General features: G+C 64.7%; 97 protein-coding genes and 2 pseudogenes (1 of these 99 running past the window's edge). 40 read left to right on the forward strand and 59 right to left on the reverse strand.

Translation table 11 applies throughout. The annotated features are described in order from the left end of the window. On the forward strand, positions 1-90 hold the end of the coding sequence (locus XH81_RS00965) for a phosphotransferase (RefSeq protein WP_095425738.1). The gene continues 801 nt to the left of window position 1, outside the view; the window shows 90 of its 891 coding nt (coding positions 802-891); its start codon lies beyond the left edge, outside the window; the stop codon is at positions 88-90. Here the strand turns inward: XH81_RS00965 and rfbG are convergent, their stop codons facing one another. Together rfbG and rfbF are read right to left on the reverse strand one after the other, a co-directional pair. Further along, the gene (gene rfbG, locus XH81_RS00970) at positions 91-1,155 is read right to left on the reverse strand and encodes a CDP-glucose 4,6-dehydratase (protein WP_097668509.1); all 1,065 of its coding nucleotides are present in this window, start codon (positions 1,153-1,155) and stop codon (positions 91-93) included. It lies immediately after the preceding gene. Further along, on the reverse strand, positions 1,152-1,922 hold the full coding sequence (gene rfbF, locus XH81_RS00975; RefSeq protein WP_095425656.1) for a glucose-1-phosphate cytidylyltransferase: 771 nt from the start codon (positions 1,920-1,922) through the stop codon (positions 1,152-1,154). The genes rfbG and rfbF overlap by 4 nt, the downstream gene beginning before the upstream one ends. Positions 1,923-2,138: 216 nt before the next feature. Here rfbF and XH81_RS00980 point away from each other — a divergent pair, with 216 nt between their 5' ends. The 7 genes from XH81_RS00980 (at position 2,139) to XH81_RS01010 (ending at position 9,288) form a co-directional block, all read left to right on the forward strand. Then, positions 2,139-3,101, forward strand: coding sequence for a UDP-glucuronic acid decarboxylase family protein (locus XH81_RS00980; protein ID WP_095425657.1), 963 nt, complete (start codon positions 2,139-2,141; stop codon positions 3,099-3,101). Between the two features lie 39 nt (positions 3,102-3,140). After that, on the forward strand, positions 3,141-4,445 hold the full coding sequence (locus XH81_RS00985; protein ID WP_095425658.1) for a hypothetical protein: 1,305 nt from the start codon (positions 3,141-3,143) through the stop codon (positions 4,443-4,445). Positions 4,446-4,448: 3 nt separating this feature from the next. Next, positions 4,449-5,627 carry a CgeB family protein gene (locus XH81_RS00990; protein ID WP_095425659.1) on the forward strand — a complete coding sequence of 393 codons (1,179 nt, stop codon included), beginning with the start codon at positions 4,449-4,451 and terminating at the stop codon, positions 5,625-5,627. 127 nt (positions 5,628-5,754) lie between these two features. Further along, positions 5,755-6,201 carry a hypothetical protein gene (locus XH81_RS00995; RefSeq protein ID WP_095425660.1) on the forward strand — a complete coding sequence of 149 codons (447 nt, stop codon included), beginning with the start codon at positions 5,755-5,757 and terminating at the stop codon, positions 6,199-6,201. Continuing rightward, a complete protein-coding gene (locus XH81_RS01000; RefSeq protein ID WP_271595641.1) occupies positions 6,198-7,319 on the forward strand; it encodes a DegT/DnrJ/EryC1/StrS family aminotransferase in 1,122 nt (373 codons plus the stop codon). The genes XH81_RS00995 and XH81_RS01000 overlap by 4 nt, the downstream gene beginning before the upstream one ends. After that, positions 7,316-8,083, forward strand: coding sequence for a class I SAM-dependent DNA methyltransferase (locus XH81_RS01005; RefSeq protein WP_097668476.1), 768 nt, complete (start codon positions 7,316-7,318; stop codon positions 8,081-8,083). The genes XH81_RS01000 and XH81_RS01005 overlap by 4 nt, the downstream gene beginning before the upstream one ends. Then, a complete protein-coding gene (locus tag XH81_RS01010) occupies positions 8,080-9,288 on the forward strand; it encodes a glycosyltransferase family 4 protein (RefSeq protein ID WP_095425663.1) in 1,209 nt (402 codons plus the stop codon). The genes XH81_RS01005 and XH81_RS01010 overlap by 4 nt, the downstream gene beginning before the upstream one ends. Positions 9,289-9,298: 10 nt before the next feature. On the opposite strand, the gene XH81_RS01015 is transcribed toward XH81_RS01010, so the two are convergent. Beyond that, complete coding sequence (locus tag XH81_RS01015; RefSeq protein WP_095425664.1) at positions 9,299-10,879, reverse strand: hypothetical protein; 1,581 nt, start codon at positions 10,877-10,879, stop codon at positions 9,299-9,301. A gap of 45 nt (positions 10,880-10,924) precedes the next feature. Next, complete coding sequence (locus tag XH81_RS01020) at positions 10,925-11,605, reverse strand: hypothetical protein (protein WP_097668475.1); 681 nt, start codon at positions 11,603-11,605, stop codon at positions 10,925-10,927. A 334-nt stretch (positions 11,606-11,939) separates the two neighbouring features. Here XH81_RS01020 and XH81_RS01025 point away from each other — a divergent pair, with 334 nt between their 5' ends. Further along, positions 11,940-15,551 (forward strand): autotransporter domain-containing protein, encoded by a 3,612-nt coding sequence (locus XH81_RS01025; protein ID WP_097668474.1) that lies wholly within the window; start codon positions 11,940-11,942, stop codon positions 15,549-15,551. 35 nt (positions 15,552-15,586) lie between these two features. On the opposite strand, the gene gspM is transcribed toward XH81_RS01025, so the two are convergent. Genes gspM through XH81_RS01070 form a run of 9 tightly spaced genes read right to left on the reverse strand, consistent with a single transcriptional unit; the run spans position 15,587 to position 23,043 of the window. Then, positions 15,587-16,168 carry a type II secretion system protein GspM gene (gspM, locus tag XH81_RS01030; protein WP_095425666.1) on the reverse strand — a complete coding sequence of 194 codons (582 nt, stop codon included), beginning with the start codon at positions 16,166-16,168 and terminating at the stop codon, positions 15,587-15,589. Further along, complete coding sequence (locus XH81_RS01035; protein WP_179879897.1) at positions 16,165-17,202, reverse strand: PilN domain-containing protein; 1,038 nt, start codon at positions 17,200-17,202, stop codon at positions 16,165-16,167. The genes gspM and XH81_RS01035 overlap by 4 nt, the downstream gene beginning before the upstream one ends. A gap of 1 nt (position 17,203) precedes the next feature. Beyond that, positions 17,204-18,118, reverse strand: a complete 915-nt coding sequence (locus XH81_RS01040; RefSeq protein ID WP_097668472.1) for a general secretion pathway protein GspK — start codon at positions 18,116-18,118, stop codon at positions 17,204-17,206. Then, entirely contained in the window at positions 18,115-18,834 is a 720-nt protein-coding gene (locus XH81_RS01045) for a general secretion pathway protein GspJ (protein ID WP_095425669.1), read from the reverse strand. Before XH81_RS01045 ends, XH81_RS01040 begins: the two co-directional genes overlap by 4 nt. Beyond that, positions 18,831-19,226 (reverse strand): type IV pilus modification PilV family protein, encoded by a 396-nt coding sequence (locus XH81_RS01050; RefSeq protein ID WP_095425670.1) that lies wholly within the window; start codon positions 19,224-19,226, stop codon positions 18,831-18,833. Before XH81_RS01050 ends, XH81_RS01045 begins: the two co-directional genes overlap by 4 nt. Further along, positions 19,204-19,698, reverse strand: coding sequence for a prepilin-type N-terminal cleavage/methylation domain-containing protein (locus tag XH81_RS01055; protein WP_095425671.1), 495 nt, complete (start codon positions 19,696-19,698; stop codon positions 19,204-19,206). The genes XH81_RS01050 and XH81_RS01055 overlap by 23 nt, the downstream gene beginning before the upstream one ends. Then, the gene (gene gspG / locus XH81_RS01060; protein WP_095425741.1) at positions 19,661-20,116 is read right to left on the reverse strand and encodes a type II secretion system major pseudopilin GspG; all 456 of its coding nucleotides are present in this window, start codon (positions 20,114-20,116) and stop codon (positions 19,661-19,663) included. Before gspG ends, XH81_RS01055 begins: the two co-directional genes overlap by 38 nt. 23 nt (positions 20,117-20,139) lie before the next feature. Beyond that, positions 20,140-21,351, reverse strand: a complete 1,212-nt coding sequence (locus tag XH81_RS01065; protein WP_095425672.1) for a type II secretion system F family protein — start codon at positions 21,349-21,351, stop codon at positions 20,140-20,142. 3 nt (positions 21,352-21,354) lie between these two features. Then, the gene (locus XH81_RS01070; RefSeq protein WP_370157221.1) at positions 21,355-23,043 is read right to left on the reverse strand and encodes a GspE/PulE family protein; all 1,689 of its coding nucleotides are present in this window, start codon (positions 23,041-23,043) and stop codon (positions 21,355-21,357) included. Between the two features lie 139 nt (positions 23,044-23,182). Between XH81_RS01070 and gspD the strand changes: the two genes are divergently transcribed. Both gspD and XH81_RS01080 read left to right on the forward strand, forming a co-directional pair. Beyond that, positions 23,183-25,567 carry a type II secretion system secretin GspD gene (gene gspD, locus XH81_RS01075; RefSeq protein WP_097668470.1) on the forward strand — a complete coding sequence of 795 codons (2,385 nt, stop codon included), beginning with the start codon at positions 23,183-23,185 and terminating at the stop codon, positions 25,565-25,567. A 3-nt stretch (positions 25,568-25,570) separates the two neighbouring features. After that, complete coding sequence (locus XH81_RS01080; RefSeq protein WP_097668469.1) at positions 25,571-26,161, forward strand: prepilin peptidase; 591 nt, start codon at positions 25,571-25,573, stop codon at positions 26,159-26,161. 129 nt (positions 26,162-26,290) lie between these two features. Here XH81_RS01080 and XH81_RS01085 read toward each other — a convergent pair whose 3' ends face one another. From XH81_RS01085 to XH81_RS01105, 4 genes are all read right to left on the reverse strand, one after another. Then, entirely contained in the window at positions 26,291-26,848 is a 558-nt protein-coding gene (locus XH81_RS01085) for a tetratricopeptide repeat protein (protein ID WP_097668468.1), read from the reverse strand. Positions 26,849-27,061: 213 nt separating this feature from the next. After that, on the reverse strand, positions 27,062-27,910 hold the full coding sequence (locus tag XH81_RS01090; RefSeq protein WP_095425677.1) for a right-handed parallel beta-helix repeat-containing protein: 849 nt from the start codon (positions 27,908-27,910) through the stop codon (positions 27,062-27,064). A 64-nt stretch (positions 27,911-27,974) separates the two neighbouring features. Continuing rightward, positions 27,975-28,823 carry a right-handed parallel beta-helix repeat-containing protein gene (locus XH81_RS01095; protein WP_095425678.1) on the reverse strand — a complete coding sequence of 283 codons (849 nt, stop codon included), beginning with the start codon at positions 28,821-28,823 and terminating at the stop codon, positions 27,975-27,977. A 489-nt stretch (positions 28,824-29,312) separates the two neighbouring features. After that, the gene (locus tag XH81_RS01105) at positions 29,313-32,669 is read right to left on the reverse strand and encodes a M10 family metallopeptidase C-terminal domain-containing protein (protein ID WP_179879896.1); all 3,357 of its coding nucleotides are present in this window, start codon (positions 32,667-32,669) and stop codon (positions 29,313-29,315) included. Between the two features lie 198 nt (positions 32,670-32,867). Here XH81_RS01105 and XH81_RS01110 point away from each other — a divergent pair, with 198 nt between their 5' ends. Then, on the forward strand, positions 32,868-33,170 hold the full coding sequence (locus tag XH81_RS01110) for a hypothetical protein (RefSeq protein WP_097668467.1): 303 nt from the start codon (positions 32,868-32,870) through the stop codon (positions 33,168-33,170). Positions 33,171-33,288: 118 nt separating this feature from the next. Beyond that, the gene (locus tag XH81_RS01115; protein WP_179879895.1) at positions 33,289-34,482 is read left to right on the forward strand and encodes a CaiB/BaiF CoA transferase family protein; all 1,194 of its coding nucleotides are present in this window, start codon (positions 33,289-33,291) and stop codon (positions 34,480-34,482) included. 78 nt (positions 34,483-34,560) lie between these two features. On the opposite strand, the gene XH81_RS01120 is transcribed toward XH81_RS01115, so the two are convergent. The 7 genes from XH81_RS01120 to XH81_RS01150 all read right to left on the reverse strand — a co-directional run bounded on the left by XH81_RS01120 (position 34,561) and on the right by XH81_RS01150 (position 45,587). Further along, positions 34,561-35,439: an outer membrane protein gene (locus tag XH81_RS01120; protein ID WP_095425682.1), complete on the reverse strand. Its 879-nt coding sequence runs from the start codon at positions 35,437-35,439 to the stop codon at positions 34,561-34,563. 154 nt (positions 35,440-35,593) lie between these two features. Next, a complete protein-coding gene (locus tag XH81_RS01125) occupies positions 35,594-37,117 on the reverse strand; it encodes a tripartite tricarboxylate transporter permease (protein ID WP_095425683.1) in 1,524 nt (507 codons plus the stop codon). Between the two features lie 11 nt (positions 37,118-37,128). Then, positions 37,129-37,671: a tripartite tricarboxylate transporter TctB family protein gene (locus XH81_RS01130; protein WP_097668465.1), complete on the reverse strand. Its 543-nt coding sequence runs from the start codon at positions 37,669-37,671 to the stop codon at positions 37,129-37,131. 198 nt (positions 37,672-37,869) lie between these two features. After that, a complete protein-coding gene (locus tag XH81_RS01135; protein WP_271595642.1) occupies positions 37,870-38,844 on the reverse strand; it encodes a Bug family tripartite tricarboxylate transporter substrate binding protein in 975 nt (324 codons plus the stop codon). A gap of 207 nt (positions 38,845-39,051) precedes the next feature. After that, positions 39,052-42,957 (reverse strand): beta strand repeat-containing protein, encoded by a 3,906-nt coding sequence (locus XH81_RS01140; RefSeq protein WP_271595643.1) that lies wholly within the window; start codon positions 42,955-42,957, stop codon positions 39,052-39,054. Positions 42,958-43,542: 585 nt separating this feature from the next. After that, positions 43,543-44,340, reverse strand: a complete 798-nt coding sequence (locus XH81_RS01145) for an enoyl-CoA hydratase/isomerase family protein (RefSeq protein ID WP_028142550.1) — start codon at positions 44,338-44,340, stop codon at positions 43,543-43,545. A gap of 47 nt (positions 44,341-44,387) precedes the next feature. Next, positions 44,388-45,587 carry a pyridoxal-phosphate-dependent aminotransferase family protein gene (locus tag XH81_RS01150; RefSeq protein ID WP_028142551.1) on the reverse strand — a complete coding sequence of 400 codons (1,200 nt, stop codon included), beginning with the start codon at positions 45,585-45,587 and terminating at the stop codon, positions 44,388-44,390. A gap of 206 nt (positions 45,588-45,793) precedes the next feature. Here XH81_RS01150 and XH81_RS01155 point away from each other — a divergent pair, with 206 nt between their 5' ends. Then, a complete protein-coding gene (locus XH81_RS01155; protein ID WP_049824214.1) occupies positions 45,794-48,802 on the forward strand; it encodes an FAD-binding and (Fe-S)-binding domain-containing protein in 3,009 nt (1,002 codons plus the stop codon). Continuing rightward, positions 48,795-49,223: a GlcG/HbpS family heme-binding protein gene (locus tag XH81_RS01160; protein ID WP_018319272.1), complete on the forward strand. Its 429-nt coding sequence runs from the start codon at positions 48,795-48,797 to the stop codon at positions 49,221-49,223. The genes XH81_RS01155 and XH81_RS01160 overlap by 8 nt, the downstream gene beginning before the upstream one ends. 981 nt (positions 49,224-50,204) lie before the next feature. Here XH81_RS01160 and XH81_RS01165 read toward each other — a convergent pair. Beyond that, entirely contained in the window at positions 50,205-50,987 is a 783-nt protein-coding gene (locus XH81_RS01165) for an enoyl-CoA hydratase/isomerase family protein (RefSeq protein WP_028142553.1), read from the reverse strand. 168 nt (positions 50,988-51,155) lie between these two features. Here XH81_RS01165 and XH81_RS01170 point away from each other — a divergent pair, with 168 nt between their 5' ends. Further along, on the forward strand, positions 51,156-52,547 hold the full coding sequence (locus tag XH81_RS01170) for a caspase family protein (protein ID WP_173019829.1): 1,392 nt from the start codon (positions 51,156-51,158) through the stop codon (positions 52,545-52,547). Here the strand turns inward: XH81_RS01170 and XH81_RS01175 are convergent. Next, on the reverse strand, positions 52,544-54,634 hold the full coding sequence (locus tag XH81_RS01175; RefSeq protein ID WP_028142555.1) for a molybdopterin oxidoreductase family protein: 2,091 nt from the start codon (positions 54,632-54,634) through the stop codon (positions 52,544-52,546). The two genes, XH81_RS01170 and XH81_RS01175, sit on opposite strands and share 4 nt — an antisense overlap. A 234-nt stretch (positions 54,635-54,868) precedes the next feature. Between XH81_RS01175 and XH81_RS01180 the strand changes: the two genes are divergently transcribed. Genes XH81_RS01180 through XH81_RS01195 form a run of 4 tightly spaced genes read left to right on the forward strand, consistent with a single transcriptional unit; the run spans position 54,869 to position 59,153 of the window. Next, positions 54,869-55,843 carry a tripartite tricarboxylate transporter substrate binding protein gene (locus tag XH81_RS01180; RefSeq protein WP_028142556.1) on the forward strand — a complete coding sequence of 325 codons (975 nt, stop codon included), beginning with the start codon at positions 54,869-54,871 and terminating at the stop codon, positions 55,841-55,843. 15 nt (positions 55,844-55,858) lie between these two features. Further along, complete coding sequence (locus XH81_RS01185; protein WP_028142557.1) at positions 55,859-56,329, forward strand: (2Fe-2S)-binding protein; 471 nt, start codon at positions 55,859-55,861, stop codon at positions 56,327-56,329. Further along, positions 56,326-58,458 carry a xanthine dehydrogenase family protein molybdopterin-binding subunit gene (locus XH81_RS01190; protein WP_028142558.1) on the forward strand — a complete coding sequence of 711 codons (2,133 nt, stop codon included), beginning with the start codon at positions 56,326-56,328 and terminating at the stop codon, positions 58,456-58,458. The genes XH81_RS01185 and XH81_RS01190 overlap by 4 nt, the downstream gene beginning before the upstream one ends. Beyond that, complete coding sequence (locus XH81_RS01195) at positions 58,455-59,153, forward strand: molybdate ABC transporter substrate-binding protein (protein ID WP_028142559.1); 699 nt, start codon at positions 58,455-58,457, stop codon at positions 59,151-59,153. Before XH81_RS01190 ends, XH81_RS01195 begins: the two co-directional genes overlap by 4 nt. Before the next feature lie 13 nt (positions 59,154-59,166). Here the strand turns inward: XH81_RS01195 and XH81_RS01200 are convergent, their stop codons facing one another. The 4 genes from XH81_RS01200 to XH81_RS01215 all read right to left on the reverse strand — a co-directional run bounded on the left by XH81_RS01200 (position 59,167) and on the right by XH81_RS01215 (position 62,865). Next, the gene (locus XH81_RS01200; protein ID WP_028142560.1) at positions 59,167-59,973 is read right to left on the reverse strand and encodes an SDR family NAD(P)-dependent oxidoreductase; all 807 of its coding nucleotides are present in this window, start codon (positions 59,971-59,973) and stop codon (positions 59,167-59,169) included. Positions 59,974-59,994: 21 nt separating this feature from the next. Beyond that, complete coding sequence (locus tag XH81_RS01205; RefSeq protein WP_028142561.1) at positions 59,995-61,287, reverse strand: TRAP transporter large permease; 1,293 nt, start codon at positions 61,285-61,287, stop codon at positions 59,995-59,997. After that, on the reverse strand, positions 61,278-61,829 hold the full coding sequence (locus tag XH81_RS01210) for a TRAP transporter small permease (RefSeq protein WP_028142562.1): 552 nt from the start codon (positions 61,827-61,829) through the stop codon (positions 61,278-61,280). The genes XH81_RS01205 and XH81_RS01210 overlap by 10 nt, the downstream gene beginning before the upstream one ends. 64 nt (positions 61,830-61,893) lie before the next feature. After that, positions 61,894-62,865 carry a TRAP transporter substrate-binding protein gene (locus XH81_RS01215; RefSeq protein ID WP_028142563.1) on the reverse strand — a complete coding sequence of 324 codons (972 nt, stop codon included), beginning with the start codon at positions 62,863-62,865 and terminating at the stop codon, positions 61,894-61,896. 299 nt (positions 62,866-63,164) lie between these two features. Here XH81_RS01215 and XH81_RS01220 point away from each other — a divergent pair, with 299 nt between their 5' ends. Continuing rightward, a complete protein-coding gene (locus tag XH81_RS01220) occupies positions 63,165-63,941 on the forward strand; it encodes a cyclase family protein (protein WP_028142564.1) in 777 nt (258 codons plus the stop codon). A 10-nt stretch (positions 63,942-63,951) separates the two neighbouring features. Here XH81_RS01220 and XH81_RS01225 read toward each other — a convergent pair whose 3' ends face one another. From XH81_RS01225 to XH81_RS01235, 3 genes are all read right to left on the reverse strand, one after another. Further along, on the reverse strand, positions 63,952-64,680 hold the full coding sequence (locus XH81_RS01225; protein WP_028142565.1) for a Crp/Fnr family transcriptional regulator: 729 nt from the start codon (positions 64,678-64,680) through the stop codon (positions 63,952-63,954). Between the two features lie 274 nt (positions 64,681-64,954). Then, positions 64,955-65,080: a hypothetical protein gene (locus XH81_RS01230; RefSeq protein WP_256379459.1), complete on the reverse strand. Its 126-nt coding sequence runs from the start codon at positions 65,078-65,080 to the stop codon at positions 64,955-64,957. 94 nt (positions 65,081-65,174) lie between these two features. Further along, positions 65,175-65,888 (reverse strand): helix-turn-helix domain-containing protein, encoded by a 714-nt coding sequence (locus XH81_RS01235; protein WP_028142566.1) that lies wholly within the window; start codon positions 65,886-65,888, stop codon positions 65,175-65,177. Between the two features lie 153 nt (positions 65,889-66,041). Between XH81_RS01235 and XH81_RS01240 the strand changes: the two genes are divergently transcribed. Beyond that, positions 66,042-66,359, forward strand: coding sequence for a c-type cytochrome (locus tag XH81_RS01240; protein WP_028142567.1), 318 nt, complete (start codon positions 66,042-66,044; stop codon positions 66,357-66,359). A 6-nt stretch (positions 66,360-66,365) separates the two neighbouring features. Here the strand turns inward: XH81_RS01240 and XH81_RS01245 are convergent, their stop codons facing one another. From XH81_RS01245 to XH81_RS01255, 3 genes are read right to left on the reverse strand one after another with little or no spacing between them, the layout of a single operon-like run. Then, positions 66,366-67,469: an ABC-type transport auxiliary lipoprotein family protein gene (locus tag XH81_RS01245; RefSeq protein WP_028142568.1), complete on the reverse strand. Its 1,104-nt coding sequence runs from the start codon at positions 67,467-67,469 to the stop codon at positions 66,366-66,368. A gap of 3 nt (positions 67,470-67,472) precedes the next feature. Next, a complete protein-coding gene (locus XH81_RS01250) occupies positions 67,473-68,240 on the reverse strand; it encodes an ABC transporter ATP-binding protein (RefSeq protein ID WP_028142569.1) in 768 nt (255 codons plus the stop codon). Between the two features lie 2 nt (positions 68,241-68,242). Then, positions 68,243-69,379 carry an ABC transporter permease gene (locus XH81_RS01255; RefSeq protein WP_028142570.1) on the reverse strand — a complete coding sequence of 379 codons (1,137 nt, stop codon included), beginning with the start codon at positions 69,377-69,379 and terminating at the stop codon, positions 68,243-68,245. 174 nt (positions 69,380-69,553) lie between these two features. Between XH81_RS01255 and XH81_RS01260 the strand changes: the two genes are divergently transcribed. After that, complete coding sequence (locus XH81_RS01260) at positions 69,554-69,829, forward strand: hypothetical protein (protein WP_028142571.1); 276 nt, start codon at positions 69,554-69,556, stop codon at positions 69,827-69,829. Next, on the forward strand, positions 69,830-70,318 hold the full coding sequence (locus XH81_RS01265) for a hypothetical protein (RefSeq protein WP_028142572.1): 489 nt from the start codon (positions 69,830-69,832) through the stop codon (positions 70,316-70,318). A 13-nt stretch (positions 70,319-70,331) separates the two neighbouring features. Here XH81_RS01265 and XH81_RS01270 read toward each other — a convergent pair. Then, a pseudogene (locus XH81_RS01270) lies at positions 70,332-73,025 on the reverse strand (bifunctional acetate--CoA ligase family protein/GNAT family N-acetyltransferase). Positions 73,026-73,092: 67 nt separating this feature from the next. Beyond that, positions 73,093-73,932 (reverse strand): universal stress protein, encoded by an 840-nt coding sequence (locus XH81_RS01275; protein WP_028142574.1) that lies wholly within the window; start codon positions 73,930-73,932, stop codon positions 73,093-73,095. 185 nt (positions 73,933-74,117) lie between these two features. Here XH81_RS01275 and XH81_RS01280 point away from each other — a divergent pair, with 185 nt between their 5' ends. From XH81_RS01280 to XH81_RS01290, 3 genes are read left to right on the forward strand one after another with little or no spacing between them, the layout of a single operon-like run. Further along, a complete protein-coding gene (locus XH81_RS01280; protein ID WP_028142575.1) occupies positions 74,118-75,101 on the forward strand; it encodes a zinc-dependent alcohol dehydrogenase family protein in 984 nt (327 codons plus the stop codon). Between the two features lie 24 nt (positions 75,102-75,125). Next, a complete protein-coding gene (locus XH81_RS01285; RefSeq protein ID WP_028142576.1) occupies positions 75,126-76,649 on the forward strand; it encodes a bifunctional aminoglycoside phosphotransferase/ATP-binding protein in 1,524 nt (507 codons plus the stop codon). Positions 76,650-76,674: 25 nt separating this feature from the next. Then, positions 76,675-77,646, forward strand: coding sequence for a CHAD domain-containing protein (locus XH81_RS01290; RefSeq protein WP_028142577.1), 972 nt, complete (start codon positions 76,675-76,677; stop codon positions 77,644-77,646). Here XH81_RS01290 and XH81_RS01295 read toward each other — a convergent pair. Further along, complete coding sequence (locus tag XH81_RS01295; protein ID WP_028142578.1) at positions 77,643-79,496, reverse strand: PHA/PHB synthase family protein; 1,854 nt, start codon at positions 79,494-79,496, stop codon at positions 77,643-77,645. The genes XH81_RS01290 and XH81_RS01295 overlap by 4 nt on opposite strands. Positions 79,497-79,703: 207 nt before the next feature. Here XH81_RS01295 and XH81_RS01300 point away from each other — a divergent pair, with 207 nt between their 5' ends. Next, positions 79,704-80,432 carry a CBS domain-containing protein gene (locus tag XH81_RS01300; RefSeq protein WP_028142579.1) on the forward strand — a complete coding sequence of 243 codons (729 nt, stop codon included), beginning with the start codon at positions 79,704-79,706 and terminating at the stop codon, positions 80,430-80,432. A gap of 38 nt (positions 80,433-80,470) precedes the next feature. Here XH81_RS01300 and XH81_RS01305 read toward each other — a convergent pair whose 3' ends face one another. From XH81_RS01305 to XH81_RS01315, 3 genes are all read right to left on the reverse strand, one after another. Then, positions 80,471-80,929: a RidA family protein gene (locus XH81_RS01305; RefSeq protein ID WP_028142580.1), complete on the reverse strand. Its 459-nt coding sequence runs from the start codon at positions 80,927-80,929 to the stop codon at positions 80,471-80,473. Positions 80,930-80,950: 21 nt separating this feature from the next. Beyond that, positions 80,951-82,642, reverse strand: a complete 1,692-nt coding sequence (locus XH81_RS01310; RefSeq protein WP_028142581.1) for a benzoate-CoA ligase family protein — start codon at positions 82,640-82,642, stop codon at positions 80,951-80,953. Between the two features lie 137 nt (positions 82,643-82,779). After that, a complete protein-coding gene (locus XH81_RS01315) occupies positions 82,780-83,298 on the reverse strand; it encodes a MarR family winged helix-turn-helix transcriptional regulator (protein ID WP_028142582.1) in 519 nt (172 codons plus the stop codon). Between the two features lie 251 nt (positions 83,299-83,549). Between XH81_RS01315 and XH81_RS01320 the strand changes: the two genes are divergently transcribed. Next, positions 83,550-84,725: an ABC transporter substrate-binding protein gene (locus XH81_RS01320; RefSeq protein ID WP_028142583.1), complete on the forward strand. Its 1,176-nt coding sequence runs from the start codon at positions 83,550-83,552 to the stop codon at positions 84,723-84,725. A 28-nt stretch (positions 84,726-84,753) separates the two neighbouring features. Beyond that, positions 84,754-85,209 carry a cupin domain-containing protein gene (locus tag XH81_RS01325; RefSeq protein ID WP_028142584.1) on the forward strand — a complete coding sequence of 152 codons (456 nt, stop codon included), beginning with the start codon at positions 84,754-84,756 and terminating at the stop codon, positions 85,207-85,209. Positions 85,210-85,319: 110 nt separating this feature from the next. Here XH81_RS01325 and XH81_RS01330 read toward each other — a convergent pair whose 3' ends face one another. The 4 genes from XH81_RS01330 to XH81_RS01345 form a co-directional block, all read right to left on the reverse strand. Then, the gene (locus XH81_RS01330; protein WP_028142585.1) at positions 85,320-86,570 is read right to left on the reverse strand and encodes a flavin-dependent oxidoreductase; all 1,251 of its coding nucleotides are present in this window, start codon (positions 86,568-86,570) and stop codon (positions 85,320-85,322) included. A gap of 55 nt (positions 86,571-86,625) precedes the next feature. Beyond that, entirely contained in the window at positions 86,626-88,977 is a 2,352-nt protein-coding gene (locus XH81_RS01335; protein ID WP_028142586.1) for a bifunctional salicylyl-CoA 5-hydroxylase/oxidoreductase, read from the reverse strand. 97 nt (positions 88,978-89,074) lie between these two features. Continuing rightward, entirely contained in the window at positions 89,075-89,911 is an 837-nt protein-coding gene (locus tag XH81_RS01340; protein ID WP_028142587.1) for an enoyl-CoA hydratase family protein, read from the reverse strand. Positions 89,912-89,942: 31 nt separating this feature from the next. Further along, on the reverse strand, positions 89,943-90,704 hold the full coding sequence (locus XH81_RS01345) for an SDR family NAD(P)-dependent oxidoreductase (protein ID WP_028142588.1): 762 nt from the start codon (positions 90,702-90,704) through the stop codon (positions 89,943-89,945). A gap of 214 nt (positions 90,705-90,918) precedes the next feature. On the opposite strand from XH81_RS01345, the gene XH81_RS01350 reads away from it, so the two are divergent. The 5 genes from XH81_RS01350 to XH81_RS01370 are packed head-to-tail and all read left to right on the forward strand — an operon-like array spanning position 90,919 to position 96,628. After that, a complete protein-coding gene (locus XH81_RS01350) occupies positions 90,919-91,716 on the forward strand; it encodes an alpha/beta fold hydrolase (RefSeq protein ID WP_049801789.1) in 798 nt (265 codons plus the stop codon). A gap of 12 nt (positions 91,717-91,728) precedes the next feature. Further along, the gene (locus tag XH81_RS01355; RefSeq protein WP_028142590.1) at positions 91,729-93,018 is read left to right on the forward strand and encodes an acyl-CoA dehydrogenase family protein; all 1,290 of its coding nucleotides are present in this window, start codon (positions 91,729-91,731) and stop codon (positions 93,016-93,018) included. A 2-nt stretch (positions 93,019-93,020) separates the two neighbouring features. Beyond that, on the forward strand, positions 93,021-94,547 hold the full coding sequence (locus XH81_RS01360; RefSeq protein WP_028142591.1) for a class I adenylate-forming enzyme family protein: 1,527 nt from the start codon (positions 93,021-93,023) through the stop codon (positions 94,545-94,547). Beyond that, a complete protein-coding gene (locus tag XH81_RS01365) occupies positions 94,544-95,632 on the forward strand; it encodes an NAD/NADP-dependent octopine/nopaline dehydrogenase family protein (protein ID WP_028142592.1) in 1,089 nt (362 codons plus the stop codon). Before XH81_RS01360 ends, XH81_RS01365 begins: the two co-directional genes overlap by 4 nt. A gap of 3 nt (positions 95,633-95,635) precedes the next feature. Beyond that, positions 95,636-96,628: a 3-hydroxybutyryl-CoA dehydrogenase gene (locus tag XH81_RS01370; protein WP_028142593.1), complete on the forward strand. Its 993-nt coding sequence runs from the start codon at positions 95,636-95,638 to the stop codon at positions 96,626-96,628. Here the strand turns inward: XH81_RS01370 and XH81_RS01375 are convergent. The 6 genes from XH81_RS01375 to XH81_RS01400 all read right to left on the reverse strand — a co-directional run bounded on the left by XH81_RS01375 (position 96,625) and on the right by XH81_RS01400 (position 102,972). After that, positions 96,625-97,671, reverse strand: a complete 1,047-nt coding sequence (locus XH81_RS01375) for a peptidase M29 (protein ID WP_028142594.1) — start codon at positions 97,669-97,671, stop codon at positions 96,625-96,627. The genes XH81_RS01370 and XH81_RS01375 overlap by 4 nt on opposite strands. Before the next feature lie 35 nt (positions 97,672-97,706). After that, positions 97,707-98,471: an ABC transporter permease gene (locus tag XH81_RS01380; protein ID WP_246553911.1), complete on the reverse strand. Its 765-nt coding sequence runs from the start codon at positions 98,469-98,471 to the stop codon at positions 97,707-97,709. Further along, positions 98,471-99,256, reverse strand: coding sequence for an ABC transporter permease (locus tag XH81_RS01385; protein ID WP_028142596.1), 786 nt, complete (start codon positions 99,254-99,256; stop codon positions 98,471-98,473). Before XH81_RS01385 ends, XH81_RS01380 begins: the two co-directional genes overlap by 1 nt. Further along, positions 99,253-100,098, reverse strand: a complete 846-nt coding sequence (locus XH81_RS01390; RefSeq protein ID WP_049801790.1) for an ABC transporter ATP-binding protein — start codon at positions 100,096-100,098, stop codon at positions 99,253-99,255. Before XH81_RS01390 ends, XH81_RS01385 begins: the two co-directional genes overlap by 4 nt. Positions 100,099-100,222: 124 nt before the next feature. Continuing rightward, complete coding sequence (gene ilvD / locus XH81_RS01395) at positions 100,223-101,917, reverse strand: dihydroxy-acid dehydratase (protein WP_028142598.1); 1,695 nt, start codon at positions 101,915-101,917, stop codon at positions 100,223-100,225. A 74-nt stretch (positions 101,918-101,991) separates the two neighbouring features. Then, entirely contained in the window at positions 101,992-102,972 is a 981-nt protein-coding gene (locus XH81_RS01400) for an ABC transporter substrate-binding protein (RefSeq protein WP_028142599.1), read from the reverse strand. Between the two features lie 168 nt (positions 102,973-103,140). Between XH81_RS01400 and XH81_RS01405 the strand changes: the two genes are divergently transcribed. Continuing rightward, a complete protein-coding gene (locus XH81_RS01405) occupies positions 103,141-104,049 on the forward strand; it encodes an NAD(P)-dependent oxidoreductase (protein WP_028142600.1) in 909 nt (302 codons plus the stop codon). Between the two features lie 25 nt (positions 104,050-104,074). Here the strand turns inward: XH81_RS01405 and XH81_RS01410 are convergent, their stop codons facing one another. The 5 genes and pseudogenes from XH81_RS01410 to XH81_RS38540 all read right to left on the reverse strand — a co-directional run. Beyond that, positions 104,075-104,638, reverse strand: a complete 564-nt coding sequence (locus XH81_RS01410; RefSeq protein ID WP_028142601.1) for a flavin reductase family protein — start codon at positions 104,636-104,638, stop codon at positions 104,075-104,077. 9 nt (positions 104,639-104,647) lie between these two features. Then, positions 104,648-105,853, reverse strand: a complete 1,206-nt coding sequence (locus tag XH81_RS01415; RefSeq protein WP_028142602.1) for an acyl-CoA dehydrogenase family protein — start codon at positions 105,851-105,853, stop codon at positions 104,648-104,650. Positions 105,854-106,004: 151 nt separating this feature from the next. Beyond that, positions 106,005-107,273 carry a CaiB/BaiF CoA transferase family protein gene (locus XH81_RS01420; RefSeq protein WP_028142603.1) on the reverse strand — a complete coding sequence of 423 codons (1,269 nt, stop codon included), beginning with the start codon at positions 107,271-107,273 and terminating at the stop codon, positions 106,005-106,007. Positions 107,274-107,513: 240 nt separating this feature from the next. After that, on the reverse strand, positions 107,514-107,942 hold the full coding sequence (locus tag XH81_RS01425; protein ID WP_028142604.1) for a GNAT family N-acetyltransferase: 429 nt from the start codon (positions 107,940-107,942) through the stop codon (positions 107,514-107,516). Between the two features lie 403 nt (positions 107,943-108,345). Continuing rightward, positions 108,346-108,966 (reverse strand): annotated as a pseudogene (locus tag XH81_RS38540) (PBSX family phage terminase large subunit); the annotation flags it as partial. 1,044 nt (positions 108,967-110,010) lie between these two features. Here XH81_RS38540 and XH81_RS01435 point away from each other — a divergent pair. Beyond that, positions 110,011-110,706: a hypothetical protein gene (locus XH81_RS01435; protein ID WP_028142606.1), complete on the forward strand. Its 696-nt coding sequence runs from the start codon at positions 110,011-110,013 to the stop codon at positions 110,704-110,706. A 146-nt stretch (positions 110,707-110,852) separates the two neighbouring features. Here the strand turns inward: XH81_RS01435 and XH81_RS01440 are convergent, their stop codons facing one another. After that, positions 110,853-111,191, reverse strand: a complete 339-nt coding sequence (locus XH81_RS01440; protein ID WP_028142607.1) for a hypothetical protein — start codon at positions 111,189-111,191, stop codon at positions 110,853-110,855. 561 nt (positions 111,192-111,752) lie between these two features. Between XH81_RS01440 and XH81_RS01445 the strand changes: the two genes are divergently transcribed. From XH81_RS01445 to XH81_RS01455, 3 genes are all read left to right on the forward strand, one after another. Further along, positions 111,753-111,953, forward strand: coding sequence for a hypothetical protein (locus XH81_RS01445; protein ID WP_028142608.1), 201 nt, complete (start codon positions 111,753-111,755; stop codon positions 111,951-111,953). A 149-nt stretch (positions 111,954-112,102) separates the two neighbouring features. After that, positions 112,103-112,447 (forward strand): response regulator, encoded by a 345-nt coding sequence (locus XH81_RS01450; protein ID WP_028142609.1) that lies wholly within the window; start codon positions 112,103-112,105, stop codon positions 112,445-112,447. Between the two features lie 241 nt (positions 112,448-112,688). Next, positions 112,689-114,224, forward strand: coding sequence for an FAD-dependent monooxygenase (locus XH81_RS01455; protein ID WP_271595645.1), 1,536 nt, complete (start codon positions 112,689-112,691; stop codon positions 114,222-114,224). A gap of 118 nt (positions 114,225-114,342) precedes the next feature. Here the strand turns inward: XH81_RS01455 and XH81_RS01460 are convergent, their stop codons facing one another. Continuing rightward, on the reverse strand, positions 114,343-115,095 hold the full coding sequence (locus tag XH81_RS01460; protein ID WP_028142611.1) for a hypothetical protein: 753 nt from the start codon (positions 115,093-115,095) through the stop codon (positions 114,343-114,345). Positions 115,096-115,343 lie beyond the last annotated feature (248 nt).

Here is a 115,343-nt window from a genome sequence, read left to right on the forward strand (position 1 = left end):
TCCTATCTGGCGGTCTTGTCGGGCGAGTATCTGAAGCACGCGGTGTCGGCAGAGGACCGCATTGCCGAGATCCTCGATCTGCCGGTCTGATCAGGCCTGCGCGGCGCCAGCGACCTGGTCGAGCTGATCGAGCGAGAAGCTGCGCAGGTCCCGGCCCTCACGCAGCGCCTTGTACCAATCCACAGTCAGCCGAAGGCCCTGCGCCAGATCGAGCCGCGGCGTCCAGCCGAGTTCGCTCCGCGCCTTCGCGCAGTCGAGCCTGAGATAGGCGGCTTCGTGCGGATGCGGGCCGGAATCGGCCGTCCACCGCGCCCCGTCGCCCCACAGCGCGATCAGATGATCGACCACGGTCCCGACCGGCACCTCGCTTGCGGTATCCGGTCCGAAATTCCAGCCCCCGACGAAACGCTCATCGCCCGCCAATCGCTCGACCAGCGAGAGATAGCCGAGCACCGGGTCGAACGCGTGCTGCCAGGGCCGCACCGAATTGGGATTGCGGATGCGGAGCGCCTCGCCGGCCAGGAACGCCTGCATCGCATCGGGCACCAGACGGTCGCGCGCCCAGTCACCGCCGCCGAAGACGTTGCCGGCCCGCGCGGTGGCGACGCGCGCCGCTCCCTTCGCGTTGAAGAAACTGTGGCGATAGGAATGCGTCACGAGCTCGGCGCAGGCCTTGCTGTTGCTGTAGGGATCGTCGCCGCCGAGCCGGTCGCCCTCGCTGAAGGCGGTGCCCATGCCGTTGTTCTCGTAGCATTTGTCGCTGGTGACGTTCAGGATCACCTTCACCGAGCGCAGAGGCCGTGCCGCCTCCAGCACATGCACCGTGCCCATCACGTTGGTCGCAAAGGTCTCGACCGGCTCTTCGTAAGAGGGACGCACCAGCGCTTGGGCAGCCATGTGGATGACGATGTCGGGCTCGGCCTCCGCCATTGCGGAGCGCAAGGTGTAGAGATCACGGATATCGGCAATGCGGTGCTTGATGTCGTCGGCGATGCGCGCCGTGATGAACAGCGCGGATTGGTGTGTCGGCGGCAGTGCATAGCCGTAGACGTCGGCTCCGAGGCGGCGCAGCAGCAGCGACGCCCAGGCGCCCTTGAAGCCGGTGTGGCCGGTGAGAAAGACCTTCTTGCCGCGCCAGAATGCCGGATCCGTCACCAGACCCTCCATTTGGCACGGTTGCCGGCCCACTCACCCTCGAGGAAGTTACGATCGCGCAGCGAGTCCATCGGGTGCCAGAAGCCGTGATGCACATAGGCGCGCAGATCGTCGCCGCGCACCAGTTGCTCCATCGGCTCGCGCTCCCAAATCGTGTTGTCGCCTGCGATCAGCTCGCCGACCGACGGCGACAACAGAAAGAAACCGCCATTGATCCAGCCGCCGTCGTCATTGGGCTTTTCCTCGAAATTGACGACCCGGTCGCCCTCGACGGCGATCGCGCCGAACCGCTTGGCCGGCCGCACCACCGAAACGGTGGCACGCCGCCCGTGCGCCTTGTGGAAAGCGATCTCGGCGGCAAGGTCGATGTCCGCGACGCCGTCGCCATAGGTCAATGCGAAGAAGGGCTCGTCCGCGACATAGGGCAACACCCGCTTCAACCGGCCGCCGGTCTGGGTGTCCTCGCCGGTGTCGACGAGCGTGACCCGCCACGGCTCGGCCGTCTCGCGATGCACTTCCATCCGGTTCTCGGCGATGTGGAAGGTCACGTCGGACATGTGCAGGAAGTAATTCGCGAAATACTCCTTGATCATGAAGCCCTTGTAGCCAAGGCAGATCACGAAATCATGGAAGCCATAATGGCTGTAGATCTTCATGATGTGCCACAGGATCGGCCGCCCGCCGATCTCCACCATCGGCTTCGGCCGCGTGCTGGTCTCCTCCGCGATTCGGGTGCCCAGGCCTCCCGCAAGAATTACGACTTTCATTCACCTGCTCCGAACGGGAGGCACGCTCCCCGCGTAATCCAGACGGCTTCTATACGAAGTGGCCGAACCTGGAAAATCATCGGTCCCTAAAGCCCTTCTGAGGTCAAGGGGTATTATACTACCTTACGCAAGACTATTGGCGTTTCCGCCCGTAGCCGATACCACTCTGCCGGCCGCACCGGGAGGACCGTCCCGAGATCCAGCTGGAACCCGATCATGCCGTTTGAAAGCTACAAGAACAGCCGCATCCTCGTAACCGGGGGCGCCGGGTTCATCGGATCGCATCTGTGCGAGCGACTGCTCGATACGGGAGCCGAGGTGGTGTCCGTCGACAACTACTTCACCGGCAGCCGGCGCAACATCGCCCATCTGATCGCAAATCCGCTGTTCGAGGCGGTCCGGCACGACGTCACCTTCCCGCTCTACATCGAGGTCGACGCGATCTTCAACCTGGCCTGCCCGGCCTCGCCGATCCACTACCAGCGCGATCCCGTGCAGACCACCAAGACCTCGGTGCACGGCGCCATCAACATGCTGGGGCTCGCCAAGCGACTCAAGGCGCGCATCTTCCAGGCCTCGACCAGCGAGGTCTATGGCGATCCGCTGATCCATCCGCAGACCGAAGATTACTGGGGCAATGTCAACCCGATCGGCGTCCGCTCCTGCTACGACGAGGGCAAACGCTGCGCCGAGACGCTGTTCTTCGACTATTGGCGTCAGCACAGCCTGCCGATCAAGGTCGCGCGCATCTTCAATACCTACGGTCCGCGCATGCAGCCAAATGACGGTCGCGTGGTGTCGTCCTTCATCGTCCAGGCGCTGCAGGGCGAGCCGATCACCGTGTTCGGCGACGGCGGGCAGACCCGCTCGTTCTGCTATGTCGACGACCTCGTCGAGGCCATCATGCGGTTGATGGTGACCGCGGAGGACATCACCGGCCCGATCAACCTCGGCAACAATTCCGAGTTCACGATCCGTGAACTCGCCGAGAAGGTCATCAAGCTCACGGGCTCGCGTTCCAAGCTGGTGTTCAAGCCGCTGCCGCAGGACGACCCGCGCCAGCGCCAGCCCGACCTTGCCAAGGCGAAGGCGGTACTGAACTGGGAGCCGAAGGTCGCGCTCGAGGACGGGCTGAAGGAGACGATCGCCTACTTCAAGCACTCGCTCGACATCGCCTGACCTGCTCGCAACGCCCATCGTCCGCAGCGAGCTTCCGCAATGAGCGCACCGGCCGGGATCATCAGCGATTTGCGCGCCCGGCTGGACTCGAAAGCCGCGCTGACGAGATTGGTGCTGCTGCACAGCGCCGTCACCTGCCTGTCGCTGATCGAGGTCGCGACCTTTCAGCTCTCCATCGACTTCGACCCGAAGCGCCTCTGGATCGCGGTCATCGTTGCGGCCGGCTTTTCCGTCGTCTCGCTGCTGTTTGCCTCAGCCCGCTTCTGCTTCGGCTATTTCGTCGGGTTCTATTTCTACACGATGATCCTGGGCTTCCTGTGGATCGACGTCTTCTCCGACTACAATTACCCGCGATTGCTTGCCGGAGTTTCCGCGGCATTGGCGCTGCTGCTCTGCCTGATGCCCGTGCTGTTCATCCGGGCACCGCTGCGACAGTTCGTGCCAATGTCCAATGCCCGCTTCGAGCATTTGCTGACGCTTATCCTCCTGGTCTCCATCGTCACCATCGCCGTCGCTTCGACCTACAATTTCCGCCTGGTCTCGATCGCGAACATCTATGACTACCGTGACACGCTCGAATTCCCAGGATTGCTGCGATATCTCATAGGATGGGTTTCCAGCGCGCTGCTGCCGTTTGCCTTCGCCAGCTACTGGCTGCTCGGCTATCGGTGGCGCGCAGGACTGGCGCTGGTCCTGCTCCTGCTATTCTATCCCATCACGCTGACGAAGTTCGCGTTCTTCACGCCAGCCTGGTTGATCGCGCTGGTGGTGCTGTCGCGGCTGCTGGAGGCGAGAGCATCGGTCATCGCCTCGATCTTCGTCCCGATGCTGATCGGGCTGCTCGTGATCTGGGTGACGGAGGCGAGCCTGAGGAGCATTCCCGGCAGGTATTTCGATATCGTCAACATCCGGATGATGGCGACGGCATCGGGCGCGCTCGAGCTCTACAACGATTTCTTCGCCAACCACCCGCTGACCTGGTTCTGCCAGATCTCCGTGCTCAAGCCGTTGATGCATTGTCCTTACGATGAGCCGCTCGCGGTGGTCATGCAGAACACTTACGATTTCGGCAATGTGAACGCCTCGCTGTTTGCGACGGAAGGCATTGCGTCCGTCGGCCCGTGGCTGGCACCGCTGACCGCGCTCGCAGCAGGTCTCGTGCTGGCGCTCGGCAACCGCGCCTCCGCGGGCCTGCCGCCCCGCTTCGTGCTGATGTCGTCGGGTGTGCTGCCGCACATCCTGCTCAACGTGCCGCTCTCCGTCGCCATGCTCACCCACGGCACCGCCATCCTGTTCCTGCTCTGGTACGTGATGCCCCGCACCCTGTTCGAAGAAAAGCCGTGAGCCGTGCGCATCCTGATCCTCAACGCCGACTATCCGCGCTTCCTCGCCTGGCTCTACCGGCGCACGCCAGGCCTGGAGAACGCGCCTTATGCGGCGCAGATGGCGGCGCGGAACGCCAGCCTGTTCGGCGTCGCCGATTTCTATTCGCGCAATTTCGGCGGCCTCGGGCACGCCGCCGCCGACATCCATGTCAATAATCCCTGGATGCGGGCGGCCTGGGCGCGAGAGCACGGGCTTGCCGTCACCGAGCCGCCGCCGCCCGGCACACCGGCCGCGCGCGATGCCGTTCCCGGCTGGCTGCAACGCGCGGTCGCCCCCTTCAAACCGGTGCTGCGGCCGCTCGCGCGCAAGGTCGGCCTCAGTCCGCGCCTTGATGCCGAAGCAGAAAAGATCCTGCTGGCGCAGATCGAGGACTTCAAGCCCGATCTCGTCCTCAACCAGGATCTGTTTCACGTCGACACGCGCCTGGCGCGCCGGATCAAAGGGATCGGCCGCCCCATCCTGGTCGGCCAGATTGGCATCTCGCCCTCACGCGGCGAGGACTGGTCGGTCTACGATCTCATGATCTCGCAGATGGCCGCGGTGGTGGACTTCTTCCGTGCCCACGGAGCGCGCGCCGAAGTGGTCCATCTCGCCTTCGAGCCCGGCATCCTCGACGTCCTGCCGCCGCCGCCCTCGCAGGAATTCGACGTCACCTTCGTCGGGGCCGTGTCAGCCGATCACCAGCTTCGCGTCGCGCAGCTCGAAGCGGTGGCGCGGCGCTACGATCTCAAACTGTTCGGCAGCGGTCTGCACTCCCTTCCCGCATCCTCGCCGCTGCACCGCTGCTACCAGGGCGAGGTGTGGGGCTCTGAGATGTACCAGGCACTGCGCGCCTCGCGCGTCACCCTCAATTCGCACATCGACATGGCCGGCCGCGAGGCCGGCAATGCCCGCCTGTTCGAAGCGACCGGCGTCGGCGCGTTCCTGCTCACCGACTTCAAGGACAATCTGCACAAATTGTTCGCTCCCGAGCGCGAGGTCGTTGCGTGGCGCAGCGTCGAGGACTGTCTCGCGTTGATCGATCGGTATCTCGCCGACGACACGGCGCGCCAGTCCATTGCCAAGGCGGGACAGGCCAGGACATTTGCCGCACACACTTTTCGCCGGCGTGTCGAAGAGATCCTAGGTTACATCAGCTGAACTCCGCATCGGCTGGCGGAGCAATCGTCATGATCCGTCCACCCTTGACGGTCCCGGCCAAAATGGCCAAAGTGCACAGCGGGACAGCTATCTCTCTCTAATCACAGCGATTTTTTCGAGGCCCACGATGGAACACGTCGAACAAGTTCGATTCGGCGACCAGCTCTACGCGATCATCGTGCGGGCCTCGTTCCGCGAGCCGGGCATCCACTTCTTTTCGACGCCGGAGCTGTCCCAGCAGCTCGCCTTCATGAGCCATCCGCAAGGCAAGACCATCGAGCCTCATCGCCACAACAAGGTGACGCGGGAGGTGCACTACACCCAGGAAGTCCTGCTGATCCAGAAGGGCAAGCTCCAGGTCGATTTCTACACGGTCGAGGAAAAATATCTCGAAAGCCGCGTGCTCGGTGCCGGCGACATCATCCTGCTCTGCAGCGGCGCTCATGGTTTCCACGTGCTCGAGCCGCTCGAGATGTTCGAGATCAAGCAAGGTCCCTATTCCGGCGAGAACGACAAGACCCGGTTTGCCGAAGCCTCCCCGTCCGAAATCCGGATCAAAGGCCCAAACCCGTGACCGCACCGTTCATTCCCGTCAACACGCCGCTGCTCGACGGCAACGAAGCCGATTATCTCGCCGAATGTATCCGGACCGGATGGATCTCCTCTGAGGGACCGTTCATCAAGCGCTTCGAGCAGGCCATGGCCAAGGCAGCGGGACGACGACACGGCATCGCCGTCACCAACGGCTCGGTCGCGCTCGATATCGCCGTCCACGCGCTTGGCCTCGATGAGGGGGCCGAAGTCATCATCCCGACCTTCACGATCATCAGCTGCGCCGCCGCCCTGGTGCGCGCCGGCCTCGTCCCGGTCGGGGTCGACTGCGATGCCGCGACCTGGAACATGACGGCCGAGGGTGTGGAAGCCGCGATCACGCCGCGCACGCGCGCGATCATGCTGGTCCACATCTACGGTCTACCGGTCGATCTCGATCCGATCCTGGCGCTGGCCCGCAAGCACGATCTGAAGGTGATCGAGGACGCCGCCGAGATGCACGGCCAGACCTATCGCGGCGCGCCCTGCGGCAGCTTCGGCGAAGTCTCGACCTTCAGCTTCTATCCGAACAAGCACGTCACGACCGGTGAAGGCGGCATGATCCTCACCGACGACGACGCGCTCGCCGATCGGCTGCAGGGCTACCGCAATCTCTGCTTCCAGCCGCAGCAACGCTTCGTCCACGAGGAGCTCGGCTGGAACGCGCGCATGACCAACCTCCAGGCTGCGCTTGGTGTCGCCCAGGTCGAGCGTCTGCCGCGCACGGTCGAGATCAAGCGCCGGATCGGCCGGCTCTATGACGAACATCTCGCAGGCCTCAACCGCATCCGCCGCCCCGTCGCCCGCACTGGCTATGCCGACAACATCTACTGGGTCTACGGCGTCGTGTTGAACGACGACGTGCCGTTCGACGCCAAGGAAGCGATGCGGCGCCTCGGCGAAAGGGGCATCGGGACCCGGCCGTTCTTCTGGTGCATGCATGAGCAGCCGGTGCTGCGCCGGATGGGCCTGATGCGCGACGAAAGTCATCCGAATGCGGAATACATCGCCCGGCGCGGTTTTTACCTGCCGAGCGGGCTTGCCCTGACCGACGACGAGATCGCGCGCTCGGCCGCGGCGCTGAAGGAGATCCTGGCGTGACGGTGTTCGCCGACTACGCGCCCTGGTATGATCTTCTCTATCAGGACAAGGATTACGCGGCCGAGACGGCATTCGTCGAAGCGCGCCTGCGCGACCACGGCGTTTCCTCGGGCAAGCTGCTCGATCTCGGCTGCGGCACCGGCCTGCACGCGCTCGCCTTCGCGCGCCAGGGGTGGAACGTTGCCGGCATCGATCTCAGCGACGAGATGATCGCGCGCGCCAAGACGCGCGCCGGGCAAGCCGGGCTGTCGATTCCGTTCCGGCAGGGTAATGCCTGCGAGACGGGTCCCGAACGCGATTTCGATGCAGTGGTGTCGCTGTTCCACGTCGCAAGCTATCAGACCAGCCGCGATGCGCTGACGGCCATGTTCTGCACGGCCCATGCGGCGTTGAAGCCGGACGGCGTCTTCTTCTTCGACTATTGGTACGGCGGCGCGGTGTTGGCGCAGGGCGTCGAGACGCGCGTCAAGGTGATCGAGCAGAAGCCGCTGCGCCTCACCCGCATTGCGCAATCCGATCATGACGAACAGGCCGCGACCGTCACCGTGAACTACACCCTGTTCTGCGAGGACCTGGATCGCGCCACGATCAAGCGTGTCGATGAAGCGCACCACATGCGCTACTGGTTTCCGTTCGAGATCGACGCGGCGCTCGTGGCAAGCGGCTTCCAGGGCGCCGCTCACGCTGCATGGTTGACGCAGGACGCGCCGAACTCGAAGAGCTGGGCGGCCTATGCGATCGCCAGAAAGAGTGTTGCACCGTGAGACCGCTGCGGCTCGCCGTGATGCTGGAACAGGCGCTCGAGGTCGGCGGCGGCTTCCAGCAGCCGCTCAATGACCTGCTCTGGCTGCGCGACTGGGCGGCCAAGTCGGGCAACGAGATCGTGGTGTACTCGCCCTATCCGAAGACCCTGGACATCCTGAAGGAGTTCGGCGTCGCGGCGCGCCTGCTCAAGTTCGGCCCGCTCGACCATGTCTTCCTGTTCCTGAAATATTGCGGGCCGTTCGATCTCGTCCAGATCGCGCTGAAGCTGAAATCGCCGTTCGAGCGTGCGCTGATCCGCGACGGCATCGACGTCGTGCACTTCACGTCGACCTCGAAGCGGCACCTGCTGCTCTACGAGCTGCCGTTCATCATCACGATCTTCGACGGCTGCCACCGCGACGCGCCGGAGTTTCCGGAAGTGAGGACGTTCGGCGAATTCGAGCGCCGTGAGATCCTGTTCGGCCTCGCCAGCACCAAGGCCGCGGTGGTGATCGTCAACGCGCCGGAGCTGGTCGACGATCTCTGCCGCCGCTATGCCATGGAAAAAGAGCGCGCGGTCTGCATCCCGTTCTCGCCCTCCACCTATGTCAGCCAATCCACATCCGACGCCGCAGACGACGAGGCGGTGCTGTCACGATACCGCCTCGAGCCCGGCTATCTGTTCTATCCAGCGCAATTCTGGCCGCACAAGAACCACATGACGCTGCTCGCGGCGCTCGCAAGCTTGCGCGAGCGGGGCATCACCGAACGGCTGGTGCTGTGCGGATCGGATCGCGGCGGCCGCGACAAGATCGATGCGGCGATCCGCACCTTTGGCCTGTCGGACCAGATCTCCATCATCGGCTTCGTCGAGTCCGCCGAGCTCGGCGCGCTGTATCGCGGCGCCGCGGCACTGGTGATGCCGAGCTATTTTGGCCCGACCAATCTTCCACCGCTGGAAGCCTGGGCGGTCGGCACGCCCGTGATCTATCCCGAGGCCTTCAAGGCCCAGGCCGGCGACGCCGCGATCCTGTTCGACTATGACGACCCGCGCTCGCTCGCGGATGCGATCGTCAGCCTGCGTACCGACGGCACGCGCGAGCGGCTGCGCGCGGCCGGTCACCTCCGCCTTGCGCAGTTTGCCGAGGAGACCAACGCCGGCCACCAGCAATTCGCCCGTCATCTCGAACGATTGAAGCACCGTCTGGCATTGACCGCGCGTTGAATAGCAACAGCTAGGCAGGAATCAGCGCCCGCAACCGCTCGCGCAGAGTTGTGCTCAACAGCGGGCTTGCGAGCATGCCGACCACGGTCAGCCAGATCGCGCATTGCACGATGAAGTGCACGAGCCCGCTCCCCGGCACCAGTACGATGATCGCCTGCCCGATCAGCCAGCCTGCTCCCACGACAATAACGGCCATGAGCATCAGGAAGGCGATGTGCTTGAACGGATGATGCAGGGTCTGGCGCATGACGATCAGCGCGAGCAGTCCGAACTGGATGAGGATGTCGCTTGCGACCACGGCGAGCGCGGCGCCAAGCGGCCCCAGATGCGAGATCAGGGCGAAGGACAGCGCCAGGAAGACCACGAGCTGGAGGCCTTTGGTCCGGATCAGGAGATCGCCGCGATTGCTGTGATTGGCAAAGACCAGAGCCAGCAGCGATGGCGCGACGGCCGCCGAGCCGAGCAGCAGCGTCACCGTGAGCGGCGCGTCGTAGGGGATGCTGCCATGGGTCCACAACGCGAAGAAGTCCGGCCAAAACGGCAGCAGGCCCGCGACGATCAGGCACGCCAGGGCCGTCACGAACACCGAGCCGTGGGCGTAGAGCCGGCGCAGCCGATCCTTGTCGCCGACCGCGTGGTCGTGGCCGAGCTCGGCGGCGAGCGGCAGCGTCACCTGGAGGCAGAGACCGCGCACCAGGCTCGCGATCACGCGCGTCAGGCCCCATTGCGCCACCGCGACGCGGTTCGTGACCAGCGCGGAGACGAGCAGCACGGGGACGTTGACGAGCGCAAGCTCGGTGATGTTGGCGACCGCGAAGGGCACCGCGCGGCCGAATTGCCCGAGGCTCCAGCGCAGCGATGGCGACACCAACGGCGGCTTGCCGGCGCGGCGCAGGAACGGAAACAGTCGCGGCGCGTCGAACGCAGCGAGCAGGATCGCGAACAGGAGCTGCATCGACACGAAGGCTATCGCGACCGCAAGCAGGCTGCCGAACAATGCGAGCGCCGCAAGCTGGGCGATCTGTCCAAGCAGCAGCGCGGCGTTTTGCAGCCAGACCGTCCGGCCGTAATGGCCGCGCACCCGATAGAGGCCGGAGACGAGGTTGGCGGGGACGGTCAGAAGCATGCCCAGCGTCATCACCAGCATCGCAGCATCGAATGTCGGCGCGGCCTGAAAGCCGAGCACCGCCGATGGCGGCGCGAGGACCACCGCCGCGCACAGCAGGACACCCAGCACCGCCACGATGGCGAGATAGATCCGCAGCAGGGCCGAATAGAAATTCGCCGTGCGCCCGTCGCAATCGGCGCAAGCCTTGAACGCGAGAAAGCGGTTGATCGCGCGAAGCTGCAGTCCGGCATCCGCCACGACGACGAGGCTTCCCGCCGCATAGATCGCGAGCCAGGCCGCGAGCATGTCGCCGGTCCAGACATGCAGGAAGGCCGGGATGAGCAGGAGCTGCTGAGACAGCCCCAGCGCCATCTGGACCAGGTTGGCGGACCAGCCCTGCAAGAGGCGGCGGCCGCGACTGATGCCGGCAGGTCTGCTCGAACCGTCGGCCGTGCCGGGCCCGTCAATTTGCTTGTCGGTCAAGCCGCGTCCTTCCCGTCAAGCAAACGGCCGCGCGCCCACGAGCGCTCAGAGCCCATCCGACTCGCCGTTCTTCGGCGTCGAGCGCGGCACGAAGGGGGAGAACGATGGATCGGCCGGGCCCGGCATCGTCAGCTTGCCCCCGGCATCTGCCGGCGGGCTCGCGGCAGCGGCAGGGTCCGGCCGCTGGAGCACCAGCACCTCGCTGCGCTCGCCCTGCTTGAACGTCACCTCGCGCGGCTGCACCGAGGTCAGCGACCAGCCTGCGAGCGATTCGCCCTGCCGCAGACGCACGACCTTCTGATCGGTGCGGTTGACGAGAATTGCGATCGCATCGCCCTCGCCCACCACGGCCCCGACCAGCGACAACGGCGGCGGCGCCTCGACTGGCTTGGGCAGCGGCGCGGGACTTTCCTCGACCGGCGATGCGGCGACCGCGCGCGGCGGCGGCCGGCGCATGGCCGAGAAGATCGGGCGTTCCTGGGTCGCGGTCAGCGCCGAGAGCGGCACCGACCACAGCGGATTGCCGCGAGGAATGGGCTTGCCTGGCGCCTGCTGCGCGGGCCGCGCGATCGGCTTCATCGTCCCGACATCGACACTTTCAGCTGGATTGCCCGCCGCGTCGTCCGACAGGACATCAACGCGCGATGAGGTGGCCGCCATGGTCCCGGCCATGCCCAGAACCATGCACAGCGCGGCCAATCCTGTCGGCCTCAGCCACCCGGACATCGACATTCCCCTGCGACCACCGGCCGCGCCACGCGACGGCGAGGCATCCGCGCCAAACTAGTTCCGATCTGCGGCGTCATCAACCCACACCGTCCGGCCCAACCCGACGCGCAGGTCCAAATCTGCCCCGCACCTGTTGCAATGCATGAATATGTTGCCCGATGGCCACGATGGCTGAAAATGCAAAGCGAAACAGGGAGGAAGCCGGCGCAAATGGATATCCGTTCATTGCAGGCCGTTGCGGCGCCATGAGATCATGGCATGGGCGCCGGGCCTCGGCACGCGCCCCGGTTGCATGTTTGCGATGATTTCTTTGCTGATTTGAGACGATCGGATGGCTGGACCGACAATGGCAGGTGGAAGGATTGGATACGGGCTGCGATCCGTCACGCGCCACTCGCTGGCCATACTCCTCGCCACCACGGCGCTCGGCGTCGTCGCCGCGCATGCCGTGGACGGCACGTGGACGGGCGGCTCCTCCGACTGGACGGATCCAACCAACTGGTCCTCCAATCCGAGCGTGCCCGACGAGACCGCAACCTTCACCAACACCGGAAGCACGGCGGTCGACAACAACAACGGTGTCGTCAGCATCGGCACGATCCAGTTCGCGAACACCTCGCAGGCTTATACATTCACGATCGGCAACCCGTTCATCGTCAACGCCACGGGCATCATCAACAACGATACGGTCAATACCCAGACCTTCCAGGTCACCTCCGGCAACAATCTGGTGTTCCAGAACAGCAGCACCGCGAGCGGCGGCGCCGGGGCCGTGACGATCACGAACGATGTCGGCGGCAACGTCAACTTCATCCAGGACAGCACGGCGGGAACGGCAAGCCTCGCCAACAGCGGCTTCGTCACGTTCGAGGATTCGGCCTCTGCCGGCAGCGCCCAGATCACCAACAATGCCACCGGTCAGATCGATTTCTTCACCAACGCCTCGGCCGGCACGGCGACGATCAACAACGGCGCAGGCGGGGTGCTGAACTTCCACAACACCACCACCGCCGCCACCTCGTCCATCATCAACGACGGAACGGTGAACTTCGACGGCTCCGCCACCGCAGGCAGCGCCACGATCACCACCAACAACGGCGCGACGACGAACTTCACCGGCACCTCTAGCGGCGGCAGCGCCAAGTTCATCACCAATGCCGGCGGCACGGTCGACATCTCAGGCCTGACCAGCGGCGGCACGACGGCCGGCTCGATCGAAGGCGCCGGCAATTATGTTCTCGGCGCCAACACGCTCACCACCGGCAGCCTCAACACCTCGACCCAGGTCGACGGCATCATCTCCGGCACCGGCGGCCTGACCAAGGTCGGCACCGGCACGCTGACGCTGGCCGGCACCAACACCTATGCCGGCGCAACGACGATCTCGGCCGGAACGCTGGCGATCTCGGGCTTTGGCAGCATCTCGTCATCCAGCGTCGTCACGGTGGACACGACGTTCGACATCTCGGCGTCCGCGGTTCCGTTCAACGCCATCACGACGCTCGCCGGCAGTTCCTCCGGCGTCGTCAACATGGGCAGCAACGGGCTCGTGATCACCAACGGCTCCACCGAGTTCGCGGGGGTGATCCAAGGCACGGGCGGGCTCGAGGTTTTCGGCGGAACCCAGACGCTCTCGGGCGTGAACAGCTACAGCAACGCCACCCAGATCGACGCGGGCGCGACGCTGGCGCTGAAGGGCAGCGGCTCGATCGCGAATTCGCTCTACGTTGGATTCGCCGGCGCAGGCGCAACGTTCGATATTTCCCAGACCACGTCCGGCGCGTCGGTGACCCGGCTCTTGTCGTTCGGTCCCAACGGCGTCGTTGCGCTGGGATCGAAGACGCTGACCGTCACGGTCGGCAATTCCTTCGGCGGCGTGATTCAGGACGGCGGCATCGGTGGCGGCACCGCCGGCAACCTCGCCATCGCGAGCGCAGCCGTGCAGCAGCTCTACGGCATCAACACCTATACCGGCACCACGACCATCGCGAGCGGCGGCGAACTGGATCTCATCAACGCCGGCGGCAGCGACGGCAGCATCGCGACCTCGAGCAATGTCATCGCCAACGGCGTCTTCGACATCTCGGCCTTGAGCACCGGCACCTCGATCAGGTCGCTGTCGGGCTCGGGCGCGGTCAATCTCGGCGCCAACACGCTGACGATCACCAATGGCAACAGCACCTTCGCCGGCGTCATCGACGATGGCGCCGCGGGTGGCGGCCTCACGCTCGCCGGCGGCACGCAGACGCTGACTGGCATCAACACCTATACCGGCGCCACCGCCGTGAACGGCGGCACGCTGGTGGTGGACGGCTCGATCCTGAATAGCCCGGTCACCGTCAACGCCGGCGGCACCCTCGCCGGCAGCGGCACGATCGCCGGCGTCGGGGTCAATGGCGGCACGCTGGCGCCCGGCAGCGCGGCGAGCCCGTTCGGCCCGATGACGATCAGCGGATCGCTGACCTTTACCGCCGCCTCGACCTATCTGGTGCAGGTCTCCTCGACCAACGCCAGCCTCACCCAGGTCACGGGCGCGACCGACCTCGGCGGCGCGACCGTGCGCGCGAACTTCACCTCAGGCACGGTCAAGAAGCAGTACACGATCCTGACCGCGGCCGGCACCCTGGTCGGCAGCACCTTCAATCCGACCGTTTTGTCGAACATGCCGACGCTCAACGCGACGCTGAGCTACGACGCCAGCACCGTGTTCCTCAACGTCAACGTCAATTTCGCGCAAGGCGGCGGGCTCAACGTCAACCAGCAGAACGTCGCGAACACGCTGACCAGTTTCTTCAACACCACCGGCGGCATTCCCGCGGCCTTCGCTGCGCTGTCGCCGGCGGGGCTGACGACCGCCTCGGGTGAGTTCGGCACCGGCATCATCCAGTCCGCGATCAATGCCGACGGCCAATTCCTGAACCTGATGCTCGACCCGACCGTCGTCGGACGCAGCGGCGGCTTCGCCAAGGCGGGCAGCGTCGCCCAGTTTGCCGAGAGCGATAACGCAGCCTCCTATGCGTCGATGCGGCCGGCCACCGCGCGCGAGCGCGAGGCTTATGCGATGGCGACCAAGGCGCCGCTGCTGTCCTCGCAGCCGAGCAGCCGCTGGAGCGTCTGGACCGCGGGCTATGGCGGCTCGGCCGAGGTCGGCGGCAATGCCACGGTCGGCTCGCAGGATTTGACCGCGCGGGTCTGGGGCGGCGCGGCCGGCGCGGACTATCGGGTCTCGGTCGACACACTGGTCGGCTTCGCGCTCGGCGGCGGCGGGCTGAACTACTCGCTCGCCAATGCGATGGGCTCGGGCTCGGCCGATTTGTTCCAGGCCGGCGTCTATGGCCGGCACAATTTCGGACCGGCCTACATCTCGGCCGCACTCGCCTATGGCTGGCATGACGTCACCACCAACCGCACCGTAGCGCCGGGCGGCTTCGACCAGCTCCAGGGCCGCTTCAAGGCCGACACGTTCTCGGCCCGCTTCGAGGGCGGCTATCGCTTCACGACGCCGCTGATCGGCATCACGCCCTACGCTGCGGCACAGGTGACGAACTTCAACCTGCCGAACTATTCCGAAGTCAGCCTCAATGGCGGCGGGCTGTTCGCGCTGAATTACGCTTCGCAATCGCTGACCGACACCCGCTCCGAGCTCGGCCTGCGCACCGACAAATCGTATGCGATGCAAAACGGCGTGCTGACGCTGCGTGGCCGCGCCGCCTGGGCGCACGACTACAATCCGGACCGCGCCGTCACCGCTCTGTTCCAGACTTTGCCGGGCACCAGCTTCGTCGTGAACGGCGCCAGGGTCGATGCCGACTCCGCGCTCGTCAGCGCCAGCGCCGAGATGAAATGGCTGAGCGGCTTCTCGATCGCCGGCACCTTCGACGGCGAGTTCTCCGGCAACGTCACCAGCTATTCCGGCAAGGGCGTGTTCAAGTACAGTTGGTGACCCGGCGAGCCCGCCGGTGAGCTGACGATCCCGCCCTACTTCCCCGCCTGCCACTGGCCCGAGACGCCCAAAATCACCCTGACGCGACCGGCGCCGGCGTCGCTCAACGCCGTCGTCTGCGGCACCTGGACGTCGAGCTGATCGACGAACAGGAACGGCATGCCGGCCTCTAGATCGTACAGCAGCCTCTGGAGCGCCGGCTGCTCGAGCTCGCAGCTCACGACGAGGCCGACGAAGCCGTCCTTCGCTTGCGCGCCGGACACATCGACCTGCGAGGACTGAACCTGGCCGCCGACATTGCCGACCGCAGCGGCAACGCGCTGCAGCAGATTGGCGCCGGCGACCGTCACGGTCGGTCCCTCCAGGAACGGCGTGCCGGGATGCTCGGCCATTGCCGCCGCGGCGTTCTTGGTGCCGCCCTTGCGGCCGCGAAACTGGTCGAGCAGGTCGGAGGTCTGCGCCAGCGCCTGGCGATGGGCGAGAATTTCGGCGATCGACAGCCCCGCCGTCAGCAACAGCGCGCCGGCAACGGCCACATAGAGCGTGACCGCGATCAGCGGCGAGCTCGCAAGCGCCCGCGCGACCGCATTGCCGCCGGTGACCTTTGCGCTGCTCATGGCACGTTCCTCGGCTCGATCTGCGCCTCGATGTGGAAGCGCTCACCGGGATCGGAGGAGTTGCGCGTGGTCGGGGCGTAAAAGGTCGCGCGGGTGAAATGCTGCGACTGCTCGATCAAGGGGATCAGCGAGGGCGCATCGCGGGTGATGCCGCCGATCTGTACTTTATTGCCCGCCAGATGCAGCTCGGTGACATAGGTGTGGTCCGGCAACACCCGGCTCAGCGTTTCCAGCACGATCACGCTCGCCGGCGTCTCGTATTTGCGGCGTTCGAGCAGCGCGAGCGGCGAGCGCTCGCCGCCGTCGCTGCCGCGGAGCGCGGCGCGGCGCTGGGTGATCTGCCGTTCGAGCTCCCTCTCCTGCGCGCTGAGGCTGTCGGCCAGATAGCTCGCCGCGACCGATCCGGCCACCGCTGCGACGGCAGTGAGAGCCAACACCGCCTGCAGCGCCCGGCTCAGCCGCGCCGGGTCGACCGCGCCGCGCGATCTCTGCTCGAACACCTTGATGCGTCCGCCCGCAGTCGCCTCCGTCGCGATCGCGACCGCCGACGGATGGAAGGACGCCACGGCCTCGACATAGCTCATCGCCACCTTGCGCGGCGCCGCGGCGATCTCGGTCGTGATGCTGTCGCTGCCATGCGGCGCCGGGGCGCGGCAGCCGAACACGGCTTCGCTCGCGCTCCACGGCGTCAGCCGGTCGATCTGCGCCCGCACGATGCCGTCGAGGAAATCGGCCGCGCGCGCCGGCAGCTCCAGCGGACGAAACAGGAAGCGCGACGGCCGCAGCACGATCTCGACGCGGCTGCCACGGACGATCTGCGCGAGATTGGCGCCTGCAAACTTGCCATCCGCGAACGCGATCTCCTTCGGGGCGTTCTCCGCCTTCGTGGCCTCCAGCGCGAACGCGCCGGTCTCGCTTTCGACCAGCCGTACCACCCGCGGCGACACGGTCCGCTCCAGGGCGCGCACGAGCGTGCCGGCCACGGTGCCGGTCCAGGCATCGATAATGGCGCGGAGGGAATCGAGCGAGCTCATCTCACAGAGGCTTTCCGGCGGAGCCGTCGACGGCGTTGTGCCACGACAATACACGATACGGCTCATCGCCGCTTTCGAGAAGCAGGATGACGATCTCGGCCGAGCTCCGCCGATGCGACGGCAGCTCGACCGCGACCGTCAGCCGGTACGCCTTCGAGCCCTCGACCGTCACATTGGTGCCGCCGGCAAGCCCGACCAGGGCTCGGGAATCGACGTTGGGGTCGGCGCGGTCGCGCAGCACCTGTTGCAGCATCCCGGGCGTCATGCCCGGCAGCGCCGCCACCACCTGAGGCGCGGCGTCGAGCACGTTCACCGCCCGCATGTTGCTGAACACGGTGACGAAGGGCAGCACGCGCTCCACGACCGCGGCCGGAATGCCGCGCACCAGCCAGAGCTCCTCGCTGTGCGGAAACGGCGCGTGGCGCGGCAGATAGGGCGCGCCGAGCGTGCGATAGTAGGAATCCTCCGGATTGTCCTGGCCGGGCTCCGTCGACGAGCGCCAGGCGAGGATCCGGTCGGCATAGACCGGCGCATCCGTCGCGGACACACCGAGCGCCGTCATCAGGCCCGACAGCAGCGGCTTCGGCGCCATGTTGAGATCGACGCGCGCCGCCTCCGAGCGGAACGTCACGCTCACCCGTCCAGCACCGACGCGGGCATTGAAGGTGCCGCTGGTCGGACGCGTCGCCTCGTTCTGCGCCGTCAGGCGGTAGGCCGCAAGTTCGATCCCCGCGTTCACCAGCGCATCGGCCTGTACCCTGTCGGCACTGACGGCGACCGTGACCGCCGTGTTGGTGACATAGGTCAGGTAGATCAGCGCCAGCGCCGCCAGCGCCGCCAGCATCCAGAGCACGGCGACCACGATGAAGCCGCGGCTCCCGGCAAGCCTCGCCTGGTCGTGCCTTGAGCCGCTCACAACTGCTGCTCCTGTTTCTCCGCCTGCTGCGGCCGGGTACGCGCCGTGACGCAAGTCGCCGGATTCTTGGCCCGCGCGCATTCGGCCGGCGCCGTGATGTGCGGGACCACCGCGCCCGAGACCGCGAGCACCTGGCCGGTCGCGCTGTCGCGCACGGTGATACGGATACGGTCCGGCAGCTGCGCCTGCCCGCGCCAAATCGGCTGCCACTGACCGTCCGGTCCGGCATAGGCGAAGCTCACGCGGAACGGCGCCCGGATCAGCACGACCTGATCGACGAAGCGGATCTGCCCGTCGGTGGGCATCGGTTGGAACGGCGCGCGCTCGCGCACCAGCGCCAGTCCCTGCGCGTCGGCCTTTTCGATCAGGCGGACGAATTCGAGGCCCGGACGCGTGCTCGGACCGATTGCCGTGCGCAGGAAGGTGACCGACAATTCGGCGCCGTCGAACAGCGGCACCCTGGCATCGCCATTCAATGTAATTTGCTCGGCAACCGTGAGGTCGGCGACGATGCGGTCGAGACCGGTTGCGAGACGCTCGGCCCGCTGCACGCGGGCAATGCCGCGATTCCAGTTCGGCAGCCATTGCGCCGTCACGGTCGCCAGCGCCGCCAGGATGACAGTCATCAGCAGGGTTGCGAGCAACACTTCGAGCAGGGTGAAGCCGGCTTCGTCGGCAAGTGTGCGGCGCAGGCGCTTCATTGCCAGACGCTTCATTGCGAAGCCCTCGGCACCAGCTTCACCGTCGTGACCTGGATGGCGCTGCCGTCGGCGCGCTGGAGGCGCAGATTGACGGCCAATGGCATGAAGCGATCGCTGGCGGGATCGCCGCCCGGCACGTTCATCGGCGCAACGTCGACCCGCCAGCGGCTGCCGGCGAGATCGCCGCTGCGCCGGCCGGGCTTCAGCAGGGAGCGCGCCGGCAGGTCCGCAAGCAGGGTCTCGGCCGTGCCGGCGAGTGCCAGCCGCTGGTCGATCGCGCGCGTGCCCTTCGCCGTCGTGGCGATGACCGAGCCGATCGTCCCGAGCACGACCGCGATGATCGCGAGCGCGACCAGCGCCTCGATCAGGGTGAAGCCGGCGTTATCAGAGCAGCTTCTGCGGGACAATCTCGACGCCTCCGGTCAGCCAGTTGACGCGCACCTCATATCCCATGCCGGGCCGCGCCAGCGCGATCACCCCGCCGCACGACATGCCCGATGGAAAGAAATCGATCGACCGCCCCGCGGCCCGGTCGGCACAGCGCGAGGCCAGCATCGCCTGCACCACCACGTCGCCGGGCAAGCGGATGGTCCGCCCGGTGACGCCGGAACGAATCGCGCGCGCCTCCGCATCCACCTGGGTCGCCACCCTGGTTTGCCGGCGCAGCGCGGCGTTGCGGTCGGCTTTCAGCAGCGCCGCAGTCTCGACCGCATAGCTCTCCAGCCTGGCCCGCGTCGTCGTACGCGGGACAGCCGGCAGGATGATCGCCGCGAGCAGGCCGATGATCGCGAGCACGCACAGGATCTCGATCAGCGCAAAGCCGCGCGTCTCGCCAATGCCCTCAGCGCGCGCCGCTGACAATGTCGGCCGCCGTTCCACTGCCGCCTTCCTGACCGTCCGACCCCAGCGATATGATCTCATAGGGCGCGCTCGCGCCCGGCGCGCGATAGACGTAGATGTGACCCCAGGGATCGCTCGGCACGACACCGCCGCGCAAATAGGGCCCATTCCAACCGGCCTGGTTGGAGTTGCGGGTCAGTGCGGAGAGGCCTTCGTTCGACGTGGGATAGCGGCCGAGATCGAGAAAGTAGAGATCGAGCGCGCTGGAGAAGCTCTCGATCTGGATCTTGGCCGCCTTCGCCTTGGACTCGCTGAGATAATTCAGCACCCGCGGGCCGACCAGCGCCATGATCATCCCGATGATGGTGATGACGACCAGCATCTCGACCAGGGTGAAGCCCGCCTCCCCACGGGCCGCGCGCCGACGACCCCGCTTTGATGATCGATGTTTCGTCACCTCAAATCCCTCCAACTATCAATTCAACCGACAATCTGGCTCACCGACATCAGCGCCGTCATCACCGACGTGATCAGGCCGCCGACGACCAGCGAGATCGCGATGATTGCCGCCGGGCCCGCGATGCCGACGGCGCGGTCCAGCGTGCGCTGCAATTTGGCCTCATAGAATTCAGCGACGCGGCCCGACAGCATCGGCAATTGCCCGGTCTCGTCGCCGAGCCGGAGCATGCGCACCGCCATGGCGGGCAGCGCCTCCGTCTCGGCCAGCGCGTCGGACAGTTTCGAACCATGGCGAACGCGGTCAGCGGCATCGCTCCAGACCGCGGACGGGCCGGTCGTCGCCATCATGTCGACGAGGATGCGCAGCGTAATGGTGAGATTGACGCCGCTGCCGAGCAGCAGGCCGAGATTGCGGCAGAACAGCGCCGTCCGGTACGCGCTCATCACGTTGCGGATTGCCGGCAGCCGCGTGATCGCATTGGCGACGGCGCGGCGGACGCGCTCTTGCCGAAGCAGCAGCCACGCCACCCCGATAGTGACCGCAAGACCAGCCAACACCGCATCGGAATTGCCGCGCAGGAAGGTGGAGATGTTGAGGAAGACGCCGACGACGGGATCGATCTTGGCGCCGAAATCCTGCAACACGGATGCGAACTGCGGCAGCACGAAGGTGAGGAAGAACAACAGCACGCAGCCCGCCGCGCCCAGCACGAACAAGGGATAGCGGATTGCATCCGACAGCCGCCGCCGCAACGCCTCGCTGCGGGTACGCTCGCCGGCCAGCACCTCCAGCACCTGGTCAAGCGAACCCGAGGCCTCGCCGACCCGCACCAGCGCGACATACATCGGCGGAAACAGCCCCTCGTGCCGCGCCAGCGCTTCGGCAAAGCTCTCGCCCGCGACGACCCGCGAACGGATGTCGGCAACGACCGGGCGCAGGCGGCCGAAATCGGGATCGGTCGCGAGCAGCTCCAAGCCGTCGTTGATGCGGGCGCCGGCGCGCAACAGCAGCGCAAGGTCGCGGGTGAGGATGGTGACGTCTTCCGGCTTCGGCCTGTTGAAGAGGCTGGACACGCGGCCCGCCGAGCCGCCCTCCTCCGGCGTGACATTGTCGACCAGCACGAGACCGAGCCGCTCGATCCGCTGCGCGACGTCGCCCGGCGCAGGCGCGGCAATGGCGCCGGAGACCAGTTCGCCGTTGGCGTTGAGCGCGCGGTAGCGATAGTTCGGCATGCGTTAGCGCACCGTCGTGACGCGGAAGACCTCGGGCACGGTGGTGAGCCCCGCCCGGCATTTGGCCACCGCATCCTCCAGCATCGTCGTCATGCCGCCCCGCATCGCGGCGGCGTCGATCGAATGGGAGTCGGTCTGCGGGCCGATCAGCGCGCGCACCTCGTCGGACATTTCGAGGATCTCGAACACGCCGTTGCGGCCGCGATAGCCGGTGCCGCCGCAGCGTTCGCAGCCGCCGGCCGCGTGCACGACCTCGCCGCACTTGAAGCCGATCACCGCAAAGCGCGGGTCCTCGGCGAGATCCGCCTCGGTCAGCGCATGCGGGACCTTGCAGCGGTCGCACAGCACGCGCACCAGGCGCTGCGCCACCACCGCGCGCAGCGTCGACTTCAGCAGGAAGCCCTCGATGCCGAGATCGATCAGGCGCGGTACGGCGGCCGCGGCCGTCTCGGTGTGCAGCGTCGTCAAGACGAGATGGCCGGTGAGTGCCGCGTGAATCGCGATATGCGCGGTCTCGGCATCGCGGACTTCGCCGACCATGATCACGTCGGGGTCCTGGCGGACGAAGGCGCGCATGGCGGAGGCGAAGGTCAGTCCGATCGACGGCTTGACCTGGGACTGGTTGATGCCGGGAATCTCGTATTCGACCGGATCCTCGATGGTGAGGATCTTGCGCGTCGGCTCGTTCAGGATCGACAGCATGGTCGCGAGCGTCGTGGTCTTGCCACTGCCGGTCGGTCCGGTGACCACGATCATCCCGTGCGGCATCGCGAGCAGCCGCGTCATCACGCTCTCGTCGCGCGCGGCGAGACCGAGCTTGCTCATCTCCAGCAGGCCGCGGTCGCGCGGCAAGAGGCGGATGACGGCGCTCTCGCCGTGCTGCGTCGGCATGGTCGCGACGCGGACGTCGATCTCGCTGCGCCCGACCCGCACCCGGGCCGCGCCGTCCTGCGGCAGGCGCCGCTCGGCGATGTTGAGGCTGGCGAGAATCTTGATGCGCGAGATCAGCGCCTGCGGCGGAATGCCGTGCGGCGACGGCAGCGCGCGCAACAGGCCGTCGACGCGCATGCGCACCGTGAGCCCGGCACGGAACGGCTCGACGTGGATGTCGCTGGCACGCAGATCCACCGCGCGTTCCAGGAGATCGTTGAGCGCGCGCACGACCGGAGCGCCGCTGGCGAGATCGCGCAGGCTCTCGATGTCGTCGTCTGACTGCTGCGCAACGTTCCTGCCGCTTCGATCGGCATTTGCATCGTCGGCATCGGCCCGTTGATCGAGCACCGTGGTGATGTCCTCGTATGAGGCGACGACGACATCGACCGGTGCTCCGAACACGATTTCGGCGGCGCGAATGGCCGCCGTGTCGGAGGGGTCGGCGACAGCCAGCCGGAAAACATCGTTGGGCGCACTGAAAGGAAAGATGGTGGATTCACGCAGGAAGCGGCGCGAGAAGCCGTCGAGGCAAGGCGTGGCCGCGAGCAGTTGCGGAAGGCTCAGCCGCGGCAGACCAAAATGGTCGGAGACTTCATCCGCGAATTCGGCCGCGGAAAGATCGGTGGCCTCCCACAATTCACGCAAGGGACGCGTGAGCGCGGGGGTGGCCGATTTGTCGACATGGGCATGCGCCCGCGGCGGCAATGAGTATTTTTCCAGGAGGTGCTGTCGGAAGCTATCTGCGGAGCGGTCGCGCATCGCATTCACAGCATTGACCTTGTTACCTGAATGCAACAACCTCGACGGGACATGGAGCGCCCTTTGCCCTTGACTTATTTATTAGCAAAAACATAATCGTGGCGCAAATTATTGCGCGTCCGAACCAAGGGGGGATCGGATGCAATTTTCAATCACTTCCAGCGTTGGCAGGCGTATTTTGTTTAAGGTGGTCCAACCGCTTTTGCGCCTTCGCTCAGCGTTGTCTGGAACGCTCCTCCTGCTGTCGTCCGCCTTCGTGCTCGGCGCCTGCATCGTGACCGCCGACCAGTCGATCGAAGCCGATCCAAAGGACCCGCGCGCCCAGGACATCGCCGACAAGGTCCGCTCCCTCGATCTCCAGCCACGTCAACCTGCGGATGCGGGCGCCAGCGGCATTGCGCAGGCAAGATCCTCGAAGCCGGCGATCTATCTCAGCGATGGTGCAACGCCGCAAGGCGGCGCGCTGGCCGAGCGCGACGATGCCGGCGGCAGCGGTTACGACCTCAATTTCGAGAACGCGCCTGTTACCACCGTCGCAAAGGTCATTCTTGGTGATGTACTCAATGTCGGCTACACGATCGACCCGCGGGTACAGGGAACCGTGACCCTGGCCTCGGTGCGGCCGGTGCCCAAGGCGGATGCGCTCTACGTGCTGGAGAACGCGCTACGCATGTCCGGTGTCGCGCTGGTCCGTGACCGCGCCGGCTATCGCCTGCTGCCGGCGCCGGAGGCCGGTCCCGGCGGCGTCGACCGCTCGTTGAACGCCGCAGCCGGCCAGGGCGTCACCGTGGTGCCGCTGCGCTACGTCTCGGCGCAGAATATCTTCAAGCTGCTCGATGCCTTCGGCGTGAAGGCCCAGACCATGCGTCCCGACAGCGCCCGCAACACGCTGATCGTCAGCGGCAGCGGCACCGACCGGGCGACCGCGGTCGACACCATTCTCTCCTTCGACGCCGACTGGATGCGCGGGCAATCGGTCGGCATCTTCCCGGTGCGAAATTCCACGCCGGAGCCGCTGATCGCCGAGATCGAGAAGATCATGGATTCAGGCGAAGGCGGCCTGGGCCAGAACGTGGTGAAATTCCAGCCGATCGGCCGGCTCAACTCGATCCTGGTCGTCAGCCAGAAGCCCGAATACCTCAAGCGTGCGCAGACCTGGATCGCGCGGCTCGACCGCTCCGATACGGATGGCGTGAACCTGAAATCCTATCCGCTGCGCTACGGCAACTCCAAGGCCGTGGTGGCGCTGCTCAATGAGATCCTGTTCAGCCAGAGCGCGACCAGCAGCTCCTCGCTCGACAATTCCGCGGGCCAGATCTCGCCCGGCTCGGGCATCGCGACGTCCTCGTCCGGAACCAATCCGATCGCCTCGCTCAGCGCGCTTCCGACTGCCGCCTCAGGCGCCGCAACCCCGGTCACCGGCGCTCCCGGCTCGGCGCTGGCCGCGCGCCCCGCCCCTGCGGCGGCCGGCGTGCCCGGCCAGGACAACGGCTCCGGCTCGCTGCTCGGCACGGGCGCAAAACCCGTCAACAATGCCATCCTTCAGAACGTGCGGATCACGGCCGACGTCACCAACAACGCGGTGCTGGTCTATGCCAACGCGGAATCGCAACGCGTCGTCGAGCAGACGATCCGGCAAATCGACCGGCCGCAGCGCCAGATCGCCATCGAGGCGACGATCGCCGAAGTCACGCTGAACGACGCATTGAACTACGGCGTCCAGTTCTTCATCGCCAGCAAGCACGGCTCGGTCTCCAACGTCATCGGCGGCGTCAGCAACAGCGCCTCGGTCGGCAGCAACATCGAGCAGCAGACCGGCGCGGTCAACGCCGCCGCCGGCGCGCTGCTCGGCCGCGCGCTGCCCGGGTTCAACTTTCTGATCGGGGCGGAAAACTCCCCGCGCGTGGTGCTCGATGCGCTCCACAACGTCACCACCGTCAAGGTGCTGTCCAACCCGTCGCTGGTCGTGCTCGACAACCAGCCGGCGACCTTGCAGGTCGGCGACCAGGTGCCGTTCTCGACCGGCACCGCGACCGTGCTGACCGCGAACAACACCGTCGTCAACACCATCGACTACAAGAACACCGGCATCATCCTGCGCGTGCTCCCGCGCGCCAACGCCAACGGCAACGTCGTGCTCGACATCGAGCAGGAGATCTCGAGCGTCGCGGCCGGCAGCACAGGTTCGCTGACGCCGACGATCTCGCAGCGCCGGGTCAAGAGCTCGATCGCGGTGACGAGCGGCCAGACCGTGCTGCTCGCCGGCCTGATCAGCGAGACCGAGAACAGGCAACGCCAGGGCATTCCGATCCTCGATTCCATACCCGGCGTGGGCGATGCGTTCTCGCACCAGGGCACGACGCGCGCCCGCACCGAGCTGATTCTGTTCATCCGCCCGACCGTCATCAAGGACGGCGTCGATGCGCACGTCATTGCGGAGGAAATGCGCAGCAAGATGAACAGCCGCCTGGTCGGCACCAGCAATCCCGTGGTCACCGTGAACCCGCCCAAGGCGGCGCGCTAGGGCGTGACGGATCAGGCGGCGGAGGTCGCGACGGGCGCTGCGCTCGCCATCGCCCTGCTGCTCGGCGTGTTCGCAAGCCTCGTGACTGCGCCGGGCGCCGAAGGCCTGTACGGCGCGTTCCTGGCCGCCCTGATGCTTGCGATCGCGGCGAACGATGCGCGCCACTACCGCATTCCAAACGAGCTGACGGGCGCCGCCTTCGCGCTCGCGCTGCTCCGTGCTGGCGCGTTCGTGCCCGATCTCGGCGCGGAGGCGCTGCTCTGGCCGCTGACACGCGCCGCAGCCACAGGCCTGCCGCTGCTGCTGCTGATGGTGCTCTACCGCCGCTGGCGCGGCCGCGACGGGCTGGGGCTCGGCGACGTCAAGCTCGCCGCGGTCTGTGGCGCCTGGCTCGACCTTGCGACCGTGGTTGCGGTGATCGAGCTTGCGGCGTTGCTGGCGATCGGCGCCTATGTCGTCGGTGCGGCCCTGCGGCGGAAGCCGCTGCGCGCCACAGCCTTCCTGCCGTTCGGGCTGTTTCTGGCACCGGCGATCTGGATCGGCTGGCTGGGCGAGACCTGGTACACGAACTGGCTCGGCGGCTGGCCGGGCTGACGGCGGGGATCGGGATCAAACCGACCCTGCTCACATCAAAACGCGAAAACAACCCCATGCACAGTAGGCGGGGACAGCGTTATCAACGACTTACCTGACGGCGCGCGCTCTGCGGATTTTACCTGGCGCTCAGTGCTCGCGGCTCGGCGCCCATTCCAGCGCCCGCAGACGGGCCTGAGCGATCTCTCCGCGCGTCATCTTGGTGGTGACGGCATCGCGGATCCTGGCTCGCGCCTCGCGCGCTGGCGGAGGTGCCGCGGCCGTGGACAGATTGAGCCATTTGGAGGCTTCGACGATGTCCTGCGGCACGCCCTGGCCGCGGTCGTAGAGCAGGCCCAGCGAATATTGAGCGCGGCTGTCGCCCTGCTCCGCCGCGCGCCGGTACCACATCGCGGCTTCCGTGTAGTTCTGCGGCACGCCGCGGCCGGTCTCGAACAGGAAACCGAGATAGGACTGGGCAGCCGCGTTGCCCCGCTCGGCGAGCGGGATGAAGATGCGGGATGCCGTGACATAGTCCTGACGATGGAAAGCGGAGACGCCCTGGCGGAACGATTGGGCATGGGCCGGGATTGCGAAGGCCAGCGTCAGCAGGATGGCGGCACAACCCCACCCCGCCCGTCGCCAAAAACCGCACGCCTGCGGCGCCGCACGGAAAAACCTGGGATCCGGGCTGTCGAGGGTCTGCATCCCACCTGCTCTCCTTGCACGCAAAGCCAGACTAGTCCGTAGGTATCCCGAAATCCATAGTGCGTACCGGCCACAAAAAAAGGCTTCGGGCGCCTGGCGCCCGAAGCTCGTCGATTGAACCCGATGCCAGACTGCGATGAGACCGGAGCGTCATCGCGCCTTGGTTCGTTGCTTGAGCATGGCCGTTTCGAAAAACGGCTACACGCTCATGCTCTAGTGATATCCGCCCGCGGTAGCCGGTGTCGTGTCCGGAGCGTTACCGTTGATCTGGTTGTCCAGATAGGACAGCACGTTGCCGGTCGTGGCTGCGCCGAGATTGTTGACGATCACCGAACGGCCGATCCGGGCTCCCGCAGTGCCGCTGAGGGCAAAGCCCGTGCTCAGATTCTCCGAGATGTTGCTGTTGTTGACCTGGACGTTGGACGATCCCTGCACGTTCAGGCCGACGAAGTTGTTGTGAATAGCCGTGTTGTTGATCAGCACGCGGGTGCTGCCGCCATTGGTGTTGATGCTGATCCCCGCGCCAGCAGCCGCTGTGCCATTGTGCGAGATCACGCTGTCCCGGATCATGAGCATCGAGTTGAAATTCACCGGATTGGAGAAGATGCCAGTTCCCGACGCGCCGTTGAAGTCCCTGATGAAGCAATGCTCGATGACGACCGAGGCCGCCTGGAGGATGTTGACGCCTTTGACGCCGGTGCCGGCACCTTCGATGTCGAGGCCGCGCAGCACGATGTGATCGGTCGCCGCAGCGTTGATGTTGACGCCGTTGGTGCCGGACCCAAGGATGCTGCCGACGACACCTTCGCAATAGATCGTCATCGCCTTGGTGATGGTCACCGTGCCGAAGCCCGCGGAATCGAGGCAGTTGATCTCGCCGCCCGCGGCGGTCTTCGAAATCGCGCCGGCGAAGGTCTTGCACGGCGCGGTGCGGCTGCACGGATTGACGTCATCGCCGACACCGGAAACCCACGTTCTGGTCGCCTGGGCATGAGCCGGCTGCGACACGGCGAACGGCAAAACCAATCCCGCCAAGAGAGCCCATAGAGCAATACGACGCATTTCAACCTCCCAAATTGAACTGAAGATTTCACGTTGCCAGAAGAAATTCACGAGCAGTTGCGGACTAGTGGTACCCGCCAGCAGTAGCCGGCGTCGTGTCCGGCGCGTTGCCGTTGATCTGGTTATCCAGATAGGACAGCACATTGCCGGAGGTCGCCGCCCCCAGATTGTTGACGATCACCGAGCGGCCGATTCGCACTCCCGCACCACCGGTAAGGGCGACGCCCGTACCCAGATTCTCCGAGATGTTGGTGTTGTTGATCTGGACGTTGGCCGATCCCTGCACGCTCACGCCGACGAAGTTCTTGTGGATGGCCGTGTTGTTGATCAGGCTCCGCGAACTGCCGCCGTTCGTATTGATGCTGATCCCGGCGCCGTCGGCGGCGGTGCCGTTGTGCGAGATCACGCTGTCGCGGATCATCAGCATCGAATTGAAGTTCAACGGGTTGACGAAGACGCCGACGCCGCCCGCGCTGTTGAAGTTCCTGATGAAGCAATGCTCGATGACCACCGAGGCCGCCTGGAGGATGTTGACGCCCTTGATGCCGGTTCCGAATCCGTCGATGTCCAGGCCGCGCAGCACGACGTGATCGGTCGCGGCCGCGTTGATGATGACGCCGGAGCTACCCGCTGCGAGGATGCCGCCGACAACCCCTTCGCAATAGATCGAGATCGCCTTGGTGATGGTCACGACGCCGAACCCGCCGGAGTCGAGACAATTGATCTCGCCGCCCGCAGCCGTCTTCGAGATCGCCCCTGGAAAGGTCTTGCACGGGGCGGTGCGGCTGCAGGGGTTGGCGTCATCGCCTACGCCGGACACCCACGTTCTGGTGGCCTGGGCATGAGCCGGTTGCGACGCAATCACCGGCACGAACAATCCTGCAATCAGAGCCAAGAGTGCAATTCGACGCATTTCTCTTTCTCCCGATATTGAGCTGGAATCCCAGCTTGTTGGCCATGCACAAGTCTTCGCCGCAGCAGCCCGCGCGTCGCGCGGCCCTACGGCATCATTGTCGATATTTCGCTGAAACTTCCCCCGCCGCTTTCGGCGCTCGCAGTACGGCCTTCGTGTTCAAATGATTGGATACGCAACGCTGTTGGGAAAAACGGAAGCAGGCTTCTTGCCACTTCGCATCACGCAACTGTTGCGCGACGGACGGCGAGCTTTCTAGTGGTCGTGCCGGAACAGGCAAGGTTCAATTTGACGTGTACATTTTATGGGGAATCTTACGCCATGAATGCGCTTACGGCGTCGCCAACCACGTCCGGGGTAGCCGCTGGTGACGGTCAGCCCAGAAGCGATCGTGAACACGCGGTGCATCTCACACGAATAACGATGCGATCCGCCTGCCCTGACAGGATGGATCGCCCGCGCTGCGTCGATTCGACGCGAAGCGTGCCGTCAGCTCAGCAGGAAGCCATGTTCGTGCAGGTTGTGAAAAAACTCGGTCAGAATGTCGATCACAGCCGCGTCGTGGCTTCCCGCCGGTTGAGTCCACTGCTCTGCAGTCTGCGTACTGGCCGGCGCGGGCATGGCGTCCGGCAGCTCGGACGGGACGGCCGATGAGATTCCGCTCTCAGTGAAATTGAACGCAAAACCATCACCTGAGGTGCCGAGCCCCGCAGTCGCGGGCGGCGCTGCGCCGACGGCGCCGTCGCCATTGAGGTCCTGGTGAAGCGTCGGCTCCAGCGCCTTCAGCGAAGGATCATTCCCCAGCACCTCGGGCGCCGCCGCGAGCGTGGTGAGGAAGTTGCCGGTGCTGTCCGTGCTCCACACGGAGTAATGGGCGTTTGCCGAGTTCTTCCAGACCACGTCATAACCGCCGCCCGACACCTGCTCGGCGGCAGTGACCGACCAGGTGCCGAAATTCGCCGCGATCACCGTAGCCCCGGCGTATTTCAGGACGGGGCCGGTGCCGGTCGAGATGTCGGCCAAATAATAGTTGCCACCTGACAGGATCGTTTTGATCGATCCGAGCGCCTCGACCGTGACGCCGCCGAGGATGGGGACCCCGGTCGTGCCGTCGCCGTTGAGATCCTGATGGAGGGTCGGCTCCAGTGCCTGCAGGGACGCATCGGTCCCCAGCACTTCGGGGGCGGCGGCAAGGGTCGTCTGGAAGTTGCCGGTGCTGTCGGTGCTCCAGACGGAATAATGCGCGTTCGCCGAATTCTTCCAGACGACGTCATAACCGCCTCCCGACACCTGCTCGGCGGCAATGACCGACCACGTGCCGAAATTCGCCGCGATCACCGTTGCCCCGGCATATTTCAGAGTGGGACCGGTGCCGGATGAGATGTCGGTCAAATAATAGTTGCCACCTGACAGGACCGTCTTGGTCGATCCGAGCGCCTCGACCGTGACGCCGCTGACGACGGGGACGCCGGTCGTGCCGTCGCCGTTGAGATCCTGATGGAGTGTCGGCTCCAGTGCCTGCAGGGACGCATCGGTCCCCAGCACTTCCGGGGCCGCGGCGAGGGTCGTCAGGAAGTTGCCGCTGCTGTCCGTGCTCCAGACGGAATAATGCGCATTCGCCGAATTCTTCCAGACGACGTCATAACCACCGCCCGCCACCTGCTCGGCGGCAATGACCGACCACGTGCCGAAATTCGCTGCGATCACCGTAGCCCCGGCGTATTTCAGGACGGGGCCGGTGCCAGATGAGATGTCGGTCAAATAATAGTTGCCACCTGACAGGACCGTCTTGGTCGATCCGAACGCCTCGACCGTGACGCCGCTGGCGACGGGGACGACGGGGACCCCGGTCGTGCCGTCGCCGTTGAGGTCCTGATGGAGCGTCGGCTCCAGTGCCTGCAGGGACGCATCGGTCCCCAGCACTTCGGGAGCGGCGGCAAGCGTCGTCTGGAAGTTGCCGGTGCTGTCGGTGCTCCAGACGGAATAGTGGGCATTGGCCGAATTCTTCCAGACGACGTCATAACCGCCGCCCGCCACCTGCTCGGCGGCAATGACCGACCACGTGCCGAAATTGGCTGCGATCACCGTAGCCCCGGCATATTTCAGGGTGGGGCCGGTGCCGGTCGAGATGTCGGCCAGGTAATAGTTGCCACCCGACAGGACCGTTTTGGTCGATCCGAACGCCTCGACCGTGACGCCGCTGACCACGACGACGCCGGGGACCCCGGTCGTGCCGTCGCCGTTGAGATCCTGTTGCAGCGTCGGCTCAAGCGCCTGAAGCGACGCGTCGGTCCCCAACACTTCCGGGGCTGCGGCGAGGGTCGTCAGGAAGTTGCCGGTGCTGTCCGTGCTCCAGACGGAATAGTGCGCGTTCGCCGAATTCTTCCAGACCACATCGTAGCCGCCGCCCGACACTTGCTCGGCGGCAATGACCGACCACGTGCCGTAATCGGCCACGTTGACCACGGCGCCCCCGAACTTCAGGACAGGCCCGGCGCCGGTGGAGATGTTGTTCAAGTAATAATTGCCATTCGTCAGAACCACGCTGGTCGATCCGAACGCCTCGACCGCGGTCGGCACGAGAGTGGAACTGGCGACCGCGACGCCCCCGAACTGGAAATACTCGACGCCGGTGACGGTGTCGGTGCCGTCGGGTGAGCCACTGCGCAAGTCGGCCAGAGTGAAGGTCTGTGTCGCTGCGTTGTACGAGACCGTGTAGTTGGCCCGGCTGCCCGAATACACCGCGGTGTCGGTGCCCGAGCCGCCGATGATGGTGTCGTTGCCCGCCCCGCCGGTGATCGTGTCGTTGCCGCCGCCGCCGTTCAGCGTGTTGGCGATGGCGTTGCCGACGATGGCGTCGTTGCCGGATCCACCGATGGCGTTGTCGATGTAGGAGCGTGCGTCGCCGCCATAGAGATAGGCGTTGTAGACGTTGCCCGATGCGTAATGGCCGTTGCCCAGATACGCCAGCTGCACGGAGGAGAACACCGACGAGGCGCCGGGATTGAGATTGATGCTCAGGCTCGTCGTGTAGTTCGACAGGTCGTAGGTATCGACGCCGCCGCCGTCCCAGACCGTCTCGTAGATGCGGTTGGCCGAGCCGCCGATGCCGCCGCCCGGCGCGAGCTGCCCGACACCGTTGATGAACTCCTGCCCCGTGGTCGGATTCCAGGTGTAGACGGTGCTGCCGCTCTGGGTCGTGTAGTCCGCGCCGTACATCGTCTGCAGCGCGAGGATATCGTTGGCCATATAGGTCTGCGAATATCCGTACGCTTCATTGGTGTAGCCGGACGTGGTCGAACCGCCGACATAGCTGCGATAGCTCATGACGGTGTATTCGCTGTCGTCATGCGCGCTCGGCACCGCGACGTTGGCCGGGCCGCCGGCCTCCTGGCTGTGCTTGAGGCCGAAGGCATGGCCGAGCTCGTGCAGCGCGGTGGTGAAGTAATAATTGCCGAGCTTGGCCAGCGAGAAATTGTATTGGGTGCCGAACCAGATGTCGCCGCCGGACGCGTAATTGCCGGGATAGTAGGCGTAGGCGGTCGGATTGGCCGCCGGCGATTGCGCGATCATGATGTCGGCGCCGTTCGTGCCCGCATACTGGACGTCGGCGTTGGTGTAACTGAGGATCAGCCCGATCGCGTAGTTGATGGCCGCCTGGATCTGGGTGGGCGCCGAGGCAAAGCCCGAAGTGGTCGGCTCGCTGCTGCCGCCGTAATAAGGATTGGGGTAGTCGCTGGATGCGTCAGGGAAACTGTAGGTGATCGTGCCGGTCCATTTGTAGCCGGACAGCAGGCCGTCGATCTCGGCGTTGTTGGTGGCACTGACATTAACAGCGGTAGCCAATGGACTCTCCAGAGCAACGCGTCGCGTGCGATTCGGAACGAAAGCACATGATTCTAGCGTGAGAGTTAAACGTTTGGTTTAAATTGGGCAGCTCCGCCTGCCCCTCTTCCATAAGACTGTGTTAGCCATCAGATCCCGTAGTCATACGGGGCGCAACAACAGCCTCGGTTCCTGCGGCACCATAATTTGCAGGGTTTCATGAAACGACGTTCAATCATGGCCGGTCTGTTTGGCGCCTTGATGGCGCTCGCGGGACAGGGTCATCAACCCTTCGGAGGACTGCCTGTCGTGGTGGACAAAGCCAAGGCGGACGACAGCGGCAAGGCGGCGCGTGCGCCCTCCATGCCGATGGCCCGCGATCCCGCCGTTGCGGTGGCAGAGGAATACGAAGCCGCCCGCCGCAAGGGAACGCGGGAGGCGCTCGAGTTCTTCATTGCGCGCCACGGCGATGATCCCCTGGCCGAGCAGGCACGCACGGAGTTGAAGCGCCTGTCGCGCTGATCGCTCGGGCACCGCATCAGGCATGGCATTTCGGTAGGCGGCATCGGCGCCGGGCCGGCTTGTCGCATGGTCGTTCGGCACTATGGTAGGCCCGCAATCTGTCCCGGAGCCTCTCAAAATGCCCTTTCCGCATGCCTCGGAAGCCCTGTCGCGCTTTACCGTGCTCGATCTGACCCGCGTCCGCTCCGGGCCTACCTGCGTGCGGCAGCTGGCGGACTGGGGTGCCAATGTCGTCAAGATCGACGCGCTGACCGAGGACGCCGGCGGCGAGCAGCCGGGCGGCCCCCGCCGGGGTTCCGACTTCCAGAATTTGCACCGCAACAAGAGGGCCATGACGCTGAACCTGAAGGACGAGCGCGGGCTCGCATTGTTCAAGCGCCTCGCCGCCAAGGCCGACGTCGTGGTCGAGAATTTCCGGCCCGACGTGAAGAAGAAGCTCGGCATCGACTATGAGAGCCTTGCCGCAATCAACCCGCGCATCGTCTATGGCAGCATCTCCGGCTTCGGCCAGGACGGCCCCTATCACAAGCGGCCCGGCTTCGATCAGATCGCGCAAGGCATGGGCGGGCTGATGTCGATCACCGGGGCGCCGGGCGAAGGCCCGATGCGGGTCGGCATTCCCGTTGCCGACCTGACGGCCGGGCTGTTCTGCGCCATGGGCATCCTCACCGCGCTGCTCGAGCGCGAGGTCTCGGGCAAGGGCCAGTGGGTGCAGACCTCGCTGCTCCAGGCCCAGATCTTCATGCTCGACTTCCAGGCCGCGCGCTGGCTGATGGAGAAGGAGGTCGCCAGGCAGGCCGGCAACAACCACCCGACCAGCATTCCGACCGGCGTGTTCAAGACCTCGGACGGCTACATCAACATCGCCACCACGGGCGGGCGGATCTGGGAGCGCTGCGCCCAGGCGATCGGCGCACCGGAACTCTATGCCCATCCGGACTATGCGACGGCCCCTGCCCGCTCCAAGAATCGCGACGCGCTCAACGCCGAGATCGAGAAGCGCACCGTGACGAAGTCGACCGAGACCTGGGTCAGCGAGCTCAACGAGGCCGGTGTGCCCTGCGGACCGATCTACGCGATCGACCAGATGTTCGAGGACGCCCAGGTCAAGCATCTCGGCATCGCCCAGGACGTGCCGAACGACGAGGACCGCCACATCCGCCTGGTCGGCCAGCCCGTGACGCTGTCGCGTACGCCGAGCAGGATGGTGGCGCGGCCGCCGGAATTCGGCGAGCAGACCGACGAGGTCCTGAAGGAATTCGGCCTCAGCGCGGACGAGATCAGCAAGCTCAGGGACGCCAAGGTGGTGTGAGTCCCTCGCCTGACGTCGCCAAACGACAAAGCCCGGCGCAAGCCGGGCTTTGCTTCTTGTTGGACGCCTCTGTTGATCTTAGTACCTGGCGACGACCGGGCTGTCGAACTGGTAGTTGATGCCGGCGCGCAGGATGTGGTCGGTGAAGTGCGACGAGACATTGGCGCTGATCGGCAATGCCGGCGACAGCGTGAACGGACCGGACGAGAAGCGCCCGAGATCCATGTAGAGATATTCGAGCTTGGCACTCCAGTTCCGGGTGATCTTGCCTTCGACGCCCACGCCGGCAGTCCAGCCCACGCGCGTCGTGGAGGTCGAGCCGACCGACGAGATCGGGCCGAAGGGCGCGACGGTGCTGAAGCTCGACATCGTGCCCGTGGTCTTGATCTCACCGAAGGCCAGACCGCCGGTGCCGTAGAACAGCACCTTCGGGGTCGCCAGGATACCGACGCGACCACGAACCGTGCCGAACCACTGGAGCTTCTGGTCGACCGACAGAGTCGTGCCGGCCAGACCGCCGGGCGGAAGGAACGTAAAGGTCGGAAGACAGGGACCGGCGCCCGGCGCGATCGGGGCACCCACGCAGCTATAGCCGGCGCCACCCTTCTCTCCCGACCATTGCAGATCGCCTTCGACGCCGAACACCCAATTGTCCCGCTGCCAGTTGTAGCCGGCCTGGCCACCCGCGATGCCGCCGTTCATGTCGAACGCCGCGCTGGTGATGGAGCCGGCCGGAGGCGCGATCGGCGTGCCGGTCGGAGTGTTGAAATAGGAGACGTCGGTGCGCGAACGGCCCCAGCTGTAGCCGCCATTGGCGCCGACGTACCAGCCGGTCCAGCTCCAGACCGGATCGACGATAGGCGCCTTCACATAGGGCCTTGCTGCGATATCGGCAGCCAGCGCGCCCGTCGCGAACAGCGACATCGCCGCTGCCATTCCCATCACGATCCGCTTCATGGAGAACCCCCTCCGCACGATTTTGTGATCGAAACATACGTCACCGCCTGCCCAAAGGCTGTGCCATGCCGGCAACATCCAGAAACAATCGCAGCGTGTGGCGCTCCGGACCACAACGACATGCCCTCCCTTTATGTAATTGAATCCAAATGATTTATGCTTGTCGCGATGTCGCCCTGGTCCGCTGCGTCCATCCGACGCGGGAAAGCACGCCGTCGATCACCGGCCAGAACAGCAGGACGATCGCCAGCGTCGTGATCGAGCCGACCAGGCCGTTCGACCAGAACACCTTGAGGTCGCCGCCGGAGCCGATCATCGACAGACGAAAGGCGTCCTCGGCGCGATTGCCGAGCACGAGCGCGAGGGTGAACGGCGCCAGCGGAATGCCGATCTTCTTGAAGACGTAGCCGACGATGCCGAAGCCGAGCATCAGCCAGATGTCGAACATCGCATTCTGGATCGCGTAGGCGCCGATCGCGCAGGACACCACAATCATCGGCGCCACCGCGGCAAACGGCACACGCAGGATCGAGGCGAAGATCGGCACCGTCGTCAGCACCAGCACGAGGCCGACGACATTGCCGAGATACATCGATGCGATCAGGCCCCAGACGAAGTCCTTGTGCTCGACGAACAGCAGCGGCCCCGGATTGAGCCCCCACACCATCAGGCCGCCGAGCAGGATCGCCGCGGTCCCCGAGCCGGGAATGCCGAGCGCCAGCATCGGCAGCAGCGCCGAGGTGCCTGACGCATGCGCCGCCGTCTCAGGCGCGAACACGCCCTCGATGCGGCCCTTGCCGAAACTTTCGGGATCCTTGGCGAAGCGCTTGGCGAGGTTATAGCCCATGAAGGAGGCCGCGATCGCGCCGCCCGGTGTGATGCCGAGCCAGCAGCCGATGAAGGAGGAGCGCAGCAGCGTCGCCCAGTATTTCGGCAGGTCCTTCCAGACGCCGAGCACGACGCGGAGCGAAATGCTCGCCGCATGTCCCCGCAGCGCCAGCCGCTCCTCCATCGTCAGCAGGATCTCGCTGATACCGAACAGGCCGATCACGGCCACCAGGAAGTTGATGCCGCGGAGCAGCTCCGGCGAGCCGAAGGTCATGCGGAGATTGCCCGACACGGTATCCATGCCGATGCCGGCGAGCAGCAGCCCCAGCGACATCGAGATGACCGTCTTGTGCTTGGCCTCGCGCCCCAATCCGACGAACGAGCAGAATGTCAGCAGATAAACCGCGAAAAACTCGGGCGGCCCGAACTTCAGCGCAAAGGACGAGATCATCGGCGCGAGGAACGTGATCAGCAGCACCGCGACCAGCGAGCCGATGAAGGAGGAGGTGAACGCCGCGGTCAGCGCCTCCGCGGCCCTGCCCTGCTGCGCCATCGGATAGCCGTCGAAAGTGGTCGCGACCGACCAGGCTTCGCCGGGGATGTTGAACAGGATCGAGGTGATCGCGCCGCCGAACAGCGCGCCCCAATAGATGCAGGACAGCATCACGATCGCCGAGGTCGGATCCATCGTGAAGGTGAGCGGCAGCAGGATCGCGACGCCGTTCGGGCCGCCGAGGCCCGGCAGCACGCCGACGAAGATCCCGAGCACCAGCCCGACCATCATCAGGACGAGCGTCTTCCACGTCAGCAGGACGGCAAAGCCGTGAAGCAGGAGACCGAAAGCTTCCATCGCGGGACCGCCTAGCGGCCGAAGGCCGCTTCGAGCGGCCCTTTCGGCATGATGACGTCGAAGGCGACATCGAATGTGACGAACATGATCGCCGTGAACACAACAGCGGTGAGCAGCGACTTCCACAGCGCGATCTTGCCGACGAAGCGCATGAAGCCCGAGATCAGCAGGAAGCTCGCGACATAGAGGCCGAGGAACTGCATCACGAGGCAGAACAGCAGCGTCGGCACGAACACCGCCATGACGCGGCGGGCCTGCGCGCGCGTGACGAAGGTTCCGGACGCCGCACGCCGCGCCAGCAGCGCCACGATCAGGCCGTAGAGGCTGCCGCCGCCGAGGATGACCGAGAGATAGAACGGAAAATAACCGGGTTCGGGCCCGGTCGAATCCCAGGACGCGCCGGTGCGCCAATTGTCGTAGCCGAGCGTGACGGCCAGCGCGAGCAGCAGCAGGCAGACGACGATCTCGACCGTGCCGGACGAGACGACGGAAGGCGAGTCGTCTTCAGGCGCGGTCGGATCGTCGACGACGATTTCGAGATCGGTTTGGGACATGGGCTAACAACAAATACTGTGGCCAATCCCCTCTCCCCGCTTGCGGGGAGAGGGTCAGGGTGAGGGGGAGTCTCCACGGGGACGGTGAAAGCTGGACTCGCGCAGAGTCCCCCTCACCCGGATCGCACTGGACGATGCTTCGCATCGCCAGGTGCAATCCGACCTCTCCCCGCAAGCGGGGCGAGGTGAAGAAGACGACTACTTCGCGACGAATCCGGCTTCGGTCATCAGCGACTTGTTGATGGCATCATCCTCCTCGAGGAACTGCACCATGTCCTTGCCGGTGAGGAAGATCGGCTTCAGCGCCTGCTTCTCCATGTAGTCCTTGTACTCGGCGGTCTGCGTCACCTTGTGGAACAGATCGACGTAGAACGCCTGCTGCTCAGCCGTCACCTTGCCGGGCAGGAACATCGCGCGCAGCATCAGATATTGCACGTCGACCCCCTCCTCCTTGCAGGTGGGGATGTCAGCCCAGGACTGCGTGTCCGTCACCTTGCTGGTGTAGGAGATGCGCTCCTTGTCGAACACGCAGAGCGGGCGCACCTGGCCGGCGCGCCAGACTTCGAGGTTTTCGCTAGGGTTGTTGACGTTGGCTTCGGTGTGGTTGCCGACCAGCTGGGTCGCGGCCTCGCCGCCGGACTTGTAGGGCAGATAGGAGAATTTTGCGCCGGTCTTCTGCTCGAGGAAGACGGTCAGCACGTGATCCTCGCGCTTGGAGCCGGTGCCGCCCATTTTGAACGGCGCGCTCGCCGCCTTCGCGGCCGCGACGAATTCCTTCACCGTCTTGGGGCCCGCGCTGTTGTCCCAGAGCACGAACTGGTCGAGCGCGACCACCGAAACCGGGGTCAGTTCACGCCAGTTGAAGGGGATCTTGGCCGACAGCGGCAGCATGTAGATCAGCGAATAGGCGATCAGCACCTTGTTCGGATCGCCCTCGCTGGACTTCATGTACATCAGCGCTTCCGCACCCGAGGCGCCGCCCTTGAGCGAGACCACGATCGGCTGCTTCATCAGATTGTTCCTCTGGATCGCGGCCTGCATCATCCGCGCCATCTGGTCGGAGGCGCCGCCCGCGCCCGCCGCCACCACGATCTCGACGGGCTTTGCCGGCTCCCAGCCGGCAACAGCCGGCGTGCCGCAAAGCGCGACTGTCAGCGCAATCGCGGCCTTCATTCCATGTCCCACGGGCGTCTTCCCTATGTTCTTGTTCGGATTGGAAATTCAGAGATGAATTCAACGACCATTGTGCTGGCGAATCCGGCCAAGTTCAAGCCGTCCGACGTCATCCCCGTTATGACTTTGGAATGAGATGACGCAACGCAAAAAAGCGGGCTCCTTGCGGAGCCCGCGCCTTGGGGCTTCAAACCCGGATGCAGTAGCCTACACGACCAATATGTCGTGCTGATTGAGCAGCACGCCGTTCTGGACGCTGACAACGGCGACCGCCGCGCCCTGGGTGCCATCAGCGCTGTAATAGAGCGTCTGGTTGCCGGTGTCGAAATGGAATTGGGAGAAACCCGAGAACACATCGTCGCCGGAGGTCTCGAACGTCACGTCCATCCCTGCCGTCAGCCCGCCACCGAAGCTGCTCGCGGAGACGGCGATGCGGTCGTGCTCGGTGGTGTTGTTGAAGTCGCCGATCGTGCTCGGGCCGGATGGTTGGAGGAAGGCGAAGGTATCGTTGCCGCCGCCGCCGGTCATCGCATGGCCGCTGGCCGTGGCGATCAGGACGTCGTTGCCGCCGCCCCCGCTCATGGTCTCGCTCCCGTTGGCCGCGATCAGGATGTCGTCGCCGCCGGTGCCGGTCAGCGCGCTCGCGCCCGCCGTGTTGTTGATGATCGTTGCCGTGGTCGCATTGGACGAGGTCGTTCCGTCGGAGGTGGTGTAGCTGAACGAGCCGCCAAGCGTCCCGTCGTCGGTGAAGAAGGCATCTCCGAACGCGACAGCACCACCACCGGAGCTCGTCGTGATACCGCCAAGCGAAAGATGGTCGATGGTGTCGGGATCGGTGTCGTTCAAGGCCAGGGCCCAGCCGGGGATCTGGACCGTCGCATTGGCGCCGACATCGGTGATCACGGTCTCGCTGGCCGCCGTCGGCGCATCATTGGTGCCGTTGATGGTGACGGTGACATCCTGCGTGGTCGAGCCGCCATTGTTGTCGGCGATCGTCACCAGATAGTCCTGGGTCAGCGTCTGCCCCTGCGCCAGGAACTGGATGTCGGCATTGTCGACCGTGAAGTGCCAGGCGAGCGAACCGGCGCCGCCGGCCTCGCTGATCGGATCGAGCGAGAACGTGCCGACATAACCGCTGCCGTTCGGCACGAAGCTCGCGCTGTGCGTATCCCCCGTCTCGGCGTCGGAGAACGACAGCGAGCCCGCCGTGGATTCGGTGGCCGGCCCCGTCGCCGGGCTGACGCTGACGGAATCGAGGATCATGCCGGTGTCATTGTCCTCATAGGAAAACTGCAGCAGCGTGGATGACAGCACGCCGTCGCCGAGCACATCGAAGGAATAATGGTTGACGCCGGCCGGCACGTTGCCGAGCGACAGGATCGTGGCGCCGTCCCACGATACCGTGAACGGCGCACTGACGCTCTCGGGATCGCCGATGACGTCGAAGCTGACGAAATAGTGCTGGCCGGGCGTGGTCGCGACGTTCTGCGACAGCGTTTCCGGATTGCTCGTCGGCAACAGCTCGACCGAGTAATGGCCGAAGCTGCCGCCGAGCTCGAGCTGCGCGACGTGGATGTGGCCGCCGCCACTCACCGTCCAATTGGCCAGATTGCCGGTCTCGAAATCGCCGTTGAGGATCACCGGCGGGCCGGCGTCCTCGGTGACCGCTCCGCTGAGATTGGCCGCGGTAACTAGCGGGTTGTCGTTGGCGCCGGCGATATCGAAGGTGATCGTGGTCGAGGCCTGGTGGCCCTGGCCGTCGGCGACCGTGAAGGTGAACTGGTCGGTGACGTTGTCGCCGGCGAGCAGCGCGTCGACCGACGCATCCGCGACGTAGCCGTAGGAGCCATCGGCGTTGAGCACCAGCGTTCCATGCGCACCGGCGACCGAATGGCCGACATTGGCGGCGCTGCCGTTGACCTCGGTAATGGTCCGCGGCGTGCTCTGGTCGACCGGCTGGGTGATGTCGAAGATGGCACCGCTTGCGATTCCCGTACCGGCATCCGGGCCCGCCGTATCGGACGCCGCGATCGTCAGCGGCGTCAGGACCAGCGGATCAGCCGCACCGTCGATGGTGACGGTGACGGTCTGGACCGAATTGGTAAAGCCGTCCCAGACATTGACGTCGTATTGCACGGTCAGCGTCTCGCCGACGCTCAGGAAGTCGAGATCGGCGTCGGGAATGCTGAAAGTCCAGTCGATGCTGCCGATTCCCGTGCCCGTGGAATCATGCAGCACCGTTGCGAGCGCCGATTGAAGGTCGACCAGCGTCTGCGCCGCGGCGGCAAAACTGTTGGCCGACCACACCGCCGAATTCAGCACGACGCTGACGGAATGGGCGTCCGACAGATCGACGTCATTGAAGCTCAGCGTTCCCGTCGGCACCGGACTGGTGGTGTCGGGCGATTGCGATCCGGTCACTCCAGGCTGCTCGGACAGCGACGCGGATCCCGGTCCGCTGGTGATCACCGGCGCGTCGTTGGCGCCGGTGATCACGACGGAGACGGTCTGCGTCGAACTGGTCGAGCCGTCCGCGACCTTGATGTTATAGGTCACCGTCAGCGTCTCGTTGAACGCGAGATAGTCGAGATCGTTGTCGGCAATCGCAAAGTTCCAGTCGATGCTGCCGGTGCCGGTGCCCGTGGAATCGTGCAATGTCGTCGTCAGCGCCGCTGCGAGATCCGCCTGCGTCGCGGCGGGCGGCGTCGGCCCCGAGGTCGAGTCCAGCGTGACCGTCACCGTGTGCGTATTGCTGGTGTCCTGGTCGGTGAAGGCGAGCGTGCCCGCCGGGATCGTCGGCGTCGTGTCCAGGACCGGGGAGCCCGTCGTGGCGTCCTGTTCGGCAACGGTGGAGGATTCCGGACCGCTCGTGATCACCACGGGCTGGTTGACCCCGAGGACGGTGATGGTGACGTCCTGGGTCGTGGAGCCGCCGTGACCGTCGTCGACCGTGACGTGATAGACAAGCTTGAGCGTCTCGCCGCCGTTGAGGAAATTGGCGGAGGAATTGGGAAACGCGAAATTCCAGTCGACCTCGCCGATCAGATGGCCGGTCGAATCCTGAAGTGCGGTGCCGAATGCGGCCAGCAGCTGCGCATTGGTCAGCGGGATCGCTCCGCCGCCCGAACGGGTTGCGGTGACCGTCGTCGAGACCGTGTGCGCGTCGGCAAGATCGATGTCGGTGAAGAGCAGGCTGTCATGGGCGGCGAGATTGCCGCCGGGGTCGACATTCTGATTCTCGACGAGCGCGGCCGATTCCGGGCACGACAGGAAAAATGGCTTGTCGTTGGTGCCGACCACCGTCACGGTGACGGTCTGCGTCGATATCCCGCCGGCATGGTCGTCGAGCTGCACCGTGTAGGTGATGTCGAGATGCTGGCCCGCCGCGAGATAGTCGAAGGCGAGATCGGGCGCGGAGAAGGTGGTGTTGATGGTGCCGGTCGAGGAGCCCGACGCCTTGACGACGTTGTCGACGTGATAGAACGACATCAGCTCGGCGTTGCCGAACGGGCCCGGCAACAGGCCCGCGGTGGCGCCGGAGGCGGAGACGCCGATCACCGTCGCGGTGTGCCCGGTGTTGGCGAGGTCGTCATCGGTGAAGTTGAGCGCGACGTGAACCGTGTCGGGCGAGAGCGACAGCGTCTGGTTGGTCTGCTCGGTGACTGTCGCCGCCGTGGTCATGTTGATCACCGGCTTGTCGTCGGTGCCGGTGATGGTGATCTTGACGGTCTGGATCGCGAAGCCGCCGTGGTTGTCGAGGATCTTGACGTCATAGGTCAGGACCAGCGTCTGGTTCTTGGCCAGGAAGTCGAAATCCTGGTCCTGGTCGCTGAAACTCCATTTGAGCTGCCCCGTGCCGTTTGAATCGCTCAGGATCTGCGACTGCATCGCGGTCTGGAAATGCGCAAGCGAGGCCGCCGGAACGATCGTTCCGCCCGAGACCACCGCGGAATGCAGCGTCGCCGACGTCGTATGGGTGTCGGTCCTGTCGCTGTCCCTGAAGCTCATCGTCCCGGACAGAGTGTGCAGCGTGGTTGAATCGTTGAGGTTGGCAAATTCGGTGAAGCTGCCCGTCGCGGATGACGAGGTGAAAACCGGCGTGTGGTTGGTCATGGAAAATTCCCTGCCTGGTTGCCATGGAGGCGCCGCCGCACGAGGGCGCGGCGACGTGACTGATCGGTCCGAGAAATCAGACGAGACTCAACGGTCTTGCATCAAAGCGTTGGCTTAGGGTCTTGATCTAGGAGCTTGATTCAGGAGCTTGGGCTTGTTCGCGAGGCCGTCCCGGGATGGTCGGCAGCAATGAAATTGGCGCGGCTCGCGTCGTGGAAATTACGTCGCTATGTCTTCAGTTCAATTTCAGTTCAATGACGTCCGGTTGCAGGACGGTCGGTCAGAACGCTTCGCAAAATTCACGTCAATCGATTCAATCGGACTTAAAATCACTTGCTGGCCGCCTGTCGGCTCGAGGAATACGAGAGGGCATCATGCAACCTCTGCGATCTTATGCCCGAGCTCGTCGCGTCGTCAACGTGGACGCGTAACCGCAGGCGCGTGCAATTGCGGTTCCGGAGGGCGGAACCGCTTGAAAGATTTGTGACATTGCAATTGCGCGGGGCCGCTGACCATTGAGGGGTCAGCAATCGCTTCCACCGGTCGCGCCGCACCCGGCATGGCGCAGCCGGCCAAGGACGCGGGCTACCTGCCCTTCCAGTTCGGCGTACGCTTGTTGAGGAAGGCATCCATGCCTTCGCGGAAATCTTCGCTCATATAGGCTTTCAGGATCAGGTCCTCGCCCTCTTCGCGCGACAGCGTGCGGCGGATGCGGCGTACCGCTTCCTTGGTCGCTTCCAGCGTGAGCGGCGCATGGCTGGCGACCAGCTTTGCAGTCTCGTCGGCGCGGCGCTGCAGCGTCTCGACGTCAGGCACGACCTCGTTGAGCAGGCCAAGCGCGAGGGCCTCCGGCGCCTCGACGAGGCGCGCCCTAAAGATCAGATCCTTGGTGCGGGCAGGTCCGACCAGCGCCACGACGCGGCTGATGTTGGACATCGACAGGCAGTTGCCGAGCGTGCGCGCGATCGGAAAGCCCATCCGCGTCGTCTCGGTGCCGATGCGCAGGTCGCAGCAGGCCGCGATGCCGGCGCCGCCGCCGGTGCAGGCGCCGGCGATCGCCGCGATCACGGGCACGCGGCACTGCTCGAGCGTGCCGAGCACGCGGTCGATGCGGGCCTCGTAGTCGAGTGCGTCCTGCGCGGTCTTGAACGCACGGAACTGGGAAATGTCGGTGCCGGAGGCGAAGGCCTTGTCGCCGGCGCCAGTCAGGATCAGCGCCTTGATCGAGCGGTCAGCGTTGATCTCCTGGCAGATCTCCGCCATGCGATCATACATGGCGAAGGTCATTGCGTTGCGCGCCTGCGGGCGGTTGAAGGTGATCCGCGCGATGCCGTCCGTGACGGAGTAGAGCAGGTCTTCGTTCGTCGTCGTCGGTGCGTTCATCGCGCGCTCTCTTCTTTTGGTTAGGTCGGTTCAGGCCAGTTGAGCCTTTAAGCCACCTGGGCCTTGGACATCGGCACCGCGTCGCGTCCCTTCAGGACGTCCATGGCCGCCAACACGCCGCCGCTCCGGTGCGGGATCTTTGCCAGATCCAGGCCCATCTCGACGCCGGCGAGCGTGCCCATCAGCATCAGATCGTTGAAATGGCCGATATGGCCGATGCGGAACACCTTGCCCTTGACCTTGTTCAGGCCGGTGCCGAGCGACATGTCGAAGTTCTCCAGCACCACCTTGCGGAAGGCGTCGGCGTCGTGGCCATCAGGCACGCGCACGCCGGTCAGCGCCGGCGAGTGTGCAGCCGGGTCGGCGCACTGCGTCTCCAGGCCCCAGACCTTGATCGCGGCGCGCGTCGCCGCGCTGTGGCGCTTGTGGCGGCTCCAGACGTTCTCCAGCCCCTCCTCTTCCAGCATCTTGACCGCTTCGCGCAGGCCGTAGAGCAGGTTGGTGGCGGGCGTGTAGGGGAAGGTACCGAGCTTGTTGAAGTTGATGACTTCCTGCCAGTCCCAATAGGAGCGCATACCGGGGTTGGCCTTCGCAACGGCGAGCGCCTTCTCCGAGACGGCGTTGAAGCCGAGGCCGGGCGGCAGCATCAGGCCCTTCTGCGAGCCCGCGACCGAAACGTCGATACCCCAGGCGTCGTGCTCATATTCCATCGAGCCGAGGCCGGAGATGGTGTCGACCATCAGCAGCGCCGGATGCTTGACGCGGTCGAGCAGCTTGCGCACCTCCAGCGGCGGCGTCACGCAGCCGGTCGAGGTCTCGTTGTGCACGACGCAGACGGCCTTGATCGCGTGCTGCTTGTCGGCGACAAGGCGCTTCTCGATCTCGGCGAGGTCGGCGCCGTGGCGCCAGTCGCTCGGGATGAAGTCGACGTCGAACTTGAACTTGTCGGCGATGCCGCGCCACAGCACGGCGAACTGGCCGGTCTCGCACATCAGGAGCTTGTCGCCGGGCGCGAACACGTTGACCATCGCCGCTTCCCAGGCGCCGGTGCCGGACGAGGGGAAGATGATCACGGGCTGCTTGGTGCGGAACACCCGCTGCATCGAGGCGAGAACCGCAAAACCGAGCTCGGCGAACTCCGGACCGCGATGGTCCAGGGTCGGCATGTCCATCGCCCGCAGCACCCGGTCGGGCACGTTGGTCGGTCCTGGAATCTGTAAGAAATGCCTTCCAGTGTGCACGGTCATCGGCGTCCTTCCCGGTCTTTGAAGCTTGTCTCGGCTTTGGCGTCGGTCGGCCCGAATTCAGGGCTCCCGCGAGCCGCTCGCATATCACTATTCGCCGGGCTTGTCCCTCGCCCGGCGAGGTCCGTCAATGCACAAGAAGCAGGGCTCGCTTGCCAAGGGCCGTGACGGGAGGCAAGACGGTGCCGGCGAACAGGCGAAAGCGGATCATGGCGGCGGAAGTGGCTGGAAAATCACCGGAATCGGCCCAAACGGACGGCCTGGCGGCACGCCTGGCCCGGGAAATCACCGGCGATGTCCTGTTCGACCGCTTCAGCCGTGGCCGCTACGCCACCGACGCCTCGTTCTACCAGATCGTGCCGGCCGGCGTGGTCGTGCCCAAGACCATGGACGAGGCCCTGCTGGCCCTGGCGATCGCCCGCGATGAGGGGCGCAAGGTGACCCCGCGCGGCGGCGGCACCTCGCAATGCGGCCAGACCGTCAATGACGGGATCGTGGTCGATCTGTCGAAACACCTGAACCGCATCCTCTCGCTCGACGTCGAAGGCCGCACCTGCGTGGTCGAGCCCGGCATCGTCCTCGACGATCTCAACCGGCAGCTCAGAAAGCACGGTCTCTGGTTCCCGGTGGACGTCTCCACGGCCTCGCGCGCCACCATCGGCGGCATGGCCGGCAACAATTCCTGCGGCGGGCGCTCACTCCGCTACGGCACGATGCGCGACAACACGCTGTCGATGGAGGCCGCGCTTGCCGACGGCACGCTCGGCCGTTACGGCGAGGTCTCGCGCGATCTCTCCGATCTCGACGCGAGCGACAGCGCGCGCGCCCTGTTCCGCGACATGCTCGATCTCGGCACGCGCGAGGCCGACGAGATCGCCGCGCGCTTTCCAAAAGTGCAGCGCCGCGTCGGCGGCTACAATCTCGATGCGCTGGTGCCGCGCAATGCGCGCAACAACATGGCGCACCTCCTGGTCGGCTCCGAGGGCACACTGGCCTTCACTACCAAGGTCGAGCTGAAGCTGTGGCCCGTGATCCGCAACAAGGCGCTGGGCGTTTGTCATTTCGGGAGCTTCTACGAGGCGATGGATGCGGCCCAGCATCTCGTCAAGCTGAAGCCGATCGCGGTCGAGCTGGTCGACCGCACCATGCTCGCGCTCGGCCGCGACATCGCGATGTTCCGCCCCATCATCTCCGCCGCGATCAAGGGCGATCCGGACGCCGTGCTGGTCGTCGAATTCGCCGAAGAAGACCAGGCGGACAACCTCGTGCGCCTGAAGCAGCTCGGTGAGCTCATGGGCGATCTCGGCTTCGGCTGGACCAACGACAAACGCAAATGGGGCGGCGTGGTCGAGATCACCGAACCCGCGCTGCAGAGCGGCATCGCCGATTTCCGCGCCGCCGGCCTCAACGTCATGATGTCGATGAAGCAGGAGGGCAAGCCGGTCTCCTTCGTCGAGGATTGCGCCGTGCCGCTGCCGCACCTCGCCGACTACACCGCACGGCTGAAGGAGGTGTTCGCCAAGCACGGCACCAGCGGCACGATGTATGCGCACGCCTCCGAGGGCTGCCTGCATGTGCGCCCGGTGTTGAATTTGAAGCTGGAGAAGGACGTCAAGGCGATGCGCGCCATCGCAGAGGAGGCCTTCGCGCTGGTGCGCGAGTACAAGGGCTCGCATTCCGGCGAGCATGGCGACGGCCTGGTGCGCTCCGAATTCCACGAGACGATGTTCGGCGAGCGTCTCGTCGCCGACTTCCGCGAGGTCAAGCAGCGCTTCGATCCCGATGGCGTGCTCAATCCCGGCAAGATTGTCGATGCGCCCAGAATGGACGACCGCTCGCTGTTCCGCTTCAAGCCCGACTATCGGGTCGGCGAGCTGAAGACCAAGCTCGACTGGTCGGCTTATCCCGGCGCCGGCGGCGGCTTCCAGGGCGCGGTCGAGATGTGCAACAACAACGGCGCCTGCCGCAAGCTCGAGGGCGGCGTGATGTGCCCGTCCTACCGCGCCACGCGCAACGAGAAGGACGTCACCCGCGGCCGCGCCAACACCCTGCGCCTTGCGATTTCAGGCCAGCTCGGCCCGGATGCGTTGTCCTCCGACGAGATGATGGAAACGCTGAAACTCTGCGTCTCCTGCAAGGCCTGCCGCCACGAATGCCCGACCGGCGTCGACATGGCCAAGATGAAGATCGAGGTGCTGGCCGCGCGCGCCGCCTCGCACGGCCTGACATTGCGCGACCGCCTGGTGGGTTATCTGCCGCGCTATGCCGGCCTCGCCGCGCGCTTCGCGCCGCTGGCCAATTTACGCAACCGCAGCCCGCTGCTCCGAAAGCTGTTCGAACGCTTTGCCGGCATCAGCGCACGCCGCGCCCTGCCCGCCTTCCGCAGCGACGTGTTTGCGCCGGCGGCTGACGTGGTCGGGCCCGTTGATGGCCGCGAGGTCGTGCTGTTCGCCGACACCTTCAATCGCATCTATGAGCGCGAGAACCTCGATGCCGCGCTGCGCGTGCTCGCGGCCGGCGGTTATCGCGTTCACTTGCCGAAGCCCACCAGCGGCAGCCGTCCGCTCTGCTGCGGCCGCACCTTCCTGTCCGCAGGCCTCGTCGATGAAGCTAGGGTCGAGCTCGATCGTCTCGTGGCCGCGTTTGCGCCCTTTGCGGCGCGCGGCGTACCGATCGTCGGCCTCGAGCCGAGCTGCCTGTTGACGCTGCGCGACGAGCTCGCCTCGCTGCGCAAGGACAACGACGCCAAGGCGGTCGGCGCGCACGCGCTGACCTTCGAGGAATTTCTGGTGCGCGAGGCCGAGGCCGGCCGGCTGCAACTGCCGCTCGGCACCATCGCTCACAAGGCCGTCGTGCACGGCCATTGCCATCAAAAATCCTTCGGCGCCTTCAAGCCGGTCGAGCAGGTGCTGCGGCTCGTCCCGGGCCTTGCGGTCGAGACCATCGAATCGAGCTGCTGCGGCATGGCCGGCGCGTTCGGCTATGGCGCGGACACCTATGATGCCTCGATCGAGATGGCCGAGCTGTCGCTGCTGCCCGCCGTGCGGCGCGCAGACCCGACGACTCTCGTCGTCGCCGACGGCACCTCCTGCCGCCACCAGATCCATGACGGCACCCGGCGCGAGGCGCTTCACGTCGCGCGCGTGCTGGCGATGAGCCTCGATCGTACTGAGACCAATTCCACCTCAACTGCTGCAAAGGAAACCAGCCATGGCTGACCTCACGCTCGACACCGCCCGCAAGATCCTCGATGCCGCCTTCGCGAAGGCCGGCGAACTCAAGCTGAAGCCGCTGGTCGTCACCATCCTCGACGCGCGCGGCGTGCTCAAGCTCGCCGCGGCGCAGGACGGCACCAGCCTGATGCGCGGCGAGATCGCGCATGGCAAGGCCTATGGCGCGCTCGCCATGGGCATGGGCTCGCGGGCGCTGTTCCAGCGCGCCCAGGAGCAGGCCTTTTTCATCGATGCCGTGAACACCATCGCCAAGGGCGCGCTGGTGCCGGTCCCCGGCGGCGTCCTGATCATGGATGGCGCGACGCTGCTCGGCGCCGTCGGCGTCTCCGGCGACACCTCCGACAATGACGAGGCCTGCGCGGTGGCGGGCATCCAGGCGGCCGGGCTGAAGCCCAACGCGGGGTAAGGTCTCGTAGGGTGGGTTAGCCCTGTGGGCGCGCAAAGCGCGGCCGCAGGGCGTAACCCACCTCTTCCGCTTCTGCGGGACAGACAGTGGTGGATTACGCTGACGCTAATCCACCCTACGACACCTGCAAGCCCTTGCGCCACCCGACGGGCGAAACACCCATCGCTCGGTCAACCGTCACATCCCAAAATATTCGCCTTTACAGAATTTCTGATTTATCGCATTGTCGCCCCATCCTGATCCCGTGACAAGGGGCGGTCGTACGTCGTCACGAACCGCGGATCGGGCTGCGGTGGACGCTGGGCAGCGCCGTCGCGGATGTGAGACGCAGGGCGGGGCGATGGATTGAGCCGAACCCTTTGAGCGTCCCGCAAGCCGCGTTGTACGAACGGCGCTCGATGCCTGCCAGGCCCTTGGGCGAAGACGCCCTGGGGCAGAGCGGGAAGCCTGCGTACGGCAAAACCGTGTGGTCCTGGCCGTCGTTGCTACGGTCAAGCCCCGCGAATGCGGCGTCGCTTCGACCGAGGCGCGTCCGTGACTTTCGCGGAAGTGACGGAGGCAAGACAGAACTCGTCTCCGGGGAGAGCACGCATAAGCCGTCAAACCACTGCGCAGGGAAGGCCGGACGTTGGGCTGCCCTGTATTTCTCCTGTGCCTTGCGTGTGCATCATTCTTGCACGGGAGTCTTGCGGGTGCCAGCCGGCGCCCGGCCTTCCCTGCGCCCTTTCCTCGGACAGGGCGTGAAGCGAAAGCAAACCCCGGGCGAAACGCGCCGCGGGAAGGCGAAGGCGTGTCTGCTGTTCGAGATGTGAAGTTGGTTGAGCACACCCTCGTGCCCCGGACGCAGGGCAGCGCCCCTTCGGCGGTGCGCTGCAGAGCCGGGGCCCATCTCGCCGCCTACTTTGCCGCCTCCTGGGTCCCGGCTCTGCGCCGCAACGCCAAGAGCGTTGCAGCGCGTCCGGGACACGAGAGCGAGCCCCCTCACCTTCCCGTCCAAACCGGCTTCCGCTTCTCGCTGAACGCCTTCAACCCTTCCTTGGCGTCCTCGGTCATCGCGAGCAGCGCGATCTGGCTTTCAGTGTAGGCGATGCTCTCGTCGAACGACATCGAGGCGATGGCGCGCATGGCGTATTTGCCGCGGCGGATCGCGGTCGGGGATTTGTCGACGATGCGGCCGATCAGCCAGTCGACCTTGGCATCGAGCTCGGCGGTGGGCACGACGTAGTTGAGCAGACCCGCGGCTTGCGCCGTCTTGGCATCGAACGGCTCGCCGGTGAGCGCCCATTCGTTGACGAGGCGCGGCGGCGCAATGTTCTGCAACAGGCTCAGCACCTGCATCGGGAACACGCCGACCTTCACCTCCGGCAGGCCGAAGACGACGTGATCGGCCGCGACCGCCATGTCGGTCATGCAGAGCAGGCCCATGCCGCCGGCCATGCAGACGCCGCCGACCCGCGCAATCGCCGGTTTGGTGGCGTTCTGTGACAAACGTAACAGATCGGCATAGTCGACATTTGGTTTGGAATGATCCATCGCGAAAGCCGCGCCGGAATTCTGCAGATCGGCGCCCGCGCAGAACGCCTTGTCGCCCGCGCCCGTCAGCACGATGACGCGGACGTCCTTGTCGTCGTGCGCGTCGCGATAGCCTTTGGTGATGCCGGCGATGACCTCGCCGTTCAGCGCGTTACGTTTCTCCGGCCGGCTGATGGTGATCCAGAACGCCTGCCCGCGCTTCTCTGTGATGATTGCTGTGGTGTCGGTCATGCTACGCTCGCTTCCTTGCCATCCGTTTTGCAGCCATTTGCGGCAGGACGGGCGGCGCGCGCAAGGGCAATCTGCAACGCCGTGTCACCATAGCGTGTGGGCGCAAATTCGCTTGGCGATTGAATTGCGGGTGACGGCCGCTATCCTGACTGGAGATTTTGATCACCGATGAGCCATTTCATGCGCGCCGCGATGATTTTGTTGCTGACAGGCTTGCTCGCGCTGGGCGCAGGCCGCGCAAGCCACGCGGCTGATGCCGCGAAGCTGGCGCTGGTGATCGGCAACGCGAGATATCCCGACAACGAGTTCGTGCTGAACGAGGTCGCCAACGACACCCAGGACGTCACTGAAGAATTGAAGCGCGACGGCTTCGTCGTCGACAGGCAGAACAATCTCACGGCCGACGCCATGCGGCAGGTGCTGGATCGGTTCTATGCCCGGATCGAACGCGGCGCGGTGGCGCTGATCTTCTTCGACGGTTTTGCCATCCAGTCCAACCGGCAGACCTATTTGCTTCCGGTCGACGCGCAGATCTGGACCGAGCCGGATGTGGCACGCGACGGCTTCAGCCTTGATACTATCCTCGCCGAGATGAACACGCGCGGCGCTGCGATCAAGATCGCGCTGATCGACGCCTCGCGCCGCAACCCGTTCGAACGGCGCTTCCGCCGCTATTCGGCGGGCCTTGCGCCGGCGATCGCGCCGAGCAATTCGCTCGTGCTCTACTCCGCCGCGCTCGGTGCGGTCGCGGCCAGCGGCAAGACCGAGCATGGCCTGTTCGTCGCCGAGTTGCTGCGCGAGATGCGCGCGCCGAACATCAGCGCCGAGCAGGCCCTGACCAACACCAAGAACGGCGTCGTCGCCGCCACCAAGCGCGAGCAGGTGCCGTGGCTGTCGTCCTCGCTGACCACGGAATTCTCGTTCGCGGGTTCAGTGACGCGGCCGCCCGACACCAAGGCCGGCGACCCGACCAAGCCGGAGCCTCAGAAACCCGAGCCGCAGAAACCGGTCTGCGAGGCGCCGCAGGCAGAGCCGCCCCCGAGCGCGGACGATCTCGCCAGGGATCCCGTCATCGCCGATCTCAGCCGCAAGATCGCGGCGAATCCCAATGACGTCGCCTCGCGTTACAAGCGCGGCCAGGTCTACGCGATCAAGCGCGCCTACGCGCTCGCCATGCAGGATTTCGACGTCGTGATCCGCAGGAATCCCGGGGATGGCGAGGCGCTCAACAATCGCTGCTGGACGCGCGCCGCGACCGGCGATCTGCAGGGCGCGCTCGCCGACTGCAATCTGGCGCTCCAGGTCGATCCTGGATTGAGCGATGCACTCGACAGCCGCGGGCTCGTCAACCTCAAGCTCGGCCGGACCGCTGAGGCTATCAAGGACTACACCGACGCGATCCAGCGCAACCCGCGCTCGTCGTCGTCGCTGTTCGGCCGCGGCATCGCCACCCGCAGGAACGGCGGTGACGGCGCCACCGATATCGCGCAGGCAAAGTCCATGAACCCGAACATTGCGAAGGAGTTCGCAGGATACGGCGTCACGGAATGCACTCCTTAGACGGGAGCGGCTTTCCTGATCCAGACCTTGTTGTCGTGGAACGCGGCCCCGCCGATCGGCGCCACGGCCTCGGCGCCGGTCAGCATGTTGATGCCGCGGCCGCCGATATGGTTCTTGTTGGGATGAACGGACTCCGCGATCAACACGCCGCGCCGCACGCCGTCGAACAGCGTCGCCACCAGCGTGGTCTCGCCGCGGGGATTGCCGAGCGTCACCGCATCGCCATCGGCGATGTCGAGCGCGGCGGCATCCAGCGGATGGATCATCACGCTCGCCTTGCCCTCGCGCGCCTGCGAGGACAGCGTCTCGTTGAAGGTGGTGTTGAGGAAGCTGCGCGAAGGGCTGGTGGCCAGCCGGAACGGATGGGCCTGGTCAACTTGCTCGATCACGGCCCAATGGTCCGGCAGCGACGGCATGTTGTCGACATCGCCCATGGTGACGCCGAACGGCGGATGCGCCCAATCGGCCCTGAAGTGGAATTTCCCGTCCGCATGGGCAAAGCCGTCGAGATAATGCGAGGTGCGGAAGTCCGGTTGCAGGTCGCGCCAGAGGTCCGCTTCGAGACCGCCGATGTCGCCGTGGTTGCTGAGCTTCAAGGTCGCGTCGATCAGCTCGCGCGGCGTCATCTCGAAGCCCTGATGTTTTGCGCCGAGCCGCGGCGCCAGCCCTTGCAGGACCTCGTGGTTGGAGCGGCATTCGCCGGGCGGGTCGATCAGCTTCGGTCCGACCGAGATGTGCTGATGGCCGCCGCCGTAATAGAGATCGTCATGCTCCATGAACATGGTCGCCGGCAGCACGATGTCCGCCATCTGCGCCGTCTCGGTCATGAACTGCTCGTGCACCGCGACGAACAGATCCTCGCGCGCAAAGCCCTGCCGGACCAGCGCCTGCTCCGGCGCCACCGTCATCGGATTGGTGTTCTGGATCAGCATCGCCTTGACCGGCCCCTTGCCGCGCAGGGCCTCGGCATCGCCGGTGAGGATGCGGCCGATCTTGGACTGGTCGAGCGCACGGATGCTCGGGTCGATGGCGTCGTGGCCCTCGATGATGGATTCATTGAAATGCCACAGCGCGTAATTGTTGAAGAAGGCGCCGCCGCCCTCATACTGCCAGGCGCCGGTCACCGCGGGAATGCAATTTGCCGCGTGCATCTGCGTGGCACCATTGCGACTGCGCGTAAAGCCGTAGCCAAAGCGGAAGAAGGTGCGCTTGGTCTCGCCAACCGCTTTCGCGAAGGCTTCGATTTCCGCCACCGGAACGCCGCAAATCGCGGACGCCCATTCCGGCGTGCGCGTCTCCAGATGCGCTTCGAGCTCGGCGGGGCAGTCGGTGTATTTGTCCAGATAGGCGCGGTCGGCGTAACCGTCACGGAACAGGACATGCATCACGCCGCAGGCAAAGGCGCCGTCGGTGCCGGGCCGCAGGATGATCTTGATGTCGGCCTGCTTCATGGTCTCGTTGTCGTAGATGTCGACCGCCGCAATTTTCGCGCCGCGCTCCTTGCGCGCACGGGAGGCGTGCGTCATCACGTTGACCTGGGTGTTGACGGGATTGGTGCCCCAGATCACGACGAGGTCGGACAGCGCCATCTCGCGCGGATCGACGCCGGCGATCTTGCCGGTGCCGATCGCGAATCCGATGCGCGCAACATTGGCGCAGATGGTCTGATAAAAGCGCGAATACTTTTTCACATGCGTGAGACGGTTGAGCCCGTCCCGCATCACGAGGCCCATCGTGCCGGCGTAGTAATAGGGCCAGATCGATTCCGCGCCGAACTCGCGTTCGGCTTGATTGAAGCGATGCCCGATCTCGTCCAGCGCCTCGTCCCAGGAGATGCGCGCGAATTGCCCCGAGCCCTTCGGCCCAATGCGGCGCATCGGAAACGTGACCCGCTCGGGGTGATGGATGCGCTCGGCGTAACGGGCGACCTTGGCGCAGACGACGCCGGCCGTGTAGGTCTGCTTTTTCGAACCGCGGACACGGCCGATGCTGCGGCCTTCGATCACCTCGACATCGAGGGCACAGGCCGAGGGGCAATCATGCGGACAGGTCGAATGGCGGATTTCGATTTTGGCGTGCTGGTTCATGGCCCAGTTCGTAACACCAAAATACCAGCCAGCCGAGCGCATTTATCCGGCACGGCCCATGCGATTTGCTCAAGGCGCGCGCGCCGCGGGTTCCTGCTGCAGCCGCGAAGGCGGCGCGGTCACACCGAAAACCGCCCGATATTCCCTGATGCGATCGGCTTTGTGAGGCGTCGACAGTCCGCATTCCCTGCCGCTACAGTGCCGGCCAACAAGAACGATATCAGGGAGGTGGGCATGATCGCCCGACGATCCGTGCTGGCATTGGCGGCCGGCTTGCTTGCCGTAGTCTCCGCAGCCCCCTCATTCGCGCAGGATTATCCCAGCCATTCGGTCCGGATTGTCGTGCCGTTCGGCGCGGGCGGGCCGGCCGACGTCGCCGCCCGGCTGATCGGCAACGTGCTCCAGGAGAGTTTTGGTCAGCCCTTCGTGGTCGAGAACCGCACCGGTGCCGGCGGTGTCATCGGCACGGTCGAAGCTGCGAAGTCGCCGGCCGACGGCTACACGCTGCTGATGATGTCCAACACCCAGACCGCGAATGAATCGCTGCTGACGGCGGACAAGCGCAAGTATGAGCTGATGCGCGACCTCGCGCCGATCGCGCCGGTGAATTATTCCGATCTCGTCATCGTGGTGAACCCGCAAGTCCCGGCGAAGACGCTGGCCGAGTTCATCGCGCTCGCCAAGGCGCAGCCGGGCAAACTGAACTACGCCTCCTCCGGTCAGGGCACGCCCTACCACATGGCCGGCGAGCTGTTCAAAGCCATGGCCGGCCTCGATGTCGTGCACGTTCCCTATCGCAACAGCGGCGAGGCACGCAGCGGCGTGATCGGCGGACAGGTGCACATGATGATCGACGCGGTGCCGGCGATGGCGCCGAACATCGGCGAAAATCAAGTTCGCGCGCTCGCAACCACCGGCAAGCAGCGTTCGACCGTGCTGCCGAACGTGCCGACAGCAGGCGAAGCCGGTGTAGCAGGCTACGAGGCGACGATCTGGCTCGGCCTGATGGCGCCGGTCGGCACGCCGAAGCCCGTGATCGACAAGCTCAATGCAGCCGTCAACGCAATGGTGAAGCGGCCCGACATCGTCAAGCTCTGGACAGAACAGGGCGCCGTGCCCATGTCGATGACGCCGGAACAGTTCGACAAATTCCTGCGCGGCGACATCGAGAAATGGGCCGACGTCGTCAAGAAGTTCGACAAGTCCTGAGGCCGCAGAGCGATCATGGCGACCATTCAATTCCGGCTCAACGGCGCAGCCACGACCGTGGATTCCGATCCCCATCAGACGCTGCTCGATGTGCTGCGCGGCCGTCTCGGCGCGACGGGGGCCCATTTCGGCTGCGGCGCCGGTGAGTGCGGCGCCTGTCACGTCATGGTCGACGGCCGCGCGATGACCTCCTGCGACATGCCGATGTGGTCGGTCGCCGACAAGGACGTCGTCACGGTGGAGGGCCTCGGCACCGCAGAGCAACCACATCCGCTGCAACGTGCCTTCATCGCCGAACAGGCGATGCAGTGCGGCTATTGCGTCGCAGGAATTCTCGTCGGCGCCGCGGCGCTGCTCAAGCGCAATCCGTCACCGACGGAGGCAGAGGTCAGATCCGCACTGGATCGCAATCTGTGCCGCTGCGGGTCGCATAACCGCATGGTCCGCGCCGTGCTGCGTGCGGCGGCGGAGATGGCGGCGTCATGAGCGTGCCATCCCCTGCCCCGAAACTGCCTGTCAGCCTCATCGCCAATCCCAAGCTGTCGTCATGGGTAAGGTTGACCGATGACGGCCGTGTGGCGATCTCTCCCGGCAAGGTCGAGATCGGCCAGGGCATCGTTACGGCGCTGGCGCAGATCGCGGCGGACGAGCTCGATGTCGAGATCGGCCGCATTGACATGATCCGTGCCTCGACGGCGACGAGCCCGAACGAAGGCGTCACCTCCGGCAGTCTCTCGATCCAGCAGTCCGGCCGCGCGCTGCGTCAGGTCTGTGCCGAGGTGCGCCAGCGCTTCCTTCGTGCGGCATCGGAACGTCTCGGCGTCGATGCATCGCTGCTCGATGTCGACGACGGCACCATCTCTGGTCCCGGCAATGTCAGGACCAGCTATTGGGAATTGATGGACGAGGTCTCGCTCGACCACGACGCAACCGCAGGCCCGACAGCGAAGAGTGCCGCCGGGCGCACCGTCGCCGGACACTCGGTCCAGCGGGTCGACATTCCCGACAAGGTGTTCGCGCGGCCGCGCTTCATCCACGACCTTGCGCTGCCGGGACTGGTGCACGGACGGGTGCTGCGGCCGGATATCTCGGGCGCCAGATTGATCGCACTGAATGAGGAGGCTGCACGCGCCGTCCCCGGCCTCGTTGCGATCGTCCGCGACGGCGGCTTTGCCGGCGTGGTTGCCGACAACGAGGCGGCGGCGGACGTGGCCCTCAAGGGTCTGCGCAAGGGCGCGACATGGTCGGCCGGCGAGCCGCTACCGGATGAAGACGATCTGGCGGGCTTTTTGAAGAGCCAACCGGTCGAGACCACCGTCATCGACACCAAGGCGGCGGAGCCGGCGCGCAAGCCCGCCCAAACACTCCGCCGGCAATACACCCGCCCCTACATCGCCCACGCCTCGATCGCCCCGTCCTGCGCCATGGCACAATGGGACGGCGATCGTGTCCATGTCTGGACCCACAGCCAGGGCGTCTACCTGCTGCGCGCCGATCTCGCGATCGTGCTCAGGCTGCCGGCGGAGAACATCGTCGTCGAGCACATCGAGGGCGCCGGCTGCTACGGACACAATGCGGCCGACGACGTCGCGCTCGACGCCGTGCTGCTGGCGAAGGCGGCCGGTGGCCGTCCGGTGCGCGTGCAGTGGTCACGGCACGACGAGATGTCCCACGCGCCCTTTGGGGCGGCGATGGCCATCGAGATCGAGGCCGATCTCGATGCAGGCAACGAGATCGCCGGCTGGCGCCACGCGATCTGGAGCAACGGCCATGCAGCAAGGCCGGGACGCGCGGCGCAGCCGGCGCTGCTTGCCGCAACCGAGATCGCCAATCCCTATCCCCGCATGATCTCGACAAACCCGCCGGCCGCCAATGGCGGCGGCGGCGACCGCAACTCCGTCCCGCTCTACGACTTCCCGGCCTGGACGATCACGAGCCACCGGCTGCTGACCATGCCGGTGCGGACCTCGGCGCTGCGGACACTGGGCGGACAAGGCAACGTGTTCGCCATCGAATCCCTGCTCGACGAGATCGCCGCCCTGCGCGGCGAAGATCCGATCGCATTCCGCTTGCGGCATCTGCGCGACGAACGGGCGCGCGATGTCATCAGCGCTGCGGCGCGACGTGCCGGATGGAAGCCGCAGAAGCAGCCCGGAATCGGTCACGGCGTCGGCTTTGCCCGCTACAAGAACATGGGCGCCTATTGCGCTGCGATTGCCGAGATCGAGGGCACCGACGACATCCGCGTCAAGCGGCTGACGCTTGCAGTCGACGTCGGCGAGGCCATCAATCCGGACGGCGTGGTCAACCAGATCGAGGGCGGCGCGATCCAGGCCACGAGCTGGGTGCTGAAGGAGCGCGTCCGGTTCGACCGCACCGGCATCACCTCGACCTCCTGGACGGACTATCCGATCCTGACCTTCAGCGAGGTGCCGGCCGTGGACGTCGAGATCATCCAGCGGCGGGAGATCGAGCCGGTCGGCGCCGGCGAAGCCGCGCACGGCCCGGTGACGGCGGCGATCGCCAATGCGGTGTATGATTGCCTCGGCGTGCGTGTGCACGACCTGCCGATCACGCGCGACAAGATCATTGCAGCGATGGAGCGTGCGCCTTGACGACAGTGAACGTTTTGAGCGGCGGCGCGGCACAAGGCCTGGTGCGCGGCGTCACCGAGGCTTTCAAGGCGCAAACCGGCCTCGGTATCGACGGCGAGTTCGGCGCGGTCGGCGTGATGGCGGACAAGCTGCGCGCGAGCACGCCGGCCGATCTCGTGATCCTGACGCAGGCGCTGCTTGCGAGGCTGGCCGAGGAGAAGCTCGTCGTCCCCTCATCGATCACGGATGTCGGCCGGGTCGAGACCGCGCTGGCGGTCCGCAGCCGCGATGCCAAGGTGACGGTGAAGACCGAGGCCGATCTGCGCGGGGTGCTACGCGGCGCCGATGCAATCTATGTCCCTGACACCAAGGCCTCGACCGCGGGCCAGCATTTCGCAAAAGTGCTGGACCAGCTCGGCATCGGCTATGAGGTGGCATCGCGCCTCAAGATCTTTCCGAACGGTGCAACGGCGATGCGGGAGCTCGCGGCATCTGGCGCGGCAAAGCCGATCGGATGCACGCAGGCGACCGAGATCATCGCGACAGACCGCATTGCATTGTCAGGGGCGCTGCCGCCCGGCTGCGAACTCGTGACGATGTATACGGCCGGCGTGACAATGCGGGCAGCGCATCCGACAGAGGCGGCCGCGCTGATCGCGTTGCTGACCGGCGCAGATCGGAAGGACCTGCGCCAGCGCGCTGGCTTTACCGGCTAAAGCCGATGACGCCCTATTTGTGCAGCTGGGTGAGGCCTGTCGGCGGGCCGTCGACGGCGGTCCAGCCGCCATCGACGAACAGCGTGCTGCCGCTGACATAGCTGGCGGCATCCGAAGCAAGATAGGCCACTGCGGTCGCGACCTCGTCGGCGCTGCTCCAGCGGTTGAACACGGTGTGGCCGGCGTAGAGATTGTAGATGTCGGGGCGCTGCTTGAACGGGCCGGTCAGCGCGGTTTCGGCGATGCTCGGCGCGATCGCGTTGACGCGCACGCCGGCATGGCCGACCTCGGAGGCAAAGCCCTTCACCAGCAGGCCGATGGCCGCCTTGGTTGAGCCGTAGACGCCGAGGCCAGGCTCGATGGTCACGGCGCGCACCGACGAGCAGGCGATGATGCTGCCGCCCTTTTGCGCGACCATGATGCGGCCGAAGGCCTGGAAGAACCACACCGTGCCCTTGACGTTGAGGTTGAGGACACGGTCGAGGTCCTCCTCGGTGTAGTCGAGGATGGTCTTGCGGATGTTGAGCCCGGGCGTGGTCACCGCGATGTCGAGCCGGGCAAATTTCTGCATCACGGTTTTGGCCAGCGCATTGACGTCCGCAGCGCTCGCGGCGTCACAGCTGGCTGCTTCCGCCCAGTCGCCCTTGTCGCGAATCCCGGCGGCGGTCGCCTCCGCGGCGTCAAGCGCGCGATCGGCGCAGACGACGCGGGCCCCGAGCCCAGCCAGCGCCTCGGCCGACGATTTGCCGATGCCCGACGCGGCGCCGAGCACCACGGCCGTCTTGCCGGTGAGATCAAAGAGCTTGCGATAGTCAGTCACTGATGGCTTCTCCTGTAGCTGCTAGCCCTTGTAACCCATCAGCAGGCGGGGCAGCCACAGCGAGAATGCAGGGACGTAGGTCACGAACATCAGTGCTGCGATCAGCGCGGCGTAGAACGGCAGGATGGTGCGCATCACCGCGCCCACCGAAATGCCGCCGATGGCGCAACCGACGAACTGCGTGGTTCCGACCGGCGGGGTGTTCAGCCCGAGGGCGCAATTGATCAGCATCAGCATGCCGAACTGCACCGGATCCATGCCCGCCTTCATCGCAATCGGCAGGAAGATCGGGGTGCAGATCAGGATGGTCGCGGCCATGTCCATGAACGTGCCGAGCACGAACAGGATGACGTTGATGAGCAGGAAGATGACCCAGGGCTGCGTGGAGACCTTGCTCATCAGGTCGCCGGCGAGGTCCGCCACCTCGTACAGCCCCATCAGATACTGGAACATGGTGGAGACGCCGATCAGCAGCAGCACCACGCCCGTCGTCTTCACCGCCTTGGCGGCGGCGCGCAGGAAGTTGCTCCAGGTCATGGTGCGGTAGATGAAGAACGTCAGCAGCATCGTATAGGTGACCGCGACGGCGGCAGATTCGGTTGCCGTGAAGACGCCGGACAGGATGCCCGCCAGGATGATGCCGACGATCAGAAGGCCCGGCAGCGCGGCCGCGAGCGAGCGGAAAACCTCGGCCCAGCCCGGGAACTTGCCGGCCGGATAGCCGCGCTTCACGGCAACGCCATAAGCGGCGACCAGCATGCACGCCATCAACACGATTGCCGGCAGGAGGCCCGCGGCGATCAGCGCGCCGATCGAGACCTTGCCCCCGGCTGCCAGGGCATAAATGATCATGTTGTGGCTGGTCGGCATCAAGGCGCCCACCAGCGAAGCGTGGGTCGTGACATTGACGGCGTAGTCGGTGTCGAACCCCTCCTTTTTCATCATCGGGATCATCACCGCGCCCATCGCCGACACGTCGGCCACGGGCGATCCGGAGACGCCGCCGAACAGGGTGCAGGCGACCACGTTCGACATGCCGAGCCCGCCGCGGATGTGACCGACGAGATTCTTGGCGAGCTGCACGATCTTGTCGGCGACCCCGCCATGCAGCATCAGCTCACCGCTGAAGACGAAGAAGGGAATCGCAAGGAACGAGAAGATGTTCATCCCCGACATCATCTGCTGGAAGATGACGGCGACCGGCAGACCTTCGTAGAGGATGGTGCAGATCGCCGAAAGACCGATCGCGAAGGCAACCGGGACGCCGAGGATCAGGAAGCCGAAGAACGTGGCGCCGAGGATGATCAGTTCCATGAGGGGACGACCTCTTCGCCGCGCAGGAGAGCAATGATGTGCTCGATTGAAAAGGAGACGATCAGGACGCCGGAGGCGATCAGCGGGACGTAGCGGATGACCTCGGGGAGGCCGAGATTGGGAATCTTCACGGTCCCCACGGATGCGCCGAGAATCCAGCCGTTATAGGCCATCGCGACGCCAAACGCGGCCACCAGGACGTGGATGACGAGCTCGATCTTCTCTCGCGCGTGATCCGGAAGCATCACCAGCAGGCTGTCCATGCCGATGTGTCCGGCATCGCGCACGCCGACGGCGGCGCCGATCAGCGTGACATACAGGATGAGAACCAGCGCAAGGTTCTCCGTCCAGGTCGGGCTCGAATTGAGCACGTAACGACCGAACACCTGATAGAACACGACGGTGACGATGAGGAGCAGTCCGCTCACGGACAGATACATGCCCGCGCGCGCGACGACGGCATTGACGCGCGACAGCAAGCCGGTCGCCGGGCGTACGGCGACCGCCCCCTGCTCGTGGTCTGCGACGTGTGGGTCTGTCATTCCCGCGTCTCCTTGCAAGGGTCCGGGTCGCCTTCGCGGCGACGCCGGACCCGACGCTGTGGCGTTACTTCGTGTCCTGGATACGCTTGACGAGGCCCTGCAGCTTCTCGTCACCCGCAAACTTCTGGTACACCGGCTTCATCGCGTCGACGAATTCCGCCTTGTTGGCGATCGTCACGACCTGAACGCCGGCGGCCTCGACCGTCTTACGGGACGCCTGCTCACGCTCGTCCCAGAGCTTGCGCATGACTGGTACCGATTCCTTGGCCGCCTTGCGGACCATCGCCTGATCCTCCTTGCTCAGCGTGTCCCAGACCTTCTTGGACATCACCAGAACTTCGGGTGCCAGGGAGTGCTCGGTGATGTTGTAGAACTTGGCGGCCTCGAAATGGCGCGACGACTCGTAAGAAGGCCAGTTGTTTTCGGCTGCATCCACCAGGCCGGTCTTGAGCGCGGTGTAGACCTCGCCATACGGCATCGGCGTCGGGTTGGCGCCGAGGCTCTGGATCATGCCCACCCACAAATCGGACTGCTGGACACGAATCTTCAGACCCTTCAGGTCCGCGAGCGACTTGACCGGCGCCTTCACGGTGTAAATGGACCGGGCGCCGCTATCGTAATAGGCAAGGCCGACCAGGCCTGCGGGCTCCATCGCCGCCAGGATCTCATCGCCGATCGGCCCGTCGAGGACGGTGCGCATGTGCTGCGTGTCGCGGAAGACGAACGGCAGGCACAATGCGATCGTTTCCGGCACAAAGTTGTTGAGCGGCGACGCGTTGATCCGCATCATGTCGAGCGCGCCGATCTTGAGTTGCTCGATGGTGTCCTTCTCCGAGCCCAGGGCTCCGTTCGGAAACACCTTCACGCCGAGCTTGCCGCCGCTCGCCGCCGCGAGCTGCTTGCCCATGAACTTGACGGCCTCGACGGTCGGATAATCGGCGGGATGGATGTCGGCGGAGCGGAAGTCGCGTGCGGTCGCCAGCGGCGCTGAGAGCACCAATGCAACGGCTGCGATGATACCGGTGAGTGTCTTCATCTGGGCTTCCTCCTGGGTTGATTATGTCGTTGTCGGCAGGCTGCAGGCTGCAGGCCGCCTTGGGTCGCTCCCCTTCAGGTGTGAAGTCAAGCGCCAATGTCGTCCCTAGGGCGCGCGGCATTCCATGTCCAAGCCAAATCCGGCATTGATCGATGCAGCAGTTGCATCGATCAATCTGGCGCAATTCGCGTCGTCGTGGAAGCCGGCGGGACGGCTTGCGTCGCCGGCACGTGACTTGACGCGACCAAGAGAGGCTCCTCAAGATGTCCGAAACAGCGGACTATTTCGAAGGAATGCCCATGCCGCGGAAGCTGATCGATATCTCGGTGCCGCTCAGAAACGACGTGACGGCCGATCCGCCGGGCAACCATCCGACCATCCAGTACATCGATCACCAGCAGGGCCTGCCGCGCATGCTGCAGTTTTTCGACGGCCTCAAGGCGCAGGATTTGCCCGATGGCCAGGGCTGGGCCGTCGAGCAGGTCTCGCTGTCGACCCATAACGGCACGCATCTCGATGCGCCCTGGCACTTCCATCCGACCATGAACCGCGGCGAGCGGTCTTGGACGATCGACGAGGTGCCGCTGGAATGGTGCTTTCAGCCCGGCGTGAAGCTCGACTTCCGGCATCTGCCCGACGGCTACGTGGCGAGTGCTGAGGACGTCGAGAAGGAGCTGAAGCGCATCGGGCACGCGCTGTCGCCGCTAGAGATCGTGGTCGTCAACACCAGCGCCGGCGCCAAATTCGGCAAGGCCGACTACGTCAATTCCGGCTGCGGCATGGGCTATGAGGCCACCATGTATCTGCTCGAACGCGGGGTGCGGCTGACCGGCACGGACGGCTGGAGCTGGGACGCGCCGTTCCTCTACACCGCGAAGAAATATGCCGAGACAAAAGATGCCGGCCTGATCTGGGAAGGCCACAAGGCGGGACGGCACATCGGCTATTGCCATCTGGAGAAACTGCACAATCTCGACCAGCTGCCCTCGACCGGCTTCACGGTCTCGTGCTTTCCGGTGAAGATCGAACGCGCCTCCGCGGGCTGGACCCGCGCAGTCGCCATCATCGATGGCTAGGCGTACGCGCTCACTCGCCGTCGAGGCCGCTCTCGGCGAGTTCGCGCAGCGCATCCGTATCGAGCACGACGATGGCGCCGTGCTCGAGGCGAACCCAGTTGCGGCCGGCCCAGGCGCGCAATTGCTTGTTGATGCTCTCGCGCGTCATCCCCACCATCTCGCTGATCTCCTGCTGCGTGATGGCGAGCGTGCCGCTGCCGGAGTCGAACTTGCGCTCCTCGGTGAGACCGAGCAGCGCGCTCGCCAGCCGCCCCGGCAGATTTTGCAGGATGACCTGCTCGACCTGCTGGCTGGTCCAGCGCAGACGGGCGCAGAGCAGCTCGATGAATTTCATCGCCAGCGCCGGCTGGCTCTTCACGAACGGGAGGAAGTCCCGGCGATCGATGATGTAGAGCTCGCAATTGGTGTTGGCGGTCGCATCGGCTGACCGGGGAGCGCCGTCAAGCACCGCGATCTCGCCGAAGATTTCTCCGGGACCGATCAGATTGAGAATGGCGTTCCGTCCGTCGGGCGACGAGGAGGAAATCTTCACTGTCCCCGTGATCACCGCAAACAGATTGTTGCCGGGATCGCCCTTGGCAGCGATCGTCGCGCCGCGCTTCACGGTGGTGTGCTTGGCGTAGCGGCAAAGCTGATCGAGCGCTTCCGGCTCCAGATCCGCGAAGATCGGGTGCTTGCGCAGGACCGATAGTTTATTGCCCGCCGACTGTCGGGGGTCGCCGGTCTTGTCCTGAGGCACGCCGCGGGGCTCCTAAGACTGCGAGGCACTGAGGTTCCTGCGTAGTCAACGTTATCAGGCTTTTCAACCGGAAAGCACCCGCGCGATTTGTGGCAAATGCCCCGAAAAGGCCGCGTTCAAGCCGAAAGCCTGCATCCGAAGGATGCGCCGATGCGGTCCGGTCGATGCAGAGTTGCAGGCAGCGCAAGCCGCGCTTGCGTTGAGGCGCTGGCGAAGGCCAAGCCGGCCAAGCGTCGGCTGTTGGCGCGTCTGAGCGGATCAAGACCTCAGGAGGTCAGCGCTTGGAATCCGGATCGAGCCGGCCCGCACTGGTTTGCCGGTCTGCCCAAGCCAGAGCTGCGGCGAATGCGACGAAGATCGCGACGACGACGATGGTCACCAGCAACGCATCAGCGGGCATTATCCCCTCCCAAAGGTCTGGGGCATTATTTTGCTGCAGCAGGCCAGCGTCATTGATCGAGATCAAAAACGTCGGGGGCGTTGCGGATGGGCTATCAGGCTGCGGCCAGCGCCTCGGCACGGACAGGATCGAGCAGGCTGATGCCGCCGTGAATGATCTCGATCACGCCGTGACGCTCCAGCTTGGTGAAGGTGCGACTGACGGTTTCGATGGTCAGGCCGAGATAGTCGGCGATGTCCTGACGGCTCATCGGAAGCGGGACCGTGTCGGACAGACCCTTGAGCGCGACCTGCCTTTCCCGCCAGCCGAGCAGGAAGGTCGCGACCTTCTCGTCGGCCGAGCGTCGGCCGAGCAGGACCATATGGTCGCGTGCCTGGCTCAATTCGCGGATGGCCAGCTCGTTGATCCGCCTGAGCAGCTGCGGCCGGTCCTCGATGAAGCGGCCGAAGGGCGCTTTGGCAAACTGGCACACGGTCACCGCGCCGATCGCATCGGCCGAAAAATTGTGCCGGCCGGAGATGTTCATCCCCAGGAAATCGCCGGGCAAGGCAAAACCGACGATCTGCCGCCGGCCGTCGGGCAGCAGCTTGTACAGCCGCATGACGCCTTCGAGGACGTTGTAGAACGAGGTCGTCATGTCCTCCTCGGAGAACACGGTCTCGCCGGAGTCAAAATGAACGCGGCGGCCGAGATGCTCGAATTCCCTGAGCTCGGCCGCATCCAGCGACGAACAAACCGCCGCTCCGCGTACGGCGCAATCGCTGCAAAAATGCCCGTTCGGCTCAATCGTGACCACGGAAGGCTTCATCCACCGCTCCCCGCGCCGGCTGCTCCCGACACCGGGTCGGGTCCACCGCGCCCGTGCATTTTACTGCACTGCGCCAAAGCCAATTGACAGAGATCAAATTTGAGTGGCATCCCCGTCATATTCTGCTTCCAGAGTTCGACGGGATCACTTTCCATGCTGCAAGCCGCCCTGCGTCACGGCCTGATTGGGCTGCTTCTGATGACGCCTGCGCTGGCGGCCCCGACCGCCGAACAACGCGGCAAGGCCTTCGCACGGGCCAATTGCGCACGCTGTCACGCGATCGACCGCGTCTCCCACAGCCCGCTCGAGGGCGCGCCTCCGCTACGCACGCTGCACCGGCGTTATCCGATCGAGACCCTTGGTGAGGCGCTGGCCGAAGGGATCTACACCGGTCACGACGACATGCCGGCCTTCGAGCTCAGTCCGGACCAGATCCACGATCTCCTGTCCTACCTGAAGACGCTGGAATAGACGGCGTCACACTGCCTGCACGCTCCACCCGATCAGCTCCTTGGCGATGCGGGCAAAGGCTGCATCGAAGGCGGCGACTGCAGCGGCCGGCTCGACCTTGTCGAGCTTTTCGCTGGTCTCGACCAGGCGGGATGCCACCACCTTGCCGTTCTTGTCGACGATCCGCGCCGACAGATCGATCTCCACCCGTGCCTCGCCCTCCGTGGCGATCCGAAAGCGCCGGATGTCGATCAGGAGCTGGTAATCCGCCTGACCGAGGTCGGTCGTGCGTAGGGGGGCGTGGGCGATGTCGTAATTCTCAAAACTGTCGATCAGGCGTGCCTGCACCAATTTTGGAATGCTGTCGGCCCAGAGGAAATCCGCAAAGCCCGGTCTGTCCCCGACGGGCGCGAACAGCATGCGCTGGGTCTGCAGCATTGCGACCGCGGTCGGCTCGGGAATGGCCAGGGAAGCGGAGAGCGTCTTGCCGGCCGGCCCGAGATTCTTCGGCGTGCGCAGGTCGTAGGTTATTTTCTGCGCGGGCGTCCCACCGCCGGTCATCTTCTCCAGGCCCGCAATGATGCCGTCGAGCTTGCCGGTGTTGCGCGCGAGGCCGTCGGAGAACGTCCTGAAATTCGCGATGGTGTCCTTCAGCGGGCCGGAATTGTCCTGAAGCACCGTGTCGACCCGCCGCAGCGCATCGCGCGCCGCCTGCGTCATGCTCTGGCCGGCGCCGGCCTCGGCGATCAAGGTCACGGGCTCGCCGGATTTGGCAACGACAACCCCGCCCTCCAACGTCACCACCGGCACGCCGGTCAGGCCCTGGAATTCGAGGCCGACCCTGGTGTCGGAACGCACCGGCGTGGCGGTCGCAACCGAGATCGTCGCATTGACGAAGCGCGGGTTATCCGGCGCGAGCGCGAGCTGGGTCACCTCACCGACACGGATGCCGTTGAACAGCACACCGGCGCCGACCAGGAGGCCCGGGACCGGCCCCTGAAACTGCACGTGATAGTTCGTGCGCGGCCCGATGCCGCCGGTGTTGTTCAGCCAATAGACGAAGCCGAACACCGCGAGGATCGCGGCCAGCACGAAACTGCCGATCAGCACGTAGGGAGCGCGGGTTTCCATGTCTCATCTCATCTCGTGTTGCAGCATCTGCGAGCGCTTGCCGTGGAAATAGGCGCGCACCCAGGGATGCTCGGATTGCAGCAATTCGCGCATCGGGCCGATCGCCACGATCTTGCCGTCGGCCAGCGCGGCGACGCGGTCGCAGACCGTGGTCAGGCTCGCAAGGTCGTGGGTCACCATGAACACGGTCAGCCCCAGCGTTCTTTGCAGCGTCGTGATCAGCGCGTCGAAATCGCCGGCGGCGATCGGATCGAGGCCGGAGGTCGGCTCGTCCAGGAACAGGATCGGCGGATCGAGCGCGAGCGCGCGCGCCAGCGCCACGCGCTTGGTCATGCCGCCCGACAGCTCCGCCGGATATTTGTCGGCGTCCTGGGCGCGCAAGCCGACCATCTCGAGCTTGGCGATCGCGATCTCGTCCATCAGCTCCTGCGACAGGACAAGATTTTCGCGTAAGGGAAACTGGACGTTCTGGCGGACCGTCAGCGAGGAGAACAGCGCGCCTTGCTGGAACAGGATGCCCCATGTCGTGGCTGCGCCGCGGCCGTGGCCGCCGGTGGGCTGGCCCATGACCTCGATGGTCCCGCCCTGGCGCGGGATGAGGCCGATGATGGTGCGCATCAGCACCGACTTGCCGCCGCCGGACGCCCCCACCAGCCCGAGAATCTCGCCGCGGCGAACGTCGAGCGACAGATGGTCGAGCACGGTCTGGCGGCCGAATCCGACCACGAGATCACGGACGCGGATCGCGAACTCGTCCTGCGATACGTCCATCGTCACATTCCGATCGAGGCAAAGAAGATCGCGAACAGGCCGTCGAGCACGATCACCAGGAAGATCGACTTCACCACCGACGTCGTGGTCTGCCGCCCCAGCGACTCCGCGCTGCCCTTGACGCGCAAGCCCTCGCTGCAGGCCACGATTCCGATCACCAGCGCCATGAACGGCGCCTTCAGGATGCCCACCTCGAAATGGGTAACGGAGATGGCCTCGTGCAGCCGCGCGATGTAGATCGCCGGCCCCATGTCGCCATAGAACTGCGCGACGAGACCGCCGCCATAGAGCGCGGCGACCGATCCGATGAAGGTGAGGATCGGCAGCGCAATGACCAGGGCCGCAACGCGCGGCAGGATCAGGACGTCGACGGGATCGAGCCCCATGGTCGAGAGCGCGTCGATCTCCTCGCGCATCTTCATCGAGCCGAGCTCGGCGGTGTAGGCGCTTCCCGACCGTCCCGCGACCATGATGGCGACGATCAGCACGCCGAGCTCGCGCAGCACCAGGATGCCGACCATATCGACGGTGTAGGACTCCGCGCCGAACCTGCGGAAGTGGAAGAAGCCCTGCTGTGCGATGATGGCGCCGATCAGGAAGGTGATCAGCGCGACGATGGGGATCGCCTGCCACCCGATGCGGTAGAGCTGATACACCAGCGAGGTCAGCCGCAGCGAACGCGGCCGACGCAGCACGCCTATCACGGCCATGAACAATGCGCCGAGCATCTGCAGGAAGATCGTGACGTCTTCCCGCGCGTCGGCCGTGGACTTGCCGAGATCGCCCAGCCTCGCCAGCACCGGATTGGGCGCAGCCGTCGGGGCCGGCGTGTGGCGGTTGACCTGGCGCACCTCATCCAGCAGCCCGCTGAAATGATCGGCGACGCCGACGAATTCGGCCGACCTGCCCGATGTTGCGGCCCTGCGCGACAGCTTTTCCAGGACCCAGGCACCGAGCGTGTCGAGCGCACTGACGCCCGACATATCCAGGGTGACGACGCGCGAGCGATCGACGTCGGCGCCGACCGACCGGGACAACGTCTCGAGCGTGACCACATTCGCGGCGGTCCAGGGCCCTTCAGGGCGCAGGTTCAGCACGTCGCCGGACGGCGTCGCGAGCAACAGCGGTTCGTGGTTCACGCTTCCACCTCATCGGGACAATCGGTCCCCATTCAGACGGTATTTCTAGGCCAGCATATGGCGCCCGGCTTGACCTGTCTCAAGAGCTGAACTGCGCTGCCGATTGACGCAAATCAAGCGCGATCGCGCGCGCGGGCCCTAGGCTTGCGTCCATTCAATGGGGATATCAAGTCCATGTTCGACAGCGACAGGATGAGCGAAGAATTGCGCGCGCTGAAGGTTGACGTCACGCGCTTGCTGAGCACCGCCGGCGAGGAGATGTTCGAGAGCTCGAAGGACCGCGCCGAGGCACTCGCCGATCAGATCAGGGCGGCGCTGACCGAGCTCGGCGAGACCGTGGACGAAGAGCAGGCGCAGCTTCAGGGTCTCATTGCGGACCGTCCAATCACATCGCTCGCCTCCGCCTTCGCGCTCGGCGTCGTTGTCGGCTTCATGCTGAGGAGACACTAGGTGAATACCGAGAATGTGGTCAAACATCTGCGCGCGTTGTGGCGCACCGACAGGATCATCGCGGACATCAGGCTGCGCCATCTGCTGGTCGGCCTCGGCTTGCGTGCCTTTGCGGCGCTGATCGCGGCGTTCGGGCTTCTGATGCTGGAGCTGTCGGCCTATTTCGCGCTGGTGCAGATATGGAGCGCGATTGCCGCGGCCGCCATCCTCGGCGCCGTCAATTTCGCCATCGCAGCCGCTCTGTTCGCGATCGCCGGCCGCGCTCCGTCGGGCCGCGATATCGAGCTTGCCAACGAAATTCACGACACCTCCATCGAAGCCCTTCAGCTCGAAGCGCGCGCGCTCCAGGCCCAGGTGTCGGGCGCGGTGCATCATCCGCTCAGCACGATCGTGCCGGTGCTGGTGCCGTTGATCGCGATCATCATCAGGAATCTGCGGACGACCGCCAAATCGTCCGGCGCAGCGAATTCGGCTGAAGCGCGCTCCTGAAGCAAGGGCGCGCTCACAGCTTCAATTTGACGTCGCAGATATCGGGCTCGGCCGGATCGGGCTTGACCTCGAAGCCCAGGTGCCGGCACATTTCGAGCATCACGGTGTTCTCCTTGAGCACGTCGCCCGATATGACTTTCAGCCCTTCCGACTTGGCGTAGTTGATGATGAGCTGCATGAGGGCCCAGCCGAGCCCCCTGCCCTTGAGATCGGACCGGAGCAGGATCGCGTATTCGCCGCTCTCGTAGATCGAATCCGAATGGAGCCGAACCACGCCGACCATTTCGCCGGTGGCCTCGTCGAAGGCGATGAAGGCCATCGCGCGCGCATAGTCGAGCTGGGTCAGGCGCGCGATGAACTCGTGGGTAAACTCCTTCATCGGCGCGAAGAAGCGCAGGCGAAGATCGTGCGGGGTGACGTGACGCAGGAATTCGTGGATGGTCGGCTCGTCCTCGGGGCGCATGGGCCGCACGAAGATGCGCCAGTCGTCCTTGAGCTTGAGGCGGCGCTCCCATTGCGACGGATAGGCGCGAACGGCGAAATTGGCCGGGCCGGAGCCGACGAACTTCCGCTGCGGCGGCCCGACCGCGACGCGGGCATCGACCGCAGTCACGCCGGTCTCGTCCGCCAGCAGCGGATTGATGTCGAATTCGCGGATTTCGGGAATGTCGGCCGCCATCTGCGCCAGCTTGACCAGCACCATGGCCACGGCGTCTTGCTTGACCGCGGGCACATCACGATAGGCCTTTAGAAGCCGCGACACGCGGGTGCGGTCGATCAGATCGCGAGCGAGCTGCAAGTCCAGCGGCGGCAGCGCCAGCGCCTTGTCGTTGATGATCTCCACCGCCGTGCCACCGCGGCCGAACACCACGACGGCGCCGAAAGTGGGATCGTCGGCGAGGCCCAGGATCAGCTCGCGCGCCTTCGCCTTGACGACCATCGCCTGGACGATGACGCCGCCGATGCGGGCCTCGGGCCGGAGCTTTCTCGCCCGGGCGAGAATGTCGGAGGTGGCCGCTCGCACGGCCTCCGGCGTCGTCAGATTGAGCACGACGCCGCCGACATCGGATTTGTGGATGATGTCGCGCGACATGATCTTCAGCACCACGGTGCCACCCTGCGCGAAGATTTCCTTCGCATAGGCCACCGCCTGCTCGACATCGGTCGCCGCATAGGTCGGCACCATCGCGATGTCGTAAGCTTCGAGCAGGTGCTTGATCTCGACCGGCTCGAGCCACTCACGGCCATCGGCGATCGCGGCGGTGACGATCTGCCTCGCCCCCCGAGCATCCGGCACGAACGTATCGGGCATCGCGGGGGGAACCTGGCTGAGCTCCTCCACCACTTCGCGGTGCCGGACCAGATACATGAAGCCGCGGACGGCATCGTCCTCGGTCGGATAGTTCGGCACACCGGCACTGGAGAGTGTCTGAATGATGTGCTGATCGGCTCCGACCCAGGCTGCCAATATCGGCTTCGCCCAGCTGCGGTGCTGCGCGCGATATTTGCCGACGAGCTCTGTCACGGTCGTGGCGATCTCGGCTGCCGAGGCGATCGCGGTTTGCACATTGAGGACGAGGACTGCGTCGTTGTCGGTGTCTGCGAGCAGCACCTCCAGCGCCGCTGCGTAGCGCGAGGCGTCAGCATCGCCCACGATGTCAACGGGGTTTGCACCGGACCAGGTCGGCGGCAGGGCCGCATCGAGCTTCTTGCGCGCCTCCGCCGAGATGGTCGCCGGAATGCCGCCGAGTTCGACCAGCCGGTCGATGGCAAGGACGCCGATGCCACCACCGTTGGTCAGGATGGCGAGACGCTTTCCCGTCGGCGATTCGACGCGGCCGAGTGTCTCGGCTCAATCGAACAGCTCGCGCAGGTCGGAGACCCGCAGGACACCCGCGCGGCGGAACGCCGCGTCATAGACCGCGTCCGCGCCGGCGAGCGCACCGGTATGCGTGGCAGCCGCCTTTGCGCCCTGCGCCATACGGCCGGATTTCACCACGACGACGGGCTTCACGCGCGCGGCAGCACGCGCTGCCGACATGAACTTGCGCGCGTCCTTGATGGATTCGATGTAGAGCAGGATCGCGCGCGTCTTGTGATCCATCGCGAAATAGTCGAGCAGATCGGCGATGTCGACGTCGATCTGATCGCCGATCGAGACGATGCCGGAGAAGCCGACGCCGCGCTGTGCAGCCCAGTCGACCATGCCGGCAGCGATCGCGCCCGATTGCGAGATCAGCGCGAGGCTGCCCGCCCCCGGCATATGCGCGGCAAAGCTGGCATTCAGGCTGACCCCGGGCATCATGATGCCGAGACAATTCGGTCCGATCAGCCGCATGCCGTATTTGCGGGCCGCCGCGATTGCAGCCTCGTACAGAGATCCCGGTCCGTGGCCGAGCCCGGCCGAGACGATCAGCGCGCCCGCCGATCCGCGACGCCCGGCCTGGTCGATGATACCGGGAATCTCGCGCGCCGGCGCGGTGATGACCACGAGCTCGGGCACGAAGTCCAAGCTGTCCAGGCTCTTCACCGCCGCGACGCCGCCGATTTCGGCATGGCGTGGATTGACCAGGCCGAACCGCCCCTTGAATTCGGCCTTGTGAATGTTCTCCAGAACGGCGCGTCCGACTGAGACCGGACGGGCGCTCGCTCCAACGAGCGCAACTGAACGCGGCGCCAGCAGATTGTTGAGACGATAGGTTGACATGAAAGCAAATGCGCCGGGTCAACGGCGGTTCCGATGGTTGACGATCAGGCCGGGAAAAATGGCGAGCCTAGTGCGAGATCATAACCCAGCATGGTGGCTGGCCAATGACGGTCTTTGTCACACCGCCCCACACGATCTCGTTCAGGCGTGAATGATGGTAGGCGCCCATCACGATCGCATCCATGCCATGGGAATTCGCCCAACTTCCCAGTACCTTGCCGATCGAGCTGCCGTTGCCGGTCACCGTTTCGAAGGAGGCATAGACCCCGTGTTCTCTCAGATGGTCGACGAGAGCCGCGCCGGATTGCGCGACCGCGTCAGCCTTGTCCTCTGCGACCGTCACCACGCGGACCACGGTGGCAGCCTGAAGAATGGGCAAAGCGTCGCCGACCGCACGCGCAGCGCGGGCAGAATGATCCCAGGCGATCATGACGTTCTCGAATTCCGGCCGCAGCTGCTCCGCACGCTGCTCCGGGCAGAGCAGCAGCGGCCGCCCGGATTCGAACAGGAGAGTTTCGATGATGTGCTCCGTTCGGCTGTCGTGCGGCTTCACGGGAAACAGCGTGAGATCGCTGAAACGGGCATGCTCGGCCAGGATCGCCGCGATCTGGTCCGCCGGTACCTTGCCCGTTCGGCTCTGGGCGCGAATGTCGGCGCGGGACGCCGCGTTGGTGAAGGCATCGAGGAGCTGCTGCGTCTCGTTCGCCTCACGCGAACTGCCGGCCTCCGCGGAATCGCGATCATGAGGCAGCATCACCTTCGGCCGCTCGAAAATGTCTTCCTCGAGCGCGAGCCCCGTGATCCTGGCGCCGAGGTCGGCGGCGACGGCCACGCATTTCTCGATCGCAATCAGGGCCGGTCCGCGGGGCTGGCCGACAAGCGGCAGAAAGACATCCTTGATGGGCATCGGGATTCTCCTTGGTCGTCAGAATAGGCCGGCTTTGGTCGAGACGCTTGATCCTCGTCAAGCCAAGTCAAGCCAAGGGAACTCGGTCCGTTCGGGCTGGAAGCAGGCGTTGACCGACGTCAAGGACTGGTCGTCCAGCTATTCTATGGATAATTCAGTCGGAGCGGTTCGCCCCGGAGAGACTGATGCGTGCGATGGTGTTGCCGGCCCCGCGAACGCGGCTCCAGATGGAGGAGCGGCCTGACCCGACACCCGGCGAGGGTCAACTCCGGGTGAAGATCAGCGCCTGCGGGGTATGCCGGACCGATCTTCATCTCGTCGATGCCGAGCTGCCCGATATTCGCTATCCGATCGTGCCCGGCCACGAGATCGTCGGGCGGGTCGATCTCGTCGGCGCGAATGTCACCATGCATGCGCCCGGTGATCGCGTCGGCATTCCCTGGCTCGGTTTCACCTGCGGAAAATGCCGATTCTGCCGTGAGGGCATGGAAAACCTGTGTGACGCCCCGCTGTTCACCGGCTACACGCGCGACGGCGGCTACGCGACGCACACCATCGCCGACGCACGCTACGCCTTTCCCCTCGGTGAGGTGGGCGACGACGTGGAGATTGCTCCTCTGCTGTGCGCAGGATTGATCGGCTGGCGCTCGCTGGTGCTGGCCGGCCCCGCCGACCGGCTCGGCCTCTATGGTTTTGGCGCGGCCGGCCACATCATTGCGCAAGTTGCGGTTTGGCAGGGACGGTCCGTCTACGCATTCACGCGACGCGGCGATGTTGCTGCACAAGACCTTGCACGCCGCCTCGGCGCGGTCTGGACGGGGGCCTCAGACGAGGTGCCCGACGAACCGCTCGACGCGGCCATCATCTACGCGCCAGCCGGCGAGCTTGTCCCGAACGCGCTACGCGCCGTCCGCAAAGGCGGCCGCGTCGTATGCGCCGGCATCCATATGACCGACATTCCAAGCTTTCCGTACGATCTGCTCTGGCAAGAACGGCAACTGCTGTCGGTCGCCAATCTGACCCGGCAGGACGGCCTCGATTTTCTCAAGATCGCCCCGCAAGCTGGCGTGCGCACCGAAACGACGGCATTCCCGCTTCATCAGGCCAACGAGGTTCTGAACATGCTGCGGGATGGCCGGATTCTCGGCGCGGCCGTGCTGACGCCCTGATGGTGCTTTCGGATGCCCGTTGTCATGAAAGATGAAATGGCGGCCCAGGAGCGGATCTTCCGGACGCTGGCCCGCCATCCCGGCGTGACGCGGATCGACACGCATGGCGCCTCGGTGTTCCTCGACGGGGCGCGCGCGTTGAAGATCAAGCGTGCCGTGCGGTTTCCCTTTCTCGATTATTCGACGCTGGAGAAGCGCAAGGCGGCGTGCGAGGAGGAAATCAGGATCAACCGGCCGCTGGCGCCGCAGATCTATCATCGCGTCGCGGCGATCACGGAAGAGCTGGATGGATCGGTGCAGGTCGACGGTCCCGGCCGGCCGATCGAGTATGCGGTGGAGATGGCGCGCTTCGACGAAAACCGGACGCTCGATCATCTGGCAAAGGCCGGCCCGCTGGATGCGACCCTTGCCGCGGCTGCCGCCGACGCGATCGTGGCTTCCCACGGCGCGGCGACACGCGCGGACGGCGAAGCATGGGTCGCCTCCATCCCCGCCCTGATCGACGGCAACAGTCACGGTCTGCGGGCCGGCGGCCATTTCATCGCGGAAGACATCGAAAAGCTCGGCAAAGCCTCCCACGAGGCATTCCTGCGTGTTCGTCCGCTGCTCGCGGAGCGCGGCCGGATGGGCTTCGTACGCCGCTGCCATGGCGATCTGCATCTCGCAAACATCGTCCTGCTCGACGACCGGCCCGTGCTGTTCGATGCCATCGAGTTCGATGCGCAGATGGCAACCGTCGACGTGCTCTACGATCTCGCATTCACGATGATGGACCTGTTGCACCACGATCAGCCCCGCGCCGCCAACATCGTCCTGAACCGCTATCTCGCCGCAACGCCAGCCGACAATCTCGACGCGCTCTCGGCCCTGCCGCTGTTGATGTCCATCCGGGCGGCGATCCGCGCCCAGGTGGCCCTGGCACGGCTGAAGCCGCCGCATTCCGATGACCCCAGCATCCTTGACCAGGCACAGCATTATTTTGACCTTGCCAGGACGCTGATCCATCCCCCTGCTCCGCGCCTGGTTGCGGTCGGCGGCCTGTCAGGCACCGGCAAGACCGTCCTGGCGAATGCGCTCGCGCCCGTCGTCGCGCCGCCCCCGGGAGCCGTCGTGCTGCGCAGCGACCTCGTTCGCAAGCAGATGTTCGGGGTCGAGGACACGCACCGCCTGCCGCCGTCCGCCTACACGCCAGAGCACGCGGCCCGCGTCTACGACACGCTGGCTCAGCACGCCCGGCGGGTGTTGGCGCAGGGCCATTCGGCGATCATCGACGGCGTATTCGCCCGCGAGGACGAACGGGATGCGATCGCCGCATTGGCGCGAGAGCGCAATGTGCCGCTGAACGGCCTGTTCCTGGTTGCGGACCTCGCGACCCGGCAGATGCGGATCGGAAGCCGCCGGGGAGACGCATCCGACGCCACGCAGGAGGTTGCTGCGCAGCAAGAGCACTATAATATCGGTCACGTCGGCTGGGCGACCATCGATGCATCCGGGACACAAGAGCAGACGCTCCAGAACTGTCGGGACGCGATCGCTGAAGGCAAATAGGGCAATCTGATTGGCGCGGGCAAAGATGGCGCGACCCACCACGACCTCGACGACCGTTCGCACCACGCCGGCGGCGCGGCGCAATGCCCTGCCCGGCCGCCTCAGCCCCGGCATGGCCTGCGATACGGCTTTCCGCATCATCGCGCGCCGTCACCTCGATGCCGTGCTCGCCCAGCATGACGGCACCTGCCGCGGCGATCCCGACGCGCTACACCAGATCCGGATCGCGTTGACCCATCTGCGAACTGCCATCCGCTTCTTCTCGCCGATGGTCGACGACGCCCTGCGCCCGAACGTCTGGGCCGAACTGAAATGGCTGAACGGCCAGCTCGGCATGGTGCGGGATCTCGACGTGGCGATCGAGCGGATCGTCGCGGAGAGTGGCAAAGAGCTTGCGGTGGTCGCCGAGCTTCAGCATTGGGACGAAAAGCGCACCGAGAGCCACCGCCTGCTGGCTCGCGCGCTGCAATCCGCGCGGTATCGCCGCCTTGTCGAGCAGACCTCTATCTGGATCGAGAGCGGCCCCTGGTCAACCCGGCGCAGCAAGGAAGCCATGCGATTGCGCCGCTGCACGCTCGCCGAACACGCAACGGAGCGGCTGGCCGAGTGGGAGACGACGCTGCTCAAGAAGGCGCGAAAACTCCGCAAGCTCGACGTCGAGAAACGACACAAGCTGCGGATTCTCAACAAGCGGCTGACCTATTCGATCGAGTCGCTCCAGGACCTGTTCGCCGAGGAATCGCTGACCAAACAGAAATCGATCCTCAAGAAATTGCGCAAGGCGCAACGGTCGCTCGGACGATTGAACGATGATGCGCGGGGACATGCGCTGGCGGCGTCGTTGAACGGCGCCGGCCTCGAAGCCAGCAATCGATTCCGCAACCGCAAGCGTGAAAAGAAGCTGTTGCGGACGGCGTCAACGGCTTACCGCAAACTGGACAAGACGAAGCCCTTCCACTCCTCGGATCTCGCACCGAGTTCCGAGCCGGAGGTTTAAGTGTGGACGTAGTCCCCCGGCGCATCGGGCAGGCCGGGAGCGTCTCCAAGCCCGATCGGCGGCGGATCGCAGGGCGCGCCGGAGCGCGCCGCCAGCCATTTGGTCCATTCCGGCCACCACGACCCTTCAATGCGCGGAGCCAGCTTCAGCCACTCGTCCGCACCGACATAGGGCGCGTCCTCGGCCTTGCTCAGCACTTGATAGCTGTGGCCGGGCTCGTCGGGAGGCGCGACGACGCCGGCATTGTGGCCACCACTGGTCAACAGGAACGTCACGTCGGCATCGACCTGATAGTGGATCTTGTAGACGGATCGCCACGGCGCGACGTGATCGGCCAGCGTGCCGACCACGAACATCGGGGCGTGAATATCGGACAGCGAAACGTTCCTGCCGCCGACGCGATAGCGCCCCCCGGCCAGATCGTTGTCGAGGAACAGCTTTCGCAGATATTCCGAATGCATGCGATAGGGCAGCCGCGTTGCGTCCGCGTTCCACGCCATCAGGTCGTTCAGCGGCGCGCCCTCGCCCATCAGATAGTCGTGTGACAGACGCGACCAGATCAGTTCGTTGGAGCGCAGCAGCTGGAAGGCGCCGGCCATCTGGGTCGTATCGAGATAGCCGCGCTGCCACATCATGTCTTCGAGAAAGGCGACCTGGCTCTCGTTGATGAAGAGCGTCAGCTCCCCGGCCTCGGTGAAGTCGGTCTGGGCCGCAAGGAGAGTAACGGTGCCAAAGCGGTTATCACCGTCGCGCTCCATCGCAGCGGCAGCGATCGACAGCAATGTCCCTCCCAGACAATAGCCGAGCGCATGGGTCTTCCGACCCGGCATGATCCGGCCGATCATGTCCAGCGCCGCCATGACCCCCAGCTTGCGATAGTCGTCGAAGGCGAGATCCCGATCTGTCGCATCCGGGTTGCGCCAGGAGATCGCGAACACCGTGAAACCCTGACCGGTCAGATATTTGACCAGCGAGTTCTGCGGCGAGAGATCGAGGATGTAGTACTTCATGATCCAGGCCGGCACGATCAGGATCGGCTCTGGTCGCACCTGCGCCGTGGTCGGTTGGTACTGGATCAGCTCGATCAGCTCGTTACGGTAGACGACCTTGCCGGGCGAAGCCGCCACCGATTTGCCGACCACAAACTGCTCACTGCCCGCCAATTTTGAGGCGGAGAGCAGGCGCATCAGGTCGCTGCACCAGTTTTGCCAGCCGAAGACGAAGTTTTCCCCGCCACTCTGGAACGCCTTTTCCAGCACCTTCGGATTGGTCGCCGCGAAATTCGACGGCGCCAGCATGTCGAGCATCTGGCGCATCGAGAATTCGACGATGGCTTCATTTGGGTGCGACACGCCGCGCACGCCGGTCGTGGCATCGTGCCACCAGCGCTCTCCGAGCAGGAATGCCTGCGCCAGCAGATTGAACGGCGCGGTCTCCCATTGCGGTCCACTAAAGCGGCGATCCCGCCCCTGCGGTTGGATCACGGACCACGGCTTTTGGCCCGGTGACGCCGCGTGCGCGGCGGCTTCCGCCAACCGGCCGGCGTCACGCAGGACGTTGCGGGAAATCTCCATCTGGCGCTGCGGCGCCGCAGCGAGATGCGAACTCCAGTCGAGCCACGCCAGCGACAAGGCCAGTGGCGAAATCCCGCCCGTAAACCGCGCAAGCATCGCGTGAAACGCGCGATCGAGAGGATATGGCTCCGATACAGGCGGAGGCTCGGCGGCAGCCGGCATCCCGGCACCCATCTGGGGGCTCACCGTCGCGGCTTCGGGACCAGCGGCTGGACTGATGGGGAGAGCCTGGACCGCCGGCTCTTCGGCCCGTGGAAAGATCTGCACGACGCTCATGGCTCAATGTTCCCGAGGGCTGCTGTTTGACGTCGGCGGCAGGATATGGCGAGGCTTCGCAGAGGCGTTGAGCTGTATCAAATCCGGGGCGCGGATCACGATTGCTTAATCAGGACGGACGGGCTTCGTCCGATTGACCTGAGTCAAACCGCACCCTGACACCCGAGCTAGTTTTCGCGCATCGAAATTCGACAAGCGGAGTTGTCCATGCGCGCCCACCAGATCATGACCCGGTCGGTCATCTCGGTTACCCCCGACACAAGCATCGTCGAGGCGGCAAATATCATGCTGAAGCGGCACGTCAGCGGTCTCACCGTGGTCGACGATACCGGCAAGCTGGTCGGCGTCGTCTCGGAAGGGGATTTCATCCGCCGCAGCGAAATCGGCACCGGGCGCAAGCGCGGACGCTGGTTGCGGTTCATCCTGGGGCCGGGCAAGTCTGCCAGCGACTTCGTCCACGAGCACGGCCGCAAGGTTGCGGAGGTGATGACCGACTCGCCCGTAACCATCACGGAGGACACGGCGCTCGCAGAGATCGTCGACCTGATGGAGCGGAACAACGTGAAGCGGCTTCCGGTGGTGCGCGGCGACAAGGTCGTCGGGATCGTATCCCGCGCCAATCTGCTGCAGGCGGTGGCGGGGCTCGCCCGTGAGGTGCGTGATCCGACGGCCGATGACGACCACATTCGCAACCGCATCATCGACACCATGGAGAAGAACGACTGGTGCCCGTTCGGGCTGAACGTCATCGTCCGCGACGGCATCGTCCACCTCAGCGGCGTCATCACCGAAGAGCGCACGCGGCAGGCCGCGATCGTCGCAGCGGAGAACGTCGACGGCGTAAAGAAGGTGCACGACCATCTGTGTTGGGTCGACACCATGTCGGGCGTCTATCTGAACTCGCCCGAGGACGACGAGCTCGCCAAGGCAAGCTGACAAGGCAAGCTGACAAGGCGAGCTGAACCAGACGCGATTCAGCGCGGAATGACGGCGGTGGCCTCGATCTCGACGCGCGCCGCCTTCTCCACGAGGCGCACCACCTGCACCAGCGCCATCGCCGGGTAATTTGCGCCGAAGATGGCACGGTAGATCTTACCGAGTTCCTTCAGGTTGGACAGGTACTCGTCCATGTCGACGACGTACCAAGTCAGCCGCACGAGGTGCTCGGGCCTCGCGCCTGCCTCAGCCAGGATCGCGGCGATGTTGCTCAAGGTCTGACCCACCTGCGCGACAAAGCCGTCGGCAAGACGCTCTTCGGCATCCCAGCCGATCACCCCGCCGGTGACGACGATGAGGCCCTCAGCGGCCATGCCATTGGCATAGCCCTTCGGCATCGGCCACCCCGACGGCTGGAGCACCTGCACCCGCGAACGGGCGTCATCCTCGGCTGCTGTCGGCAGCACCGCGAGTTGCGGGCCTTTCGGCGTCGTCACAGACAATTCTTCATCCCTCTCTCATTCCGCCGCGACGCCTGAGGACGTTGCCGCGGCCTGCGCCAGTTGCCGCAAGGCAAAGCGCTTCAATTTTCCGGTCTCGGTCTTGGGTAGTTGCGTCACGAATTCGATGGCACGCGGATATTTGTACGGCGCGATCTCGCGTTTGACATGTTCCTGCAACTCGGTCACGAGCTGAGCGTCCGGCGTCACGCCGGGCGTCGCGACGACATAGGCCTTCACGATCATGCCGCGCGCCTCGTCGGGGGCGCCGACCACGCCGCACTCGGCGACCGCCGGATGCGTGAGCAGCGCCGCCTCGACATCCGTGCCCGCGATATTGTAGCCGGCCGACACGATCATGTCGTCGGAGCGCGACTGGTACCAGAAATAGCCGTCATTATCCATCAGGTAGGTGTCGCCGGTGATGTTCCAGCCGTTCCTGACGTATTTGCGCTGCCGCTCGTCGGCGAGATAGCGGCATCCGGTCGGCCCGCGCACCGCGAGGTTCCCCATCGTGCCCGGCGGCAAATCATGGCCGTCATCGTCGACGATCTTGGCCTCATAGCCCGGCACGGGCTTGCCCGTTGCGCCGGGACGGATTTCGTCCTCGGTCGCGCTGATGAAGATGTGCAGCAATTCAGTCGAGCCGATGCCGTCCATCAGCTTGATCCCCGTCGCCTTGAGCCAGGCTTCGAAGGTCGGCTTGGGCAGCGTCTCGCCCGCGGAAACACATTTGCGAAGCGAGGAGATGTCGCGGCCAGCCAGCTTGCCGATCATCGCCCGGTAAGCGGTCGGCGCCGTGAAGCAGACCGTGGTCTTGTATTGCTCGATCGCCGTCAGGATATCGTCCGGCGTCGTCTTCTCCAGCACCACGAAAGAGGCGCCGATATGCATCGGAAACAGCACACCGCCGAAGCCGAAGGTGAACGCGAGCGGCGCCGAGCCGACGAAGCGATCCTTCTGTTCGGCTCGCAGGATGTTGCGCGCATAGCCGTCGCAGACCGCGAGCATGTCGCGGTGGAAATGCATGGTGCCCTTGGGATCGCCTGTCGTGCCGGACGTAAAGGCGATCAGACAGACGTCGTCGGAGGCGGTATCGATGGCCTTGAACTCCGGACTCGCGTCCGCGCTGAGCGCTTCGAGCGAGTCCGTCGCGCCATTGCCCCAATAAACGACTCGCTTGAGATTCGGCGCCGCAGCTTTCGCCTTCTCCATTTCCTCGGCGAGCTTTCCGTCGCACAGCGCCAGCGTGATCTCCGCCTTCTGGATCGGATATGACAGCTCCTTGGCGCGCAAGAGCGGCATCGTGGCCACGACAATGCCGCCGGCCTTGATGACCGCGAGATAGGTCGCGACCATCATCGGATTGTTGGCGGAGCGTAGCAGCACGCGTCCGCCGGGAACGAGACCAAGCTTGCCGACCAGCACGTTGGCGATGCGGTTCACCAGCGCTTGCAGCTCGCGATAGGTGTAACTGACGGCGGGACTGATGACGCAGGGCGCCTCGCCATGTCCCTGCTCGACCCAGCGATCGAGGAAATAACTGACGCAGTTCAATCGCGGCGGATAGCGCAGCTCCGGCCGTGTGAAGATGAACTCGGGCCAGAGCTCGCGTGGCGGCAGATGCTGTCGCGCAAACGTATCGACATGGGCCGTCGCAGCGTTGCCGTCATGCGAGCCCGACACTTGAATCTTGGCGGCGTTGGCCATCGCACGCTCCTTTCAGCATGGATTGCACCCGGCAGCACGATCTGGGAAACATTTTAGGCTTAAAACAATTCGGCGCAATAGCGGATTTTGGGCGCCCCGTGCTTTTTCCTGCGGCAAAAGGGGTTGGGCGGCGGTTCTTACGGCCGGCGGCGCGCGGCCGATTTCTGCGCCGACGCCTTGGTCTTGGCGAGCAGCCGCATTAACTCGCGCACATCCTTCGGCGAGAGGTCGGCGAAGAGATCGGCGATCCAGATCTCGTGCTCCGCAGCCATCTTGCGGAACTCGGCGCGACCGAGTTTCGTGAGGCGGATCACCTGAACACGGCGGTCCGTCTCCGAGGTCCGACGATCGAGATGGCCGGATTCCACGAGGCGCTCGACGAGGCCGGTGACATTGCCGTTGGATACCATCATCCGCTTGGAGACATCGGATAGCGTCATGCCGTCAGGCGCCTTGTCGAGCTGAGCCATCAGATCGAAGCGGGGCAGCGTGACGTCGAACCGCTGCCGCAGCCGGCCGCGAACCTCGCCCTCGATCAGGGTGGTGCAGGTCAGAAGGCGCAGCCACAGCCGAAGCTCGTCGGCATGGTCTTCCGGCGTTTCGACGGCCTTGGTCTCGGAATCGAGCATCTCGGTGCGTTCACTCTCGGCGGGCATTGGCGCCGGCACGGATTCCCCAACATTTTGAGCTTCAAATAAATCGACGCCGGCCGCAAGTCCAAAGCTGCAACAATCGACCGCACGCTACTTTCTTTAGGCTTCAAATAATTGGCGCGCCGCTTGCATGCGCCGCTGCCGCGGGATGGCGACACTTTGAGCGCTCCTTGCCGCGGCCACCATCATCGGCATAAGCTTGGATTAAAGTACGTGGCTTGCAGCGCAAGCCCTGATGTCACGGGGGACAGATCATGAAGACGCAATTGACCTTGGCCGCAACTGCCCTGCTGGTCGGCACCGCAATGACCCCTGCCCTCGCCCAGGAGAAGATCAAGCTCGGGGTGATCGTGACTCTGTCGGGACCAGCCGCAGCGCTTGGCCAGCAAGTTCGCGACGGCTTTGCGCTCGCCGTAAAGGACCTCGGCAGCAAGATGGGCGGCCGTGACGTCGAGGTCGTGGTGGTCGATGACGAACTGAAGCCGGACGCGGCGGTGACCAAGGTCAAGGGTCTGCTCGAACGCGACAAGGTCGACTTCGTGATCGGCCCGATCTTCTCCAACATCCTGCAGGCGATCCACCGGCCCGTGACGGAGTCGAAGACCTTCCTGATCAGCCCCAACGCGGGCCCGTCGACCTTTGCCGGCAAGGACTGCAACCCGTTCTTCTATGTGACCTCGTACCAGAACGATCAGGTGCACGAGATCCTCGGCAAGGTCGCGCAGGATCGCGGCTACAAGCGCATGTACCTGATGGTCCCGAACTATCAGGCCGGCAAGGATTCGGTGGCGGGGTTCAAGCTCGACTACAAGGGCGAGATCGTCGAGGAATCCTACATGCCGCTGAACACGCTGGACTTCCAGCCGGAGCTTTCCAAGATCTCCTCGCAGAAGCCCGATGCCCTGTTCACGTTCATGCCGGGCGGCCTCGGCGTCAATCTCGTCAAGCAATACCGGCAGGCGGGCCTTGCTGACAGCATTCCGGTGCTCTCGGCGTTCACGGTGGATGAATCGACCTTGCCGGCACAGCAGGACGCCGCTGTCGGCATGTTTGGCGGCGCCAACTGGGCGCCCAATCTGGACAATCCCCCGAACAAGAAGTTCGTCGCGTCCTACGAGGCCGCCTATAACGTCGTGCCTGGCACCTACGCCTTCCAGGCGTATGACGCCGCGATGCTGATCGACAGCGCGGTCAAGGCCGTGAAGGGCGATCTGTCGAACAAGGACGCGGTCCAGGCCGCGCTGAAGAAAGCCGACTTCACCTCGCTGCGCGGCACCTTCAAGTTCAACACCAACGGCTATCCGATCCAGGATTTCTATCTGACCAAGGTTGCCAAGCGTCCGGACGGCAAGTTCCAGACGGAGATCGTGCAGAAGGTCTTCGAGAATTACGGCGACCGCTACGCCAAGGACTGTAAGGCGGCGAACTGAAGCCGCGACGGGTTACGGGAGGACTTCAATGAGCAGCGAAATCACCGGCATCACGCGCGCCAATGAGGGGATCCAGGGTATTTCCTGGAACATCCTCGGTCAAACCTACGTGCCGAAGAGCAAGACCGAGCACAGCTTCTCCTGGCATGCGACCTTGCCGCCGGGCACGTTCGTGCCGCCGCACATTCACCCCGACCAGGACGAATATCTCTACATGCTTGAGGGCAAGCTCGATTTCATGCTCGGCAATTCGGAGTCGCAGGCCACCGCCGGCGACCTGATCCGCCTCGGCATGGGCGTGCCGCACGGCATCTTCAACAAGTCGGAGCAGACCGCAAAGGTGCTGTTCTGGGTGTCTCCGACCAAAAGGCTGTTCGACCTGTTCTGGGGCCTTCACAACATGAAGGAACAGAAGCCGGAGGACGTGGTGGCGATGGCGGCCGAGTTCAACATCCACTTCCTGCCGCCGCCTCCCGGTGGCTAAGGCGCGATGAGATCACGATGAACCGTCATCGCGCTTTAGATTATTGTTTGAGCATGATCCTTTCGGAAAACCGGCTCGCACTTTTCCGGATCATGCTCTAGCCGCGAGTCTTAGGCGCGCACCGCCGCGAGCCCCGGCACTGCGGCGAAGCCCGCCTTGGTGGCGTAGCCGCGCACGATGGCCTCGCGCTGGGAATAGCTCAGGACGTTGTCGACATTGTCGAAGCCGTCGGGCGCGAGCTGCTCGACGGCGTCGATGACGCCCTCGGGGCCGCCCCGGCGATTGGAGCGCACGATATCCGCCGTCATCGGCAGGCGCTTCTTCTCGTATTCGAGCAGCGCCTGGCGCGGATGCTCGGCGCGCACCAGCGCGTCGGCAAGGCAACGCGCATCGAGGATCGCCTGCGAGGCGCCATTCGAGCCGACCGGATACATGGGGTGCGCGGCGTCGCCGAGTAGCGTGACGCGTCCCGACGACCAATAGGGCAAGGGATCGCGGTCGCAGGTCGGATATTCGTAGAATTCGGGCGTCGCCGAGATCAGGCTCTTCACGTCGACATAGGGCACCGAGAAGCGGGCGACGTGCGGCATCAGCTCCTCGCGGCGGCCCGGCCGCGACCAGTCTTCCTTCCGCGGCGGTGGCGCATTGCCCTCGCCCACCTTCACCAGCACGGCCCAGTTGGTCAGGCGGCTCGCCGGGCTCGATCCCTCCGCGATCGGATAGATCACCACCTTGGCATTGAGGCCGCCGGCCACGATCATCGATTTGCCGGTGAGGAACAGCGGCCAGTCGCGCGCACCGCGCCACAGCATCAGGCCGTTCCAGCACGGCGGTCCCTCGTTCGGGAACAACGTCTCTCGGACGCGGGAATGAATGCCGTCGGCGCCGATCAGGATATCGCCGCGCGCCGTGTGGACATGCGCGCCGGCTCGGTCGAAGAAATAGGCGGTGACGCCGCCCTCGTCCTGGGTGAAAGCGCCGAGCCTGCAGCCGGTGTGGATCGCCTCGTGCCCGAGCCGCTCCTCGACGGCGCGATGGATGACGCCTTGAAGGCGGCCGCGATGGATCGAGAATTGCGGCACGTCGTGACCGGCGTCGATGCCGCGGGCTTCGCGCCAGACCTCCTGGCCATGGCGGTTGAGATAATAGAGCTGGTCGGTGCGAACAGCGACATCGTCGAGTTTCTGAAGCAGGCCGAGTCCGGCGAGCTCGCGCATGGCATGCGGCAGCGTATTGATGCCGACGCCGAGCTCACGAATGGTGTCGGCTTGCTCGAAAATCTCGCATCCGATGCCACGCGAACGCAGCATCAGCGCCGTTGTGAGGCCACCGATACCGCCACCGACGATAATCGCCTTCATCGCCCTTACTCCACTCGAAACATGCCAGGCAATGAGGTTAACGTCGCACGGGCGGTTACTCCGCCGCAAGCGGCTTTGTCGTCTCCGCCTTGAGCTCGGCCCGGGTCTTGGGCTTAGCCTTAATGCGCAGCTCCTCCAGATCCTGCCGGTCGCGGACGCTGTTGCGGAAAATCTGATCCATTCCGGGCAGATATTGCGGCGGGCAGAACGCGTCCTTTGCCCCGTACCAGGCCGCCGCCCTCATGGTGAAGAACGGATCGACCAGATGCGGCCGGCCAAGCGCGACGAGATCCGCCCTTCCAGCGGCCAGGATGGTATTGGCCTGGTCCGCCGTCGTGATGTTGCCGACGCACATCGTGGCGACGCGCGCCTCGTTGCGGACCTGATCCGAGAACGGCGTCTGGAACATGCGGCCGTAGATCGGCTGCGCATCGCGGACGGTCTGCCCGGTCGAGACATCGACCAGATCGACGCCGGCTTCGGCGAAAGCGCGCGCAACCGCCACCGCGTCGTCGCCGGTGATGCCTCCATCGGCCCAGTCAGTCGCGGAGATGCGTACCGACATCGGCTTGTGCGACGGCCAGACCGCGCGGAGCGCCTCGAAGATCTCGCGCGGGAAGCGCAGACGGTTGTCGAGCGAGCCGCCGTATTCGTCCGTCCTGGTGTTCGTCAGCGGCGAGATGAAGCTGGCGAGCAGATAGCCGTGGGCACAATGCAGCTCCAGCATGTCGAAGCCGCAGCGCTCGCCGCGCTCAGCCGACGCAACGAAAGCGTCCCTCACCGCGTTCATGCCGGCGCGGTCGAGCTCGCGCGGCACCTGACTGTCGGGAAAATAGGGGAGCGGCGATGCGGAGAACACGTCCCAGCCGCCTTCGTCCAGCGGGCGATCCATGCCGTCCCACATCAGCTTGGTCGCGCCCTTGCGGCCGGCGTGGCCCAACTGGAGGCAGATCTTTGCGGCCGAATTGCCGTGGACGAAGTCCACGATGCGCCGCCACGCCGCCTCCTGCTCGTCGTTCCACAGGCCGGTGCAGCCCGGCGTGATCCGGGCGTCGCGGCTGACGCAGGTCATCTCCGTGAAGATCAGGCCGGCGCCACCGATCGCACGCGATCCGTAGTGCACGAGGTGGAAGTCGGTCGGCACGCCCTCCTTGGCCGAGTACATGCACATCGGCGACATCACCGCGCGATTGGCGATCTCCATCTCGCGCAGCCGGAACGGCTGGAACAACGGCACCGCCGGCTTTTTGGTGTCGACGTCAAAGCCGCTGTCGCGAACCTGTCTGGCAAATGACTTCTCGACTTCGGCCACGAAATCGGGCGCCCGGAGCTTGAGATTGTCATAGGTGATCGCCTTCGAGCGCGTCATCACGCCGAAGGCAAACTGCACGGGATCAAAATCCCAGAAGCGGTCGACATGCTCGAACCAGACCAGCGAGACGTCGGCGGCATGCTGCGTCTTCTCGACCTCCTCACGGCGGCCCTGCTCGTAGACATCAAGCGCCGCCTCGATGCTGGGAGCTTTCTCCATCGCCTCGGCCAGCACAATCGCGTCTTCCATCGCGAGCTTGGTACCGGAGCCGATCGAAAAATGCGCGCTCGCCTTGGCATCGCCGAGCAGCACCATGTTGTCCTTGACCCAGCGCTTGCTGCGGATCATCGGGAAATTGCGCCACATCGAACGGTTGATGAGCAGCTTGTGTCCATCGAGGAACCAGCCAAAAATCTCGGCCATCCGCGCGGCGGACTGCGTCTCGTCCAGCCCCGTGAGGCCAGCCCGCTCGAACGTCTCGGGATCGGTCTCGAAGATCCAGGTCGAGTGTCCGGCCTCATATTGATAGGCGTGGGCGATGAACGGCCCCCACTCGGTCTCCTGGAAGATGAAGGTGAAGGCATCGAGCGGCTTGGTCGAGCCCATCCAGGCGAACTTGTTGGAGCGGAGGTCGACCTCCGGCTGGAAATGATCGATGTATTTCTCGCGGAAGCGGCTGTTGATGCCGTCGGCGATCAGGACGAGATCGGCGTCGGCGAACCGGGTTTCGTCGTCGATGTCCACCTCGAAGTGCAGGACGACGCCAAGCTCGCGGGCCCGTTCCTGAAGGATCAGGAGCAGCTTGCTTCGGGAGCAGCCGCAAAAGCCGTTACCGCCGACCCGGTGGACCGTGCCGCGGAAATGCACGGCGATGTCGTCCCAGTATGCGAACTCCTGGGTGATGCGGCGGTAGCTCGGCAGATCGTGTTTTTCGAAATTGTCCAGCGTGGCATCGGAGAAGACCACGCCGAAGCCGAAGGTGTCGTCGGCCCGATTGCGCTCATACACCGTGATGTCGGCGCCCGGGCGCTGCTTCTTGAGCAGGATCGCAGCGTAGAGACCCGCAGGTCCGCCACCGATGATCGCGACTTTCATGGGAGCCTCGCCAATTCACCCGGCCATGAAACTATTTTAAGCCTAAAATAATTTCGCGCAAGTCCCCGTTGCTGGCCGGCTCGGACAGAGACGCCGTTTAGTCGCCCCTGAATACCGGCTTGACCTTGTTGACGAAGGCCTCGAAGGCGCGCTCGAAATCGGCTGTGGTCATGCACAGGGCCTGGGCAACGGCTTCCGCCTCGATCGCCTCCTCCACCGACATTGCCCATTCCATCGCCAGCATTCGCTTGGTCATGGTGTTGGCGAAGGTCGGCCCTTCCGCGATCTGCTTGGCCAGGACCTGCGCCTGGGGCAGCACCTGCTCCGGCGTCACGATTCGGCTGAAGAAGCCCCAGCGCTCGCCCTCCTCCGCGGTCATGAACCGGCCGGTGTAGAGCAGTTCGGAGGCGCGGGACTGCCCGATGATCCGCGGCAGGATCGCGCAGGCGCCCATGTCGCAACCGGCAAGGCCCACCTTGTTGAACAGGAAAGCAACCTTGGTCCCGCTTGCCGCGAGGCGCATGTCCGATGCCATGGCGACGATCGCACCGGCCCCGGCACAGATTCCCTCGACCGCGGCTATGATCGGCTGCGGGCAGGCCCGCATCGCCTTGACGAGGTCGCCGGTCATCCGCGTGAAGGCCGTCAGCCCCTTGGTGTCCATCTTCACCAGCGGGCCGATGATCTCGAACACGTCACCACCGGACGAGAAATTGCCGCCGGCGCCGGTGACGACGATGGATTTGACCTCGTCGTCGAAGGCGCAAGCGCGGAAGAAATCGGTCAGTTCCCGGTAGCTTTCGAACGTCAGCGGATTCTTTCGTTCGGGCCGGTTGAGCGTGACCGTCGCGACGCCGTCGACCACCGCCAGCACGAAGTGCTGCGGCGAATAGTCCGCGAGCGGAATGGTGACGGGATTTGCTGGTCTGCTCATGCGATCTCCTTGGTGTGTTCGTTCCGCGCCGCTAGATTTCGCCGCCAGCCACCGCGATTGCCTGCCCGGTAATCGCACTGGCTCCCTGCCCGCACAGCCACAGCACGGAATCCGCCACCTCTTGAGGCGCGATCAGGCGCCCTTGCGGATTGTGCTTGGCGAGTTCGGCGATCGCCTGCTCGCGGCTTCGTCCCGTCTTGGTCATGATGTTCTCGATGCTGCCGGCTACGAGGTCGGTGTCGGTGAAGCCCGGGCAAACCGCATTCACGGTCACATTGCTACCGGCCAGCTCGAGCGCAAGCGAACGAACGAGACCGACCGCGGCGTGCTTGGCCGCAGTGTATGCGCTGACATAGGCATAGCCCTTGAGCCCCGCGGTCGACGCAATCACGACGATGCGGCCATACGGACGATCCTTCATGCCCGGCAGCACGCCGTGGATGGCATGGACGACGCCCATGAAATTGATGTCCATCATGCGCGCAAACAGGGCACTGTCCGATTTCACGAATGGTGCGGATTCGGCGCTGCCCGCATTGGCGATCAGGATATCGATCGGCTTTCGCGCGCTGGCCTCGCTAATGGCGGCCTTCAACGACGCTTCGTCCGAAACATCGGCGACGGCCGCAAAATGCGCGGCGCCTGCATTGACCGCCTCTTCGAGGACCGCGGAGTTCCGACCGACTATCGTCACAGTGGCGCCGGCGCCGACGAGGGCCGCCGCGATCGCACGGCCGATGCCGCGGCCACCACCGGTCACCAGTGCGTGCGGCGAGTGCGGCAATCCGGACATGCGCTGGCTCCCTCGGATCCGATGATCGTTCCTCCGATATATTTTAACCTTCAAATTTTTGCAACGAAAGCGGCGCCTCGCGGCCGCGAACGTCGGGGCACGAGAGGGCGGCCCGAAAATTGCTTTAAGTATAAAATTATCGCTTCCCATCCCCCACAGGCCTGTTAGCATCAAGGGCCAAGCAAAAGGATGTCGCGTGTCGCAGCCTGCGCCAATGATAACAAAGGACGGACGCTTCGCCTACGAAGCCGCGGGCGATCCGGATGCGATACCTCTGATCTTCCTTCATGGCATCGGCGGCGCAGCGCGGGCCTGGCGGCGGCAACTTGCCACGTTCGGCGGCCGCTTCCGCGCGATCGCATGGGATATGCCGGGTTACGGCAGATCGGCACCGCTCGCCAGCGTCAGCATTGCTACCCTGGCGGAGGCGCTCCAGCAGTTCATTGAGCAACTCGATGCAACCAGACCCATTCTGGTCGGTCACTCGATTGGCGGCATGATCGTGCAGAAATGGCTGGTGCAATCGCCAAAGCTGGCGCGCGCGGTCGTACTGGCGCAGACCAGCCCGGCCTTCGGCAAGGCCGACGGCGACTGGCAGAAATCGTTCATCGCGGCGCGGCTCGGGCCGCTCGATCGCGGAGAGACGATGAAGTCGCTGGCGCCCTCGCTGGTGAAGGAGCTTGTCGGGGACGATCCCGATCCGAACGGGATCGTGCTTGCACGCGAATGCATGGGGAGCGTGCCCGAGGCAAGCTATCGTGCCATGATGCTGGCTCTCATCGGCTTCGACCAGCGCAGCACGCTTGCGAATATTTCCGTCCCGACGCTGCTGCTGTCGGGTTCCAAGGACAACAATGCGCCCGCGCCGATGATGGCAAAGACTGCGAACTACATCCCTTGTGCTGAATATGTCGAGCTCGCCGGCGTCGGCCATCTCGCCAACCTCGAGCGCCCCGAGGCCTTTGACGAGGCCCTCGGCCGGTTCCTGAACTCTCTCGCGACCAAAGCGTAAGGTGACCGCGCAATGACCATGCAAGTCAGCAAGACGATCGGCACGACTGACAAGGTGGCGCTGGATGCGCCGATCTTCGATCCCGTTGCATTCCGCCTCAGCGACGAGCAGGCTGGCATCGTTACGCGGGCAAGAGAGATCGGTCAGAGCGTGTTCGCCGCTCGCGCCGCCACCTACGATCGCGAGGCGACCTTTCCGATCGAGAATTATCGCGACCTGCACCGCGTCGGTCTGCTCGGCATTGCCGTTCCCAAGAAGCACGGTGGGCTCGGCGCGAACTACCAGACCTATGCTTTGGCGGCCGCCGAGATCGGCCGCTATTGCGGCGCGACCGCGCTGACCTGGAACATGCACGTGTGCTCGACCATCTGGTCGGGGCCCCTCGCCGACGATCTCGACATGGACGCCGGGACCCGGGCCGAGCACGAGCGGCGTCGCGCAGTCCACTACAAGCGCATCGTCGAGGATGGTGCGATCTATTCGCAACCCTTCTCCGAGGGTGGAGCGGCCGCCGCAGGCGGCGTCGCCTTCGGCACGGAAGCAAGGCCGGTCGAGGGCGGCTGGATCGTCAACGGCAAGAAGATCTTTGCATCGCTCTCCGGCCATGCCGACTATTACGGCGTGCTCTGCACTGAGGTCGAGGAAGGCGAGAAGGCCTCGCGCCGCAACACGCTTTACCTCGCGATCTCCGCCAAATCGGAAGGCGTCTCTGTCGTCGGTGACTGGGACCCGCTCGGCATGCGCGGAACGGTTTCGCGGACGCTCCTGTTCAAGGACGTGTTCGTGCCGGCCGACTCTGCACTGATGCCGCGCGGCGTCTATTTCCAGGCCGCGATGCGCTGGCCTCACATGTTCCTCACGTTGTCGCCGACCTATATGGGCCTGGCGCAAGCGGCCTATGATTTCACCGTGCGTTATCTGCGCGGCGAAGTGCCGGGCATGCCGCCGGTCAAGCGCCGGATGTATCCGACCAAGCAGATCGCGGTCGCGCAGATGCAGATCAAGCTCGAGCAGGTCAAGGCGATCTGGTTCCAGGCCGTCACCGAAGCCTGCGCCAATCCGAGCAAGGAGCAGGTGTTGCGGGCCTATGCCGCGCAATATTCGGTGATGGAAGGCGCCAATGAGCTTGCCGCGCTCGCGATCCGCACCTGCGGCGGTCAGGCCATGCTTCGCTCGCTGCCGCTGGAACGGATCTACCGCGACAGCCGCTGCGGCTCGCTGATGCTGCCCTGGACCGCCGAGCTCTGCCTCGACCGGATCGGACGCGAGGCGCTGTATGAGACCGGCGAGACGGACGACTGACGGTGGACCTCTGCAGTCTGATCGATCGCAACGCGGCGTTCGCGCCAGACAAGACAGCCATTGCCTTCGAAGGGGAACGGCTGAGCTATGCGGCGTTCGCCGCGCGCATCGAACGCACCGCGACGGCATTGAAACAGGAGCTCGGCGTCGGCCGCGGCGACCGCGTCGCCATCCTGAGCCTGAACCGACCCGACTATCTTGTTCTGCTCTACGCCTGCGCGCGGCTGGGTGCGATGCTCGTGCCGCTGAACTGGCGGCTGGCGGTCGCCGAGCAACTCTTCATTCTCGCCGATGCGAGCGCCAAGGTGCTGGTGCTCGAGCGGGCCTTCGAGGGAGTTCTCCACGAGCTTGCGCCGGGGACGTCCGTTGTCGGCCTCGACTTCACGCCACCTCGCGGCACGACATTCGAAAGCCTGCTCGCGCGCAGCGACGGCGCCGGCCGAAATCCGCACACGGATCTCTCCTGCCCGCTGCTGATCGTCTACACATCGGGGACAACCGGGCGGCCGAAAGGCGCGGTGCTGCGCCAGGAGGCGCTGTTCTGGAACGGCGTCATGAGCCAGCACATGCACAACATGACGTCCGACGATCACGTGCTCACCGTGCTGCCGTTCTTCCACGTCGGCGGCCTCAACATCCAGACCACGCCGGCGCTGCAACTTGGCGCGACCGTCACGGTCCATGCGCGCTTCGCGCCGGAGACCGCGCTTGCGGCCATCGAACAGGAGCGGCCGACACTCACGGTCATGGTGCCTGCGATCATCCAGGCGGTGAGCGAGCATCCCGCCTGGACCGCCACCGATCTTTCGTCACTCAAAGCCGTCGCCACCGGCTCGACCATCGTGCCTCCGCATCTGATCGAGCGTTTCGTCGCCCGCGATGTGCCGGTGCTTCAGGTCTACGGCTCGACGGAAACCTGCCCGATCGCCGTCTACACGCGGCTTGGCGGCGACCTCTCGCGTGCGGGATCGACCGGACTTGCCGGCCTGTGCTGCGAAGCGAAGGTGGTCGATCATTCCGGCAATGAGGTGCCAGCGGGCACGCCGGGCGAGATCGCGGTGCGCGGACCCAATGTGTTCTTCGAATATTGGGGCAACGAGGCGGCAACGCGCGACGCATTGCACGACGGCTGGTATCGCACCGGCGACATCGGCCTGTGCGACGCCGACGGCTATTTCTGGGTGCGCGACCGCAAGAAGAACATGATCATTTCGGGGGGAGAGAACGTCTACCCGGCCGAGGTCGAGCGCGTCCTGCTCGAACATCCCGATGTCAGCGAATGCGCCGTGATCGGCCGGCCGGACCCGCGCTGGGACGAGGTGCCGATCGCTTATGTCATCCCCCGATCCGGCTGCCGGCCCGAAGCGAACGAGCTGAGAGCCCATCTCCAGGCGCAACTCGCCCGCTACAAGGTGCCACGCGATATCGTCTTCGTCGCCGACCTGCCGCGCACCGCACTGGGGAAGGTCCAGCATTTCCTGCTGAAGCAGCTTGATGCGCAGTCCCGCGCGCAAGGAGAAGCATCTTGAAGATTGCAGTTCTCGGTGGGGGAAACGGCTCCTTCGCGGCCGCCGGCGATTTTGCGCTGTCGGGGCATGAGGTGCGGCTCTGGCGCCGCGATGCCGGTCAGGTCGCGGCACATCGCGCCGCCGGCTCGCGCATCCTGGTCAAGGATCACAACGGCCGCCACGACGTGACGCTCGCGCTGGTCACGACGGATATCGCCGAGGCCGTCAACGGCACGGAGCTGATCCTGTGCCCCGCTCCTGCCTTCGCACAGACTGATATCGCTCGCCTGCTCGCCCCGCATCTGCGGGACGGTCAGGTCGTATTCTTGCCGCCGGCGACATTCGGCTCGATGATCTTCGCAGAGGCTGCGCGGGAAGCTGGGAACCAGGCCAGGGCAAGCTTTGCCGAAACCGGTACACTGCCGTGGCTCACCCGCAAGCACGGACCGTTCGAGGTCGCGATCACCATCCGCGCCAAGCGGCTTCCAGTCGGCGTGTTCCCGCTCGACCGGGCACCGCATGCGCTCGAAGTCATCGGACGCGCTTTCCCCGATACGATCGAGCCGTGCGGAGACGCGCTGTCCGGGGCGCTGATGAATGCAGGACCCATCATCCATCCGCCGCTGATCGTGATGAATGCCGGTCCAATCGAACATTTCGAGCGCTGGGACATTCATAAGGAAGGCACGCAAGCCGCGATCCGGCGGGTGACCGACGCGCTCGACGCAGAACGCATCGCGGTGCGCGAGGCACTTGGTTACGGTGCACCGCATTTCCCGCTCGCTCATCACTATGCGAAAGAGGGCGAGATCTGGATGTATGGCCGCGGCTCACACGACCGGCTGACGGATTCAGGGGACTGGCGCGAACGGATCGTGCTGACGGAGCATCGCTATATGCGTGAGGACCTGCGGCTTGGGCTGTCGCTGCTCGTCTCCGTCGCAGGCCTGGCGGGCGTGGCCACGCCGCTGGCCAAAGCGTTCCTGTCGATCGGCGGCGCGGTCTGCGGCGAGGATTTTGCGCAAGGTGGCCGAACGCTTGAGACGCTAGGGCTCGACAATCTCAGCAAGGCTGAATTGCAGACGCTGCTTCGCAATGGATTTTGACCGATGACCAATCGCGCCAATATCGTCTGTCTGGGGGCGGGCCGCATGGGACGCGGCATCGCGGTCGCGTTTGCCTACGCTGGCCATCAGGTCACAATGATCGACGTCAAGGCCCGTAGCGCAGAAGACTTCGCCAAGCTTGAGGCCGACGCGCTCGGCGAGGTCACGAAGACCTTTGCCAGCCTGTCCAAGCTGGGGCTGCTGACGGAGGCCGATGTCGATCCGCTCATCGCGCGCGTCTCGGTGGTGCCCGCCAGCCAGAGCGGGGCAGCGCTATCCGAGGCCGGAATGGTTTTCGAAGGGGTTCCAGAGGTCGTCGAGCTCAAGCGCGAGGTGCTGGGGTCAGCCTCACGGCAGGTCCGACCCGACACGATCATGGCATCGACGACGTCGACCATCCTCGTCGATGATCTCTCCGGCGCGATCGTGAATCCTCGGCGCTTCCTCAACGTGCATTGGCTCAATCCGGCCTACCTGATCCCGCTGGTCGAGGTTTCGCCCGGCAGAGCCACCGACCCCGCCATCGTCGACGAGGTCAAGGGACTGCTCGAAGGCATCGGCAAGGTCCCGGTCGTCTGCGCGGCGACGCCCGGCTTCATCGTTCCGCGCATCCAGGCGCTGGCGATGAACGAGGCCGCACGCATGGTCGAGGAAGGCGTCGCCAGTGCCGATGAGATCGACAAGGCGATCCGCTACGGTTTTGGGTTCCGCTACGCCGTGCTCGGACTGCTCGAGTTCATCGACTGGGGTGGCGGCGATATCTTGTACTACGCCAGTCGCTATCTCGAAGGCGCGCTCGGCAGCGACCGCTACCGCGCGCCGGACGTCATCTCACGCAACATGCATGAAGGCAGGATCGGCTTGCGCACGGGTGCCGGCTTCCTCGACTATTCGGGCATGGACGTTGACGCCTATCGCGTAAGACGGCTTCAGGCCATGGTGGATCTGCTCCGCCACTTCGACCTGGCTCGCCCACCCGTGCTCGACCGCAACTAGCCGAAGACGTCCTGCAACACGCCTTCGCGAACGACCGCGACGCCATCGAGCTCGATGGTCGTTCCCATCATCGGCAGGTCGAAATGCCCCGCCGTGTAGCGGCCGGCGAATTCGTTGGCACCGGTCGAGAACAGGAAATTGCCGGAGACGGCCCGAATCTCGGTGCCATTGGTGTCGCGCTGGTCGTACATCGACAGCGCTTCATAGCGCGCACCGGGGTTCATGCCGAAACCGACATGCGAGACGGCATAAGCCTCGCGATCGCCCCAGGCAGCAAGATAGGCGCGCATCATCGCGGCATCCGTGCCCTCGCCTTCCAGCTCGACGACATAGTCATCTTTCAAGGTCATCTTCACGGGTGATGTGAGGTAGCGTTTGAAAGTGAGATTGATGTCGCCCGGCGCCATCACCAGCGTGCCGTTGATCGTCCCGCTCTTGGGGAAGCTGACGACGATTCCACCGGGCCAATGCGCCAGCGTGCCGGGCTTGTCGGTCCAGCCCCACACACCGACCGTGGACGCGCCGACCATGTCGACATCCAGCGCCGTGCCGGCCTTCGACGTCACCCGCATCCGCTTGGTCCCCCGCAACATCTTGGCCGCCGCACGAACGCGCTTCTCGAGCGCGGGATCCGGCACCATCCGCTCCAGCGCCTCGGGATGCTCGTTGGAGATCACCAGGATCCGCGCGCCGGCCTTGAGGATCTCCGGCGTCTCCACCGCATGCATCAGGCCCTCGATGGTGCAATCCACCACGAAGCCGGCCTGCTGAAGCGCGGTAATGACCGGACCAAGCTTCTGGATCGCCTCGCTCGCCCCTGTCGAGCGAACCGGAACGATATTCCGATTGCGCGGTGTCGGCATGACCACGTGAAACGGCCGGGCACCCATGCGCAGCAGCGCGAGCTCCGCCAGATGCACATTCAACGCACGCGACTGGGTTTCCGACAGGATCGCCGCGGTATCGCCGGCCTTGACGGCGCAACGTTCAAAGATCTCGCAGAATGCGTCGATCCATTTTGCCTCGATGCGATCAGCCAGCATGGTTCACTCCCGGTCTTCTGTTCTTCTTGGTCAGTTCACGCCTCGGGAAAGCCCCGCAGCAGGTACGAGCGTAGCGCCCCGAGCAGGCCATTCAGGATCAGGCCCAGCAGCGAGATCGTGATCAGCGGTACGAACATATCGACGGCCTGGAAAGTTCGCGCCGCTGTCACGAGCGCATGCCCCAATCCGTCCGTCGACGTGATCATCTCGGCCAGAAACACCACGATGCAGGAAATGACAAGCCCGATCCGGCATCCGGTCAGGATCGACGGCATCGCCGCCGGCAGCACCACCTTGAAGAGGATTTCGTAGCGCGGCGTTCCCGCCGCCATCGCCGACCAGATCAGCTTCTGCTCGACGGTCGATGCACCGTAATAGGTCGAGAGCAGAATGGGAAAGAGCGCGTCCGCGGCCACCAATGTGATCTTCGACCCGTGGCCGAATCCGAGCAAAAGCAGGAGTGCCGGATAGAGCGCGACCTTGGGCAGCGGGGCCAATACGCGCACGATCGGCCGAACCACGGCGTTGATCGCCGGATTGGCGGCGGCGGCAATGCCGATACTGACACCCAGCACGACCGCAATCGCGAACCCTGCAAACAGCCGGATCAGAGTTGCCGCGATCTCCTGCTGAAACGTCCACGTCACGAGCTGCTGGAGCAGCCGGCCGAAGACGAAGCCCGGCGGCGGCAGCAAGACCGCGGGCGCGAAGCCGAACGACACCAGGCCTTGCCACAACGCAATGACCAGCACGATCGGGGCAATCCCAAGAAGGACGTTTGCGGAGAGAATGCGCGACATCACGAAAAGCTCAGCGGCATGTCGAACTGAGGCTCGGACCAACGCACGAGCCTGGCACGAACCCTTTCAAAAATCGCGTCGAGGCAGATTCCCATCGCGCCCACGATGATGATCATCGCAAAGACGGTGTCGTACTGACCCATGTCGAGCGCATTGAACAGGATGTTGCCGGCGCCGGACTGGCGGGCGATCATCTCGCTGGTGATCATCGTGATCAACGCCAGCACCAGTCCCGTGCGGCAGCCGGTCAGGATCTCCGGCAGCGCCGCGGGCAACACGATCCGCACCAGGCGTTGCGCCGGCGAAAGCCCCATCGCGGCACCCGACCACAGCATCTTCTCTTCGACAGCCTTGGCACCCTCGAAGCTGTGATAGATCACGGGGAGGCTGACGCCCAGAAAGATCACCAATGTCTTGGTGACGTCGCCGACGCCCAGCCAAAGCATGATGATCGGCATCAAGGCGGCCTTCGGCACCGGATAAATCACCATCAGGAGCGGATTGAAAAAGGCCGCGACGCCGCGGCTGCGTCCCATCAACAGGCCCAGCGGAATCGAAACCAGCACCGCCACACCGAACCCGATCGCCATGCGGCGAAGCGAGGCCAGGATGTTGATGAGGGATTCCTTGTCGCCGAGAATATCCGGAATTGCCCGGATCGCCTCGGTTGCCGTCGGGAAGCTGTCGTTCTTCAGCGCAAGCGACGCAACCTGCCACACGGCCAGCAACCCGATGCAGGCCAGCACCGGAGCGGCCCGTCTGATCAAGGTGGCTGACGACATCATGAGGCAGGCCCGGCTTCGTCGCTTTCATCGAACATGCGCTCGATATCGACGACGTATTTCTGATAGCGCGGGTCGAGCAACAGCTCGTTGCGGCGGCGCGGTCGCGGCAGATCGATGTCGATGACCTCGCGGATGCGGCCGGGCGATTTCGACATCATCACGACTTTATCCGAGAGAAAGACGGCTTCGTCTACCGAATGGGTGACGAACAGCACCGTCTTGCGGTCGCGCTCCCAGATGTTGAGAAGGTCGTTCTGCAGGCGCGTCCTTGTGTGCGCGTCGAGCGCGCCGAACGGCTCGTCCATCAGCAGAACTTCGGGATGGTAGGCGAGCGTCCGCGCCAGCGCCACGCGCTGCTTCATGCCGCCCGACAATTCCTTGGGGTAGAAACTCTCATAGCCCTTGAGGCCAACCATCTCGATCAGGGCCCGGCTCTGCGCTTCCGCCTCGGCGGCGCGCACACCTTGCTGACGCGGGCCGTACATCACATTGCCCAGCACGGTCTTCCAGGGGAACAGCGCAAATTCCTGGAACACCGGTCCGCGATCCGGACCGGGCCCCGTGATCGCATGTCCCTTGATCTTCGCCGAGCCGCTGGTCGGGCTGACAAAACCACCGACGATATAAAGCAGTGTCGACTTGCCGCAGCCGGACGGCCCGAGGATGGAGACGAAGGCGCCCTCCTCGATCGTCAGCGAGATGTCGGAAAGCGCCACATGATCCTTGCGCGCCGAGGTCTGAAAGACCTGCGAGACGCGGTCGATCTCGATGATCGCAGAAGCCGGCTCTTGTGATCTCACCGGTCTCACCCATTCGCTCGATCTCGCAGGCACTACCGTCATCCCGTCTCTCGCCTCACTCGCGCGAACATTTCTCGACGAACCCGCTGAACGTTCTCGGTCAGCGGCACGAGCTTAGCTAAGAAACCTGCCAGACAGGCGGTCGTTTTCGGTCCCGTGCGGTGCGTCATTCGAACCACGGCCATTCTGCCGGGCCTTCATGCGTCACGGCTCCACCCGGCGCCTGCCCAACCAGCCGCGCATACTTTGCAAGCGCGCCTGCCCGGTGACGCGGCGGACGTTGCTTCCAATCTCGTCGCCGCGCTGTGAGTTCCTGCTCATCGAGCAGCACATCCATCCGCCGGTTTGCGGCATCGATCCGGATCCTGTCACCATCGCGAACGAGTGCAAGCGGACCACCAACAAATGCTTCGGGGGCTACGTAGCCGATGCACATGCCGCGGGTCGCGCCAGAGAACCGGCCATCGGTGATCAGCGCGACCTTTTCACCCATGCCCTGCCCGTAGATCAGTGCAGTGACGCCAAGCATCTCGCGCATGCCCGGACCGCCGACCGGTCCCTCATTGCGGATGACCAGGACCTCGCCTGCCTTGTAGCTGCGGTCACGAACCGACGCGACGCAGGCTTCCTCATCCTCGAAAACGCGCGCCACGCCTTCGAAGAATTGACTCTTCAAACCTGCGACCTTGATCACCGCACCGTCGGGACAGAGATTTCCCTTCAGCACCGCTACGCCGCCGTCAGGCATGATCGGCGCGCGGGCCGCATACACAACTTCTCCATCGGGTGCGTTGGCGGCGCCATACTCTTCGGCAAGTGTGCGGCCGGTGATGGACAAGCAGCTGCCATCGACATGCCCGCTCTGGATCAGCTCACGGATCACGACCGCCGCACCGCCGATGTCGTAGACATCCTTTGCCGTGTATTTGCCCCCGGGCCGCAGATTTCCGATCAACGGCGTCCTGGCGAAGACCTCGCCCACATCATCGATCGTGAATGCAATGCCGGCCTCGTTGGCGATTGCGGGCAGATGCAGCGCGGCGTTGGTCGAGCCACCCGTTGCGGCAACGATCGCCGCACCGTTCTCCAGGGACTTGCGCGTCACGATGTCGCGCGGCAACGGTCCGCCGCGTTCCAGCATCTCCATGATCAGGCGTCCGGCGCGGCGCGATATCTGCGCACGCTCTGCATAGACACCGGGCACCATCGAGACGTTGGGAATGGTCAGGCCCATCGCCTCCGAGACCATTCCCATGGTGTTGGCGGTGAACTGGCCGGCGCAGGCGCCGATCGTCGGCAAGCAGGCACGCTCGATCCGCTCCAGCGTGGCGCCGTCGATCTCACCAGTCATGAAGCTGCCGACAGCCTCATAGGAATCGAGCACCGTCAGCGTGCGCCCATCCACGCGGCCCGGCAGCGCGCTGCCGCCGTAGATGAAGATTGAGGGCACGTTGCAGCGAACCATGCCCATCATCACGCCGGGAAGCGTCTTGTCACATCCGCCGTATCCGATCAGCGCGTCGTAGGCCAGACCGTGGACGACGGCCTCGATCGAGTCGGCGATCAGTTCACGCGAAAACAACGAGAACTTCATTCCCTCATGGTTCATGCTGATGCCGTCGGAGACCGACACCGTCGAGAATTCGCGCGGCGTGCCGCCAGCCTCTTCGATACCCGTCTTGGCCGCCGCCACCTGAAAATCGTGTGTCATGTTGCAGGGCGTCTGCTCGCCCTTCATGCTGACGACGCCCACCATCGGCTTGGCAATCGCAGCGTCGTCGAGCCCCATCGCGCGCATGAATGCGCGGTGCGGAGCCCGGTCGAGGCCGTCTGTGGTGACGCGTGATCGCAACTTCTTCATACGTGCATCTTCTTCGTGCTTCGTCCCGGATCATCCAGGACGCCGCACGCTCCTCGTTAGGATCGTTCGCTCGCCTATTGCAGCGGCGCGACGATCGTCGGATGCTTGAACTGCGCCACATCCAGTTTCGGCAGCATTCCGGTCTCGGCGTAGATGTCCAGCATCTTCTGGATCGCCGGGAAGTTCGGCGCCGCACCTGGATCACGGCCGAAATCGTTGTCCTTGAGCAGGTATGTCTCGAGCACCGGGATGGGCGCCTTCAGCACCTCATTGACGACCTTGAGAGTCTCCTCGCGGTTGGCCAGCGCCTTCTTCATGCCCGAGGTGATATCGCGGACATAGGCCTTGACCAGTTCCGGGTTCTTGTCGACGAAATCGGCACGGCAAGCCTCCAGGATATGCACGATGTTCGGCATGGCCTGGGACAGCGAGAAGAGCTTCCTTGTGCCGCCCTTTGCCTCTGCCCGCGCGGCGAACGGCTGGTTCATGTTGACCGCATCGACGCGGCCTTGACGCAGCGCATCCTCGGAGACGGCAAAGCCGACCTCGACCAGCTTGATATCCTTGGTTGGATCGACGCCATTCTGCTTCAGGAGCAGGTTGAACGGGCCTTGCGTGCCGCCGCCGATCACGGAAATGCCGACCGTCTTGCCCTTGAGATCAGCGATCGTCTTGATGGGCGAGTCATCCAGGACAGCCCAATAGACCGAGAAGCCGCCGGGCTTCTCGAACACGTGCTGCGCCACGATGTAGGCTTTGAGATTGCCGCCGACCACACCATTGGCGAGCGACAGCGGAGCCTGCGTCGCGCAGTCCAGCGCGCCGGCTGCCAAGGCCTGCGTCATCGGTGCGGTGCCCTGGAATTGGGTCCATTCGATATTGTAGGTCTTGCCGAGATTGGGAAATTCAGCCGGGCGGCGCATCATCCAGTACTTTGATTCCTCGGCCGGGATCGTCCAACCGACGCGGATCGTCTGCTGCGCCCATGACGGGCTTGCCCCCGCGCTCACGGCGGCCGCCCCCAAAGCCAGGATCCATTTCGAAACGGTTCGCATCGTGCCCACTCCGCTGCTCCGGCGCCGACCGGCGCCACCCAACCCCGACCGGGCTCAAATCTTTCATGGTTCAAACAATCAGGCAAGCCATGCGAGCCCGGCGGTTTTGCCGTCCGACGCGCAATGTATGGTAAAGCCACGTCGCGCTGCGGCAGAAGGAGGCAACCTATGGCTGATGCGAGCAAGGCAAACCCGCAAGGCGTCGAGAGGCTCGGCTATCTCGGCCTTGGCCTGATGGGAACGCCGATGACCCGACGCCTGCTCAAGGCCGGCTATCAGGTCACTGTCTGGAACCGTTCGGAGGGCAAGGTGGCTCCGCTCGCCGAGGCCGGAGCCGGGCGCGCTGCCACGCCTCGTGATCTCCTGACGAACGCCGATATCGCCTTCATGTGCGTGACGGATGCCGCGGCCGTCGAGGAGGTGATCTTCGGGCCTGACGGGCTCGCGGCAGCGCCCGGCGCAGGCAAGCTTGTCGTCGACTTCTCGTCGATACATCCCGACGCCGCCCGCGATCTGGCAAAGCGACTGAAAGCCGCCAATGGCGCCGGCTGGATCGATGCACCGGTTTCCGGCGGAACGAAAGGCGCCGAGGAAGGTACCCTTGCGATCATGGCCGGCGGAGAAGCAGACGAGATCGAGAGGGTACGCCCTTACGTGCTGGCCATGGCGCGCAGGTTCACCCACATGGGCCCGACCGGAGCCGGCCAGACCACGAAACTCTGCAATCAGGTGATCGTGGGATGCGCGATGGCCGTCCTCGCGGAAGCCACGCGCCTGGCCGTCAACGCCGGTATTGACGCCAATCGCCTGCCCGAAGTGCTCGCCGGCGGCTTTGCGGACTCGATCCCGCTCCAGCTTTTCGTGCCCAGAATGGTGCAAGGCATTCACTCGCCACCGCTCGGTCACATTGCCACGATGCTCAAGGATCTCGATACGGTCGCCGACGTCGCGCAGGCGACATCGACACCGGTGCCGATGGCCTCTCTTGCGGGACAACTTTTCAGGCTCGCGAAGGCCGCGCGCGGCGCGGAAGCGGACGCACTGGAGATTTACAAACTTTCAGCGGCAGAGCGCTAAGCCGTCGAGCGAGATCTGAAGCACGTCAAGGCGACGTCTTGCGCTCGTCATCTGCGAGGAATCGGCCGAACGTCCCCCGCGCGAAGAGCAGCGGCTCCTTCGCACCGTAGGTATAGGCCTCGACCGCGCCGAGAAAGATCACGTGGTCGCCGCCATAATAGCGATTCACGGAGCGGCATTGAAAGTTGGCGACGCTCTCCGCAAGCACCGGCGCTCCGCCGAGGCCCGGCGCCCAGTCCACACCTGTGAACTTGTCGTCCGACGACTTGGCGAATTTTGTCGCAAGCGCCTGCTGCGAAGCACCAAGCACGTTGACGGTGAAATGGCTGGCATTCTGGAAGATGGTCAGACTGGAGGAATAGACGACCAGGCTCCACAGCACCAGCGGAGGGTTCAGCGAGACGGAGGCGAACGAATTACAAGTCAGCCCGTAGGGCTTGCCGTCAGGCGCTGCGGCCGTGATGATCGTCACGCCCGTTGCATAGGTTCCGAGCGCGTTGCGAAAGTCGCGAGGATCGATCGACGAGCTGTCGCTCGCGAACTCGTTGGCGGGATCGGGAGCGCCGGGCTGCTGCGGCAGATCATTCATCGGCCGGCCTCACAGCGTGAGATTTTCGGACGGCAGGCCCAGCGCCACCCGTCCATAGTTGGTCCCGGCCGCATCGAAGTTGAATGCGAGATGCGAGTTGATCGCGTGCGCATCGCGAAATTGCCGCTGCAACACGCCTGTCGTGAACAGACCGCGCGCGCCGCTCGCGGCAAACAGCATCGAGACCGCGTCCGTGCACAGGTTCACCGAAAAAGATCCGTCGCGCCGATAACGGGTCTTGGTCGCCATGCCGGGGATGTGACCAAGCCGCGCGTCCTCCATGGCATCGAGACACGCCGAGCGCATGATCAGGCGCGCGGCATCGATCTTCGCCGAGGCCTCCGCGATCTTGATCTGGGTGCTTTGAAAATCGCTCAATTTGGCCCGGTTGTAGGTTGAAATACGATGACGTGCGACCTCCGTATAATCGTCGAGGCACGCTTGCGCATTCCCCAGCGCGACACCGGAGAGGACGTATGGGAACAGCGAGAACACGGGCAGCGCATACAGCGGATTTGGATTGACCGTGCTTCCCGGCGTCGGGCCGCCTGAGAGGTCGCCGACGGCGACTGTCATATGGTCAGCCACGAAGACATCCCTGACCTCCACGTCGCAGGACCCGGTCCCGCGCAATCCCGCGACGTTCCATGTGTCCAGCACGTTGTAGTCGCCTTTTGGCAGCAGGAAGATGCGATACTCGATGCCGTCGGCCTCGTCGTCGGAGTAGACCACGCTTGCAAGCATGTTCCATTCGCAGGAGGCAACCCCGGAGGAGAATGGCCAGCTGCCGCGCAGCTGATAACCGCCCTCGACCCGCGTGGCGCGTCCGGCGGGAAAAATGAATGAGGATGCGATCAGCGCATCCGGATCACGGCCCCAGACCAGATCCTGCGCCTTCTGCTCGAACATGCCGAGCATCCAGTGATGGCTCGCCAGATTGGCGAGATTCCAGGCCACCGACGCATCCGCCTGTCCGAGCAGCTCAGCGCAGTCGACAAGAGCGACATAGTCGAGCTCGGCGCCGCCGATCCGTGCCGGTTGAAGCATCCGGAACAGGCCGGCTTCATGGAGGTCCATCTCGGTTTCCGACGGGAGATGCCGCAGCTCCTCCGTCCGCACCGCCCGCTCTCGTAGTCGCGGCACGAGGGCCCGGGCCTTCGCGATCATCGCCGCATAGGCGCGTTCGCCGGCTTCCGGCCCGGTGGGCTGACCCATGCTCGGCTTTCGACCAGGCGCCATTCGCTTCCCTCACTTTGGCGTATTTATGCGGCCGGCCCCTTACCAAATCAAGCCAATGCAGCAGGCATCACGAAGCATCGATTCACATACCGCGTGACGCCTGTTGCCAGGGACTGACGGCTCCGGCTTAAACCGGAGTAGAGGGCTTGCCCGGGCCAAATACGCCCTTCCGGGTAAACTCCGCGATCCGACGTTCGTCATAGCCGAGCATGCTGCGCAAGACGTCCTCGGTATGCTCGCCTAACAGCGGGGCCGCAACGGGATCGATCGCGGCGGTCAGGCTCATGGTAATCGGCGGCTCGATGTTGGGCACCCATTCCGCTGTACGGTGCGGAATGCGGCTCAAGCGATGGCGCTCGCGAGCCTCTGGCGCATTGAACCCCTCCTCGACCGTCCGGAGATAGCCGACCGGAATATTGGCCAGCTTCATTTTCGCCATCCAGTTCTCGAGCGTATCGCTGGCAAAGACCTCCGCAATGGCTGCCCGCAAAAGCTCCTTGTTCTCGGAACGGGCCTTGCGCGAGGCAAACTGCGGATCGGTGATGAGATCAGGCCGGTTCAGCACCTCGACCACGAGCCGGCGATACAGCCGATCGTTGGCGCAGGCCATGTAGAGCGGCCCATCGGAGGCCTCATAGACGCCGACGGTGGGAGACCCACTCGGCGAATTGCCGAACCGGCCGGGGTTTTCGCCATTGATGAGATACGCCATGCCGTAGAAGCCGGTCATCCCCATCGCAACGTCGAACAAGGCGACTTCGACGTGCTGCCCGCGGCCAAGCCGGTCCCGGGCCAACAGCGCGAGCAGGATGGCGTTACAGGCAGACATCCCCGTCGCCATGTCCACGATGGGAGGGCCGGTACGAACCGCCGGACCGTCGGCAAATCCGTTGAGCGACATGAAGCCGCTCTCCGCCTGCGTGATGGGATCGAAGCCGGGGCGGGAGGCGAACGGTCCGGAGCGTCCGTAGGCGGAGATCGAGCAATAGACCAGCCGGGGATTGAGCGGGGCGACCGCGTCATAGTCGAGCCCGAACTTCTTCATGACCCCGCTCGAAAAATTCTCCACGACCACATCCGCCTTGCGGATCAGATCCAGCGCGATCTCGCGGGCCTCTGGCACGGCAAGGTCGAGCGCAATGCCGCGCTTGTTGCGGTTCAGGCTGAGATAGGCGGCGCTTTCGCCGCCAATTTCGGCGTGTTCATAGGCGCGTGTGTCGTCGCCGCCGTCGGGATTTTCGATCTTGATGACCTGCGCGCCAAAATCGGCAAGCGTCTGCGTGCAGGCCGGGCCGGCGACGACACGCGTGAAATCGATGACCAGCAGACCGTCGAGCGCACTCGGCCCTTCCATCGCTCGCGACGAACGTTCCGGCAATTGAGGCTTGGTCGGCATCGATAGCGCTCCCTTACATCGGCTTATGGCCGCCGAATTTCCTGCAAGAGCAAACTTAAAGCCCGGCGCCGCCAACTTCGCAAGGGCCTCGCTCGCTTCACCTGAAACGCAAAAACGGCCCGGCAGCGTCAAGCTGCCGGGCCGTCAGATATTTGAGCGTATGGAGGCTGCGCGCATCCTGCGCAGCAAATCTAGTCCGAGAAGGTCACGTTCCGCATCACGGGAAACCACTCCAATTGCTCAGCGCAGCCACTTTCGCCAATAAAGCGTATGCGACCAGGCCCAGGGCGATTCGGGCTCGTACAGCCGATAACCCGCATGGATGAAATTATTGGCAGATACGGGATTGTCCGTCGTATCGGAGACGATGCTGTCCCATCCCAGACGCCGCCCTCGCGCCTCGATCGCTCGCATCAGCCTGAGTTGAAGTCCCCGTCCCCAATGCCGCTGCAAGACGCCGACCCGACAAAAATATCCACTTCTTCGCGCATGCGTCGACGGCACGACGCCGGCGAAGGCAACCGCGTCATCATCGTGATAGGCGAGCCACCACGACCCCGATTCGAACTGCGGCAGGGCCGCCCCACCGAAGAATGTCAGCCGGTGCAAATCGCCGAGAATCTCGGCAGTCTCATCATCGTCCGCATCGACGATACGAATTCTGTACATGGAATACCTATTGGCGGGGTAATCGGGAGTGCGCGACCTGCGACTCCGTAGCGGTCGAGGCTCACTTGCCCAGCACGACCTTGACACCGAGCCAGACCGCACCCATCAGCCCGGTCGCAATGACTGTGATCACCGCCTTGAAGGTGTAGCTCTGCGCTTGTTCCACGCTCATTCGCCAGCGCCGCAGGTGCTGGAAGTCAGCTCTGATCTCGCTGCCCACCCACTGCACGATCCACATCGTGAAAGCATCCGCCGCAGCACCGGCTCCGCCGATGTCGATGAAGGCACGGAGCGGAAGCAGAGGATCGGCGGAGACTTTTCCGATCCGCCCCCCGGCACGCGCCTCCGACAGCAGCGAGGCGAAATAGGCGCCCTCGAAGGCGCGGGCATACTCGCCCTCCCAGATGTGGTCGTAGCGCTCGGGGTAGAGCTTTTGATCCAGCAACCGCTCCTCCCCGAGCACGTCCGGAAACCAGGGATTGTCGCGCCAGTTCGCCTTGACGACCATGGCTCCGTCGGGCTTGCGCCCGCGCAGAAAGTCGTCGATTGCATCGCTCTTGCGGCGCGGATTCCAGCTCGCCCAGAGTTCGGAGTCCTTGGCGCGGATCGTCGGCCGCAGCAGCGCGAGGCTGCGCGCGCTCAAGGATTGCGCCTCGTCGATCCAGGCGATGCGAAATCCCTCCAATGACTTGATCGAGTCGGCCGTGTGATCCTGAAGCCCGCGGAAGATAATGAGCCCGTCGCCGGGCGTCTCGATCTTGTCACTGAACAGCTTGAAGCCGTGGCCAAGGCGCAGGCTCGAGATCTTGCCTTCGATCAGACGCTTGGAAGATTGCGCCAGCGAACGCTGCGCCTCGCGAATGCAGACCGCGAGCGTACCGCGCTCGGCCTGGCAGGTCTCGACCAGGAGCTCGCCGAAGAAATGCGACTTTCCCGAGCCGCGTCCACCATAGACGCCCTTGTAGCGGGCGGGTTTCAGCAGCGGCTCGAAGATCTTGGCCGTCGGAATTTTCAGGATAGACAATGGATGCGCTCGCTCGCCCTAGGGCAGGCCGGTGCGCCTGCGCCACATCGCGGACCAGTCCTCGGTGTTTGGAGTTTCAAGTTGCCCTTGCTGAGTTTGATTGACGCCAACAGGAACGCCGCCTCTGGAAAGCGAAGGCCAGGTTCCGTATCGTCCTTCGAAGTCGTTTTGTAGCGAAGACGGAAACGAAGCGCCGGGCGGAGTAGCGGGCAGCGGTACGGGATCATTCGAGTTGAAGGCAGATCGCCCCGATTTTCCGGCAGGCATCCTCCTCAAAACCCGCACATCTTCGGGACGGGTCCCCGGCACCATATCCGCGTTTTGCAGATACCGCTGATACCCGGGAATGTAAGCCGGCGCGTCCCCCACTGATCATCACCGGCGCGCTCAACGACGCCATTCACGGGAGACCGCAATTCCGGGTGGTTCGTGTTCAGCCGCGCCTCTTGACCACCGACAAAATTGAAATCGATGCCCCGTGCGGGTTACTTGATCCGCGGGGCCTGCCTGTCGCCGCGCCGTATGGACTCGTAACGTGAGGCGAGATGCCCTCGACAGGTTGAAGAATACGTCGCATCATGTCGTCCCACATGTTGAAAATCCTTTTGAGAGCGCGAGAGCTTCACGCGAATTGACAAGCAGCTGTCCTCACCGTTTCGCTGGCGGGCGACGGCTTGCTCAACTCTCGCTGATCCACTAACTATTTCGCGCGCGGTGGCTTCGTGAAAGACATGCCGCATTCGCCGGGAATGAGGGGGCTTACGTGAACAGGGTTATTCGTCGCGCAATCGGCCAGCCTCTCTCCGCGGCTGCGCTGGTCGCTCTCGCACTTCCTGGCTTCGCGCAGGAACCGCCTGCTCCGACATTCGACAAATGGCGTCCCAAGGCCGGCGTCTACGCCGAACCCGGCAAGGATTTCCAGTCGAACTGCGATGACAGCGGCGGCCTTACGATCGATCTCGGCGAAAAGTCGGTCAGCGGTTACGAATGGGTCTGCGACGTCAAGAAAATCACCGATGTTGGCCCAGGCGCGCTGAAGGTTGAATGGTCTGCGACGATTACAATCTGGCGCAGAACCTTAACCCTCGCGACCCCAACTGGGAGAGCAGAAAATTCAACGAGATCATGTTCATCAAACGGCTCGATACGTCGGCGATCTCCGTCCAAAAGAGCCTGAATGGGAAGCTCAGGGATCCTCCCTGGCATGCGGCCTACTGCCCTCTGAAGACTCAGCGCTCGCTCGCTGAGGCCGCGCTGAGAGCCAAGGAAGAGGCCAAGCAGAAGGCCGAGGAAGCCAAGCGGAAGGCCGAACTAGAGCTCACTCTCAAGAGCGCTCATCCGCAAGATGGCGTCTACGCTGCAGTGGGGGCCGACTTCGAGGAACGTTGCGCGAAATTCAGCGACACGGTCGTTGCGTTCGCCAGGAAGTCGATCGTCACGGCCTCGAACAAGTGCGAGATCTTCCGCACCCGGGTTCAGCTTCCCGACACGGTCCGGATCGGCGCCGACTGCACATTGCAGCCGGCGTCAGACAGGGACGCCGTCAGCGTACAGAATGTGGACACGACTCCGGAACGCGAGAACCTGATGTTCAAGAAGATCGACGACAAGACCGTCATCCTCTGGATCATCAACAACGGACACTTCACCGGCGATGGCCGACACCTGTCCTATTGCAGCGACCAGGTGCAGCGCGCCTATGCCGGGCAGCGCCGGACCAGCAAGCAGAGCAAGAACTAGGACCGTCGGTATTGGAGTGTTTAGGTCGGGCAAAGGGGCACTTACGAAAGACCAAGGATAAGCAAGGATGGCGTTCTCTCGGCCGCATTCTCCACCCCGGCACCAAACGAAGGTCGAGCGAACACCAGATCGAGATATCCGGCATCTCAAGCCTTCGGACCGGCATCGCCCTCGACGGCGTCTTCCGGGCGCACGATGACGCGCTCGACCCGGTGGACCAATTCCGGCGCGCCGTCTTCGCCGTTCTCGACCGGTTGTGCGGCCTTGCCCCAGCCGCGATCGAGGATGGCGTTGGCCGCCGAAAGGCGCGCGGCCGGTGTCGCGTCATCGCTGCGCATGATGCCGACGAGAACCCTGAGGGCCGTCCTGGTGTGGCTGCGCGCCAGCGAGCGGATCTCGGTCAGGCTCCGCGCCCTCGACGTCTTCCTGGCCGCGGGCTTGGGGGACGGCTCGCTTGCAAGCTCGCATTCCGTATCCTCGCTCACGACAGCATCTCCCACAGCACGATTGCGACCAGGCCCGCGAGCGCGAGCGATATCAGATAGGCAGTCATCGATCCTCCCAGCGAAGAAAATGCGCGGCAGATCGCGCCAGGCGAGGCGCGATCGTTTCGGGCGCGAACCCTATCTCCGTGTCTTCCGGAGACCGCAGCGGCGCGGGCAATTGGCCCCAGCGCCGCGGGCCGGCACGTTCGCGCGTGCACGGCCGGCAATGGTACGGACGACGGCGCGCCGATCGGCGCTCCAGGTTTGACGAGTGCGTGGCCGTAATGCGCCGCCGCCGTCCGATCTCGAAAACCGAGACGAAAAAACCCGCGGCGGATGTGCTCCGCGCGGGTGAACCAAACTCGTCTCGATGATGTCACTATGCCGGTGTTTTGCCCGACGTGTCAAAGCCCCGTTGAAATGAAACAGCCCGCTGCGGATATTCTCCGCGCGGGCTGAACCAAACTTCTTTCGATGATGCCAACATACCGGTGTTTTGCCCGACGCGTCAAACGAACTTACCGGCCCGGCGAAAGTTAGCCGATCAGGAGGATCGGTGAGATGACATTTGAGATGACGTCACCAGAGACATCGCGAGAATTGCCCGGAGCCAAGCCGCGCATCGACAAGGAGCGCGAGCCGCAGGAGGCGATCATCGAAGACGCCGGCGAGACAAAGCAGAGCAATCGCGATCTCGTGCACGGCGATGGCGGCACCATCGACATTCCCGCCAAACCGGGCGATTTGTCGAAGGACGATTAGGCGGACCGGCGCCCGGCGGGCGTTTCGATAATGCCGTTCTGCCGATGTTTTGCCCGAAGTCTCGACATCCGTTTACGCGGCCGGGCCTTTGCTGGAACTTATCCGGCGAGAGGCGCGTTGAATGCTTCGTCAGAAGGAATGTTCCTGCGATGAGCCACACTGTCCTGGTTGTTGACGACGATCCCGCCGTCCTCGACGTGATCGTGGGCATGCTGGAAGATCTCGGCTGCGAGGTGATCAGCGCCCAAAGCGGCCCGGATGCACTCGGCCGGCTCGAGCAGAACCAGGACATCTCCATCCTCATCACCGATATCAACATGCCCGGCATGGATGGTCATGAACTGGCCGAGCTGGCCAAGCGCGTCCGCCCGGAGCTGAAGATGCTGCAATTGTCGGGTCGCGAGCCCCGGCGCGGCGGCCTTCCGATGATCAGGAAGCCGTTTTCGTTCGAGGAGCTCGCCGACATCATGCAGCGGACCACCGGCGTTTGCTGACCGTCCAATCCCGCAAAACAAAACCCGCCGCAGATCGCTCTGCGCGGGCTGAACCAAACTCTTTCGATGATGCCATCATGCCGGTGTTTTGCCCGACGTGTCAACGCGGCGAACGCGGAAGAGGAAGCCCCTCCTCCCAACTCAATATGTGGTGCGCAACGGGCTTGCTTCAAGTCCCCGCCTCTGCCGTAGAACCCCCGACCCAGCAAACATCCAAAGCAACCAGCCGAGGGGTCACGACATGCCTGCATTGCTTCCGACGTCCCGTTCACGCCGTCAGCCACAGGGAGCCGACGCGCGGAACCAGATGCCGCCCGACCATGCCGTGGTGATCGCCGGCGGCGGCCCGACCGGGCTGATGCTGGCTGCCGAGCTCGCGCTCGCAAAGGTCGATGTCGCCATCCTCGAGCGGCGCGCGAGCCAGGGTCTCGTCGGCACGCGCGCCGGCGGGTTGCATGCCCGCAGCATCGAGATCCTCGATCAGCGCGGCGTTGCGGATCGCTTCCTGCGCGAGGGACAGATCGTCCAGCTCGCGGGCTTTGCCTGGACGCGGCTCGACATCAGCGATCTCCCCACAAGGCACGCTTACGGGCTGGCGCTGCGGCAGAGCCACATCGAGCGCATCCTGGCGGACTGGGTCGAAGAGCTCAAAGTGCCGATCTATCGCAATGTCGAGCTCACGGGCTTCGCACAGGACGAAACCGGCATCGACGTGACGCTCGCCGGCGGCGAGACCTTGCGCGCAGACTATCTCGTCGGCTGCGACGGCGGTCGCAGCCTGGTGCGCAAGGCCGCCGGCATCGATTTTGCCGGCACCTCACCGACGCTGAGCAACCTCATGGCCGAGGTCGAGATGCGCGAGGCGCCGGCATGGGGCCTGCGTCATGATGCGCTCGGCTTTCACGGCCTCAGCAAGACCGAGAGCGGACGCGTGCTGGTCGTCGTGACGGAAGCAACGCTCACGCGCACCGGCGAGCCCTCCTTGCGCGATCTCAGCGATGCCCTCGTCGCGGTCTATGGCACCGACTTCGGACTGCAAAATCCCGCCTGGATCTCCCGTTTCACCGATGCGGCACGGCAGGCCACCACCTATCGCAAAGGACGCGTGCTGCTCGCCGGCGATGCCGCGCATATCCATCACTCCGTCGGCGGGCAAGGCCTCAACATCGGCGTGCAGGACGCCGTCAATCTCGGCTGGAAGCTGGCGCAGGTGGTCCATCGCATCTCGCCGGACAGCCTGCTCGACAGCTACCACGCCGAGCGCCATCCCGTTGGCGCGCGCGTGCTGAAGAACACCAGGGCGCAGATCGCCCTGCTCCGCCGCGGCGAGGACGGCCTCAAGGCCGCACGCGACACCGTCTCCGAACTGCTCGGCATGGACGAGCCGCGCAAACGTTTTGGCGCCATGATGAGCGGGCTCGACATCGCTTACGATCTCGGCGGAGGCCACGCGCTGCTGGGGCGGCGCATGCCGGATCTCGATCTGACGGTCGAAGGACGGAAGCTGAAATTGTTCACGCTGCTGCACGGCGCGCGGGGCGTGCTGCTCAATTTCGGCAAGCGAGGCGGCATTGCCGCAACGCCCTGGGTGGATTGCATCAATGTCGTCGACGCCGGCACCGATGGCGTGTGGGAGCTTCCGGTCATCGGGCAGGTCGCTGCGCCAGACGCAGTGCTGGTGCGGCCCGACGGCCACGTGGCCTGGGTCGGAAACGAGAACCAACACGCGCTCGAGGAGACATTGCTGCGGTGGTTCGGGCCGCCTGCGGCGGCGTAGCGCCCGTACTCCTGAATTGGGCGCCTGGTTCGGCGGCCCCTGATGTCCGCTCGTCTCTCCAGAGGAGCACAAACAGCGGACATCATTTGAAGGTCGCCGATGGGCCAGTTCACCCTCCTTACTCGCGCGGAACTGCAGCAGCTTGATCGACGAGATTGGTATTGGCCGCAAGTTTATGCGAGCGCGCAAAAACGATCCGAGACGTGGCAGGTATCTCGGCTTCGGCTCTACCGTCTTGGCCGATGAGGATCAATCCGGCGCCGCCATTTGCTACATTCAGAATAATCGGGTCCCCGCTCCAGGTCATGATCGGCTCCATTCCGATGATGAGGAACTCGCCCACGGGCTGGTCGAAATATTGGATGCGCAATTGTGGTCCGACCTCTGCCGGTGCGAGTTCAAGGCCGAGTTTTCGAGCCCGTGAGTAAAGGTCAGCTAACGTCACACTATCGCTCGTGAACCCAAGTTGCGTCGGGGAGACGAGTGCAAGCTCCATGTCTGTCTTCTGAGAAGCAGTAATAAAGGACGGTCGGGCAAGGATCTCGCCCGCTTGGCTGCCCACACTGCATCGCATGCTGTCCAGTGCATCGCGCAGCTTAAGTGAGTCGGCGAACGTGCCTATTGCAATTGTCTTCCATATCGCAATGTCACGCTCGGATTCAATAAGCCGTTGAGGCGCTTCGGACGCGCGTGTCTTGAATTTCAGCTGTCTCTCCAAAACATCGCGAGCTGCGCACTGGGTCTGCGCCGTACTGCTTGCGAGCTGAAGGATGCAAACTGAAAGCATTAAAACAACTAAGTAGTGGCACGCCGTGCTTCTGTTGTGGCGATTGACTGAAGTGCATTGGGTTATGTTTTTTGGAATGGACATGGCGGAATCACTTTTTCGATCAAGCTGACAGAAAAAGCCCGCCTCCGAGTCAAGGGGAAGAACGGAGGGAAATGACGTCCATGAACATTCCCCGGCCGATTTTGAAATGCGTCCGGAGGCGGGGCCTATGGCTTCAAGAATTCCAATTTCCAAATTGCAGGCTGCAGTCCGTAAGCCTGATCAAGCCTGCCCATCAGACCTAAGGCACGATGTGAACGAAGCATAGCAATGTGGCTGCATCCGCTCAA

The sequence above is a fragment of the Bradyrhizobium sp. CCBAU 25360 genome (assembly GCF_028128695.1).
In the GTDB taxonomy this organism is placed as follows: Bacteria; Pseudomonadota; Alphaproteobacteria; order Rhizobiales; family Xanthobacteraceae; genus Bradyrhizobium; species Bradyrhizobium ottawaense.

Excerpts from the sequence above, each read along its gene's own strand:
- rfbF (WP_095425656.1), bottom strand. The coding sequence starts at position 1,922 with ATGAAAGTCGTAATTCTTGCGGGAGGCCTGGGCACCCGAATCGCGGAG.
- XH81_RS00980 (WP_095425657.1), top strand. The coding sequence starts at position 2,139 with ATGCCGTTTGAAAGCTACAAGAACAGCCGCATCCTCGTAACCGGGGGC.
- XH81_RS00985 (WP_095425658.1), top strand. The coding sequence starts at position 3,141 with ATGAGCGCACCGGCCGGGATCATCAGCGATTTGCGCGCCCGGCTGGAC.
- XH81_RS00995 (WP_095425660.1), top strand. The coding sequence starts at position 5,755 with ATGGAACACGTCGAACAAGTTCGATTCGGCGACCAGCTCTACGCGATC.
- XH81_RS01020 (WP_097668475.1), bottom strand. The coding sequence starts at position 11,605 with ATGTCCGGGTGGCTGAGGCCGACAGGATTGGCCGCGCTGTGCATGGTT.
- XH81_RS01025 (WP_097668474.1), top strand. The coding sequence starts at position 11,940 with ATGGCTGGACCGACAATGGCAGGTGGAAGGATTGGATACGGGCTGCGA.
- gspM (WP_095425666.1), bottom strand. The coding sequence starts at position 16,168 with ATGAGCAGCGCAAAGGTCACCGGCGGCAATGCGGTCGCGCGGGCGCTT.
- XH81_RS01035 (WP_179879897.1), bottom strand. The coding sequence starts at position 17,202 with ATGAGCTCGCTCGATTCCCTCCGCGCCATTATCGATGCCTGGACCGGC.
- XH81_RS01045 (WP_095425669.1), bottom strand. The coding sequence starts at position 18,834 with ATGAAGCGTCTGGCAATGAAGCGCCTGCGCCGCACACTTGCCGACGAA.
- XH81_RS01065 (WP_095425672.1), bottom strand. The coding sequence starts at position 21,351 with ATGCCGAACTATCGCTACCGCGCGCTCAACGCCAACGGCGAACTGGTC.
- XH81_RS01070 (WP_370157221.1), bottom strand. The coding sequence starts at position 23,043 with ATGCGCGACCGCTCCGCAGATAGCTTCCGACAGCACCTCCTGGAAAAA.
- gspD (WP_097668470.1), top strand. The coding sequence starts at position 23,183 with ATGCAATTTTCAATCACTTCCAGCGTTGGCAGGCGTATTTTGTTTAAG.
- XH81_RS01085 (WP_097668468.1), bottom strand. The coding sequence starts at position 26,848 with ATGCAGACCCTCGACAGCCCGGATCCCAGGTTTTTCCGTGCGGCGCCG.
- XH81_RS01090 (WP_095425677.1), bottom strand. The coding sequence starts at position 27,910 with ATGCGTCGTATTGCTCTATGGGCTCTCTTGGCGGGATTGGTTTTGCCG.
- XH81_RS01095 (WP_095425678.1), bottom strand. The coding sequence starts at position 28,823 with ATGCGTCGAATTGCACTCTTGGCTCTGATTGCAGGATTGTTCGTGCCG.
- XH81_RS01110 (WP_097668467.1), top strand. The coding sequence starts at position 32,868 with ATGAAACGACGTTCAATCATGGCCGGTCTGTTTGGCGCCTTGATGGCG.
- XH81_RS01115 (WP_179879895.1), top strand. The coding sequence starts at position 33,289 with ATGCCCTTTCCGCATGCCTCGGAAGCCCTGTCGCGCTTTACCGTGCTC.
- XH81_RS01120 (WP_095425682.1), bottom strand. The coding sequence starts at position 35,439 with ATGAAGCGGATCGTGATGGGAATGGCAGCGGCGATGTCGCTGTTCGCG.
- XH81_RS01125 (WP_095425683.1), bottom strand. The coding sequence starts at position 37,117 with ATGGAAGCTTTCGGTCTCCTGCTTCACGGCTTTGCCGTCCTGCTGACG.
- XH81_RS01130 (WP_097668465.1), bottom strand. The coding sequence starts at position 37,671 with ATGTCCCAAACCGATCTCGAAATCGTCGTCGACGATCCGACCGCGCCT.
- XH81_RS01135 (WP_271595642.1), bottom strand. The coding sequence starts at position 38,844 with ATGAAGGCCGCGATTGCGCTGACAGTCGCGCTTTGCGGCACGCCGGCT.
- XH81_RS01140 (WP_271595643.1), bottom strand. The coding sequence starts at position 42,957 with ATGACCAACCACACGCCGGTTTTCACCTCGTCATCCGCGACGGGCAGC.
- XH81_RS01145 (WP_028142550.1), bottom strand. The coding sequence starts at position 44,340 with ATGAACGCACCGACGACGACGAACGAAGACCTGCTCTACTCCGTCACG.
- XH81_RS01150 (WP_028142551.1), bottom strand. The coding sequence starts at position 45,587 with ATGACCGTGCACACTGGAAGGCATTTCTTACAGATTCCAGGACCGACC.
- XH81_RS01155 (WP_049824214.1), top strand. The coding sequence starts at position 45,794 with ATGGCGGCGGAAGTGGCTGGAAAATCACCGGAATCGGCCCAAACGGAC.
- XH81_RS01160 (WP_018319272.1), top strand. The coding sequence starts at position 48,795 with ATGGCTGACCTCACGCTCGACACCGCCCGCAAGATCCTCGATGCCGCC.
- XH81_RS01165 (WP_028142553.1), bottom strand. The coding sequence starts at position 50,987 with ATGACCGACACCACAGCAATCATCACAGAGAAGCGCGGGCAGGCGTTC.
- XH81_RS01170 (WP_173019829.1), top strand. The coding sequence starts at position 51,156 with ATGAGCCATTTCATGCGCGCCGCGATGATTTTGTTGCTGACAGGCTTG.
- XH81_RS01175 (WP_028142555.1), bottom strand. The coding sequence starts at position 54,634 with ATGAACCAGCACGCCAAAATCGAAATCCGCCATTCGACCTGTCCGCAT.
- XH81_RS01180 (WP_028142556.1), top strand. The coding sequence starts at position 54,869 with ATGATCGCCCGACGATCCGTGCTGGCATTGGCGGCCGGCTTGCTTGCC.
- XH81_RS01185 (WP_028142557.1), top strand. The coding sequence starts at position 55,859 with ATGGCGACCATTCAATTCCGGCTCAACGGCGCAGCCACGACCGTGGAT.
- XH81_RS01190 (WP_028142558.1), top strand. The coding sequence starts at position 56,326 with ATGAGCGTGCCATCCCCTGCCCCGAAACTGCCTGTCAGCCTCATCGCC.
- XH81_RS01205 (WP_028142561.1), bottom strand. The coding sequence starts at position 61,287 with ATGGAACTGATCATCCTCGGCGCCACGTTCTTCGGCTTCCTGATCCTC.
- XH81_RS01210 (WP_028142562.1), bottom strand. The coding sequence starts at position 61,829 with ATGACAGACCCACACGTCGCAGACCACGAGCAGGGGGCGGTCGCCGTA.
- XH81_RS01215 (WP_028142563.1), bottom strand. The coding sequence starts at position 62,865 with ATGAAGACACTCACCGGTATCATCGCAGCCGTTGCATTGGTGCTCTCA.
- XH81_RS01220 (WP_028142564.1), top strand. The coding sequence starts at position 63,165 with ATGCCGCGGAAGCTGATCGATATCTCGGTGCCGCTCAGAAACGACGTG.
- XH81_RS01230 (WP_256379459.1), bottom strand. The coding sequence starts at position 65,080 with ATGCCCGCTGATGCGTTGCTGGTGACCATCGTCGTCGTCGCGATCTTC.
- XH81_RS01235 (WP_028142566.1), bottom strand. The coding sequence starts at position 65,888 with ATGAAGCCTTCCGTGGTCACGATTGAGCCGAACGGGCATTTTTGCAGC.
- XH81_RS01240 (WP_028142567.1), top strand. The coding sequence starts at position 66,042 with ATGCTGCAAGCCGCCCTGCGTCACGGCCTGATTGGGCTGCTTCTGATG.
- XH81_RS01245 (WP_028142568.1), bottom strand. The coding sequence starts at position 67,469 with ATGGAAACCCGCGCTCCCTACGTGCTGATCGGCAGTTTCGTGCTGGCC.
- XH81_RS01250 (WP_028142569.1), bottom strand. The coding sequence starts at position 68,240 with ATGGACGTATCGCAGGACGAGTTCGCGATCCGCGTCCGTGATCTCGTG.
- XH81_RS01260 (WP_028142571.1), top strand. The coding sequence starts at position 69,554 with ATGTTCGACAGCGACAGGATGAGCGAAGAATTGCGCGCGCTGAAGGTT.
- XH81_RS01275 (WP_028142574.1), bottom strand. The coding sequence starts at position 73,932 with ATGCCCATCAAGGATGTCTTTCTGCCGCTTGTCGGCCAGCCCCGCGGA.
- XH81_RS01280 (WP_028142575.1), top strand. The coding sequence starts at position 74,118 with ATGCGTGCGATGGTGTTGCCGGCCCCGCGAACGCGGCTCCAGATGGAG.
- XH81_RS01285 (WP_028142576.1), top strand. The coding sequence starts at position 75,126 with ATGAAAGATGAAATGGCGGCCCAGGAGCGGATCTTCCGGACGCTGGCC.
- XH81_RS01290 (WP_028142577.1), top strand. The coding sequence starts at position 76,675 with ATGGCGCGACCCACCACGACCTCGACGACCGTTCGCACCACGCCGGCG.
- XH81_RS01295 (WP_028142578.1), bottom strand. The coding sequence starts at position 79,496 with ATGAGCGTCGTGCAGATCTTTCCACGGGCCGAAGAGCCGGCGGTCCAG.
- XH81_RS01300 (WP_028142579.1), top strand. The coding sequence starts at position 79,704 with ATGCGCGCCCACCAGATCATGACCCGGTCGGTCATCTCGGTTACCCCC.
- XH81_RS01310 (WP_028142581.1), bottom strand. The coding sequence starts at position 82,642 with ATGGCCAACGCCGCCAAGATTCAAGTGTCGGGCTCGCATGACGGCAAC.
- XH81_RS01315 (WP_028142582.1), bottom strand. The coding sequence starts at position 83,298 with ATGCCCGCCGAGAGTGAACGCACCGAGATGCTCGATTCCGAGACCAAG.
- XH81_RS01320 (WP_028142583.1), top strand. The coding sequence starts at position 83,550 with ATGAAGACGCAATTGACCTTGGCCGCAACTGCCCTGCTGGTCGGCACC.
- XH81_RS01325 (WP_028142584.1), top strand. The coding sequence starts at position 84,754 with ATGAGCAGCGAAATCACCGGCATCACGCGCGCCAATGAGGGGATCCAG.
- XH81_RS01330 (WP_028142585.1), bottom strand. The coding sequence starts at position 86,570 with ATGAAGGCGATTATCGTCGGTGGCGGTATCGGTGGCCTCACAACGGCG.
- XH81_RS01335 (WP_028142586.1), bottom strand. The coding sequence starts at position 88,977 with ATGAAAGTCGCGATCATCGGTGGCGGACCTGCGGGTCTCTACGCTGCG.
- XH81_RS01340 (WP_028142587.1), bottom strand. The coding sequence starts at position 89,911 with ATGAGCAGACCAGCAAATCCCGTCACCATTCCGCTCGCGGACTATTCG.
- XH81_RS01345 (WP_028142588.1), bottom strand. The coding sequence starts at position 90,704 with ATGTCCGGATTGCCGCACTCGCCGCACGCACTGGTGACCGGTGGTGGC.
- XH81_RS01350 (WP_049801789.1), top strand. The coding sequence starts at position 90,919 with ATGATAACAAAGGACGGACGCTTCGCCTACGAAGCCGCGGGCGATCCG.
- XH81_RS01355 (WP_028142590.1), top strand. The coding sequence starts at position 91,729 with ATGACCATGCAAGTCAGCAAGACGATCGGCACGACTGACAAGGTGGCG.
- XH81_RS01370 (WP_028142593.1), top strand. The coding sequence starts at position 95,636 with ATGACCAATCGCGCCAATATCGTCTGTCTGGGGGCGGGCCGCATGGGA.
- XH81_RS01375 (WP_028142594.1), bottom strand. The coding sequence starts at position 97,671 with ATGCTGGCTGATCGCATCGAGGCAAAATGGATCGACGCATTCTGCGAG.
- XH81_RS01380 (WP_246553911.1), bottom strand. The coding sequence starts at position 98,471 with ATGTCGCGCATTCTCTCCGCAAACGTCCTTCTTGGGATTGCCCCGATC.
- XH81_RS01385 (WP_028142596.1), bottom strand. The coding sequence starts at position 99,256 with ATGATGTCGTCAGCCACCTTGATCAGACGGGCCGCTCCGGTGCTGGCC.
- XH81_RS01390 (WP_049801790.1), bottom strand. The coding sequence starts at position 100,098 with ATGACGGTAGTGCCTGCGAGATCGAGCGAATGGGTGAGACCGGTGAGA.
- ilvD (WP_028142598.1), bottom strand. The coding sequence starts at position 101,917 with ATGAAGAAGTTGCGATCACGCGTCACCACAGACGGCCTCGACCGGGCT.
- XH81_RS01400 (WP_028142599.1), bottom strand. The coding sequence starts at position 102,972 with ATGCGAACCGTTTCGAAATGGATCCTGGCTTTGGGGGCGGCCGCCGTG.
- XH81_RS01405 (WP_028142600.1), top strand. The coding sequence starts at position 103,141 with ATGGCTGATGCGAGCAAGGCAAACCCGCAAGGCGTCGAGAGGCTCGGC.
- XH81_RS01410 (WP_028142601.1), bottom strand. The coding sequence starts at position 104,638 with ATGAATGATCTGCCGCAGCAGCCCGGCGCTCCCGATCCCGCCAACGAG.
- XH81_RS01415 (WP_028142602.1), bottom strand. The coding sequence starts at position 105,853 with ATGGGTCAGCCCACCGGGCCGGAAGCCGGCGAACGCGCCTATGCGGCG.
- XH81_RS01420 (WP_028142603.1), bottom strand. The coding sequence starts at position 107,273 with ATGCCGACCAAGCCTCAATTGCCGGAACGTTCGTCGCGAGCGATGGAA.
- XH81_RS01425 (WP_028142604.1), bottom strand. The coding sequence starts at position 107,942 with ATGTACAGAATTCGTATCGTCGATGCGGACGATGATGAGACTGCCGAG.
- XH81_RS01435 (WP_028142606.1), top strand. The coding sequence starts at position 110,011 with ATGGTCTGCGACGATTACAATCTGGCGCAGAACCTTAACCCTCGCGAC.
- XH81_RS01445 (WP_028142608.1), top strand. The coding sequence starts at position 111,753 with ATGACATTTGAGATGACGTCACCAGAGACATCGCGAGAATTGCCCGGA.
- XH81_RS01450 (WP_028142609.1), top strand. The coding sequence starts at position 112,103 with ATGAGCCACACTGTCCTGGTTGTTGACGACGATCCCGCCGTCCTCGAC.
- XH81_RS01455 (WP_271595645.1), top strand. The coding sequence starts at position 112,689 with ATGCCTGCATTGCTTCCGACGTCCCGTTCACGCCGTCAGCCACAGGGA.
- XH81_RS01460 (WP_028142611.1), bottom strand. The coding sequence starts at position 115,095 with ATGTCCATTCCAAAAAACATAACCCAATGCACTTCAGTCAATCGCCAC.